Origin of the sequence: Streptosporangium sp. NPDC051022 (genome assembly GCF_040683035.1) — a bacterium.
GTDB lineage: Bacteria > Actinomycetota > Actinomycetes > Streptosporangiales > Streptosporangiaceae > Streptosporangium.
Genome location: NZ_JBFBCF010000017.1, coordinates 1 through 110,211, shown reverse-complemented (window position 1 = coordinate 110,211; position 110,211 = coordinate 1). Strand labels below are relative to the sequence as shown.

The 110,211-nt window shown below is 70.6% G+C and carries 91 protein-coding genes and 2 pseudogenes; 61 read left to right on the top strand and 32 right to left on the bottom strand.

The genetic code is table 11. The annotated features are described in order from the left end of the window. The coding region (locus AB0N02_RS26105; protein ID WP_363951463.1) for a hypothetical protein at positions 1–368 on the bottom strand (368 nt) is incomplete at its 3' end. Here AB0N02_RS26105 and AB0N02_RS26100 point away from each other — a divergent pair. Together AB0N02_RS26100 and AB0N02_RS26095 are read left to right on the top strand one after the other, a co-directional pair. Beyond that, positions 318–2,456, top strand: a complete 2,139-nt coding sequence (locus AB0N02_RS26100) for a hypothetical protein (RefSeq protein ID WP_363951460.1) — start codon at positions 318–320, stop codon at positions 2,454–2,456. The two genes, AB0N02_RS26105 and AB0N02_RS26100, sit on opposite strands and share 51 nt — an antisense overlap. A gap of 223 nt (positions 2,457–2,679) precedes the next feature. Further along, a complete protein-coding gene (locus AB0N02_RS26095; protein WP_363951458.1) occupies positions 2,680–2,913 on the top strand; it encodes a hypothetical protein in 234 nt (77 codons plus the stop codon). 364 nt (positions 2,914–3,277) lie between these two features. Here the strand turns inward: AB0N02_RS26095 and AB0N02_RS26090 are convergent, their stop codons facing one another. The 4 genes from AB0N02_RS26090 to AB0N02_RS26075 form a co-directional block, all read right to left on the bottom strand. Continuing rightward, on the bottom strand, positions 3,278–4,762 hold the full coding sequence (locus tag AB0N02_RS26090) for a flavin monoamine oxidase family protein (protein WP_363951455.1): 1,485 nt from the start codon (positions 4,760–4,762) through the stop codon (positions 3,278–3,280). A gap of 142 nt (positions 4,763–4,904) precedes the next feature. After that, positions 4,905–5,441 (bottom strand): NUDIX hydrolase family protein, encoded by a 537-nt coding sequence (locus tag AB0N02_RS26085; RefSeq protein WP_363951453.1) that lies wholly within the window; start codon positions 5,439–5,441, stop codon positions 4,905–4,907. A 100-nt stretch (positions 5,442–5,541) separates the two neighbouring features. Next, entirely contained in the window at positions 5,542–6,198 is a 657-nt protein-coding gene (locus AB0N02_RS26080) for a response regulator transcription factor (RefSeq protein WP_363951450.1), read from the bottom strand. After that, entirely contained in the window at positions 6,195–7,472 is a 1,278-nt protein-coding gene (locus AB0N02_RS26075; protein WP_363951447.1) for a histidine kinase, read from the bottom strand. The genes AB0N02_RS26080 and AB0N02_RS26075 overlap by 4 nt, the downstream gene beginning before the upstream one ends. Positions 7,473–7,638: 166 nt before the next feature. Between AB0N02_RS26075 and AB0N02_RS26070 the strand changes: the two genes are divergently transcribed. Beyond that, positions 7,639–8,370 carry a DUF2306 domain-containing protein gene (locus AB0N02_RS26070; protein WP_363951444.1) on the top strand — a complete coding sequence of 244 codons (732 nt, stop codon included), beginning with the start codon at positions 7,639–7,641 and terminating at the stop codon, positions 8,368–8,370. 10 nt (positions 8,371–8,380) lie between these two features. Here the strand turns inward: AB0N02_RS26070 and AB0N02_RS26065 are convergent, their stop codons facing one another. Then, positions 8,381–8,806, bottom strand: coding sequence for a cold shock domain-containing protein (locus AB0N02_RS26065; RefSeq protein ID WP_363951441.1), 426 nt, complete (start codon positions 8,804–8,806; stop codon positions 8,381–8,383). A gap of 506 nt (positions 8,807–9,312) precedes the next feature. On the opposite strand from AB0N02_RS26065, the gene AB0N02_RS26060 reads away from it, so the two are divergent. From AB0N02_RS26060 to AB0N02_RS26045, 4 genes are read left to right on the top strand one after another with little or no spacing between them, the layout of a single operon-like run. After that, a complete protein-coding gene (locus AB0N02_RS26060) occupies positions 9,313–9,651 on the top strand; it encodes a CU044_2847 family protein (RefSeq protein ID WP_363951438.1) in 339 nt (112 codons plus the stop codon). Beyond that, positions 9,615–11,303, top strand: a complete 1,689-nt coding sequence (locus AB0N02_RS26055) for a trypsin-like peptidase domain-containing protein (RefSeq protein ID WP_363951435.1) — start codon at positions 9,615–9,617, stop codon at positions 11,301–11,303. Before AB0N02_RS26060 ends, AB0N02_RS26055 begins: the two co-directional genes overlap by 37 nt. 1 nt (position 11,304) lies before the next feature. Beyond that, on the top strand, positions 11,305–12,297 hold the full coding sequence (locus AB0N02_RS26050; RefSeq protein WP_363951432.1) for a MoxR family ATPase: 993 nt from the start codon (positions 11,305–11,307) through the stop codon (positions 12,295–12,297). Continuing rightward, the gene (locus AB0N02_RS26045; protein WP_363951430.1) at positions 12,287–15,625 is read left to right on the top strand and encodes an SAV_2336 N-terminal domain-related protein; all 3,339 of its coding nucleotides are present in this window, start codon (positions 12,287–12,289) and stop codon (positions 15,623–15,625) included. The genes AB0N02_RS26050 and AB0N02_RS26045 overlap by 11 nt, the downstream gene beginning before the upstream one ends. A gap of 2 nt (positions 15,626–15,627) precedes the next feature. On the opposite strand, the gene AB0N02_RS26040 is transcribed toward AB0N02_RS26045, so the two are convergent. Beyond that, positions 15,628–16,959, bottom strand: a complete 1,332-nt coding sequence (locus AB0N02_RS26040; RefSeq protein ID WP_363951427.1) for a DUF4407 domain-containing protein — start codon at positions 16,957–16,959, stop codon at positions 15,628–15,630. 212 nt (positions 16,960–17,171) lie between these two features. Here AB0N02_RS26040 and AB0N02_RS26035 point away from each other — a divergent pair, with 212 nt between their 5' ends. Genes AB0N02_RS26035 through AB0N02_RS26025 form a run of 3 tightly spaced genes read left to right on the top strand, consistent with a single transcriptional unit; the run spans position 17,172 to position 21,278 of the window. Beyond that, on the top strand, positions 17,172–18,566 hold the full coding sequence (locus AB0N02_RS26035) for a hypothetical protein (protein WP_363951425.1): 1,395 nt from the start codon (positions 17,172–17,174) through the stop codon (positions 18,564–18,566). Between the two features lie 4 nt (positions 18,567–18,570). Continuing rightward, a complete protein-coding gene (locus tag AB0N02_RS26030) occupies positions 18,571–19,512 on the top strand; it encodes a hypothetical protein (protein ID WP_363951422.1) in 942 nt (313 codons plus the stop codon). 11 nt (positions 19,513–19,523) lie between these two features. Further along, on the top strand, positions 19,524–21,278 hold the full coding sequence (locus tag AB0N02_RS26025) for a hypothetical protein (protein ID WP_363951420.1): 1,755 nt from the start codon (positions 19,524–19,526) through the stop codon (positions 21,276–21,278). A gap of 158 nt (positions 21,279–21,436) precedes the next feature. Here AB0N02_RS26025 and AB0N02_RS26020 read toward each other — a convergent pair whose 3' ends face one another. Then, a complete protein-coding gene (locus tag AB0N02_RS26020; RefSeq protein WP_363951417.1) occupies positions 21,437–22,939 on the bottom strand; it encodes a multicopper oxidase family protein in 1,503 nt (500 codons plus the stop codon). A 257-nt stretch (positions 22,940–23,196) separates the two neighbouring features. Between AB0N02_RS26020 and AB0N02_RS26015 the strand changes: the two genes are divergently transcribed. Continuing rightward, entirely contained in the window at positions 23,197–23,811 is a 615-nt protein-coding gene (locus AB0N02_RS26015) for a class I SAM-dependent methyltransferase (protein WP_363951414.1), read from the top strand. Positions 23,812–23,934: 123 nt separating this feature from the next. On the opposite strand, the gene AB0N02_RS26010 is transcribed toward AB0N02_RS26015, so the two are convergent. The 4 genes from AB0N02_RS26010 to AB0N02_RS25995 form a co-directional block, all read right to left on the bottom strand. Then, a complete protein-coding gene (locus AB0N02_RS26010) occupies positions 23,935–24,753 on the bottom strand; it encodes an AfsR/SARP family transcriptional regulator (protein WP_363951411.1) in 819 nt (272 codons plus the stop codon). Between the two features lie 697 nt (positions 24,754–25,450). Beyond that, on the bottom strand, positions 25,451–26,437 hold the full coding sequence (locus tag AB0N02_RS26005) for an SRPBCC family protein (RefSeq protein ID WP_363951408.1): 987 nt from the start codon (positions 26,435–26,437) through the stop codon (positions 25,451–25,453). A gap of 152 nt (positions 26,438–26,589) precedes the next feature. After that, a complete protein-coding gene (locus tag AB0N02_RS26000; RefSeq protein ID WP_363951405.1) occupies positions 26,590–27,744 on the bottom strand; it encodes an LLM class flavin-dependent oxidoreductase in 1,155 nt (384 codons plus the stop codon). A gap of 11 nt (positions 27,745–27,755) precedes the next feature. Beyond that, complete coding sequence (locus AB0N02_RS25995) at positions 27,756–29,381, bottom strand: ABC transporter substrate-binding protein (RefSeq protein ID WP_363951403.1); 1,626 nt, start codon at positions 29,379–29,381, stop codon at positions 27,756–27,758. A gap of 362 nt (positions 29,382–29,743) precedes the next feature. Between AB0N02_RS25995 and AB0N02_RS25990 the strand changes: the two genes are divergently transcribed. The 4 genes from AB0N02_RS25990 (at position 29,744) to AB0N02_RS25975 (ending at position 33,732) form a co-directional block, all read left to right on the top strand. Next, positions 29,744–30,406, top strand: a complete 663-nt coding sequence (locus tag AB0N02_RS25990) for a helix-turn-helix domain-containing protein (protein ID WP_363951401.1) — start codon at positions 29,744–29,746, stop codon at positions 30,404–30,406. A gap of 384 nt (positions 30,407–30,790) precedes the next feature. Continuing rightward, entirely contained in the window at positions 30,791–31,705 is a 915-nt protein-coding gene (locus AB0N02_RS25985) for an NADP-dependent oxidoreductase (protein ID WP_363951399.1), read from the top strand. Between the two features lie 105 nt (positions 31,706–31,810). After that, the gene (locus AB0N02_RS25980) at positions 31,811–32,836 is read left to right on the top strand and encodes a DUF6081 family protein (RefSeq protein ID WP_363951397.1); all 1,026 of its coding nucleotides are present in this window, start codon (positions 31,811–31,813) and stop codon (positions 32,834–32,836) included. An 11-nt stretch (positions 32,837–32,847) separates the two neighbouring features. Beyond that, positions 32,848–33,732, top strand: a complete 885-nt coding sequence (locus AB0N02_RS25975) for an SRPBCC family protein (protein WP_363951394.1) — start codon at positions 32,848–32,850, stop codon at positions 33,730–33,732. 90 nt (positions 33,733–33,822) lie between these two features. On the opposite strand, the gene AB0N02_RS25970 is transcribed toward AB0N02_RS25975, so the two are convergent. Genes AB0N02_RS25970 through AB0N02_RS25960 form a run of 3 tightly spaced genes read right to left on the bottom strand, consistent with a single transcriptional unit; the run spans position 33,823 to position 37,554 of the window. Further along, positions 33,823–35,661, bottom strand: a complete 1,839-nt coding sequence (locus AB0N02_RS25970) for an ABC transporter ATP-binding protein (protein WP_363951391.1) — start codon at positions 35,659–35,661, stop codon at positions 33,823–33,825. Continuing rightward, positions 35,658–36,590 carry an ABC transporter permease gene (locus tag AB0N02_RS25965; protein ID WP_363951388.1) on the bottom strand — a complete coding sequence of 311 codons (933 nt, stop codon included), beginning with the start codon at positions 36,588–36,590 and terminating at the stop codon, positions 35,658–35,660. The genes AB0N02_RS25970 and AB0N02_RS25965 overlap by 4 nt, the downstream gene beginning before the upstream one ends. A gap of 1 nt (position 36,591) precedes the next feature. Beyond that, positions 36,592–37,554 (bottom strand): ABC transporter permease, encoded by a 963-nt coding sequence (locus AB0N02_RS25960; protein ID WP_363951385.1) that lies wholly within the window; start codon positions 37,552–37,554, stop codon positions 36,592–36,594. A 208-nt stretch (positions 37,555–37,762) separates the two neighbouring features. Here AB0N02_RS25960 and AB0N02_RS25955 point away from each other — a divergent pair, with 208 nt between their 5' ends. Beyond that, a complete protein-coding gene (locus tag AB0N02_RS25955) occupies positions 37,763–38,521 on the top strand; it encodes a TylF/MycF family methyltransferase (RefSeq protein ID WP_363951383.1) in 759 nt (252 codons plus the stop codon). Positions 38,522–38,568: 47 nt separating this feature from the next. Here AB0N02_RS25955 and AB0N02_RS25950 read toward each other — a convergent pair whose 3' ends face one another. Beyond that, positions 38,569–39,162: an NAD(P)H-dependent oxidoreductase gene (locus AB0N02_RS25950; protein ID WP_363951381.1), complete on the bottom strand. Its 594-nt coding sequence runs from the start codon at positions 39,160–39,162 to the stop codon at positions 38,569–38,571. Between the two features lie 323 nt (positions 39,163–39,485). On the opposite strand from AB0N02_RS25950, the gene AB0N02_RS25945 reads away from it, so the two are divergent. Together AB0N02_RS25945 and AB0N02_RS25940 are read left to right on the top strand one after the other, a co-directional pair. Then, positions 39,486–40,337 carry an oxidoreductase gene (locus AB0N02_RS25945; protein ID WP_363951379.1) on the top strand — a complete coding sequence of 284 codons (852 nt, stop codon included), beginning with the start codon at positions 39,486–39,488 and terminating at the stop codon, positions 40,335–40,337. A 38-nt stretch (positions 40,338–40,375) separates the two neighbouring features. Further along, complete coding sequence (locus tag AB0N02_RS25940; RefSeq protein WP_363951376.1) at positions 40,376–41,563, top strand: nucleotide disphospho-sugar-binding domain-containing protein; 1,188 nt, start codon at positions 40,376–40,378, stop codon at positions 41,561–41,563. Between the two features lie 170 nt (positions 41,564–41,733). Here AB0N02_RS25940 and AB0N02_RS25935 read toward each other — a convergent pair whose 3' ends face one another. Continuing rightward, positions 41,734–42,903 (bottom strand): class I SAM-dependent methyltransferase, encoded by a 1,170-nt coding sequence (locus AB0N02_RS25935; RefSeq protein ID WP_363951373.1) that lies wholly within the window; start codon positions 42,901–42,903, stop codon positions 41,734–41,736. A gap of 218 nt (positions 42,904–43,121) precedes the next feature. Between AB0N02_RS25935 and AB0N02_RS25930 the strand changes: the two genes are divergently transcribed. The 17 genes from AB0N02_RS25930 (at position 43,122) to AB0N02_RS25850 (ending at position 62,714) form a co-directional block, all read left to right on the top strand. Then, positions 43,122–44,039 (top strand): MBL fold metallo-hydrolase, encoded by a 918-nt coding sequence (locus tag AB0N02_RS25930; RefSeq protein WP_363951370.1) that lies wholly within the window; start codon positions 43,122–43,124, stop codon positions 44,037–44,039. Between the two features lie 330 nt (positions 44,040–44,369). Next, on the top strand, positions 44,370–45,722 hold the full coding sequence (locus AB0N02_RS25925) for a hydrolase (protein WP_363951368.1): 1,353 nt from the start codon (positions 44,370–44,372) through the stop codon (positions 45,720–45,722). 219 nt (positions 45,723–45,941) lie between these two features. Beyond that, positions 45,942–46,766 (top strand): 3-oxoacyl-ACP reductase FabG, encoded by an 825-nt coding sequence (fabG, locus tag AB0N02_RS25920; protein ID WP_363951366.1) that lies wholly within the window; start codon positions 45,942–45,944, stop codon positions 46,764–46,766. Between the two features lie 57 nt (positions 46,767–46,823). Next, on the top strand, positions 46,824–47,798 hold the full coding sequence (locus AB0N02_RS25915; protein ID WP_363951364.1) for an aromatase/cyclase: 975 nt from the start codon (positions 46,824–46,826) through the stop codon (positions 47,796–47,798). Beyond that, a complete protein-coding gene (locus AB0N02_RS25910; RefSeq protein WP_363951362.1) occupies positions 47,795–48,238 on the top strand; it encodes a nuclear transport factor 2 family protein in 444 nt (147 codons plus the stop codon). The genes AB0N02_RS25915 and AB0N02_RS25910 overlap by 4 nt, the downstream gene beginning before the upstream one ends. Positions 48,239–48,445: 207 nt before the next feature. Then, positions 48,446–49,513: an LLM class flavin-dependent oxidoreductase gene (locus AB0N02_RS25905; RefSeq protein WP_363951360.1), complete on the top strand. Its 1,068-nt coding sequence runs from the start codon at positions 48,446–48,448 to the stop codon at positions 49,511–49,513. A 347-nt stretch (positions 49,514–49,860) separates the two neighbouring features. Beyond that, positions 49,861–51,297, top strand: coding sequence for an MDR family MFS transporter (locus AB0N02_RS25900; protein WP_363951358.1), 1,437 nt, complete (start codon positions 49,861–49,863; stop codon positions 51,295–51,297). Between the two features lie 223 nt (positions 51,298–51,520). After that, positions 51,521–52,495, top strand: a complete 975-nt coding sequence (locus AB0N02_RS25895; RefSeq protein ID WP_363951356.1) for a 3-hydroxyacyl-CoA dehydrogenase NAD-binding domain-containing protein — start codon at positions 51,521–51,523, stop codon at positions 52,493–52,495. Positions 52,496–52,603: 108 nt separating this feature from the next. Then, positions 52,604–53,872, top strand: coding sequence for a beta-ketoacyl-[acyl-carrier-protein] synthase family protein (locus AB0N02_RS25890; protein ID WP_363951354.1), 1,269 nt, complete (start codon positions 52,604–52,606; stop codon positions 53,870–53,872). Further along, positions 53,869–55,113 (top strand): ketosynthase chain-length factor, encoded by a 1,245-nt coding sequence (locus AB0N02_RS25885; protein ID WP_363951352.1) that lies wholly within the window; start codon positions 53,869–53,871, stop codon positions 55,111–55,113. The genes AB0N02_RS25890 and AB0N02_RS25885 overlap by 4 nt, the downstream gene beginning before the upstream one ends. Before the next feature lie 23 nt (positions 55,114–55,136). After that, the gene (locus AB0N02_RS25880; protein WP_363951350.1) at positions 55,137–55,394 is read left to right on the top strand and encodes an acyl carrier protein; all 258 of its coding nucleotides are present in this window, start codon (positions 55,137–55,139) and stop codon (positions 55,392–55,394) included. Between the two features lie 269 nt (positions 55,395–55,663). Further along, a complete protein-coding gene (locus AB0N02_RS25875) occupies positions 55,664–56,437 on the top strand; it encodes a GntR family transcriptional regulator (protein ID WP_363951348.1) in 774 nt (257 codons plus the stop codon). After that, complete coding sequence (locus AB0N02_RS25870) at positions 56,428–56,655, top strand: 4Fe-4S dicluster domain-containing protein (RefSeq protein WP_363951345.1); 228 nt, start codon at positions 56,428–56,430, stop codon at positions 56,653–56,655. The genes AB0N02_RS25875 and AB0N02_RS25870 overlap by 10 nt, the downstream gene beginning before the upstream one ends. Positions 56,656–56,669: 14 nt before the next feature. Then, entirely contained in the window at positions 56,670–58,118 is a 1,449-nt protein-coding gene (locus tag AB0N02_RS25865) for an ABC transporter substrate-binding protein (protein ID WP_363951343.1), read from the top strand. After that, entirely contained in the window at positions 58,115–59,203 is a 1,089-nt protein-coding gene (locus AB0N02_RS25860) for an ABC transporter permease (protein WP_363951341.1), read from the top strand. The genes AB0N02_RS25865 and AB0N02_RS25860 overlap by 4 nt, the downstream gene beginning before the upstream one ends. Continuing rightward, entirely contained in the window at positions 59,200–60,057 is an 858-nt protein-coding gene (locus tag AB0N02_RS25855) for an ABC transporter ATP-binding protein (RefSeq protein ID WP_363951339.1), read from the top strand. The genes AB0N02_RS25860 and AB0N02_RS25855 overlap by 4 nt, the downstream gene beginning before the upstream one ends. Next, a complete protein-coding gene (locus AB0N02_RS25850) occupies positions 60,057–62,714 on the top strand; it encodes a fumarate reductase/succinate dehydrogenase flavoprotein subunit (protein WP_363951337.1) in 2,658 nt (885 codons plus the stop codon). The genes AB0N02_RS25855 and AB0N02_RS25850 overlap by 1 nt, the downstream gene beginning before the upstream one ends. Before the next feature lie 178 nt (positions 62,715–62,892). Here the strand turns inward: AB0N02_RS25850 and AB0N02_RS25845 are convergent, their stop codons facing one another. The 3 genes from AB0N02_RS25845 to AB0N02_RS25835 all read right to left on the bottom strand — a co-directional run bounded on the left by AB0N02_RS25845 (position 62,893) and on the right by AB0N02_RS25835 (position 67,933). Continuing rightward, positions 62,893–65,748 carry a DUF6493 family protein gene (locus AB0N02_RS25845; RefSeq protein WP_363951335.1) on the bottom strand — a complete coding sequence of 952 codons (2,856 nt, stop codon included), beginning with the start codon at positions 65,746–65,748 and terminating at the stop codon, positions 62,893–62,895. Then, a complete protein-coding gene (locus tag AB0N02_RS25840) occupies positions 65,745–67,082 on the bottom strand; it encodes an SWIM zinc finger family protein (RefSeq protein ID WP_363951333.1) in 1,338 nt (445 codons plus the stop codon). Before AB0N02_RS25840 ends, AB0N02_RS25845 begins: the two co-directional genes overlap by 4 nt. A 494-nt stretch (positions 67,083–67,576) precedes the next feature. Then, a complete protein-coding gene (locus AB0N02_RS25835; RefSeq protein ID WP_363951331.1) occupies positions 67,577–67,933 on the bottom strand; it encodes a hypothetical protein in 357 nt (118 codons plus the stop codon). A 551-nt stretch (positions 67,934–68,484) separates the two neighbouring features. Between AB0N02_RS25835 and AB0N02_RS25830 the strand changes: the two genes are divergently transcribed. Both AB0N02_RS25830 and AB0N02_RS25825 read left to right on the top strand, forming a co-directional pair. Next, the gene (locus tag AB0N02_RS25830; RefSeq protein ID WP_363951329.1) at positions 68,485–69,219 is read left to right on the top strand and encodes a nuclease-related domain-containing protein; all 735 of its coding nucleotides are present in this window, start codon (positions 68,485–68,487) and stop codon (positions 69,217–69,219) included. A gap of 38 nt (positions 69,220–69,257) precedes the next feature. Then, positions 69,258–69,482 carry a hypothetical protein gene (locus AB0N02_RS25825; RefSeq protein WP_363951327.1) on the top strand — a complete coding sequence of 75 codons (225 nt, stop codon included), beginning with the start codon at positions 69,258–69,260 and terminating at the stop codon, positions 69,480–69,482. A 557-nt stretch (positions 69,483–70,039) separates the two neighbouring features. On the opposite strand, the gene AB0N02_RS25820 is transcribed toward AB0N02_RS25825, so the two are convergent. After that, positions 70,040–73,168: a tetratricopeptide repeat protein gene (locus tag AB0N02_RS25820; protein WP_363951325.1), complete on the bottom strand. Its 3,129-nt coding sequence runs from the start codon at positions 73,166–73,168 to the stop codon at positions 70,040–70,042. Positions 73,169–73,399: 231 nt separating this feature from the next. Here AB0N02_RS25820 and AB0N02_RS25815 point away from each other — a divergent pair, with 231 nt between their 5' ends. The 3 genes from AB0N02_RS25815 (at position 73,400) to AB0N02_RS25805 (ending at position 76,259) form a co-directional block, all read left to right on the top strand. After that, positions 73,400–74,611: a hypothetical protein gene (locus tag AB0N02_RS25815; protein WP_363951323.1), complete on the top strand. Its 1,212-nt coding sequence runs from the start codon at positions 73,400–73,402 to the stop codon at positions 74,609–74,611. A gap of 188 nt (positions 74,612–74,799) precedes the next feature. Beyond that, on the top strand, positions 74,800–75,330 hold the full coding sequence (locus tag AB0N02_RS25810; RefSeq protein WP_363951321.1) for a hypothetical protein: 531 nt from the start codon (positions 74,800–74,802) through the stop codon (positions 75,328–75,330). Next, on the top strand, positions 75,327–76,259 hold the full coding sequence (locus AB0N02_RS25805; RefSeq protein WP_363951319.1) for a carbohydrate kinase family protein: 933 nt from the start codon (positions 75,327–75,329) through the stop codon (positions 76,257–76,259). Before AB0N02_RS25810 ends, AB0N02_RS25805 begins: the two co-directional genes overlap by 4 nt. Positions 76,260–76,282: 23 nt before the next feature. Here the strand turns inward: AB0N02_RS25805 and AB0N02_RS25800 are convergent, their stop codons facing one another. The 3 genes from AB0N02_RS25800 to AB0N02_RS25790 form a co-directional block, all read right to left on the bottom strand. Beyond that, positions 76,283–78,418 (bottom strand): tetratricopeptide repeat protein, encoded by a 2,136-nt coding sequence (locus AB0N02_RS25800; RefSeq protein ID WP_363951317.1) that lies wholly within the window; start codon positions 78,416–78,418, stop codon positions 76,283–76,285. Positions 78,419–78,788: 370 nt separating this feature from the next. After that, a complete protein-coding gene (gene fusA, locus AB0N02_RS25795) occupies positions 78,789–80,906 on the bottom strand; it encodes an elongation factor G (RefSeq protein WP_363951315.1) in 2,118 nt (705 codons plus the stop codon). Between the two features lie 439 nt (positions 80,907–81,345). After that, positions 81,346–81,918: an XRE family transcriptional regulator gene (locus tag AB0N02_RS25790; RefSeq protein WP_363951313.1), complete on the bottom strand. Its 573-nt coding sequence runs from the start codon at positions 81,916–81,918 to the stop codon at positions 81,346–81,348. Positions 81,919–82,130: 212 nt separating this feature from the next. Between AB0N02_RS25790 and AB0N02_RS25785 the strand changes: the two genes are divergently transcribed. The 8 genes from AB0N02_RS25785 to AB0N02_RS25750 all read left to right on the top strand — a co-directional run bounded on the left by AB0N02_RS25785 (position 82,131) and on the right by AB0N02_RS25750 (position 90,665). Next, positions 82,131–82,928 carry an aldolase gene (locus AB0N02_RS25785; RefSeq protein ID WP_363951311.1) on the top strand — a complete coding sequence of 266 codons (798 nt, stop codon included), beginning with the start codon at positions 82,131–82,133 and terminating at the stop codon, positions 82,926–82,928. Beyond that, entirely contained in the window at positions 82,928–83,866 is a 939-nt protein-coding gene (locus tag AB0N02_RS25780) for a dihydrodipicolinate synthase family protein (RefSeq protein ID WP_363951309.1), read from the top strand. The genes AB0N02_RS25785 and AB0N02_RS25780 overlap by 1 nt, the downstream gene beginning before the upstream one ends. A gap of 228 nt (positions 83,867–84,094) precedes the next feature. After that, positions 84,095–84,352, top strand: coding sequence for a cell division protein SepF (locus AB0N02_RS25775; RefSeq protein WP_363951307.1), 258 nt, complete (start codon positions 84,095–84,097; stop codon positions 84,350–84,352). 177 nt (positions 84,353–84,529) lie between these two features. Then, on the top strand, positions 84,530–85,084 hold the full coding sequence (locus AB0N02_RS25770) for a GNAT family protein (protein WP_363951305.1): 555 nt from the start codon (positions 84,530–84,532) through the stop codon (positions 85,082–85,084). 901 nt (positions 85,085–85,985) lie between these two features. Next, positions 85,986–87,881 (top strand): S8 family serine peptidase, encoded by a 1,896-nt coding sequence (locus AB0N02_RS25765; RefSeq protein ID WP_363951303.1) that lies wholly within the window; start codon positions 85,986–85,988, stop codon positions 87,879–87,881. Between the two features lie 306 nt (positions 87,882–88,187). Beyond that, positions 88,188–88,562 (top strand): pyrophosphatase, encoded by a 375-nt coding sequence (locus tag AB0N02_RS25760; protein WP_363951301.1) that lies wholly within the window; start codon positions 88,188–88,190, stop codon positions 88,560–88,562. Positions 88,563–88,720: 158 nt separating this feature from the next. After that, positions 88,721–89,188 carry a hypothetical protein gene (locus tag AB0N02_RS25755; RefSeq protein ID WP_363951299.1) on the top strand — a complete coding sequence of 156 codons (468 nt, stop codon included), beginning with the start codon at positions 88,721–88,723 and terminating at the stop codon, positions 89,186–89,188. Continuing rightward, positions 89,124–90,665 (top strand): family 20 glycosylhydrolase, encoded by a 1,542-nt coding sequence (locus AB0N02_RS25750; RefSeq protein ID WP_363951296.1) that lies wholly within the window; start codon positions 89,124–89,126, stop codon positions 90,663–90,665. The genes AB0N02_RS25755 and AB0N02_RS25750 overlap by 65 nt, the downstream gene beginning before the upstream one ends. 145 nt (positions 90,666–90,810) lie before the next feature. On the opposite strand, the gene nadE is transcribed toward AB0N02_RS25750, so the two are convergent. After that, positions 90,811–91,623 (bottom strand): ammonia-dependent NAD(+) synthetase, encoded by an 813-nt coding sequence (gene nadE, locus AB0N02_RS25745; RefSeq protein ID WP_363951678.1) that lies wholly within the window; start codon positions 91,621–91,623, stop codon positions 90,811–90,813. Between the two features lie 271 nt (positions 91,624–91,894). Further along, complete coding sequence (locus tag AB0N02_RS25740) at positions 91,895–92,623, bottom strand: permease-like cell division protein FtsX (RefSeq protein ID WP_363951294.1); 729 nt, start codon at positions 92,621–92,623, stop codon at positions 91,895–91,897. 521 nt (positions 92,624–93,144) lie between these two features. Here AB0N02_RS25740 and AB0N02_RS25735 point away from each other — a divergent pair. Continuing rightward, entirely contained in the window at positions 93,145–93,969 is an 825-nt protein-coding gene (locus AB0N02_RS25735) for a leucine-rich repeat domain-containing protein (protein WP_363951292.1), read from the top strand. 317 nt (positions 93,970–94,286) lie between these two features. On the opposite strand, the gene AB0N02_RS25730 is transcribed toward AB0N02_RS25735, so the two are convergent. Continuing rightward, the gene (locus tag AB0N02_RS25730) at positions 94,287–94,556 is read right to left on the bottom strand and encodes a hypothetical protein (RefSeq protein WP_363951289.1); all 270 of its coding nucleotides are present in this window, start codon (positions 94,554–94,556) and stop codon (positions 94,287–94,289) included. An 874-nt stretch (positions 94,557–95,430) separates the two neighbouring features. On the opposite strand from AB0N02_RS25730, the gene AB0N02_RS25725 reads away from it, so the two are divergent. Continuing rightward, a complete protein-coding gene (locus tag AB0N02_RS25725; RefSeq protein WP_363951287.1) occupies positions 95,431–95,643 on the top strand; it encodes a hypothetical protein in 213 nt (70 codons plus the stop codon). Positions 95,644–96,041: 398 nt separating this feature from the next. Here AB0N02_RS25725 and AB0N02_RS25720 read toward each other — a convergent pair whose 3' ends face one another. Then, on the bottom strand, positions 96,042–97,148 hold the full coding sequence (locus tag AB0N02_RS25720; RefSeq protein WP_363951284.1) for a serine hydrolase domain-containing protein: 1,107 nt from the start codon (positions 97,146–97,148) through the stop codon (positions 96,042–96,044). Between the two features lie 449 nt (positions 97,149–97,597). After that, entirely contained in the window at positions 97,598–98,332 is a 735-nt protein-coding gene (locus AB0N02_RS25715; protein WP_363951282.1) for an alpha/beta hydrolase, read from the bottom strand. Between the two features lie 83 nt (positions 98,333–98,415). On the opposite strand from AB0N02_RS25715, the gene AB0N02_RS25710 reads away from it, so the two are divergent. Then, positions 98,416–99,390 (top strand): YafY family protein, encoded by a 975-nt coding sequence (locus AB0N02_RS25710; RefSeq protein WP_363951281.1) that lies wholly within the window; start codon positions 98,416–98,418, stop codon positions 99,388–99,390. 3 nt (positions 99,391–99,393) lie between these two features. Further along, the gene (locus AB0N02_RS25705) at positions 99,394–99,657 is read left to right on the top strand and encodes a tyrosine-type recombinase/integrase (protein ID WP_363951675.1); all 264 of its coding nucleotides are present in this window, start codon (positions 99,394–99,396) and stop codon (positions 99,655–99,657) included. Positions 99,658–99,670: 13 nt separating this feature from the next. Here AB0N02_RS25705 and AB0N02_RS25700 read toward each other — a convergent pair whose 3' ends face one another. Continuing rightward, positions 99,671–100,129, bottom strand: coding sequence for a DUF6461 domain-containing protein (locus AB0N02_RS25700; RefSeq protein WP_363951279.1), 459 nt, complete (start codon positions 100,127–100,129; stop codon positions 99,671–99,673). Between the two features lie 964 nt (positions 100,130–101,093). Further along, positions 101,094–101,219, bottom strand: coding sequence for a hypothetical protein (locus AB0N02_RS25695; protein WP_363951276.1), 126 nt, complete (start codon positions 101,217–101,219; stop codon positions 101,094–101,096). 117 nt (positions 101,220–101,336) lie between these two features. Here AB0N02_RS25695 and AB0N02_RS25690 point away from each other — a divergent pair. The 4 genes and pseudogenes from AB0N02_RS25690 to AB0N02_RS25675 form a co-directional block, all read left to right on the top strand. Then, a pseudogene (locus AB0N02_RS25690) lies at positions 101,337–101,612 on the top strand (hypothetical protein); the annotation flags it as partial. A 405-nt stretch (positions 101,613–102,017) separates the two neighbouring features. Continuing rightward, complete coding sequence (locus AB0N02_RS25685) at positions 102,018–102,668, top strand: SRPBCC family protein (protein WP_363951273.1); 651 nt, start codon at positions 102,018–102,020, stop codon at positions 102,666–102,668. Between the two features lie 201 nt (positions 102,669–102,869). Further along, a pseudogene (locus tag AB0N02_RS25680) lies at positions 102,870–103,124 on the top strand (dihydrofolate reductase family protein); the annotation flags it as partial. A gap of 47 nt (positions 103,125–103,171) precedes the next feature. Next, complete coding sequence (locus AB0N02_RS25675; protein WP_363951271.1) at positions 103,172–103,969, top strand: DUF6461 domain-containing protein; 798 nt, start codon at positions 103,172–103,174, stop codon at positions 103,967–103,969. Between the two features lie 46 nt (positions 103,970–104,015). On the opposite strand, the gene AB0N02_RS25670 is transcribed toward AB0N02_RS25675, so the two are convergent. Next, positions 104,016–105,266, bottom strand: a complete 1,251-nt coding sequence (locus tag AB0N02_RS25670; RefSeq protein ID WP_363951269.1) for a hypothetical protein — start codon at positions 105,264–105,266, stop codon at positions 104,016–104,018. A gap of 400 nt (positions 105,267–105,666) precedes the next feature. On the opposite strand from AB0N02_RS25670, the gene AB0N02_RS25665 reads away from it, so the two are divergent. From AB0N02_RS25665 to AB0N02_RS25645, 5 genes are all read left to right on the top strand, one after another. Continuing rightward, positions 105,667–106,266 carry a DUF1707 domain-containing protein gene (locus AB0N02_RS25665; RefSeq protein WP_363951267.1) on the top strand — a complete coding sequence of 200 codons (600 nt, stop codon included), beginning with the start codon at positions 105,667–105,669 and terminating at the stop codon, positions 106,264–106,266. Positions 106,267–107,053: 787 nt separating this feature from the next. Beyond that, on the top strand, positions 107,054–107,656 hold the full coding sequence (locus tag AB0N02_RS25660) for a Fic family protein (protein ID WP_363951265.1): 603 nt from the start codon (positions 107,054–107,056) through the stop codon (positions 107,654–107,656). A 509-nt stretch (positions 107,657–108,165) separates the two neighbouring features. Further along, on the top strand, positions 108,166–108,549 hold the full coding sequence (locus AB0N02_RS25655) for a hypothetical protein (protein WP_363951263.1): 384 nt from the start codon (positions 108,166–108,168) through the stop codon (positions 108,547–108,549). A 321-nt stretch (positions 108,550–108,870) separates the two neighbouring features. Further along, positions 108,871–109,125, top strand: a complete 255-nt coding sequence (locus AB0N02_RS25650; protein WP_363951261.1) for a PASTA domain-containing protein — start codon at positions 108,871–108,873, stop codon at positions 109,123–109,125. A gap of 471 nt (positions 109,126–109,596) precedes the next feature. Then, on the top strand, positions 109,597–110,061 hold the full coding sequence (locus AB0N02_RS25645) for a hypothetical protein (protein ID WP_363951259.1): 465 nt from the start codon (positions 109,597–109,599) through the stop codon (positions 110,059–110,061). Positions 110,062–110,211: the final 150 nt, after the last annotated feature.

Below are 110,211 nucleotides of genomic sequence, written 5' to 3'. Positions count from 1 at the left end.
CGGTGGATGAGGGTGTGGGCGGGCAGTTCGGCCAGGCGGGCGGAGTCGTGGGCGGGTGGCTCGGTTCGGTGGATGGCGGTGTGGGCGAACGGTCCGATCCGGTGAACGGATCCGTAGGCGGTCGACACGACCCGGTGGATGAGGGTGTGGGCGGGCAGTTCGGCCAGGCGGGCGGAGTCGTGGGCGGGTGGCTCGGTTCGGTGGATGGCGGTGTGGGCGAACGGTCCGATTCGGTGGGTAGCGGTGTGGGCGGGCTGTCCGGTCCGGTGGGCGGAGTCGTGGGTGGGCTGGGCGGGCCGGGTGAGCGGGATGCGAGGTTGTTGCGTGCCGCGGCCCGTGAGCTGGTCGACATCGGGGTCACGATCCACGAGGCCGCCGCCCACGCCACGGCCGCGCTCACCGACGGCGCCGTGCTCGGGGCCCTGCCGCGTGCTCCGGTGGCGGGCTACCCGGTCCAGCGCGCGCTGCTGCGCGCGGTCACGAACGACCGGGGGCTCGGATTCGCCTTCACCGGCGGCAGGCTGGGCGCCCTGGCCGCCAAGTTCGGCGCGGTGGCGGGTGCGGAGAGCCTGGCCGTGCGCGTTCTGGCCACCTCGCTGCGGCTGCGCATCGCCGCCGTCGCCATCGACCACCCGGAGCTGGCCGACGACGCCATGCTGGGCCGGCTCATCGAGGCGGCCGCCGCCGACCGCGACCTGGAGGCCGTCCGCGCGCTGCGCGCCCTGCTCAGGGACCGGGGTGCGGTGCGCACGCTCAGCACGCTCGCTCCGATCCTCGGCGAGGTTCTCGCCCTGCGGGCCCTGCTGGACGAGAACCCCCTCAACGACGCCACGGCCTGGTTGATAGCCACCGGAAAGGGCTACGCCAGCGCCGACCCGATCACCGGTGTGAGCAACAGGGCACTGGCGGTCCTCGACGTCGGGGAGGGGGCCGCGCGCCGCATCGATCTGGCCGCGGCCGAGTCCGCGCGGCTGAGCACGCGGGGGTCGCTGCTCGGCTTCCTCCACAACGTCAGCGTGGTCGGCACGACGGGGCGGATGCTCATCCAGAGCGTCGAAGGGGCCGACGGGGTGCTGCGCCACGTCGTCCAGGTGCCCGGCATGCGGGCCGGGCGCCCCGACAACGACTCGCCCCAGGACCTGCTCGGCGCCTTCAGCAGTGCCATCCTGGACAGCAGCCCCTACAGCCGGGCCCTGGCCAAGGCAGTCGACGACTACGGCCTGCCCCGGGGAGCCGAGCTGGCCCTCATCGGGCACAGCGCCGGAGGCGCGGCCATCATGAACCTCGTGCAGGACGCCGGGTTCTGTGCCCGCTACACCGTCACCCACGCCGTCGCCGTCGGTTCGCCCATCGACTTCAAGACTCCCGCCGACCCGCGCACCTGGGTCGCCAGCGTCACCAACCAGCACGACATCGTCCCCACCCTCGACGGGCAGGGCGCGGGCGGCTGCTTCGACCTGCACCCCGACTGGTACACCGTGGACTACTACGACTCGACCCACCTGTTCCCGCTGTGCCACAGCCTTGAGCACTACATCGCCAACCTCACCGACGACCTGCCCGAGGCGCGCGAGCGGATCGACGGACGGCTCGCGCCCTACCTGGGGCCGGTCGCGCGCTCGCAGGCCTACCGGCTGTTCGACCGCGTCCCCCGTCCCGAGGGCTTTCCCTTCCTCACCGTGCCCACCCATCCGGTGGACACCCCGCGAGGAGCCGTCGAGCTACCGGTCAGGTGCCAAGGCGGCAGCGCCCTCACCGCCTACTTCGCCGCGGACCCGGCCGCGGCGGCCCGCCTGCTGGCGGGGACCGGGCTCGGTCCCGCCGTACGGATCGGGGGGCGCGCCCTCGTCGCCGTGCACGCCTCCTGGAACCGGCGGACCAGCATGGGCGGCTACCGTGAGGTCCACGTCGGGATCGTCGTGCCCGATCCGTGGCGGGCGGGATCGCTACGCGTCTGGCCCGACCTGCTGCGCGGCGCCGACCGGCGGCGTTCGGGGAGCTTCCTGGCGGCTTCCGCGGTCGATCCCGATCCCGCTTCCGGCCTTGACGACGGCACCCTCTCCGCCGTCGCCCGGCGGTTGTGGGGCGGCGAGCCGTACCTCGTGCCCCTGGAGTTCGAGCTCGCCGCCGGGGTCGCGCGCGTCGCGGCCGGTGGTCCCGACGACCGGCTCCTCACCCTGTGCGGGCCGCTCGGTCCCGGGCTGCCCGTGAGCGACCGCGACCTGGTCGGCTACGCGCGCGGCGACGGTACGGCGCTGCGTTCGTGCGTGCGGACCCGGGGCTCGGGCCGGGTGCATCCCGTGCCGCTGATGCGGCTGACCGTCGGGCGGACCGACCATCCCCTGGCCCGCGGGCTCCGCGACCTCGGTCTCAACGGGGCCCGCCCGCTGCTGTGCCTGTCGGCCGCCGCCCGCCAGACGCTCCAGGACGCCTGCGTCCCGGTGCCGACCACCTGACGACCGGAGGACGCCGATGCCCGCCGTACCCGAGGAAAACGCCGGGCCTGAGGAAAACGCCGTACCCGAGGGAACCGCCGTACCCGAGGGAACCACCGGGCCCGAGGGAACCACCGGGCCCGAGGGAACCGCCGTGCCCGGAAGGATCGCCGTACCTGGAGGAGCCGCCGTGCCCGGAAGGATCGCCGCACCCGGAGGAGCCGCCGCACCTGGAGGGGCCGTCGTGCGCGAGAGGCTTGCCGCCCACGCCGCGGTCCTGCGGGCCGACGCCCGCGCGCTCACCGAGTGCGCCGAACGCCTGCGCGAGATCGAGGCCAGGCTGGAGGCCCACGGGGCCGCGCCGCCGTGGCTGAGCGAGTCGGTCGGCGCCCACCTCGCCGCCTGCGCCACGGCCGCCGCCGATCTGGCCGAGGCCGCGGCCCGGTTACACCGTTACGGCGGCCGAACACATCCATGACGCCCGTTGGCCGGGCGTGTCCCGGCATCGGCCGATCGGATGCCCTCCGCCGATCGGGTGCCCTCCTCCCATCGGACGTTCTCTGACCATCGGAGGCCCTCCGCCCATCGGGTGCTCTTCTCCCGTCGGGCGCCCTCCGTCCATCGGGTGTCATCCTCGTGGCGGCCGGTCAGGCGTGCCTGGACGCCCACCGGCCGGATGTGCCCTGACACCGGCCGGTGGGCGTCAGAGCACGCCCGCCCGGCCGGTCGAGGGTTTCCGGCGGGCGCCGCGCGTCGATCTCCGGCGCGTACTGATCTCCGGCGCGCGCTGATTTCCGGCGCGCGTTGATCTCCGTGGGCGCCCGCGGTGTGCCGGGTGCCGGTCAGCCGGCCTCGTGTACGGCCCGCGCCGCGCTGAGCCCCGACTCCAGCGCCCCCTCGATCCAGGCGTGCCACAGCGAGCAGTGTTCGCCGGCGAAGTGCACGCGCCCCTCCGGTGCGATGATCGCGTCGTGCAGGCTGGTCTGCTGGTGCGGCTCGAACAGGGCGAAGGCGCCCGCCGCGTAGGGATCGTCGTACCAGGCGTGCGTGACGCCGAACTCGAAGTGGTCGTGGATCTCGGGGTGGATCTTGGCGACGTCCTCGAGTGCCTGCTCGACCCGCTTCTGCGGTGACATCGCACCCCACCGCAGGGCGTCCTGGCCCCAGGTGTAGCTGGCCAGCAGGACCGAGCGGTCGTCGTCGGGCGAGGGATGCGAGGGGTAGCAGATGCGCCGGATCGGCAGGTCGGTGACCGTGGTGCCGCCGACGATGCCGTCGGTTCGTTCCCAGAACGGCCGCCGCACCTGGAAGAGGATCTTGGTTGAGGCGTTGTAGTTCAGCTCGCGGATGGCGCGCTGTTTGCGGCGGGAGAAGGCGGGCCTGACCTCGACGTCGCGCAGCACCGAGAAGGGGATCGTGCAGATGGCGTAGTCGCCGGTGAACGTCGTCTTCCCCGAACCCGTCTTGACGTGCAGGGTGACCGAGTGGTCGTCCTGCTCCACGGCGGTGACCTCGTGACCGAACCGGATGTGGTTCCTGAGCTCCCGGTAGAACGCGTCGGGCAGCCGGTCGGAACCACCCTCGATCTCCTGCATGTCCTCGAAGGCCCGCCCGATGATCTCGCGGAACTGCTCGATGACCGCCGCGTTGAGATTGGCCTCCCGGAAGCTCATGACGCCGTAGAGCTCGATGGCTCCCTCGGAGAAGCCGCGCTCCCGCAGGAAGCTGCGGATGGAGTAGCGGTCGTACTCGGCGCAGATGCGGTCGAGCGCGTTCTCGCCCTCCTGGGCGTACAGGTCGTGGATCTCCTGGGTGGCGCTGCGCCACAGGTCCTCGTAGGTGCGGCCGCGTTCGTGCTCGGCCAGGCCGAAGTCGACGACCCCCGGGTTGTCGTTCAGTTCCTTGAGCGTGGTCCGGACGCCCTGGATGTATGCCAGGGTGTTGGGATTGCCCATCACGAAGGGGCGCAGGGACAGTCCGAACCGCCGGCAGTAGGCCAGCGTGAGATCGTGCACGCGCGGGATCCGCATCGCTCCCGCCTCGGCGTACAGGCCGGGTGCGAAGTCGCGCAGGGTGAGCACGCGTCCGCCGACCCGCTGCTGGGCCTCCAGGACGACGGGCTCGTGGCCCTGACGCATCAGCTCGTAGGCGGCGACCAGTCCGGCCATCCCGCCCCCGATGATCAGCACGCGTTTGCGGGGTCTGCCGCCCGCGGCCAGCCCGTGCTCGGCCGTCGCGACCAGCTCCGCGGGCACCCGGAGCTCGTGGCTCGGCCTGGGTGCTCCTGCCTCTACCAACTCGGCGGGCATGGCCGTACCAGCCGCCATCGATGTCGACCGTCTCTCGTTCAGAGTGTCACACCTCCCGGTTTCACGTAAAGCAACTACATGATTGCCCTAAGTGATGTCTCTTGCCAAGAGGCGATCCGGACTCACCGGATCCGCCTCACCGGGAGGGGAGCCGGAACGGTCAGGGGAGACAGCCCACGTGCGCGAGGGCCTGCCTCAGCAGGACCCCGTGCCCGCCGGACATCTCCTGCTGCACCAGCGGCGACGCGGCCTCCTGCGGCGTGAACCAGACGAGGTCGAGGGCGTCCTGCCGGGGACGGCAGTCACCGGCGACGGGAACGACGTAGGCGAGGGATACCGCGTGCTGGCGGGGGTCGTGGTACGGCGTGACGCCCGGCGTCGGGAAGTACTCGGCGATGGTGAACGGCTGGGGAGACGCCGGGATACGGGGCAACGCCACCGGGCCGAGGTCCTTCTCCAGGTGCCGCATGAGCGCGTCGCGGACACGCTCCTGGTGAAGCACGCGGCCGGAGACGAGGGCACGGCTGACGGTTCCGTCGGATCCGATGCGCAGCAGCAGGCCGACGTGCGTGACCACTCCCGCGTCGTCGACCCGTACCGGCACGGCGTCGACGTAGAGGATGGGCATCCGGGCACGCGTCGACTCCAGCTCTTCGGGAGAGAGCCAACTGGGCGAAGTTTCGGTCATTTCGGTCATTGATCGATCGTACTTCGCAGCCCGTCCGGAGACACGATAACTCCCGCGAGCCGCGGCGAGCGGCCGACCCGCCGAATACGCGCAGGTCGGTGTGGGTGGCTCACCGCCTGTCGACGAATCCCGTCCGGTAGGCCCAGACGACGGCCTGGGTCCGGTCGCGGACCTCCAGTTTGCCCAGGACATGCTTGATGTGGGTCTTCACGGTCTCCAGGGACACGTGCATCGAGCGCGCGATCTCGGTGTTGGACATGCCCTCGGCGAGCGCGCGCAGTACGTCGCCCTCGCGTTCGGTGAGCCGCGCCGCGAGGACGGCCGCCGGATCGCCGGGGCCGCGCCGGGTGGCGAGCGCCTCCAGCAGACGGCGGGTCACCGACGGCGCGAGGAGCGCGTCGCCCGCCGCGACGGTGCGGATGCCGGCGACGACCTGTTCCGGGGTGGCCCGTTTGAGGAGGAAACCGTCGGCGCCCGCGGCGATGGCGTCGTCGACGACCTCGTCGAGGTCGAACGTGGTGAGCACGAGCACCCGCGGCCGGGGCGGCGGCCACGACGTGATCTCGCGGGTGGCCTGGACGCCGTCGTGGCCCGGCATCCGGACGTCCATCAGGACGACGTCCGGCGCGCTCGTCCTGACCCCGTGTACGGCGTCGCGCCCGTTGGCCGCCTCACCGACCACGCCGATGTCGGGCTCGGCCTGGAGGAGGGCCCGCAGCCCGCCCCTGACCAGCGCGTCGTCGTCGGCGAGGAACACCTTGATCACGACCGCGCCGTCCGTACCCGGCCGGGCAGGGTCGCCCGTACGCTGAAGCCCTCCGCCACCGGTCCCGCCTCCAGGTCCCCGCCTTCGAGCCGGGCCCGCTCCCTCATGTTGACCAGGCCGCGGCCGGGCACCGGAGCCGGAAAGCCGCGCCCCTCGTTGGTCACCTCGACGCGCACCTCGTCCCCGGCCTGTGCCAGGTTCACCCGGATCCGGCCGCTCGTCGTGTGGCGCAGCGCGTTGGTGACGGCCTCCTGGATGATCCGGTACAGCGCCCGCGCCGTGCTCGGGGCCAGGTCCACCTCGCCGGTGTTCAGCTCCAGCTCGCGACCGGCGGCGTGCACGCGGCCGGCCAGCCCGGTCAGGTCCACGGGGTCCGCCGGGTCCGCCGGGTCCGCCGGGTCCGCCGGGTCCGCAGGGTTCACCGGGTTCACCGGGGCGGCCAGGTCGGCCAGGCCGGCCGGATCGGTCGTCGCCGGGGCGGAGGCCGCGCCCGCGGCGCCGTCCACGGTCGGATGGAGGACGCGGAGCAGGCGGTCCAGCTCGTCGAGCGCGCCCCGGCCGAGCGTCTCGATGTGCCCCAGCGCCTCGTGGCCGAAGGCCGGGTTCTCGGCGAAGACCCGGCGCCCGACCCCGGCCTGCATGACCATCACGTTGACCGCGTGCCCCAGGGCGTCGTGCAGCTCACGGGCCAGCCTGGTCCGCTCCTCGATGAGGATCCGCTCGGTGCGCATGGCCCGCTCCCGCGCCTCGCCCAGGGCGCGGGCCTCGGCGGCCGCGGCGTACGCGCGCCGGCTCCGGGCGGCGTCGCCGCCGATCGTCGAGATCAGGAAGCACATCGTGATTCCCAGCAGTTCGAGCGCCCCCACCGGCGCGCGGTCCAGCGTGACGTAGCCGACGACCGCCAGTCCGGCGGCCAGCGCCCCCGTCAGCCGCCGCGTCCAGTCCCCGTACAGCGAGAAGCACGTGAAGAGCGCGATCCACGCGGGCCACTGCACGACGGTGACGGTGTATCCGGCCGCCGCGTTGACGATCAGGGCCGCCGACGTGACGATCGCCACCGTGACCGGGGCGACCTGCCGCCAGAGCAGGCACAGCACCGAGGCGGTGGCGACGGCGAACCCGAGCGGGTCGATGTCCCGGTAGGGCGGCCCGGCGGAGGCCAGCAGGCTCGCGACGACGGACATGACCGTCAGTCCGCCGGCCAGCCAGGCGTCGCCGCGGGCCGGTCGGGTACGGCGGAGCCCGTCGGCCTCGCCCGGCGGGGGGATGCGCATGCCTCATCCTGCACCCGCCCCGGGCCCGGAGGTCAACACCCCGGCCCGCGTTCTCCCTGGTCCTCCCCCAAATGAGGGAGGCGGATTCCACTCGGGCGAGGGGCGACCGCCGTACCGCCGCGAACCTAGCTTGTGGCACGACCGATCGACCGCGGAAGGCGTGCTCATGGTGATGATCGACGAACGGGTCCGGCGTGCTTCGAGGCGACGCGGCGCCGTCGGATGGTGGTGGATCGCGCTGAGCGCGGTCGCGATCGCGGTGCTCGCCCCTCTGCCGTACCTCACCGACTCGTTACGGGGCCTCGCCGAGGGGCACGACCAGATCGCGGCCAACTACGTGCCGCGGCCCTCGTGGGCGCAGGTCGCCTTCTACGTTCACATCGGCTGTGGCGGCCTGGCGTTGCTGCTGTCGCCGGCGCAGTTCGCGGCGCGGCTGCGCGCGCGTGCCCCGCGGGTCCACCGGGTCTGCGGCCGCGTCGCGATGGGCTGCATGGTGCTGGCCGGGAGCGCCGGCCTGGTGCTGGCGCCGATGAACCTGGCCGGGGCGGTGGGGACCGCCGGATTCGGGACGCTGGGCGCGCTGTGGATCGGCTTCGCCGTCGCGGCCTACCGGGCGATCAGGCGGGGCGACGTCGCCTCGCACCGCCGCTGGGCCGTCAGGGCCTTCGCACTGACCTACGCCGCGGTGATGCTCAGGCTCTGGCTCGTCCTCCTCGTCCCGCTCCACGAGGTGGTCGCCGGCCTCGACGAGGACGCCGCCTTCGACCGCGCCTACCTGATCGTCCCGTTCCTGTGCTGGGTCCCCAACCTCCTGGTGGCCGAGGTCATGCTGCGGCGACGCCGGAGCGGCCGGGAGACCCACGGCGCCGGCGGGCACGGCCGCCCGCCGGTCACGTGAGAGGGCGGTCCTAGTCGATCAGCCAGCCGTGTCTGCGGGAGAGGCCCAGGAGGCTCTCGCGCAGCCGGACGATCTGGGCTCCCGTCAGGTCGGGAACGCTCTTGAGGAACAGCTCGGTGAGCTCCTGGCTGAGCTCGACGGAGTGCAGGACGTCGCACATCTCCTCGTCGTCGTGCGACCCCTCGGCCGCGGCCGGACGCTGGAGGGGTTCGGGCGAGCGGGGCCTCTCCCCGGCTACGCGGACGTTGAACGCCTTGAGCCCGCGGTCGCCCTCCATGACCTCGTACTCGACGGGGGTGCCGGCCGTGAAGGCGGCCTTGTCATCGAGGAGCTCATTGGTGTGGACGAAGATATCCGGGCCGCCGCCCTTGTCGGGCACGATGAATCCGTAGCCGCGAACGTCGTCGAAACGCAGGATCCTTCCAGAAAACGCCACAGCAAACCTCCGAAAACATCCATCCACCACCTGGTCAGAAGCGGGGAGATCGTCCAAGCCCTGACCGGGAACGAGTCTTACATGTGGTGGCACGCAGAACAACAGCCACTATGTGTAGCCCATACTACATTGAGAGTAATCTCATCCGGCGGTTCCCCCCGGCCACGGTGCCTTGGGGAGGGACGTGGTCCCGTGGAGGCGCGGGTGCCCGGTGGGCCGGACTCGGAGCCGGACCTGGACCCGGATCCGGGGGTGGCCGTCCGCCGGTGGTCCGGTGGCGGGGCCGCGGCGCCGTACCGGCCTGGTCCCGCCCGGCCCTGCCCGTCATGGAGCGCTCCGGGGGCCCGTGCCCGTGCCGAGGGGTCTGCACCCCCTGAGAATGTTCTGCCATTTTTCCGAAGGTGTGATTCCCCAGGGGAGGGCTTGTTACAGTTTCGTTCATCGGGGCGATTTCACATCGGAAATGAATGGTCCCGGATTCCGGGTCTGCGGGCGGGAGACCGACATTGAGTGAACTTCTGCGCTGGAAGACCGAAAGTGGAACGATCGTCGTCGAGGCCGATGAGGAACAGGCGGGCTACGCCTCCGTCGTCCGGCGGCCGGGAGAGATCGTCTCCGACGTCAAGAACAGGTTCGAGGAGTCGCTCGAGAGCTTCCGCGACGCCGCCGCCTCCGCGCTGAAGGTGTTCCGGGACGACACGCTGAGGCCCGACGAGGTCGCCATCGAGTTCGGCCTGAAGTTGAACGCCGAGGTGGGGGTGGTCATGGCCAAGGCCGCGGCGGAGGGCCATCTCGTGGTGAAACTGAGGTGGGCGCGGGGCGATGCGGCGGTGCCGGGCGAGTGACACGGGACTGGGGGTGGCGAGTACGCGTTGACGCCTCCGGTGATGTGGGCTCCGGCATACTCGTCGACGATTCGCACGTGCTGACCTGCGCCCACGTCGTGAGCGGGCACGCCCGGGCCACCGCCGTGATCGGCGGCGAGAAGATCGGCGCCGAGGTCGTGCCCTGTGCGCACTGGGCCCAGGTCGACGACCCCGGAGACGTGGCGGTCCTGCGCCTGGAACGCAGGACCGGAGTACGGCCCGCCCGCTTCGCCGACCTGAACGCCCTGCACCACGGCAGGGTGGAACTGGGCGCCTTCGGATTTCCGCACGACAAGGAGAACGTGGGATCCATCGTCACCCTGAACTCGCGGCGCGACATGGGCCTGCAGGAAGAGGAGTGGTGGCAGCTCGACGTCGACGCCGCCCACCTGGAGGCCATTCGCCGGGGCTTCAGCGGGGCGGCCGTCTACCTGCTCGACTCCGACCTGGTCGTGGGCATGCTGTCGGACACCGACCGCAGGCTCAACGGGCTGAGCGGCCGGATGCTGCCGCTCAGCAGCATCCGGCGATACTGGCAGGAGCTGGACGACCACATCCCCTTCGGCTGGCTGGAGCGGGAGAGCAGGCGCGAGCTGCGGCGGCTGCTGGCGGGAATCCGCAGCGCACCGAAGGCGGACGCCCTGGTGGAGAGCGCCTTCCCGTTCCTGCAGAGCGAGCGGTCGTTCTCCTCGCTGTGGGAGGCGGTCAGCTACGTCGGCGAGCAGCTCATGCGGGACGAGGCGATCGCCCACTTCATGACGTTGCTGGTGCGTCACGTGGACGGGGCCGACCGGCGGCGTCTCGCCGACTGGATGCGGCGGTGGATGCCCGAGCACCTGCCCCGCGGCGAGAGCGCGCCGCCCGCCTCCGTGATCGTCAGGGTGGACCGCAGGCGGGACAGGACCGAGCTGACGATCGAGTCCCTCGTGGACGGCGAACCGGCCGTCCGGCGGGGACCGGTCGCCATCGAGGACGAGGAGACGTTCCGGGAGAAGGTCGAGGAGCTCCTGCCCGAGGTGTGCAGGATCACCCGGCGGCGGGACCTGATGTTCGAGTTCGCGCTGCCGATGCGGTTCTTCCATCTTCCGTTCGAGACCTGGCTGCTGGACCGGGAGGACGGGATCGAGCTGCGGTCCTTCCCCGTGGTGATCCGGGACGTCAAGCGCCTGGATCCGTGGTCGTTCCGCACCGGCTTCGCGCTGGAACGCTGGGAGTCGCTGCGCGCGCGGGGGGAGACGGCGCCGCGACCCGTCGACTGCGACCTCCCCTACACGCTGCCGGAGTACCGCGAGTGGATCGCCGAGGAGGACGTCGGGGCGCTCGCCTATTCGGCGCGGCCCTCGGGCGACCACCTCAAGGAGGCGCTGAGCGTCGGCATGCCGGTGATGTTCTGGCCACGCGCCCAGTGCGAGAGGGCGACCCACGAGGCCTGCGAGCGGACGCTGCGCAACCTCACCAGGTACGTCGAGGACGCCCACCCCAACGCGCTGCCGAAGAAGGTCAAGAAGCTGCGCAACGACGCGCGGCACCCCATCAAGGGTGTGACACACCAGTACGGCAGGGAGCTGACCCTTTTCTGGGACGACCCGGCTCGCACCCCCGACCCTCCACTAGGGATGGAAGCCACCTGACATGCCGAACTGGAAGATATTCGAGGGGACACGCGTCCAGCACGACAGGATCGGCGAGCTGCCCCCGCCGCCGAAGTGGCGGGAGTTCACCGGAGGGCCGCCGCTGAGGACCCCCGAGGGGAAGCCCTGGAACCTGCACCAGGCCAAGGCCTACCGGTCCACGGCCGCCGCCGTCGAGCAGGTCAACGCGGCGCTGTACCTGCGGAGGCCGTTGCTGGTGACCGGTCCGCCCGGCAGTGGCAAGTCGACGCTGGCGGCGGCGGTGGCCTACGAGCTGAAGCTCGGCCCCGTGCTGCACTGGCCGATCACGAGCAGGGTGACGCTCAGGGACGGGCTGTATGAGTACGACCCGCTCACCCGCCTCTACGACGAGCGCAGGACGACGCCCACCGGTGACGACATCGGCCGCTACCTGCGTCTCGGGCCTCTCGGAACGGCGCTGCTGCCCTACGGGCGGCCGAGGGTGCTGCTGATCGACGAGATCGACAAGAGCGACCTCGACCTGCCCAACGACCTGTTGACCATTTTCGAGAAGGGGGAGTTCGAGATCGCCGAGCTCTCCCGGCGGGAGGATCCGGACGCCGAGGTGCTGACCGCCGACGGCGGGCCGCGGGTGCCGGTCAGGGAGGGGATCGTCAGATGCCGCGCGTTCCCGCTGGTCATCATGACCAGCAACGGCGAGCGTGAGTTCCCACCGGCGTTCCTGCGTCGCTGCGTCACCCTGGAGCTGCGCCAGCCGGCGGACGAACAGGAGCTCGCCGCGATCGTTCGCGAACACCTCGACACCCTCACCGAGGAGAGGTCGGCTCTCGTCCGCGACCTCGTGAACCGCTTCTTCGACCGGCGGACGGTGGGGGAGCTCGCGACCGACCAGCTCCTCAACGCCGTGTACCTGTGCCACCACGCCGCCAGGGACGCGACGGTGGATCTCATGGACCTGGCGGAGAAGGTCATGCCGTACCTGTCCGGGCAGGCCCGCCCCGATGAGCGTTGAGAGGCTGCGTTCGGTACTCGGTGCGATAGGGCCGCCGCCCAGCACGCTCGAACTGGCCGAGATGCTCTGGCTGGCGGCGCACATCGGCGGGGAGCCCGCCGTGCGCGAGGCGCCCGCTGGGCCGTCTCCGGATCCCGTCCCCTTCGCCGACGAAGACACCGGTGTCTCCCAGGACGAGCAGCCGGCCGACCTGACGTTCCCCCCACCGGCGCCGGCCGACGCGCACCGGTACGGGGTGCACCTCCCCGACGAGGAGAGCGAGCCCGATCCGGACGCGCTCGTCCGGGAGGTGCTCGTTCCGACGGCGCCCATGCTGACCGAGACGCTGGAAGTCCAGCGCGCGTTACGGCCGTTGAAACGCCGCGTCGAGTCGAGCCGGCGCCGGGTTCTCGACGAGAACGCCACGGCCGACCGCATCGCCCGCACCGCCGACCGGGACAGCCCGTGGCTGCCGGTCATGGTCCCGGCGACGGAACGATGGCTGAACCTGTTGCTGATCGTCGACTCCGGTCCCTCGATGAGGATGTGGCGGCCCCTCGGCAGGGAACTGCACGAAACGCTCGCCAGGACCGGCGCGTTCCGCAACGTCCGGATCGCGCGTCTGGACGGGGACGGGGTGACGACCGCCGCGCCGGGCGGCTCGCGCCGGGGCGCGTCGACGCTGATCGACGCCACCGGTCGTCAGGTCGCCCTCGTCCTGAGCGACTGTTCCGGGCCGCACTGGTGGCGGGGCCGGGCGCAGCGTGCTCTCGTCCGGCTGGCCGCGCACGGGCCGCTGGCCGTCGTGCAACCGCTGGCCGAGCGGCTCTGGAGCCGTACGGCGGCGCCCACCACCCTCGGCACGCTGTACGGATCCCGGCCCTGCGCCCCCAATCCGGAACTCAGGTTCGTCCCGTTCGACGACGACCCCGGACCGGGTCCCTCCGATGTGCCGGTCCCGGTGCTCGAATGCTCCCACGGGTGGTTCGCGGAGTGGGCGCGGGTGGTCGGCGGAGTGGGCGGGGCACGGACGGCGGCGGTCGCCTACCTCGGCACGGAGACGCCCTCCCACGAACCCGTCGACAGGGAGCGGCGGCTGTCCGTCGAGTCACGGGTCCGCAGGTTCCAGTCCTCCGCGTCGCGGGAGGCGGTACTGCTGGCCGCGCACGCGGCGGTCTCCTTCCCGGCTCTGCCGATCATGCGGCTGATCCAGAGACGGGTGCTGCCCGCCTCCCAGCCCGGCCACCTCGCCGAGGTACTGCTCAGCGGCCTGCTGTCGCCCAGGAACAGCGAACTCGGCGTGTACGAGTTCCTTCCCGGGGCCCGGGAGGCGCTGCTGAGCGCGCTTCCGCGTTCGAGGGCCTGGCACACCGCCGAACTGCTGAAGCAGATCTCCCGCGAGATCGAGCAGCGGGCGGGGCGCGGGGCGGACGCCTTCCGGGCCCTGGTCATGTCCTTCGACGGCGACGAGGAGGCGGCGGCACCGGCGAGCAGGCCGTTCGCCCTGGTCAGCTCGGCCGCGATGCGAATGATCACCCGGACGGCGCTTTCACGCGCCGTGCCGCGGAACCCGGCCGAGGCCCGGGGCACGACCGTCCGCGCCACGGTGGGCGCCGGGTACTCGCCGGCCGACGGATACACCCTGGTGCGGGTTCTCGACGAGAGCGACGCCGTACGGACCTGGCGGGCGGTGGACGGAACGTCCGGCGAGGTCGTGATCAAGCAGATCAAGAGTCCGCCCGGACAGGGCGAGGCGGACTTCGCCGCCCTCAGGCGACGGCTGACAGAACTCGTCGAGAGGTCACGGCGGACCCGGCATCCGGCGCTCGCGCGTTACCTTGAGCTCGTCGAGAGCGACGGCAGGCTCTGGCTCGTCATGGAGAGGCACGAGGGGGAACCCCTGGCGCGCAGGCTCGCCGAGCACGGCCCGCTGCCGTGGGAGACGGTCGCCCGAATCGGCGGGCAGCTCGTGGCGGCCCTGATCGACTGCCGGGAGGCCGGTCTCGTGCACGGTCTTCCCACCGCCGAGGACGTTCTCCTCGACGGCGACGACGTCACACTGACCGGGTTCGAGACACGCGTGATCAACGTCCGGGTGCCGTCGGAGCCGGCCGGCCACCTGTCTCCCGAGCTCCTGGACGGCGAGTCCGTGTCCGTCACGTCGGATCTCTGGGCCGTGGGCGTCACCCTCTACGAGGCGGTGGAGGACGGGAGCCCCTTCGGCTCCGGACCGAGGGGCGGGAGGCGCCGCACCATGCGGCCGCCGCGGCTCGCGGACCGCCTGGGGCCCCTGCTTGAGCGGCTGCTCCATCAGAACCCCGGGCTCCGGCTCTCACCGGACGCGGCGCTCGGCGCGTTCGACCGTCTCCTGCTGGGCGAGGACGGATCGGGGGAGTCGAGCGCGGACGAGTCCTCCCATGAGCCGTGGATCACGATGTGGGGTCCGCCCGGCAGCGGCAAGACCACGTTCCTCGGCGCGCTCAGCATCGCCACGAGCCGTTCGAACAGCTCGCTGAAGGTGATCGGCGCGGACATCCCGTCGACGGACCGGCTCATCGACACCACGGCCATGCTCACGACCCGGCGGCACTTCCCGCCGACCACCCTCTCGCTGGAGAGCTTCCGCTGGATCCTGGTGGGGCAGTCGGAGGTGCGGAGCGGGTTCCTGAACAGGCGGACGACGCTCCGTTCGTACCGGATGGGCCTGAACGTCTACGACCCCCCGGGAGAGCTCTTCCTCCCGGCGGAGACCCACGGTCCCGGCCGGGAGCAGATGATCGAGAACCTCGTCCGGAGCAGGGGCGTCGTGTATCTCTTCGACCCCGTCCGGGAATTCGAGGTGGGGGACGCCTTCGACTCCCTGCGGGACATGCTCCTGCGGGTCAGTGCGAGGATGGACTGGGAGAGATCGGCGGACGGACCGCTCCCGCATCACGTCGCGGTCTGCGTCACCAAGTTCGACGAGCTCCGGGTGCTGAGGACGGCGGTGGAGCTGGGGCTCGTCTCGGTCGACGAGGACGATCCGCACGGGTTTCCGCGGGTGCGCTCCGAGGAGGCGGGGGAGCTGTTCCAGCAGCTGTGCGCCGTCTCCGCCAGCGGCACCGCGGATATGATCCTCCCTCTTCTGCGCCAGTACTTCCGGCCCGATCGGATCAGGTTCTTCGTCACCTCGGCCATCGGCTTCTACCTGGATCCGGTCACCGGCACCTTCAACATGGACGACCCGCAGAATCTCATCCCCGACGACAAAGGGCGAGATGTGCGGATCCGCGGTCAGGTCCGCCCGATCAACGTGGTCGAACCGCTGCTGTGGCTCAGCCGGCGACTGGATCCTGCCACGCGATCCTGAGATCAGAAGTCGTCGTCGTCGGGGAACAGCTCGAACGTGCCGGGGCGCTCGGTCCTGACGTCGATCAGCGAGCGGAGCGCGCTGTCCTCCAGCGGAGCGGCGTCCTCGTCGTCCGCCGCCGCCGTGACGGGCCCGGTGCGGAGCTCCGCCGGCTGGGAGACGAACACCGTGCTCGGCGAGGCGGAGAGTGGTTCCCGCCGCCAGATCTCCCAGAGCGTGGCGGCCGGACCCGGGGACGCCCGGAGGCCGCTGTAGGTCTCCCTGGCCATCCGGTACTCGTGCTGCTCGGCGAGCGCGAGGATCCTCTCGTAGTTGCCCGGCCGCTGCATGAGCTTGACCGTGATGGGCAGGCACTCGATGAGGAGGAAGAACAGGAACAGCAGAATCCGCGCGGTGTTGAGCGAAGCCTCTCTGCCGGAGACCATGCCGAGCGCCCTCAGCCTGATCAGCAGGCCGTTGTCCGCGAGGTTCTCCGTGTCGAAGGCCTCCTGCAGCGCGGTCTGACGGCGGACCGCCGCGTTCAGCTGCTCCTGGGCTTGGGGAAGCTCCCTGACGGCCTGTTCGAGCCGGGCCTTCTTGGACGAATCATCGTTGGCGACGAGATCCTGCTTGCGTTTATCGATTTGGGTGTTAAGGGCTTCGAAGCGTTTTGCGGCCTCTCTGTAGGATTTTTCGGCGGCCCTGGCCAGGGGGCCACTGCCCTTCTTAGGACATTTGGGACCTCCATAGAGTTGGCACTGCCATTCGGTGTAGTACCTGTCGACCAGGGGCCGCTGCTGTTCGCGCTCTTGGGTCAATGACTTTATGAGCGGATCGCCGGCGGGGTCGATCGCCGTGTCGCCGTTGGAGCCGATGATGTTCTGGAGTGTGGTGACGGTCGTTCTCAGCGAGGCCACCTGCTGTCCGACGGCACTGTTGGTCAGATCCCTGACAAATACATCGGCGCGTTCCCGGTGAATCTCCGTGATCTGCGCGTCGATCTCGGAGCGGAAGATCTGCAGCACCAGGGGAGTGGAGATCACCACTCCGAGGAACAGCGCGAGAACCATCCGGGGCACCGCGAGCGACCAGCGGCGACGGCCCTCGGTGGGCATCGAGGCCACCAGCCACCGGTCCAGGCTCATGATCGCCAATCCCCAGGTCAGCGCGGTGGGAACCGCGATGAGCGGGGAGATCCCCAGCGTGGAGGACAGGGCGAACCACATCGAGACGGAGGCGAGCAGGCCGGTGGTGAGGATCGCACCGCCGAGGCCCTCGAACTTTCCCGACTCGGTCGGGCACCTGCCGACGATTTCGGGCCTGGCACCGGAAAGGGTGATCAGAAGTTTCCTCATCACTTCCCTTTCGAGCGGATGGCGCCACTGTGCCCATAGCGTAGTCCAGCCTCTCTCGGAGGCGATGAAATCGTTGTATTCAAGTGATCCGACCGTCCGGAACGGGACGGCCGCGAACCCGTAACGTGGGGACGCGCCGCGGCGATGTCGCAGCGATATGGTCAAGGTGCCGGACGCCGTGAGCGCTCACGACACCCAGCTAGGAGCCGCAGGTGGTCGAACCCGACAATGATCTGCTGCTCAAGTTGCTCGCCGACGCCGTCGGAAAAACCACCGAATCACAGCGGCTGACAATTGTCGGCCTCGGAGCCGGGGGACTTTCCTCCTGGGAGGTCCACCGCGAACCCACCGGGGCGCCCGGAGGCGTCCGCCGGCCCGTCCTTTCCTGGAGCGAGCTGTTCGAAGGTCCCTTTCCTCCCGGACAGGTCGTCGTACGAGCCGCGGGGATCCAGCGGGACGCCTCCGCGGTGCTCGTCTGCGACGCGCCGGACGACCGGCACGCCGTCCAGGCGCTCGAACTGCTGCGCGGCGCCTATCCGTCCGTGCCGGTCATCGCCTCCCGGGGGGCGAGGATCGGCGAGATCCTCCAGCGGGTGATCGCCGACGAGCCGCTCACCCGGCCGTACGATCTCGTCGTCCTGCGGAGGACCGTGTCCGGGCGTCCCCTGCTCTCCGGCCTGCCGCTGTTCCCGGTGGGCGCGAGGCGCGGAGACCTCGTCGACCTCGTGATCCGCTGCGGGGCGGAGGAACCGCACGGCACCGTCTTCGCGGTGGTCGCCGCGTCCGACCGGCGCTTCCACCTGATGTCGGTCGAGTCCGCCAGGCTCACACCCGGCCGTTACGAGCTGACCGCGGAGCTGAGACGTCCGGGACGCGTCCGCTTCGCCGGTCTGCCCGCCGAACTCCGGCGCGACCACCGCCCCTGGAACTCCCTGGTGAGCGCGATCCCGGACCGCCTGGTCTCCTCCACCACCCCCTCCCATCTCATCTGCGCCGTCGAGGTCAGCGGCACCGGAGAACGGGTCTCGGAGCGGTTGTCCCGGCTGGAGCGGGTGATCCGGGCGGCGGCGGAGCGCACGGATCCGATCGTCGTGTCGGTGATCTCCTACGGCCCGCACTCGTTCGAGCGGGCCGTCCCCGAGGCCTTGGTCGACGTCGGCGGCTGGATGGTCCCCACCGGCCGGGCGCTGGAGACCGTACGGTGGCTCCGGGAGCGCGGTCCGCTCGCCGTGGGCTACCCGGTGGCGGCACAGCTCGAATGCGTGCTCCACGAGGTGGCGCGCCGGATCGGTGGGGCACCGGAGGCCGCCACGGCACTGCTCACGATCGGGGACCGGCCGGCGCACCCGCCACGTGCCGGCCTCGGCGGGAGGCTGCCCTGTCCGCACCGGCGAGACTGGGCCGAGGCACTGCGCGCGTGTCCCGGCGTCGTCTTCGCCGCGATCCGCGACCGCCCGGCGGATCAGGTCGAGCCCGTCTGGCACCGCCTGGGCGAGGCGATGCTCACGGACCTCGACACGTTGGACGTTCCCGCGCTCGTGCGGGCGCTGGAGCTCATACCTCCCGCCGCGCAGCGGGTGCCCTTTCCCCTGATGGCGACGGAGTGAGGCGATGTCAGGAGAGCACAACATCGCGATGTGGGGCGCGCCCGGCAGCGGCAAGACCACCTTCCTGGCCGCGCTCAACATCGCGGCGATGCAGCGGCAGAGCATGTGGAGCGTCATCGGAGCCGACGCGGCCTCCACGGACTTTCTCGTCAGGATGACGGAGACGCTGGCGGCTCAGCGGAGGTTTCCGCAGGCCACCGTGGGAATGGAGCGCTACCGCTGGTTTCTGCTGAGTGAGGAGGACGGGCGGAGAGGACGTCTGTTCAGGCGTCCGGCCAGGCGCCAGGTCGCCATCGGGCTCGATCTCCTCGACCCGTCGGGTGAGGTCTACTCCAGCGGTCGTTCCGCGTACCGCAGCCGAGAGGAACTCGTGGACGTGCTGGCGCGCAGCCGGGGGATCGTCTACCTGTTCGACCCGATCCGGGAGGCCGAGGAGGGGGACGCGTTCGACCATCTGCACGGTGTGCTGATCCAGCTCTGTCAGCGCATGCTCTCCGCCGGAAGGTTCTCGGACGGCGTGCTCCCGCACCACGTGGCGGTCTGCGTCGCCAAGTTCGACGACCGCAGGATCCTCGAGACGGCCTTGAGGCTGCGCCTGCTGACGATCGATCCGGAGGACCCTCTCCGATTTCCCCGGGTGGACGACGAGGACGCGGCCGAGCTGTTCCGGACACTGTGCGAGGTCTCGGTCGACGGCAGCGGAAAAATGGTGGCGAGCGCGTTCGAACGCTACTTCCACCCGGACCGGATCAAATACTTCGTGACATCGGCCATAGGTTTCCACGTCGATCCCGGGCGGGGCGTCTACGACGACGACGACTCCGAGAACCTGTTACCCGAGAGCGGAGTCTCGGGCTTCCGGATCCGCGGGGCCGTCCGCCCGATCAACATCATGGAGCCGCTGCTCTGGCTCGGGCGGCGGCTGTCGTCCGGGTCGCGGGACTGAGGGAGACGCCGTTGCGCGGAACCAGGGCACGGATGACCGCGGAGTGGGCGGTCTGGGGTAAGAAACCCGAGGACCGGGACTACACGGTCCAGTCGTGCAGCGGAGGGGTGCTCACCCCCGAAACCGTCACCGCGATCATGGACCGGTTCAGCGCCGGCACGCCGAACACCCTTCCCGAGGTGACGATCAGCTGGTTCGGCCGCGACGACCTCGCCCACGTGGGGCTCGCCGTCCAGGAGTGGTCCGACCGGCAGGACCGGGTGGGCCGGCGCATCGCGGTCACCCGCTACTTCTGCGTTCCCTATGCCCGGCTCGCCGAGCACCCCGTCTCGTACGAGGCCCTGTTCCACGCGTTCGAGGGACTCACGCCGCCCGCCGACGGCCCGCTCGTGGTCGACCTGCCGATCATCGACCCGGAGGAACTCGCGGCGCGGGTCACCTACGAGGCGATGGGCACCGCCGCGCTCCTGTTCACCCGGCGGCCGGTCTGCGTCGAGGGGGCGGAGAACCTGCCACTGCTCGAACGGCTTCGCTTCCTGGACACCGTCGCCGCGCTTCTGCCGTACGGGCTCAGGGGCAGCCTTTCCGCGGCCACCTGGGCGAGCAGTACGGCTGCGCACCGGATCCGCCTGTCGTTCTCCAAGTACGCCCCCTCCGGTGCGAACCTGGTCGTCTGGGGCAGGGCGCCGCTCGTGTCCGACGCCGGGGAGCACGACGCCGACACGTACGCGCGGCTGCTGGCCGAGCACGGGCACGGGCACGGGTACGGGGGCCACCTCGTCGCGCATCTCGCCGGGGCGACCGGGCGGCTCACGTTCCGGCCGTCCGACTTCCCCGAGACGGCCGGGGTGTTTGACCGGTTCGGCACGGATCTCCGGCCGCCGGACACCTCCGCGCCTGACCTGCTCGTCGCCTGCGCCGACGCCATGGACCGGGGGGACGCCGCCGACCTCGAACGGAACCTGGCCGCGCTGGCGTTCGTGACGACGGCCCGGGAGCGGTCCGGGGAGGAGCGCGCCGCGCTGCTGGCCGTCATCAAGGAACGCCGGATGCTCGCCGAGGAGCAGCCGGTGCCCGGCCTCGGCGAGGAGGTCTTCCGGGTCCTGCTGACCGTGTCCTGCGGACGTACGCTCGGACCGGAGCACCTGGAAGTGATCGAGGACGCGGCCGGAGGCCTGCACGACTCCCTGATCGAGGCCATGCTCGGCAGACCGGCCGCGGAGGCGGCGGTGACGCTGACCCTCGCCCACCGCCTGGGCGACGGCAGGCTCGCCGAGGAGGTCCGGCGGATGACGACGGCCGATCTGGTGGAGGCGGCCGCCGAACCGCCCGCCCGGCTGTGGCTGGTCGAGGCGGTGTGCGCGGAGCTGGAGACGCGCTCACAGGACCGCGACCTGGCCCAGATGCTGCACCGGCACGGCTATCTGGCGGGCCCGCTCGCGACCGTCTACGCGGGTCGCGGGGACATGCAGATGCGGAGACTCTCCAGCCTGCTGCGGGCGGCCCACGGCCCTGTCCTCGACGACGCCGGGTTCGACCGGATCCTCGGCGAGTGGCCGGTGCTGCCGCCCGCCGCGCTGTTCGGCGCGGTCATGAGGATGTACGGCACCGGCTCCAGGGAACGGCTGATCGACGTCACGCTCACCGATTTCCTGAAGCTGGCCGGGTTCGACGAGCCGACCCTGGCGGAGCTCCTGGCCCTGCTCCGGGACGCGAAGCCCGCGGGCAGGATCCGGCGTCGCGCCGTGTTCCGGCAGGACGGGTGAGTCCCGTCCGTACGGGAGCGTTCGCACGGAGCGTTCGCACGGGGGCGTCCGCACGGGAGCGTCCGCACGGAGCGTCGCCTGGTCCGGCGGCCGGGCGCGGAACAGGTCGTGGCCCGGCCGGCCGGCGGCCGGGCCACGTGGTCGGCCGGGGGCGCCGCTCAGGGGACGACCTCGAAGACGGCCATCATGCCCATGCTGGAGTGGTCGAGGGCGTGGCAGTGGAAGACGTACTTGCCGAGGTGGCCGGTGAACGTGGCCTGGACCCTGACGGTCTCGCCGGGGGCCACCGACACGGTGTCCTTCAGTCCCCTCTCGGCCGGGCCGACCGCCACCCCGTCGCGGTCGAGCACCCTGAACTGCACGAGGTGCACGTGCAGGTTGTGCGGTACGCCGATGGGCACCGTCGAGTTGGTTATCCGCCAGATCTCGGTGGTGCCGTGCTGGATCGTGGCGTCCACCCGGTTCGGGTCGAAGAGTTTGCCGTTGATGGTGAACCAGCCGAGGGCGAAGTCGTAGGCGAACTCCACGTCGCGGACGTTCGTCGCGGCCGGGAGCGTGGTCTCGGGACGGAGCACCGACGGGACGGCGCTGTGGTCCGGCGCCGTCTGCCCCACGTCGAAGCGCAGGACGGGAAGCCCGCTGAGCGTGTCGTTGAGGACGAGCTGGGTGCCCTGCGGATACGAGGAGAAGTCGACCACGATCTCCGCCCGCTCACCGGGGGTCAGCGGGATGCCGGTGGTCGGCACGGGGGCGGGCAGCAGGCCGCCGTCCCCGGCGATCTGCACCATCTGCTGGTTCTGGCCGAGTTCGAGCTGGTAGACGCGCATGTTGCTGGCGTTGAGCAGCCGCAGCCGGTACTTCCTGCGGGCGACCTCCAGGTAGGGGGCGGGCCTGCCGTTGGCCAGCAGGGTCGTCCGGTTGCCGGAGTCGTCCGGGACGAAGACCAGTGAGCCGTCCTCGGCGAACCGCGCGTCGGTCAGCATGATCGGGATGTCGTATCCGCCGCGGGGCAGCCTGAGCCGCCGTTCCGCGGGGTCCTCCAGCAGATAGAAACCGTGCAGGCCGCGGTAGACGTGCTCGGCCTCCCGGTGGTGCGCGTGGTCGTGGTACCACAGCGTCGCGCTGAGCTGCTGGTTCGGATACTCGTAGGTCCGGGACTGCCCGGGCGGGATCACGTCCGTCGGGAAGCCGTCGTGGGCGGCCGCGACGTGGGCGCCGTGCAGGTGCACCGCCGTTTCCTCGGTCAGCGCGTTGGTGTGCGTGATGATCACTTTTCGGCCGACCTTGGCGCGGATCGTGGGTCCGACGAAGGTGCCGCCGTAGGTGAGCACCGGGGCCGGCAGACCGGGCAGCAGCGCGGCGGTCGCCTGCTGGGTGGTCAGGGCGTACACGTCGGCGTCCGGCAGGACGCTCGTCGGCGCCAGTGTCGCGGGCAGGGGCAGGGGGACCGAGAAGGGGGCGACGGCCGGTGCGTTGAGGCGGGCGGCGACCGCCGTACCGCTGCCGTGTCCCATGGCGTGACCGGCCGTCGCGCCGTGTCCCAGGACGTGACCGGTCTCTTCGGCGCGGACGCCGAGCGATCGGATCGACGCGGCGGCGGGGATCAGGGCCGCGCCGCCCGCGACGACGCCGAGCCGGAGCAGGTTGCGTCGGGTCAACATCGTTATATGGCTCCCGTGTGGGTTCGGCGGCTCCGGCGTTCGCCGGTCCGTCGACAAGGTGCCGCCCGGAACTCGCGTTCGACTTGAAGGCGACTGGAACGCGGATGAATCCGGCTCGGACGGCCGGTGAGATCAGGTCCGCCTCGAGGTCCGCTCGACCGGGGCGGGGCATGGTTGGGAGGCGGCGGGCTCCCAACCGTGCTCGCCGAGGACGGCCCGGTGGTGCCGGGGAACGCTCAGCGAAGAGGAGGTCGGGAATGGCCGAGGGGAATCCCTTCGAAGCGGCCTATCGTGCCCGTGGACAGCGGGCGTCCGCGCCGTGGGACGTGGGGCGTCCGCAGCGCGTCGTGACGGAGCTCGAACGCGCCGGGTCTATCAGGGGGCCGGTGCTGGACGCGGGCTGCGGTACGGGTGAGCACACGATCTTCCTGGCCTCGCTCGGTTACGACGTGCTCGGAGTCGACAGCTCGCCGTCGGCCGTGGAGGAGGCGCGCGGCAAGGCGGCGGCGCGCGGGGTCGTGGCCCGGTTCGAGCTGGGCGACGCGCTGGAGCTCGACGGACACGACGGTGAGTTCGGCACCGTGGTCGACACCGGTCTGTTCCACCTCTTCGACACCGAGACCCGCGGCCGCTACGCCGACGTGCTGCGCCGGGTCTCCAGGCCGGGGGCGGTGGCGCACGTCCTGTCGCTCTCGGACACACCCGCACCGGGATTCCCGGCGGGAGCCGGTGAGGCGGACTACCGCGCGGCCTTCCACGATGGCTGGAGGGTCGAGCAGATCCGGGCCGCCCCGTTCACGTGCCTTGACCCGGGCGATCCGCTTCGGCGGGTCGACGTGCCCGGCTGGCTGGCGACCGTACGGCGATCCTGACCGTGTTCCCGCGGACGTTCCCGCGGACGTTCCCGTAGGCGTTCCCGCGGGCGTTCCCGCCGATGTTCCTGCCGACGGCGAGGCCCGTTTCGCCCGGCCTCGCCATCGGCTCCGGTCGCGCGGTCAAGCCCCCCGAGCGCGCAGTCGCAGTCCCGAGAAGGAGGGAGTGCCCTGCAGGATGGGATCGTCGGAGAGGATGGCCCGGTGCAGCCGCTGGAGCTTCAGCGAGGGTTCCAGTCCCAGTTCCTTGGTCAGTGCCCAGCGCAGCGTGCGGAACGTCGCCAATGCCTCGTCTCGGCGGCCACAGTGGTGCAGACTGATCATGTACTGTGCCTGGAGCGACTCGTGCAACTGATGTTTCATGCACAACGCCCGCAGCTCACTGAGCATCTCGCTGTGCCGGTTGAGCCTCAGGTTCGCCTCAATCCGTTTCTCCAGGGTGTTGAACCGTAATTCCTCCATGCGCACGATCTCACGTTGCAGCAACGGCCCGGGCAGCACGTCGACCAGGGCCGACCCGTGCCACAGCCGCATGGCCCGGTCGAACAGGTGCGCGGCCCTGCGGTTCTCGTTGTTGTCCAACGCCTCACGGCCCTGCACGTCAAGGGACTCGTATTGATGCAGGTCGATCTGGTCGGACGGCATGCGCAACATGTATCCCCCCGTCATCGTGATCAGAGTCTCCTTGGCGACGGCGGCGGTGGTGACGTTCATCGCGCGGGCCATGCTCTTGCGCAGCTGCATGATGTACGTCTGCAGTGTCGTCACGGCACTGCGTGGTGGATTGTCGTCCCAGAGTTCTTCCATGAGGCCCGAGTTGGGCACGACGCGGTTCGCGTTGAGAAGGAGTAAGGACAGGACCTGTCTTGGCTTGTGGGCGGTCGGGGTGATGTCCGCTCCGTCTTGCTGGACGTGCAGTGCCCCGAGAACCCTGACGTGCATGAGGTCTCCGTTCTGGGAGATGCCGGCAGTGAGCGCTGGATCACTTGAGCGCACGGCGTGTCGTTCACCGAGATGAGGCTTTCGGTCCGTGCGCCGAGCGGTGACGCGGCCAGGATGTCCGCCCGCCTCGTGGATAGTGAAAAGCGCCCCCGTCAGCTGATTGGATGCTTTCCCTACCAATTTTGAAGGATATATCTGATCCTAGGTTGCCCGCCCATGATTGTCACTGTTGCTGATGGATTTATTTGAGACTTTCACTACATGATGGCGCTGCGTGTGGTAATGCGCCGTCTTTGTAAACGGCGAAGCCCCCGGCGGTCGGGTCGTCGCGAGGGACGACACCGTGCCGGGGGCTTTCGAATGCTGTTTTCACCGTGTCCGCCGACACCCGCCCGGGGGCGGGCGGTCCGGCGGTGCCGGGACCGGTAGACGTGCCGGTCCCGGCGCCGCCCGACTGCTCGGGCCATGACTTCTCCGGTGCTCCGGAGGGTGTTCTCCGGAGCCGGGAAACGCGCCGGAAAGGCCCGGCCATGTGCGCCGGATTTTTCCGGGATTCACTTTTCGGTTGTTTTTGAAATGCGGAAACGGAACCGTCGTGCTTTTCGCGACGGTGGATGTGGATCGCTGCGGGAGCCGGTAGGACGGACTCCCGCGGCGCTCTTTTCCGTTGTGGCCGGCCGTACTCCCCGGGGCGCCGTCAGGCCGGTTCGGCGCGTTCGGCGCGTTCGGCGCGTTCGGGGCGTTCGGGGCGTTCGGCGTGGGCCTTCGCGTGCTCCAGGATCAGGCGCGCGTTTCCGCCGAGCGCCCGTTCGATCCAGTCCCGCCCCTCGGCGAGGCCGACCCGGGGGCCGAGCACGGCGGCGATTCCCTCCTCCCGGATCACGATCGTCTGGCGCGCGGTCACCTCGACGCCGTCGCCGGTCTCCCTGATGGACCACTCGCCGGTGTGACCCGAGGACAGCGGCGGGATCACCAGCTGTTTGTAGACGATCCTCCGGTTGGGGACGCCCACGCGAACCTGGCGGGTGATGTGCGGCCTGCCGTCCTTGTCGGGGGACTCCAGCTCAAGGATGTGCGCGTCCGCGCCCGCCTGCCGCACCGTGGACCCTGAGATGTGCGCGAAGTGCTCGTGCCATCTCTCCCCGGCGTACAGGAAGTCGTAGACGGCCTGCGCCGTGCCGTTCACGTGGACGCCGTCCTCCAGTTCGAGCAGCAGTTCCCGGGATCTCGTCTCCACCTCCGCCGCCGCCAGCAGCGCGTCGAGCTCCGCGCCGCTGTTCCTGTCGAGGACCTCGTCGATCCACTTGACGGTCTCCGCGTCGTCGGTCACCGGACGGTAGTCGTGCCGCAGGCGGACCAGCGACTCGTTCTGGCCGGTCGGTTCGATGATCCACCCGCCTCCCATGTCGGCGACCGGATGCTGCGCCACCTCCTGCCGGTAGGTCACCTGGAGGGTCTCCGGGTGGAGGGTGCGCAGCGCCACCCAGCTCCTGACGTCCTCAGCGCCCTGGAGCCAGATCCTCGCCCGCTCGTGTCGCGCGTCCCGTTCCAGGTACTCCACGTGGACGATCGGCGGGAAGATCCGCGGCCAGACGGACAGGTCCGCGAGCAGGCCGTACACGGTCTTCGCCGGAGCGTGCGCGGTGCCGCGGTGCTCGACCTCGTACTTTTCCGAAGGTGCCAAGGCTCTTTCCCCTCTGCCGAGTTTCCGTTCTGCCGGGTTTCCGTCGCCGGAATCCTGGCATCGGCGTCTCGTGCCGCCCCTGACGATCGCTTGACTTCCGGTCGAGCCGGACTGCGGTGCGGGTCCGCCTCCCGGCCGCCGGGCACGTGACCTCACCCCGATGCCGTGTCCGGTTTCCACGCCTCGGCCAGCAGCTCGTAGGAGCGCACCCGGTCGGAGTGGTCGTGGGTGATGGTCGTGACGATCAGCTCGTCCGCTCCGGTGATCTTCCTCAGGCGGTGCAGTCTCTCGACGACGGTGGCCGGCGAGCCGACGATCTGGGTGCTGATCCGGTCGGCCACGTGGGCGCGCTCGTCGTCGGTCCACTCGTGGGCCGTGGCGTCCGCCACGCTCGGGAACGCCCCGGTGGCGAGGCCGCGGCGCATGTTCAGGACCCACAGCGCGGTCGGGCTCGCCAGTTCCCGGGCGGTCGCGTCGTCCTCGGCGACGATCACGTCCACCGACACCGTGACGTACGGCTCGGCGAGATGCCCCGACGGCCGGAACGCCGACCGGTAGGCGTCCACGGACTCCAGGACCGTCGCCCCGCCCAGGTGGTAGTTGGCGGCGTACGGCAGGCCGTACTCCCCGGCCGCCTGGGCACTGGCGCCCGCGCTGGACCCCAGCACCCAGACCTGGAGGTCGGCGTTCTCCGCGGTGAGCGCGCGCAGTTCGACCCCCTCGGGACTGCGGTAGTCGCCGCGGAAGAAGGACAGGACGTCGTTCACCTGTCCCGCGTAGTCGTCGTTCGCGCCGTCGACCTGACCGAGCAGGCGCGCCTTGATCTGGAACAGCTCGGTGTCGAACGAGATGCTGGTCTTCGCCGGGATCACGACGTCGTCGACCACCGAGGTCCGCCCGGTGACGAGCACGTGGCCCGCGGGCGCCCTGCCGGAGTCGGCCGCGACCTCGGCGAACCGCTTCGAACCCGAACGTCCCAGGCCCAGGTCGATCCGGCCGGGGTGGAGGTGGGCGATGGTGCCGAACTGCTCGGCGATCAGCAGCGGCGTGTAGTTGGCGATCAGCACCGCGCCCGATCCGACGCGGATGTGCCGGGTCGCCGACGCCACGAGCGCGATCAGGACGGACGGCGCCGCCGCCGCCACGCTCGGGCTCAGATGGTGTTCGGCGATCCAGTAACGGCGGTAACCGAGGCGCTCGGCGTGCCGCGCGAGGTCGACGGTGTTGCGCAGGGCGTCGGCGGCGGTCTCGCCGGAGACGATGGGCGACAGGTCCAGGACGGACAGCGGCAGCGTGTCCTCGGACACGGGGCGGGGGCTCACCGGGCGAGCCAGGTGTCGAGCAGGCGGAGCCGGACCGAGGGGTCCAGGGTCAGCCCGTGGACCCTGCGGGACACTCCGACGACCTGGGCCAGCTCGAAGACCGGGACGGCGTAGCCCCGGTCGAGCACGATCCGCTGGATCTCGCCGACGACCTTCGCGCGTCCGGCCTGGTCGAGGGCGGTGACCTGTTTCTCGAGCTCGCCGTCCAGGTCGCTGGGCGGCAGGTAGGCGGCGGCGGAGAACTTCGTGGAGAAGACGGTGCGCAGGATGTCGGGGTCGGCCCGGGTGCTGTTGCCCCAGCGGAAGTCGATCAGCCCGTTCTTCTGGGCGGCTCCGAACCCGGCGGCGTCCACCGGCCGCAGTTGCAGGTCCACGCCGATCACCCGGAGCTGCTGCCGCAGCAGTTCCAGAATGGTGGTGTTCGGGTTGAAGCCGGTGGTGAAGTACACGTTCGGGCTCAGCTTCACGCCGTCCTTGACCCGGATGCCGTCCGGCCCCGGCCGCCAGCCCGCGCCGTCGAGCAGCGCGGCGGCCCCGGCCGGGTCGTGGGCCAGTCGGTCGCGCTGGTCGAGATAGGCCGGGGTGGTGCCGGTCAGGATGCTCGTCGCGGGCCGGTAGGTGGGGGTGAGCACCACCTTGACGACCTGCTCCCTGTCGATGCCCTTGCTGATCGCTCGCCGTACCGCCTCGTCGCCGAGGAGCGGCCGGAACGTGTTGGGGTAGAGGGCGTACGGCAGGCCGGGGTTGTGGCGGCTGAGCACCTGGAAGCCGCCTCCGCGGAACTGTCGTTCGGTGACCGGCTGCACGTCGGTGATGGCGTCCACCTGCCCCGAGGTCAGCACCCCGCTGCGCACGCCCTGCTCGGGGACGATCCGGAACTCCACCGAGTCCAGGTAGGCCTCTCCCCGGTGGGCGGAGAGCGAGGAGCCCCAGGCGTAGCCGGACCGCTTCTTCACCGAGACGCTCTGGTTCGTCTGCCAGCGGTCCAGGACGAACGGGCCGGAGCCGACCGGCGCCCTGCACCTGTCGGCGGCAGGCCTGGCGAGCGAGGCCGGGGAGCTGAGCGCCAGTGAGGTGGTCGCCGTGGCCTGCAGGAACTGGATGTTCGGCTGCGCGAACTCGACACGGGCGGTACGGGCGTCCACCACCGTCGTGCCCTTGTAGCCGGAGAGATAGGTGGAGGCGAACAGCGATTTGGCGCCGAGCTTGACCACCTCGTCCAGGTTGGCCTTGACCGCCCGGGCGTCGACCGGGGCGCCGTCGCTGAACGTCGCGCCCTCCCTCAGGTGGAAGGTGAAGGAGGTGGCCCTGGCGTCGATCTCCCACGAGGTGGCGAGCCAGGGTTTGATCTCACCGCTCCGCGGGTCCTGGTCGGTGAGCGAGTCGAACAGCTGACGCATGACGTTGACGGCCGAGGCGAAGTTGGCCTGCGGGGGGTCGAGGCAGACCGGATCCTCGGACACGCCGATCCTCAGCGCTCCGCCCGGGCGGGGGACGCCGGTGTCGGCGCTCACCCCGCCCGCGGCGGTGGAACATCCCGCGGTGCCCGTCGTCAGAGTGATCGCGAGGACCGCGGGGAGACTGCGAACGGTCACCCGTCTTGCCGGTGACACAACCGTCATTCTGGCTCCTGTCAGGTGCGGGCTGGAAAAGCGAGGTTCGTCGGGTCGACACGCTTTCCCCATGCTGGAAGCACGCCCGGGCCAGAGACCGTGGCGTGATAGGGCGGAGTCGGCGGGGTGGGACGGGGGAGGAGACGCCTGAGGACGCGATCAGGGGGCGCGGGGCGCGGGGGCGCCGGGCGGGGAACCGCGGGACGAGGAGGCGAGGGTCAGCGACAGGCCTGGCTGCCGATGCGGCAGAGGTCCACGTGCCGGCGGGAGACGAGACGCAACTGGAGGAGCATGGTGACCTCTCGGGCGTGAACGACAATGTGGATACCGTACATGGAGTGGAGTGCTCCGTTCTATGTTAATCTCGCCATGTGAGAGGGACCAACGCTGGACCGGGAGCACGCCGGTCCGACGCCAGCCGCAATGACCAGCGCATCCTGGCCGCGGCCCGCGCCGTCTTCGTCGAGCTGGGGCCGGAGGCACCGGTGTCGGCCATCGCCGAGCGCGCCGGCGTCGGCATGGGCACCCTCTACCGGCGTTATCCGAGCAAAGAAGACCTGATGCGCGCCCTGTCGCTCGAACACATGGAACAGACGCGGGAGGAGGCCGAAGCCGGTCTCGACGACTCCGACGTCTGGGCGGGGTTCGCTGGTTTCGTCCGGGCCTGCGTGGAAGCGGGGGTCGACGGTACCCCCCGTCTCGCGGGCGCCTACGAGATCACCGAAGACGTGCTGGCGGCCAGCAAGCGGGCGCGCGAGGCGATCCAGGTCCTGGTCGACCGCGCGCAGGGCGAAGGGGTTCTGCGGGCGGACATCAACGCCGACGACGTCATCGTCCTCCTCCACGCGCTCCGTGAGCGGCGTGCGGAGAAGGGCCGGATCGCCGCTGATCTCAGCCGGCGCTTCCTCGGCATCGTCCTTGACGGACTGCGTCCGGAGAGCGCCCACGAGCTGACCGCGCCACCGACCGACTGGCAGAAGATCGAGGGTGAGATGAAGAACAGATCCAAGAAGCCGGCCGTCGAGCCTGACTGACGACGCGCCGGTTTCCTCGCGCGACCCGCCCGGCACCCGCCGGGCGGCCGTTCCACGCCCTTCCGGGTTTCCGCTCCTCGTCGCGGGTTTCCCGCCGCGCGTTCCCGCTGTTTTCCGCCGCACGTTCTCTGTTCCGCGTTCTCTGTTCCGCGTCCGGCGTCAGGCGTTCGCCGTTCGCCGTTCGGTGTTTCCCGTTCCACGCTCTTCGCTCCGCTCGGCCGTCGTCGGCCGTCCAATGGTCACCGGCCGTCGCCGGTCGTCGCCGTCCGTCTCGTCGGTGCGGCGGTCATCGCGGAGCTTCCTCGCCGGCGCAGTCGCCGGCGTCCGTCCCGTGGGTCCCGCCCGTCCGGGTGGGACGCGGTGTGCCCCCAAGGAGGTTTTCTCGTGCCTGTTGCGATCGCGTTCTCGGAGTACGGCGGCCCTGAGGTGCTGCACCAGATCACCGTCGAGGAGCCGGAGGCCGGACCGGGGCAGGTCCGGGTCCGGGTCAGGGCCGCCGGTGTGGCCCCGTTCGACACCAAGCTTCGCGCCGGCGAACTCGCCGGCTTCTTCAACGCGGCCTTCCCTCAGCGGCTGGGCAACGAGTTCGCCGGGGTGGTCGACGAGGTCGGCCCGGAGGTGACCGGCTTCGCGGCCGGAGACGAGGTCATCGGCTTCACGTTCGCCGAGGCGTACGCCGAGGTCGTCGTCGTCCCCGCCGGCCAGCTCGCCGGAAAGCCCGAGGGCCTGCCGTGGGAGGTCGCGGGCGCGCTGCCCGTGGTGGGCCAGGGCGCCTACCACTTCGTCCAGGAACTGAACGTCGAGTCCGGCGAGACCTTCCTGATCCACGCCGCCGCCGGCGGGGTCGGCACCGTCGCCGCCCAGCTCGCCCGCCTGCGGGGAGCGAAGGTCATCGGTACGGCCGGCGAGGGCAACCACGACTACCTCAGGTCCCTGGGCGTCATACCGGTCACCTACGGCGAGGGACTCGTCGACCGGATCCGGGAGGTGGCCCCCGACGGGGTGGACGCCGCACTGGACGCGATCGGCGGAGTGGCGACCGACGTCTCGGTCAAGCTGGTCGCCGACCGCGACCGGATCGGCACGCTGGTCGACGCCGACCAGGCCATCGAGAAGTACGGCATCAGGCGGCTCGTGGGCGGTCGTTCCCCCGAGACGCTCGCCCATCTGGCCGATCTCGCCGTCCGGGGCGAGCTGAGGCTGCCGACGACCGCCTTCGCGCTGGCCGACGTGGCCCAGGCCCACCGGAGGGTCGACGGGGGACACGGGCGCGGCAAGGTCGTCCTGACCGTGGGCTGATCCGCCCTCTGCCCGCTCAAGCGGGACTCGACGGATCCTCGATCCACTCCCCATTCAATTTCCCGATGGAAGGCCGTGTCAGGCGGCTCGATGCAGGGAGAATGAATGAGGAGCGTTTACCTTACGCTGTGGGGTGCGCTCGCCTCGGTGCTTCTCGGGGCGGCCACTCCGGTTTCGGCGGAGGTCACGGGGGAAGTCGAGCAACTCTTCTACGACGATTTCCAGGTCGGTTTCGACGCCGTCGGGCCGACCGCGAAGTGGGTGTCGGCCCGCGACGGGGTCCCGACCACCTCGGGGCAGGGGCTGAACGTCAAGCCCGCCGGCACCAACCCCACGACGGGTGATCCGGCCTTCGTGTTCACCACTCCGCAGGAGGACGACGGGGGACTGGGCGCCAGCGACGAGATCAAGTGGGGCGCGACGGTCAACCACACCTCGTCGAACGGGTACCGGGGGTTCGACGTGCCCGCCGACAGCGTCTTCCGGTGCGAGGTCGCGCTGGCGGCGCACGCCTACGGCGTGGCCGCCCACCCGTTCGGCACCCTGGTCAAGCACCCCCAGCACGACCTCAGGCTGGCGTCCGCGAGCGTCCAGGCGGCGGATCCGGAGACCGGTTCGATATTCAGCTACTTCGTCACCAACGAACGCATCTACGCCGGGTACGCGCGCCAGCCGAAGCCCGGCCAGAACCACGCGTCCTTCTTCTACGCGATCCCGGTGAAGGATCGCGTGCCGGGACAGACGAACACCCTGGCGGTCGAATTCGACAAGAACGCCAACGAGGTGACCTGGCTGGTCGACGGGCAGCAGAAACTGACCCTGGACGACATCGGCGAGCTGGTGTTCGACCGCAAGTACCTGCTCGTCGACCACGGCGGCACGCCGCAGCCCGCCGCTCCCCGCCAGCTCTACTGCGGCTTCAGCATGCTCACCTTCCTGGACGGCGCGGGCAGGAACGGCCAGGGGCTGGTGCGGCTGTCCAGCCAGCCGAATTTCTACTACGCGCCGCGCGTCGGCGCGCCGACGCAGGCCCAGTTCCACGACGACCAGAGCCTGGCGGCCAACCGGCTGTGGGGCCAGGGCCTTGAGATCCAGGTCGACCACGTATCCGTCACGCTGCGACACGACTGAGGGAGTGAGCCATGTCAGGTGCCGACCCGCTGACCGCGCGGCCAGAGGTGAGGGTGCGGGCCCCGGCCGCGACGGTACGGCGGCTGCTGACGGACGTGACGGCCTGGCCCCGGATCTTTCCCGCCGTGGTGCACGCCGAACGTCTCGACGACGGCTCCGGGGGACCCGCCCGGGTGTGGGTCCTCCGTGAGGAACACGACGAGGTCTCCGTCGTGACCGTCCGGCAGGTCGTGGACCACGACGGGAGGTCCGTACGGTTCCGGCCGGACGCCCACGCCGATGCCCTCCTCCCGCTCGGCGAGGACTGGTCGGTCGAGTCCCCGGCCGAAGGCGAGAGCCTGGTACGGCTGGACTCCGGCGTCGCCGATCTGGCGGCTCTCAGGGCCGCCGCGGAGGAGGAGAGCGCGGAGTCTCCGGTGTACCTGGAGTTCGCCGACTCGGTCACGGTCGCCGGGGCGGCGCGGGACGTCTACGACTTCCTGTACCGGCTGGAGGACTGGCCGGAGGTCGTCCCGCACGTCGCCACGGCGTCGGTGCGCGAGATCGGGCCGCACGTCCGGTTCGTCGAGATCGACAACGCCGGGCCGAACGGTCCCGTGCACACCACGGAGGCGGTGCGGATCGGCTTCCCGCACCGGACGATCGTGGAGAAGCACCGGCTGCTGCCGCCGCTGGCGAGCCTGCACCTCGGCCGCTGGACGGTCGAGGAGTCGCCCGGTGGCGCCACGGTGACCGCGACGCACGTGGTCGTGATCAAGGAGGCCGGCGTCGCGTCCGTGCTCGGTGAGGGGACGACGCTGGCCGAGGCCAGGACGTGGATCCGCGGTGCGCTGGGCGGAAACAGCGTCGTGGTGGCGGAGCAGGCCCGGGAGTACGCCGAGCGGCGCGCCCGGTAACCGGTGACAGGCCCGCGCCGGTTATCGGCGCGAGTCTGTCACGGTGGAAGCGCCTGCGGGCTTGTGACAGTGGGAGCGCCGCCGCGGCGCTCATCCGGCCTCCGGATCGGATGTTCCGGAGGCCGGTTCCGCCGGGTACCCGGGCGGGACGCCGGTTCCGGCGAGTTCCGGCGACGGCGACCGGCCGGGAACGGCCGCCAGCAGCGCCCGGGTGTAGGGGTGCCCGGGTTCCCGCAGAATCTGCGGGGCGGGCCCGGACTCGACGATCCGGCCGCCGCGCATCACCGCCACCCGGTCGGCTATCTGCCCCACCACCGCGAGGTCGTGGGAGATGAACAGGTAGCTCAGGCCGAGCTCCGCCTGTAGGTCGGCGAGGAGCGTGAGCACCTGGGTCTGGACCGTCACGTCGAGCGCCGACACCGGCTCGTCGCAGACGACCAGCTCCGCGCCGAGCGCCAGCGCCCTGGCGATGGCCACCCGCTGGCGCTGTCCGCCGGAGAGTTCGGCGGGGCGCCGGTGCGCGACCCCGCCGGGCAGCGCGACCCGGTCCAGCAGCTCGGCCACCCGGGCTCCGCGCGAGGCCCTGTCGCCCACGCCGAACGCCCGCAGCGGTTCGGCGACGATGTCGCCGACGGCCATCCTCGGGTCGAGCGACGAGTAGGGGTCCTGGAACACCGGCTGCACCCGGCGCCGGAAACGGCGCAGGTCGCCCCGGCCGCCCGCGGTCACGTCGACGCCGTCGAACACGACCCGGCCACGGCTCGGGGCCAGCAGGCACAGCGCCATCAGGGCCAGGGTGGACTTGCCCGACCCGGACTCGCCGACGAGTGCGAGTGTCTCGCCCCGGCCGACGTGCAGAGTCACGTCGTCGACGGCGGTCACCGCGGCGTGGCGCGGCCCTCCCACCGGCCGGAACACCTTGGTGACGCGCTCCACCGACAGCAGGACGTCGCCGGCGGGCACGCCGCCGGGTTCGCCGGTCCCGGCGACGCGCGCGTGCCCGTTTCCGCCCGGTGGAGCCACCGGTACGGCGACGGGCGCGTGTCCGTTCCCCTCCGGCTGAGCCACCGGTACGGCGACGCGCGGGCCGGCGCGCCGCCCGGCCGGGCGCAGCCGTCCCGAGGCCAGGCTCGGGGCGTCCGCGATCAGCTTCCTGGTGTAGGGATGGGCCGGTTCCCGCAGGATCCGGGCCACGGGCCCGGCCTCGACCTGCCTGCCCCGGTGCAGGACGACCACCGTCTCCGCGCGCTCGGCCGCCACCGCCAGATCGTGGGTGACCAGGAGGATCGCCGTCCCCGACCGGCGGGTGAGAGCGGTGAGGTGGTCGAGGATCTGGCGTTGCACGGTGACGTCCAGCGCGCTCGTCGGCTCGTCGGCGATGACGAGCCGGGGCGCGGCGGCGAGCGCGGCGGCGATCAGCGCCCGCTGGCGCATCCCGCCGGACAGTTCGTGCGGGTAGCGCCGGGCGTGCGCCGCCGGGTCGGGCAGGCCGACCGCCGCGAGCAGTGCCACCGCCCGTTCGCCGGCCTGCCCGCCGGTCACCAGGCCGTGGATCCGCGGCGCCTCGGCGACCTGCGCGCCTATCCGCATCACCGGGTTCAGCGACACCATGGGGTCCTGCGGGACCAGGGCGATCTCCCGGCCGCGTACCTCGCGCAGCCGCCGGCCGGTCGCGGCCGTCAGCTCCTCCCCGTCGAAGAGCACCCGGCCCGCTGTGATCCGTCCGTCTCGCGGCAGCAGCCCGACGAGGGCGTGGGCCATGCTGCTCTTGCCCGAGCCGGACTCGCCGACGATCGCGACGACCTGGCCGGGCCGTACGGTGAGGTCCACCCCGTCGACCGCGGGCACGTCACCGGACCGGGTCCGGTACGAGATCCGCAGTCCCTCGACCCGCAGCAGCGCCTCGCCCTCGCCGGACGGGCGCCTCAACGCGGCACCGCCGCGGTGCCCTCGGGCCGGGTCTGGCTGAGGCCCGTCGCGGCGAGCACCGTCAGCACCACCATGAGGCCGGGAAACGTGGTCAGCCACCAGGCGGTGCCCACGTAGTCACGTCCGGCCGCGGCGAGCGCGCCCCATTCCGCGTTCGGCGGCGGCGCGCCGAAACCGAGGAAGCTGAGTCCGGAGGTGGCCAGCAGCGAGCCGCCGACGGCCAGCACGGCGTAGGAGAGGACCGGCGCGGCCGAGTTGGGGATGACGTGGCGCAGGAGCACGACGTGCGTGCGGACACCGGCGGCCAGCGCCGCCCTGACGTACAACCGGGTCCGCACCCGCAGCACCTCGGCCCGCATCACCCGGGCGAACGTGGGCACGGCGGCGACGGCCACGGCGATCGAGATGTTGACGGTGCCCGCGCCGAGCACGGCGATGACGACCAGGATCATCAACATGGTGGGGATGGCCATCAGGACGTCGACCACCCGCATGACGAGCCCGTCCACCACGCCGCCGAAGTAGCCCGCGACCAGTCCGGCCAGCGTTCCCGTGACCAGGGCGAGCACCGTCGCGAGCAGGCTCACCTGCAGCGAGGGCCGGGCGCCCCAGACGATCTCGCTGAACAGGTCGCGGCCCAGCTGGTCGGTACCGAACAGGTGCCCGGAACCGGGAGGCAGCAGCGCCTCCGCGGGGTCGCCGGCGTGCAGTCCGTACGGCGCCACCGTGGCGGGGAGGAGAGCGCAGACCCCGATCACCGCGGCGGCGAGGGCGGACAGCGCTGTCGCGGGCCGCCGCAGGACCCGCCGGAGGCGGCGCCACCGCCGGTCCGCGACGCCGGAGGGCGGGGAGTCGCCGGGGGGAGAGCAGGCGGGCGGGGAGTCGCTGGGCCGGAGCGGCGCGACCTCCCGGGCCGGGGACGACGACATGTCAGGCCATCCTCTCGTCCGAGCGTCCACCGACGGCCGTCACCCGGGGGTCCAGCCATGAGTAGAGCAGGTCGATCACCAGGTTGATCAGGATGTAGGCGGCCCCGACGAAGACGACCATCGCCTGCACCACCGTCAGGTCGCGCTGCGCGACGGCCGTCACCAGCAGACGGCCCAGGCCCGGCCTGCCGAACACGATCTCCACGATCGTCGCGCCCCCCATCAGGCCGCCGACCAGCATGCCGAAGACGGTGACCGCGGGCAGGGCCGCGTTGCGCAGGGCGTGCCTGAGGTTGACCCGGGCCGGGCTCGCCCCCTTCGCCAGGGCGGTGGTCACGTACGGCTCGGCGAGCGTGGCGCGCAGGCTGCCGCGGAGCACCTGCGCGATGAGTCCCGCACTGGGGACGGCCAGCGTGACGGCGGGGAGCACCAGGCTGCGAAAGCCGTCGTCACCCGTGGCCGGGAACAGCGGCAGCCGGAACGACAACGTCTCGATCAGCACGATGCCCAGCCAGTAGCCCGGCATGGAGACGCCGAGCACCGTGAGCGCCGACAGCGCCCCGCGCAGTCCGCGCCCGCGGGCCAGGGTGCCGACGACGGCGACGCCGACCCCGAGCAGCAGCGACAGCGGCAGCGCCACGGCGAGCAGCGCGAAGCTGGCCGGTGCGGCGTCGGCGATGGCCTCGACCGTCGGCTGCCCGGAGGAGATGCTGCGGCCGAAGTCCCCGAGCAGCGCGTGGCCGAGGAAGGTCAGGTACTGCTCGGCGATCGGCCGGTCGAGGCCCAGCTCGTGCCGCAGGGCCGCCTTCTGCTCGGGGGTGGCCTGGACGCCGCCGACGGTGCCGTCGAGCATCTGCTCGACGGGGTCTCCGGGCAGCGCGTGGACGATGGCGAACGAGAGCGTCACCGCGACGAGCAGCACCAGGAGCATGGAGAGCAGACGCCGGGTGAGATAACGGCTCACCCGTGCGGACGGGCGGGTGGAACGGTGATCATGCGCCCCAACATAACAACCGGCACCGCGCCGGACCTCGCGTCGCGCTGGAGCCCCGCTAGAGGATCGCTGGAGCGGAGGCGGGGCCCGGCGGCTCGAACCGTTCTCAAGGCCGTGGCACGACGATGACCTGGACCTCGTCGTCCGGGCCGTGCGGCCCCCGTCCCAAGGAGATCCGATGCCGGATGGGACGCGGCTCTATCTGGAGCTGCTCAAGAAGATCCTGACGAACGTCATCTACCAGGACCCCACCTTCCCCGATCCGGCCGCGGAGCACGGCATCTCGGGCTACCGGGAGGACATCCGCGCCATCGGGCTGGACTGGCCGACCGTGGCCCACACGATGGTGGGCCGCAAACGCCTGGACAACGTGCACTGGGCGGTGGAGAAGGTCCTGGAGGACGGGGTGCCCGGCGACTTCGTCGAGACCGGCGTGTGGCGGGGTGGCGTCTGCATCCTGATCAGGGCGATCCTGCACGCCCACGGGGTGACGGACCGCACGGTCTGGCTGGCCGACTCGTTCGAGGGCATGCCGGTGGCCGGCGCCGACGGCCACGAGGCCGACCGGAGGCTCGCCGTACACCGCTACAACCATGTGCTGGCGGTGTCGCTGGAGACGGTCCGGGAGAACTTCGCGCGCTACGACCTGCTCGACGACCAGGTCAGGTTCCTCAAGGGCTGGTTCAAGGACACCCTGCCGACGGCGCCGCCCGGGCCGCTCGCCGTCATCCGGCTCGACGGGGACCTGTACGAGTCGACCATGGACGCCCTGGTGAACCTCTACCCGAGGTTGTCGGCCGGCGGGTTCGCCATCATCGACGACTACGCCATCGAGGCGTGCCGCGAGGCGGTGCACGACTACCGGGACAAGCACGGGATCGAGGAGGAGATAGTGCCGATCGACACGTTCGGTGTGTACTGGCGGCGCACGCACTGAGGGCGTCCGTGCCGGCCGGCACGGACGCCCTCGAGGCCACCGGTGGATCAGGCGGCGTAGGGGCGGGCGGCGCGGGCCGCCCGCAGTGCCTCACCCCACCAGCCGAGCTGGTCCAGCAGGACCTTGGCCGCGCCGTTGACCTCGTCGGCCTCACGGGGCCGGCCGTTCTCGTCGAACTTCGTGAAGAACATGTGGAAGCTGACCGTCTCCCGGATGGTCGTGGCGTGCAACTCGGCGAAGACGAGCCGCAGCTGTTCCACGGCGCGCAGCCCGCCCGCGTAACCGCCGTAGGAGACGAACCCCACCGGCTTGGCGCGCCACTCGGGGGAGACCGAGTCGATGGCGAGCTTCAGGGAGGCGGGATAGCCGTGGTTGTACTCGGGGGTGACCACCACGAAGGCGTCGGCCAGGCCGATCCTGGAGGCGAACTCGCGCACCTCCGGCGTGGTGTACTCACCGGTGGTGACCGGGTGCTTCTGCTGGATGACGGGCAGGGGCGTGTCGACCAGGTCGATCACGTCGACGTCGAAGTCCTCGCGCTTGCGGGCCTGATCGACGAACCAGTCGGCCACGACGCCGCCCAAACGGCCTTCGCGGGTACTGCCGACGATCACAGCTAGGTGTAGGGGAACGTCGGACAAGGAGGTATCCCTTCTGGGTGACGACGGGTGACACCGGGAAGTGTCCGGTGAACCTCTTGGCCTTACCGCGGCCGCCCTGACGGTGCCTCGCCGCGCCGTCGTCGCCCATGGCCGTGCCATGGGCTCCTTCGCCGCCGTACGACGCATCCCTCCGGCCGGCCTCCGCGACGGCGCAGGCCCACGCGGTACTACCTGGGGTGATGGGCGGGATCACCCTAACACGGAATGGAGCGTTCGACTCCACATAGTGGGTGAGACCGGTGTGCCGCGCCTGTCGAGCCCGGATGTAGCCGGAATCGAGTGGCCCCGCCGATCGTGGCGATATGACCGAAACCAGTTCCCGGCCCCGCCGGTGGTTCGTCACCGGCGCCTCCCGAGGCCTCGGCCGCGCCTTCGCCGAGGCGGCCCTGGCCGCCGGTGAGACCGTCGTGGCGACCGCCCGCGAGGTCGGCACCCTGCGGGACCTCGTCACCGAGTACGGCGAGCGCGCCGTCACGCTGCCCCTCGACGTCACCGACCGGCCGGCGGTCTTCGCCGCGGTGAAGGAGGCGGTCGCGCTGGTCGGCGGCGTCGACGTCCTGGTGAACAACGCGGGCTACGGCCTGGCCGGCGCCGTGGAGGAGGTCTCCGAGGCGGAGGCGCGCGACGAGCTGGAGGTCAACCTCTTCGGCGCGCTGTGGTGCGTCCAGGCCGTGCTGCCGGTGCTGCGCGAGCAGGGCGGAGGGCACATCTTCCAGGTGTCGAGCATCGCCGGGATCACCGCCTATCCCAACCTCGGCCTCTACTGCGCGAGCAAGTGGGCGCTGGAGGGCCTGAGCGAAGCCCTCGCCCAGGAGGTGGCGGGCTTCGGCGTGACGGTGACCATCGTGGAGCCGGGCGAGTTCCGCACCGGCTGGAGCGCCGGCAGCCTGGTCCGCGCGACGCCGCTGGCCGCCTACGACGAGGTGCTCGCCAAGCGGCGCCACGGGCTGTCCGGGGCGTACGCCCACCTGCAGCCCGGGGATCCGGCGAAGGCCGGGCGCGCCCTGCTGGAGGTGCTCGCCGCCGACCGGCCGCCGCTGCGGCTGCTGCTCGGCCGCGGTGCCGCCGACCTCGCGCCGCGCGTCTACGGCGAGCGCCTGCGGGAGTGGGAGAGCTGGCGGGAGCTGGCGGTGGGCGCGGACTTCGACGACTGACGAGGCGGACGGCTGACGAGACGAAGGAAGGCACAGCAATGCGAGTGATGGTCAACGTCCTGCCCGCGCTCGGTCACCTCTTCCCGACCGTGTCGCTCACCTGGGCGCTGCGCGCCGCCGGGCACGAGGTGCTGGTGACGACCTCGGCCGGCGGGGGCGAGGCCGCGGCCCGTGCCGGGCTGGCGGTCGTCGACGTCGCGCCCGGGGTGGACATCGGCGCCATCTTCGGACAGGGCGCGGGCACCTCGGAGGAACGGGCCCGGCTACTGAGGGAGCGGGGCCGGGAGATCGCCCGCGCCGGAGCCACCACGCCCGGCCTGGTCTTCGAGCGTTTCGCGCAGGTCTCCGACGTGATGGCCGACGAGACACTGCGGGTGGCCCGGCTGTGGCGGCCCGATCTGGTGATCTACTCCCGGCTGCAGGGGACGGGCCTGCTGGTCGCGGCCGCGCTGGACGTGCCGGCCGTCGAGCACGGTTTCAACTTCGTCCGGGAGGCGGGTTTCGCGGCGCGGTACCTGCCCTACCTCGCCGACGGCTTCGCCCGCCACGGGGTTCCGGCGCGGGAGCCCCGTGTCGAGGTCGTGCACGTCGCCCCGCCGGAGCTGATGCTGGGACAGGGGGACGGCCGGCCGATGCGGTACGTCCCGTACAACGCCGGAGGGGTGCTGCCCGACTGGCTGCTGGGCTCCGGCGGGCGTGCCCGGGTGCTGGTGACCCTGGGCACCGTCGTGCCGAAGATGGCCGGTCTCGGCGGGCTCGCCTCGCTCCTGGCCGCGGCGGCGGAGACCGACGCGGAGTTCGTGCTGGCACTGGGGGACGACGCCGAGGTGGACGCGCTCGGGACACTGCCCGCCAACGTGCGCCCCGTGGCCTGGGTGCCGCTGCACCCGCTGCTCGCCCGCTGCGACGCCGTCGTGCACCACGGCGGCTCCGGCACGACGCTGACCGCGCTCGCCGCGGGGGTGCCCCAGCTCGTCCTGCCGCACGGCGCCGACCAGTACATCAACGCCGAGGTGGTGGCCCGGCACGGCCTGGGGGTGTGGCGCGAGCCCGAGGAGGTCGAGCCGGGGGTCCTGACCGAACTGCTGCGCGACGGTCCGGTGCGCGCCGCCGCGCGGGCGGGCGCGGAGCGGGCCCGGGAGCTGCCCGCCCCGGCCGCGCTGGTGCCATGGCTGGAGGCGCTGGCCCGCACCCCGGCCCACGCCCTGGCCCACGCCCTGGACTAGGTTCCGCCCCTTGTCCCCCGTCTCCGGGGCCCGCGCCGACCGGCCCCGGAGCGGGCCCGGGACCGGTTCCACGGCGGGCCCCGGAGCGGGCCCGGGGCCTGTTCGACGGCGAGCGCCGGGGCCGATCCGGACCGATCCGGACCGATCCGGACCGGCCCGGATCGGCAGGGTCAGCGGTCGCCGCCGGCCACGTCGCTCCAGGAGGACACGGGTCTGCGGGCGGGACCGCTCTCGTCGTTGAAGCCTTTCTCGATGAACGCGATGTTGTGGTAGAAGTGCACGGACGTCACGTGGGCGTCGGTGTAGGAGGGCTCGTAACCGGGCCCGTGGTCATACTCCTTGTGGTTCAGGCCGTCGACCAGTGACTTGAGCAGGCCGATCGACGTCCGGGGCGAGGCCAGATCCCGGTCGTCGCCGCCGTAGCCGGGCCAGTACGCGGTCTGCAGGTCCTCGATGACGTAGAGGCCGCCCGGCCGTACATGGGGGAAGAGCGCCCGGAACGACGTCAGCACGTGCTCGTTGACGTGGCTGCCGTCGTCGATGACGATGTCCAGCGGCCCGATCCGGGCGCCCAGCCCGGACAGGAACCCGGGATCGTTCTGGTCGCCCCTGATCGTGCGGATCCGCGGCTCGGCCAGCCGCTTCTCGAAGATGTCCAGCCCGTGGATCAGGCCGCGCCGGAAGTATCGCTGCCACATGCGCAACGACCCGCCCCCGGCCTCCGGTACGTCGTAGCCGCCGACGCCGATCTCCAGCAGCCGCACCGGCGCGTCGCGCAGCGGGGCGAAGTGGCGGTCGTAGTGCGGCGTGTACCAGTGCACCCCGCCCCACTTGTCGGAACCGAAGGCCACGGCCAGATCCTCCAGGGTGGCCGGGGCGGCCCGCGTCGCCCGGAGCAGCGCGTGACCGGCGCGTACGGCCCGGCCGCGCCGGGCCAGCAGCGGCGCGACCTCGGCGGGCTCGGGGGCGTCCGGCCAGCGGGCCAGCAGCTCGTGCCGCCACCGCACCCCCGCGGCCCCGTCGCCGAGGAGCGCCCGCGCCAGGTCCGCGACCGGGTAGCTGATCCGCACGTCGCTCTCGGCCGGGCGGCCGGCCGTGGCCACCACCTTGCCGCCGCCGAAGGCGAAGCCGTGGTCGACGCTCCCGCCCTCGAAGGTCAGCTCCAGCCACACCGTCGCGTCGTCGTCCGCCGGATCCGGATCACAGCGGCCGACCAGGTCGGCGACGAGGATCCTCGCGGTCTCGACGGGCCCGATCGTCGCGATCACGTCGTCGAGGCCGCCGTCCCTGGCGTTGGCCTCGATCAGTGACGCGACGGGGCCCCACGGTTCGACATCCATCACGTATCCGCCTCCCTCGGCTCCGGCCACCCGTGCGGGTGGCCGCTTTCGCCGAGGTTGGTCGGCGCTCGCCGAGGCGCCGTCGACCCGCGCTGGAGGGACGCTGGAGAGGGGGCCGTCGGCGGGTCCAGCGGGCGTCGAGCGGATCTTCACCCGTGCTCCAGGCGGGTGGGGAAGCGTGCGGGCAGGTGACGTCCACCTGCCCGAGAGGAGCGGCCATGCGAGAGGCGGTTGCGGAACCCGAGGCGTACGAGGTCGCCGACGGGGTCCACGCTTACGTTCAGCCCGACGGCGGCTGGTGCCTGAACAACGCCGGGCTGGTGGTCGGTGAGGCGGGCGCGCTGCTGGTCGACACGGCGGCGACCGAGGCGCGTGCCCGCAGGCTGCGCGAAACGGTGAGCCGGATCGGCGGCGGGCCGCCCCGAGTGGTGGTGAACACCCACCACCACAGCGACCACACCTTCGGGAACTTCGTCTTCGCGCCGGACTCCCCGATCGTGGCACACGAGCTGTGCCGGGAGGAGATGGTCGCCGCCGGGTACGGGCTGTGCGGCCTGTTCCCCGACGTCGAATGGGGCGATCTCGCACTGGCGCCCCCGGAGGCCACCTACCGTGACGGGCTGACGCTGCACCTGGGCGAGCTGCGGGTGGAGCTCGTCCATCCGCCGGTGCCCGCGCACACGACCAACGACACCGTGGTCTGGGTGCCGGAGCGCAAGGTGGTGTTCACCGGTGACGTGGTGATGTCCGGGGTGACGCCGTTCTGCCTGATGGGCTCGGTCGAGGGTTCGCTGCGCGCGGTGGACTGGCTGCGCACGCTCGGCGCCACCACCGTGGTGGCGGGCCACGGCCGGGTGGCCGGGCCGGAGGTGCTGGACGAGACCGAGGCGTACCTGCGCTGGATCCAGGATGTCGCCGCGGAGGGCGTCCGCGCCGGGGTGTCCCCGCTGGAGGCCGCGCGCGAGACGGACCTCGGCGGCTTCGGCGAGCTGCGTGACTCGGAGCGGCTGCTCGCCAACCTGCACCGGGCCTACGCCGAGCTGCGCGGCGCCGCTCCCGGCGCGCCGCTGGACGTGCTGGGCGTCTTCCAGGAGATGGTCTCCTTCCACGGCGGGCGGCTCACCTGCCACGCCTGACGGGCCCGCACCCGCACCCGCGCCCGCACCCGGCGTCCTCGCACCCGCACCCGCACCCGCACCCGCACCCGCGCCCGCACCCGGCGTCCTCGCACCCGCACCCGCACCCGCACCCGCACCCGCGTCCGCGCCCGGCGTCCTCGCGGGCGTGCTTCCGCCGTGCTTCCGCCGGTCCGCCGGGTCCGCGGGTGTGCCGCCGCGGGTCCGGTCCGCCGGTGTTCGAGCCGTCGTAGAGCGCCCCCGGCGAGGGTGGGACCGGGCGCGTCCGGTCGTGGCCCCGCGGTGACCCCGCGGTGGAGGGCGGATGCGCCGTGACGAGGAGGTGACCGGATGAACGGCAGGACGTCCACCCCGGTGGCGGATGAAGCGGTGGCCGGTGGACCGGCTGACGGAGTGGTGGCCGGTGGACCGGAGGCCGGCGCACTGGCCGCCGTCGCCGGCCGGTACGCGGAGCGGGCGGATGCCGACGGGGTGCTCGCGCCCGAGGTGGTGGCCGCCGTCGCCGCCACCGGATTCGCCCGGCATTTCGTGCCCGTACGGCACGGCGGCGCCGCGAGCGGTTTCGGGTCTCTGCTGGAGGCGGTGGCGCTCGTGGGCGAACAATGCGCGTCCACCGCCTGGTGCGCGGCACTGGCGGCGGGCTCCGCCAGGCTCGGCGCCTACCTGCCCGAGCGGGGGCAGGCGGAGCTGTGGAACGACGGTCCCGACACGTTGGTCGCCGCCGGGCTCATCCCGTCGGGGCGGGCCGTACGGCGTGCCGGCGGCTGGTGGCTGACGGGCGAGTGGACCTACACCAGCGGCGCGGACTTCTCCGACTGGGTCTTGCTGTGCGCGCCGGTGACACCGGACGGGACCGGCGCGGCCGACGGCGGGGCCGCTCCCCGGCAGGCCGGGTTCTTCGCCCTGCCGCGCGCCGACTACCAGGTGAGACGCACCTGGCGGTCGCTCGGCATGCGGGCCACGGCCAGTGACACGGTCGTGGTGACGGGCGCCGCCGTACCGGACCACCGGTCGGTTTCCCGCGAGCGGATCTACCGGGGGGAGGCCGCCGGATCGGCGGCTCGCTGCCACGCCGTTCCGCTCCGCGTCGTGAGCGGCCTGCTCTTCGCCGCGCCGGCGCTCGGCGCCGCGGCCGGTGCCGTGGACGCCTGGCGGGCACGCCTGAGCGGGGAGTCGCCCGGCGGCGAGCGGGCGAGGCTGGCACTCGCCCGTTCGGCGGGCGAGGTGGACGCGGCTCGGCTGCTGCTGCGGCGGGCCGCCGAGGTGGGCGACCGCGGGCCGGCCGCCGGGGCCGACGCCCGTTCCGCCGCCGGATCCACCGGCCCGGACGCCGTCCCGGACACCGCTCTGGACACCGCTCTGGAGACCGTTCTGGACACCGCCTCGGACACCGCACTGGACGTGGCACTGGACGCGGCACTGGACGCGGTCCGTAATCCGCGTGACTGCGCGCTCGCGGTCGAACTGCTGCTCACCGCCACGGACCGGCTCTTCCGCGCCTCGGGCACCCGGGCGCAGGCGCCCGGCGACCGCGTGCAGCGGGCCTGGCGGGACGTCTCCTGTGTGGCCAGTCATGTGGCGCTGCGTTTCGAGAGCGCCGGCCTCCAGTACGCCGACCATCTCCTCGGGGTCCCGGGCGTCCCCGGCGTCCCCGGCGCGCCGTCCGGTGGCGGCGGAGCATGAGCCGGGCCGGGCGGCAAGGAGGGCGGCCGGCGGGTCAAGCGTGAGTCGAGCCGGGCGGCATCGGTGCTCCAGGGCACTTCCAGACGGCGGTGCGACGCTCGTCACGGGCGCCGGAGAGGCGCGCCGGCGGACGGGAGCCTCGAATGACGCCGCCGGTCGGCGGCCGGTGGAACGAGGCCGCGACGAGCCCAGTCGGGAAGTCGAGAGCGAGGAGACGGCATGACCGAGCAGGAGAGCACGGCGGCGTCGCCGCCCACCGCCACGGCGGCACGGCGCAGGCTGGCTCTGGTCACGGGCGGGACCAGCGGCATCGGCCTGGCCGTCGCCAGGGCGCTGGCCGGTACCGGGATCCAGGTCTTCATCTGCGCCCGGAGGGCGGACCAGCTCGCCCTGGTGCTGAAGCAGTTCCGGGAGGAGGGACTGCCGGTCGACGGGGTGCCCGCCGACGTCCGGGACTCCGCCGAGGTCCGTTCCTTCGTCGAGACCGCGGTGCGCCGGTTCGGCCCGGTGGACATCCTGGTCAACAACGCGGGACGCAGCGGCGGCGGGGTGACGGCGGAGATCACCGACGAGCTCTGGTTCGACGTCATCAACACCAACCTCAACAGCGTGTTCGTGGTGACCCGGGAGGCGCTGACCACCGGCGGCATGGTGGCCCGGGGCAGTGGCCGGATCATCAACATCGCCTCGACCGGGGGCAAGCAGGGCGTCGTGCTCGGCGCGCCGTACTCCGCCTCCAAGCACGGGGTGGTGGGGTTCACCAAGGCGCTCGGCCTGGAACTCGCCAAGTCGGGCATCACCGTGAACGCGGTCTGCCCGGGGTACGTCGAGACCCCGATGGCCCAGCGCGTCCGGCAGGGCTACGCCCAGGTCTGGGAGACCTCCACGGACGACGTGCTGACGAGGTTCAACGCCAAGATCCCGCTGGGCCGCTACTCCAGCGCCGAGGAGGTCGCCGGGCTGGTCGGGTACCTGGTCACCGACACGGCCGCGTCGATAACCGCGCAGGCGCTGAACGTGTGCGGCGGACTCGGCAACTACTGAACCCGGGATCACCCGAGCCCCGGGAGCACACCGAACCGAGAGGAAGGCGAGGTCGCAGTGGCCGAGTCACAGACGCGGGAGACGGAGCACCGGATCAAGGTGCGCGCCCCCGCGGAGAAGATCTACGAGCTGATCGCGGACGTGACCGCCTGGCCGCGCGCGTTCCCCCCGACCGTGCACGCCGAGCGCCTTGAGGGCGACCAGACCACCGAGCGGATCAAGATCTGGGCGACCGCCAACGACACGGTGAAGGTCTGGACGTCACACCGGGAGTTCGACCGGGCCGGACTGTGGATCCGGTTCCGGCAGGAGGTGTCGCAGCCGCCGGTCGCCGCGATGGGCGGCCGATGGGTGGTGGAACCGCTGTCCGCCGGAGAGTCCCTGGTGCGGCTGTACCACGACTACCGGCCGGTGGACGGCGAGCCGGGGGCCGCGGACTGGATCGCGCGGGCGGTGGACCGCAACAGCACGGCCGAACTGGCGGCGCTCAAGCGGATCGCCGAGCTGGAGACGGGCGAGGACCGGCTGCTGCTCGTCTTCGAGGACGGCGTCGAGGTCGACGGGGCGGCCCGGGACGTCTTCGACTTCGTCGACCAGGCCCAGCACTGGGTCGAACGGCTGCCGCACGTGGTCCGGGTGTCGCTGCGCGAGGAACAGCCGGGCGTCCAGTTGCTCGGCATGGACACCCGCACCGCCCAGGGGGACGTGCACACCACGGAGTCGGTACGGGTCTCCTTCCCGCACCGGAGCATCGTCTACAAGCAGCGGGTGCTGCCCGCGCTGCTGTCGGTTCACAACGGCCGGTGGGGTTTCGCCGAGCGCGACGGCCGTACCGTCGCCACCAGCGAGCACACGGTGGTCCTCAACGAGGCCGCCATCCCCGCGGTGCTCGGTGACCGGGCCGACGTCGAGACGGCGCGCGACTGGGTCCGGCGGGCACTCGGCGGCAACAGCCTGGCCACGCTGGGGCACGCCAAGACGTACGCGGAGAGCCGGCGCGCGACCGGCAGCACGGTCGGGGCGACGTCGTGACACGCGCGGCCGAGCCCGTGCGGGTCTTCGCCGACGGCGCCCTCCACGGCGAGATCCAGCAGTTCTACGCCTGGCAGGTGCGACTCCTCGACCACGGGGAGGCGGAGGCGTGGGCGGACACCTTCACCGAGGACGGGGTGTTCGAGGAGGTGACCAAGGGGGAGGCGCTGCGCGGCCGGCGGGCCATCGCCGCGTCCGCCCGTGCCCGTGCCGACGCGGTCGCCGCCGAGGGCGTCCGGCGCCGGCACTGGTTCGGCATGCTCGACGTGCGCCCGCAGTCCGACGGCACCCTCCACGCCACCTTCTACGCCCTGGTGATGGCCACCCCGAAGGGGGGAGGGCTCAGCGTCTACGTCAGCGCCGAGGCGCGGGACGTGCTGGTCCCGTTCGACGGCACCTGGCTGGTGCGTCACCGCGCTGTCCACCACGACGCCGGCTAGTGCCGTGACCGGGGAACGTTCACCGGGTCGAGCGCCGTTCACCGGCGCCGACCTGCTCCGTTTCACCACCCGCCGTACCGGCGCCCGGACGGACACGAACACGGTGAAGGCAGGTGGTCACCGCACCGGCCGGTGGTCACGGCAGGTGAGACCACGGTCGTTCGCCGGGCACGCGGTGGACGGCACAGACGATAGGAGAGGGGTAACGTGGACTTCGGCGTCGTGTTCTTCCCGACCGTCGGGCCCCGGGACAGGCCTGCCACGCAGTACTTCGACGAGTGCCTGGCGCTGTCGGAGCTGGCCGAGGAGCTTGGCTTCCGGCATGTGAAGACGGTCGAGCACTACTTCTTCCCGTACGGGGGCTACAGCCCGGACCCGGTGACCTTCCTCGCCGCGGTGGCCGCCCGCACCACGCGGGTCCGGCTGGGCACCAGCGCGGCGATTCCGGCCTTCACCCATCCGGTGAAGCTCGCCGGCAAGCTCGCCATGCTGGACAACCTCTCGCACGGCCGCCTCGACGTCGCCTTCGGGCGGGCGTTCCTGCCGGACGAGTTCGCCGCCTTCGGCATCCCGCTCGACGAGAGCCGGGACCGGTTCGTGGAGGGGGTGACGGCCTGCAAACGGCTGTGGGCGGAGGAGGACGTGGTGTTCGAGGGGCGGTTCCACCGGTTCGGCCCCGTCACCCTGCTGCCGCGTCCCGTGCAGCTGCCGCATCCGCCCGTGTTCGTCACCAGCGCCCGCAGCGCCGAGTCCGTCGAGCAGGCGGGTACCGACGGCCACCACCTGCAGACCGTGCCGAACGTGATGACGCGGGAGACGCTCCAGGAGCGCCTGGCGACGTACCGCAGGGCGTGGTCGGCCGCCGGGCATCCGCCGGACGGCGCGCGGATCCATTTCAGCTATCCCTGCGTGGTCGCCGAGGACGGTGACGAGGCGGTCCGCAAGGGGCGCTTCGACGAGGAGCGGAACACCGCCGCCATCTCCACCGCCGTCCGGTCCTGGGCGGCCACGACCAGCTCCGCCTATCCCGGGTACGAGAAACTGGCCGATCTCACCACGCGCACCACCTTCGACGACAAGCTGCGGGCCGGGAAGGTGCTGGTCGGCGATCCGGACCAGGTCCGCGGGCAGTTGGAGCGGATCGCCGAGTGGTACGGCGACGACGTCACCGTCAGCCTGGGCATCCACTCCGGGCACCTGACCGTCGACGACGCGGCGCGGACGCTGCGGCTGCTGGCCGACCAGGTCCTGCCCAAGCTGCCGGTGACGGCGTAGCAGCGGACACGGACGGACACGGACGGACGCGAACGGACGCGAACGGACGCGAACGGACGCGGAGAGGCGTGCCCCGGCCATCCGGCCGGGGCACAGCCGTGCGCGGGACGAGAGTGCCGGTGTCTCCCCGGCGGAGGCGCCGGGCGGCGAGGGGCGGGGATGGGAGTCCGCCCACGGGCGGAGGTCTCCACCCGGTCGGGCGATCCCGGATTCCGGGGCCGGAGAGGTGATCTTGTCCACGGGTGGACGCGCCCGGGCCGGGCGCGCGCCGTCGGCGTCGGCTACGATATGAGCGGAGCGCTCCGCTCCGTTAGTGTCCATGCCTTCGGCGTACCGAGAGGGAGCAGATGCGCGATGACCCCTCGCCCGCGGCCGATCCACGCCGCGTCGACGCGGAACTGCTGCGGGTCGGGCTGATCCTGCAGCTCGGAGCGCTGGCTCCGCTGCTCGACACCACCATTGTCAGCGTCGCGATCCCGCAGCTGGCCGAGGCGTTCTCGGCGCGGGTCTCGGAGATCCAGCTCGTCAACACCGGCTACCTGCTGGCCTTCGCCATGGTCGTACCGCTGGTCGGCTGGGCGATCGAGCGCTACGGCGCCCGCACCGTGTGGCTGGTCTCCCTGCTGCTGTTCCTGGCCGGCTCGGTGCTGTGCGGAGCGGCGTGGTCGCTGCCGAGTCTGGTGGTGGCCAGGGTCGTCCAGGGTGCGGCGGGCGGGATGGTCTTCCCCGTCATGCAGACGATCCTGGCGAGGGTGGCCGGAGAACAGCGGCTCGGCCGGGCGATGGCGATCCTCGCCGTACCCGGGCAACTCGGCCCCATCATCGGGCCCACCCTGGGTGGGGTGCTGGTCGCGTCGCTCGGCTGGCGCTGGATCTTCTTCGTCAACGTGCCGATCTGCCTGATCGCCGTGGCGGCGAGCCGGCGCGGGCTCGCGCCGGACACCCGGGACCCGGCCCGGCGGCTGGACGTCACCGGCCTGGCGCTGCTCGTGCCCGCGATGGCCGTCCTGGTGTACGGGCTGACGCAGACCGAGGCGGGCGGCCGCTGGCCGGGGGTCACGTCGGTCGTCTGCGTCGGGCTCGGGCTCATCCTGCTGCTGCTCTTCGTCAGGCACGCGCTGCGCCGCCCGGCGCCCCTGGTCGACGTCCGCCTGTTACGGGTGCGATCGCTCGCCTCGGCCTCCACCGTGGTGTTCTGCACGCAGGCGGCGCTGTTCGGGGCGATGTTCGTCCTGCCGCTGTTCTACGCGCAGGCCTACCGGCTGGACACCCTCAGCATCGGGCTCCTCCTCGCCCCGCAGGGGCTGGGCGCGATGCTCGCGATGCCGCTGGTCGGGGTGCTCGTCGACCGGATCGGCGCGCGCCCGCTCGTCCTCGCCGGGATCGTCCTGGCGGCGCTCGGCACGCTTCCCTTCGCGCTGGCCGGACCCGACGCCGACCGGCTGTCGCTCGCGGTCGGCCTGGGCGTGCGCGGGCTGGGACTCGGCGCCGCGGTGATCCCCGTCATCGCGGCGACCTACTGGGGGGTGCCCGCCGGCGACTATCCCGGAGCGACCACGGTCTTCAACATCGTCCAGCGGCTGGGCGGGTCCTTCGGCGTCGCCGTTCTGGCGGCGGTCCTCCAGTGGCAGCTCGGCGCCGGGCGCGGCGGTGGCGTTCCGGAGGCGGAGGCATTCGCGAACACCTTCTGGTGGACGATCGGGTTCACGGTGCTGACGCTGCTTCCGGCCGTCTTCGTGCCCGCCCGGCGGAAGCGGGCCCGTCTCCCCGCCCGGACCGCCTGAATCCCCAGCCCCCTTGAACCCCCGGTCCACCGCCCCCCGACCCCGCGCCCCCCCGACCCCCCCGACCCCGCGATCCCCCCGATCCCCCCGATCCCCCCGATCCCCGCGAACCATCCTGCCCGGTACGTGGCCGTTCGTCCTGGACTCAAGCCGACCGCGAGTCCGGACGGTCATGCTGACCCGGCGCCTGTCAACGAGATGACCAGGGATGGTGAGCGGACTCATGACCACTGAGGTGCGTACGGCGACGATCATCGGGGCGGGGACCATCGGGCTCGGCTGGACCACGCTGTTCCTCGCCCGCGGACTCCGCGTCCGGGTGAACAGCCGCCGTGCCGACGCCGACCGTGTCGTGCGCGACGGCATCGCGCTGTTCGCGCCCACGATCCCGGGCGGCGGTGCCGATCCGGCCGAGCTGGTCACCCGGCTCGAGATCGAACCCGACCTCAAGCGCGCTCTCGACGGCACCGACGTCGTGCAGGAGAACGCGCCGGAGAACCTGGAGATCAAACGAGAGCTGTTCGGCAGGGTGGCCGCCGCCGCGCCGGAGCACGCCCTGCTGCTCAGCTCGACGTCGTCGCTGCCGCCCGAGGCGATCGGCGCGGACCTGCCCGACCCGGGCCGGGTGCTGGTCGGGCACCCGTTCAACCCGGCGCACCTGATCCCCCTGGTGGAGGTCGTCGCCGCCGAGGGGGCCGACCCCGCCCTCGTCGAGCGGGCCGCCGACTTCTACCGGTGGCTGGGCAAGACGCCGATCGTGCCGGCCCGCGCCGTTCCCGGGTTCGTCGCCAACCGGCTGCAGTCGGCGCTGCTGCGGGAGAGCATCCACCTGGTACGCGAGGGCGTCGTGACGGTGGAGCAGCTCGACGCGGTGGTGGTGCACTCGATCGGGCTGCGCTGGTCCACCGTCGGCCCCTTCCAGGCCTTCCACCTGGGCGGCGGGCAGGGTGGCCTGCGGCACTGGCTCAACCACCTCGGCGCCGGCCTCGAACAGGGCTGGCGCGGCCTCGGGCAGCCGTCGATGGACGAGGCGACCGTGCAGAAGCTCGTCACCCAGGCCGACGAGGCGTTCGCGGGCCGCACCTACGAACAGCTCGTGGCGGAGCGGGACGCCAGGCAGACGGCGGTGCTGCGGGCGCTGGCCGAGCTCACCCCCGAGCGGCCCGAACAGGGGGAGCGGGGCCGGAACGCGACCTGAGCGCCGGACGCGCCGGGCCTTTCCAGTTCCTGTCGAGGTGGGCTCGAGTGAGGCCACCGACGCTGAAGCAGGTGTCAGAGCCGTCGTGGATGAGGGGATTCGGACGAGATGACTCGAGACGTAGTGATCACCGGCATGGGCGTGGTCGCCCCCGGTGGTGTCGGCGTCAAGCCTTTCTGGGACCTGCTCGTCTCAGGGCGTACGGCGACGCGCACGATCACCCATTTCGACGCGACGCCGTTCCGCTCCATGGTGGCCGCGGAATGTGACTTCGACGGGGCGGAGGAGGGCCTGACCCCCCAGGAACTGCGCCGGATGGACCGCGCCACCCAGTTCGCCGTCGTCTCGGCGCGTCAGGCGCTGGCCGACAGCGGCCTCGTGGCCGAGGAGCTCAACCCGTTCAGGACGGGTGTCACGATCGGGAGCGCGGTCGGCTGCACCACCAGCCTGGAGCGGGAGTACGTGGTGGTGAGCGATGCCGGACGCGAATGGCTGGTCGACCCCGACTACGCGGTCCCCCACCTCTACGACTACTTCGTGCCCAGCTCGATGGCGGCGGAGGTCGGGTGGGCCGTGGACGCGCAGGGCCCCTGCTCGGTCGTCTCCACCGGCTGCACGTCCGGCCTCGACTCGGTCGGCCACGCGGTACGCCTGATCGAGGAGGGGGCGGCCGACGTCATGATCGTCGGCGCGACCGACGCGCCGATCTCACCGATCACCGTGGCCTGCTTCGACGCGATCAGGGCCACCACGCCCCGCAACGACGAGCCGGCCACGGCCTCCCGGCCGTTCGACAACACCCGCAACGGCTTCGTCCTGGGGGAGGGGGCCGCGGTCTTCGTCCTGGAGGAACGGGAGCGTGCCCTCGCCAGGGGCGCGCACGTGTACGCCGCAGTCGACGGCTTCGCCTCCCGCTGCAACGCCTTCCACATGACGGGGCTGCGGCCCGACGGCAAGGAGATGGCGGTGGCGATCACGGCCGCCCTCGACGAGGCCCGGGTCGCGCCCCAGGATGTCGACTACGTCAACGCCCACGGCTCCAGCACCCGCCAGAACGACCGGCACGAGACGGCCGCCTTCAAACGGTCGCTCGGGGAGCACGCGTACCGCACGCCCGTGAGCTCGATCAAATCCATGATCGGCCACTCTCTCGGCGCGATCGGCTCGCTGGAGATCGCCGCGTGCGCGCTGGCGATCGAGCACGGCGTGATCCCGCCGACCGCCAACCTGCACGATCCCGACCCCGAGTGCGACCTCGACTACGTCCCACTGGTCGCCAGGAACGCCCGGCTCGACGCCGTGCTCACCGTGGGCAGCGGGTTCGGCGGCTTCCAGAGCGCGATGGTTCTGACGAGCCCGAAGCGAGCGGGACGATGAGCGGTGCCGCGGTCGTCACCGGCCTGGGGGTGGTCGCCCCCACCGGTCTCGGCGTGGAGGAGTACTGGGCCGCGACCCTCGCCGGCGAGTCCGGCATCGGACGCATCACCCGCTTCGACCCCGAGAGATACCCGGTACGGCTGGCCGGCGAGGTGAACGACTTCGCCCCGGCCGACCACCTGCCCAGCAGGCTGATCCCGCAGACCGACCACATGACCAGGCTCTCGCTCGTCGCCGCGGAGGAGGCGCTGCGCGACGCGGGCGTCGACCAGGACACCCAGCCGGAGTACGGGGTCGGCGTGGTGACCGCCAGTAGCGCGGGCGGCTTCGAGTTCGGCCACCGGGAGCTGGAGAAACTGTGGAGCAAGGGCCCGGAACACGTCAGCGCCTACCAGTCGTTCGCCTGGTTCTACGCGGTGAACACCGGCCAGATCTCCATCAGGCACGGGTTCAGGGGACCGAGCGGAGTGCTCGTCGCCGACCAGGCGGGAGGGCTCGACGCCATCGCCCAGGCCCGCCGCCACGTACGGCGCGGCCAGCCCGTGGTGGTGACGGGCGCGGTCGACGGCTCGCTCTGCCCGTGGGGCTGGGTCGCCCAGGTGAGCACCGGGCAGCTCAGCGGGTCCGACGACCCCGAGACCGCCTATCGTCCCTTCGACGCCGAGGCCGCGGGCTTCGTGCCCGGTGAGGGTGGCGCGATCCTGGTCCTGGAGGACGAGGAGACGGCCAGGGCGCGGGGCGCCCGGTCCTACGGCCGGGTGCTCGGCCACGCGGCGACCTTCGACCGGCGTCCGGAACGGCCCGGCGCGCCCGCCGGTTCACCGGGCCTGCGCAGGGCGATGGAGCTGGCCCTCGCCGACGCCGGGATCGAGCCGGGGGACATCGACGTCGTCTTCGCCGACGCCGCCGGGGTTCCCGACCTCGACGCGGCGGAGGCGGAGGCACTGGCGGGCGTCTTCGGGCCGCGCGGGGTGCCCGTCTCCGCCCCCAAGAGCATGACCGGCCGGCTGTGCGCCGGTGGCGCGCCCCTCGACGTCGCGACGGCCCTGCTGTCGATCAGGGACGGCGTCGTGCCGCCCGCGGTGCACACCCGGCCGTCCCCGGATCACCTCGTCGACCTCGTAGTCGGCGAGCCGCTGCGGCGGCGGATCCGGGCGGCGCTGGTCGTGGCCAGGGGGGCGCGTGGTTTCAACACCGCGATGGTCGTGGGCGCGCCGGATCCGGGCGCGGCCATCCCGTAACACCACAGGGGAGTGATGATCAGATGAGAGAGCTGACGCTGGCCGATCTGGCCAGGATCCTGCGCGAGTGCGCGGGAGAGGACGAGGGCGTCGATCTCAGCGGCGACTTCGGCGACGTCCCGTTCGCCGATCTCGGCTACGACTCGCTGGCGGTTCTGGAGACGGCCGCACGGCTGAGCAGGGACTACGGTGTGCACCTGTCCGACGACGACGTCCTCGACGCGGGCACGCCCAGGAAGCTGCTCCAGCTGTCCGGAATCCAGATCGCCCCGGCGACGTGACCGCGACGTCCGTTCACCCCGCCGGCACCGCCGGCCGGTGACCGCGCGACAGGCGCGGAAACCACGTCTACGCCAAGCGGCTCGCCTGCTCCCGCCGGGAACGACCCGGCCGGAGCGGTGGCGGATCTTCCGGGGTGAGAGGTCGAGTCGCAGGTGGGAGGGGTCCGGAGGGAGGCCGGACCGGCGCAATCTCACCGTTACTCCATTTTCCCTACTTCTTTTGTAGGCTTTTTCCGCTGAGGTAGTCCGCGGGGCACCGGGAGGCGGAAATGGACAGGGCGACGGCCGTACCCGTCACGGCCGACACACGGCGGAGCAGGGCGGACCGGGCCAGGCAGGTGGCCGACCTGCTCCGGCGGGAGATCGTGCACGGCGGGTTCGGCGAGGGACGGCTGCCGCTGGAGGCCGCGCTCGCCCGCGAGTTCGGGACCTCGCGCAACACCATGCGCGAGGCGCTGGACCTGCTGCGCGGTGAGGGACTCGTCGAACGCTGCCCCGGCGTGGGCACCACGGTCGCGGGCGAGAAGTATCCGCACGACCTGCACCGGCTGCTCGGCCTGGCCGAGACCCTCCACGAGCACGGCCGGGTGACCAACGAGGTCCGCACCATGACCCTCATCGAACCGCCGGCCGCGGTCGCGCGGAGACTCCGGCTGGCGGCTGGGGAACCGGTCGTCTACCTCGAACGGCTGCGTCACCTGAACGGCCTGCCGCTCTCCCTCGACCTGACCTACCTCGTCCGCGACGTCGGTGAGCCGCTGTTCGACGCCGACCTCGAAGGCAACGACATCTTCGTGCTGCTGGAACGGATCGCCGGGCAGCCCCTCGGTACGGCGGAGCTGACCATGGAGGCCGTCAACGCCGACGCCCACACCGCCGCCGTGCTCGACGCCCCGCGCGGGGCCGCCCTGCTCATGATCGAGCGGCTCACCCACCTGTCGGACGGGCGCCCGGTCGACCTGGAGTTCGTCCGGTTCCGGGGAGACCGCCTGACCATGCGCGGCCACCTGCACCGCGATCCCGAGGAGGACTCATGCCCCTGATCAACCAGCGCGTCGAGGTCCCGGTGACCATCGACGAGGCGCTCTGCATCGACGGCTGCACGCTCTGCGTCGAGGCCTGCCCGCTCGACTCGCTCGCCATCAACGACGAGACCGGCAAGGCCTACATGTACGTCGACGAGTGCTGGTACTGCGGCCCCTGCGCCGCCAGGTGCCCCGTGGACGCGGTCACCATCAACATCCCCTACCTGCTGCGATGAAGGGCTCCAAGGAGATGAGACCCCTCCGTGCGGCGGCGCTGGCCGCCCTGATGCTCGCCCTGCCGGGCTGCTCGGTCGCCGGAGCCGCCGGCGACGGCTCCGGCGGTTCCGGCGGCCAGAAGACACGGCTCGTCATCGGCTACCAGTCGAAGACGATCAACACCGTGACCGCGGGGACGTTGCTGCGCTCGCTCGGCTACCTGGAGAAGCGGCTCGGCGACGGGTACACCGTCGAGTGGCAGGACCACGACACCGGCGCCCCGATCACCGCCAAGATGGTGGCCGGCAAGGTCGACATCGGTTCGATGGGCGACTACCCCCTGCTGATCAACGCCTCCCGCACCCAGGGGATCGACGCGGCCCGCACCGAACTGGTCTCCATCACCGGCTACAACCTGCGCGGCGCGCTCAACATGGTCGTGGTCCCCAAGGACTCCGGCGCGAAGACGCTGATCGACCTCAAGGGGGCCAGGATCTCCACGAGCGTCGGCTCCGCCGGGCACGGCACCTTGGTCCAGGCGCTGGAGAGGGCGGGGATCGACCCGGTCGCCGGCGTCGAGACCGTCAACCAGCAGCCCCCGGTCGGCGCCTCGGCGCTGGAGTCGGGCGGCGTCCACGCCTACGCGCAGTTCGTCGCCTGGCCGGGCCTGCTGGTCTTCCAGGACAAGGCCCGCCTGCTCTACGACGGCGCGGCCCTGAACGTGCCGACCTTCCACGGCGTCGTGCTCCGCCGGGCCTACGCCAAGGAGCACCCCGAGGTGGTCGACGCGTTCCTGAAGGCGCAGATCGACGCCACGCGCTACCTGCACGAGCACCCGCTCCAGGCGGCCGAGACCGTGGCGCGGGCGACCGGCCTGCCCCCCGAGGTGGTCTACCTCTACAACGGTCCCGGCGGCATCTCCACCTTCGACGTCACCCTCAAACCGCGGCTGCGGGCCGCCCACGAGCACGACGTGCCCTACCTCAAGCGCATCGGTGACGGGTTCTCCGGGGTGGACGTCGCGGCGTTCGTCAACGACACCTACCTGCGCAAGGCGTACGGCCCGGCCTACGACGCCGACGCCGCCTCCACCGCCAACCCCGCCAGGATCTCCGGCACCGACCCGGTCTGCTCCGTCCCCGTGGACGATCCCGCGACGGCCTCCGAGCTGTGGCTGTCCGGTGAGAGCGTCACCCGGCCCGCGGCGACGCCCACCTGCCTCCTGCGGCAGATCGCGAAGGCGGGGCAGGAGGGCGCACCGGCGATCCGTGCCGCGTACGTTCCCGACGCCACCACGGGCACCCGCTGGTTCGCCGACAGGTCCGTCTGGGTGCGGGATCCGGCCGCCGGGAAGAACGCCCGGTTCCTCCCCTTCACCACCGAGGACGGCGCCCGGGCCTACCTCGGCGCCCATCCCGGGGCCGCGGCCGTCTCCTACGCCGACGCGCTCAAGGCCGCCGGCGCGCGGGGCGACTCCCGATGACCGGCGCCCGGACCACCCGCCGCCCCCCGGCGCCCGGCGCCTCCGACACAGCGGACGCCGCCGGTGATACCGCCACCGACGCCGCGGATCCCGCCACCGCGGACGCCGCCACCGGCTCCGTGGGTGCCGCCACCGAGGTCACAGCCACCGATACCGTGGGTGCCGCCACCGAGGCCGCCGGTGTCGCGGGCGTCGCCGACGTCGCCGCGCCCCGTCCCGGCACCGCCACCGGTGCCGCCCGCGGGACCGCCTCGGAGCCCGTCGCGGCCCGTCCCGGCACCGCCGCCGGCGGTACGGCGGGCCGCGCCGCCGCCGTGAGATGGGCGACCCGCGCCGCCTCCCTGCTGGTGGCGGCCGGTCTCTGGCAGGCCCTCACCGTCACCGACGCCCGCCTCTGGCTGAGATTCGACCGCCTGCCCACCCTCGGCGAGGTCGCCGAGCGGTTCGCCGGGCAGCTGACGACCCCTCTCTACTACCTCGACCTGGTCCAGAGCCTCATCCGAATCCTCACCGGGTTCGCGCTCGCCGCGGTCGCGGGGATCACCGTCGGCGTCCTGGTCGCCCGCTCCCGGCGTGCCGGTGACGTGCTGCTGCCGCCGCTGGAGGCGGTCCGGCCGATCCCCGCCATCGCCCTGGTGCCGATCGCGATCCTGCTGTTCCCCACCGACGAGCAGGGGATCGTGTTCATCACCTTCACCGCCGCCTTCTTCCCCATCCTGGTCAGCACGCGGCACGCCGTACGGGCGCTGCCGACGCTGTGGGAGGACGCGGTCAGGACGCTCGGCGGGAGTCGCCGCCACGTCCTGTGGAACGTCGTCCTGCCCGGCACCCTGCCGGGCGTCTTCGGCGGGCTCTCGGTCGGCATGGGCGTGGCGTGGATCTGCGTGATCTCCGCCGAGATGATCTCCGGCGAGTTCGGGGTCGGATACCGGACCTGGCACGCCTACACGGTCGTCGACTATCCGGGAGTGATCGTCGGCATGGTCACCATCGGCGTCCTCGGCTGGCTGACCTCGGCCGTCGTCGAACTGATCGGCCGGCGGGTCACCCGCTGGCTCCCCCGGGCGGAAGGGAGCGGGAAATGACGTCGCTCACCGAGAGGGCCGGGCGGAACGCGGACCGGACCACGGACCGGGCCACGGACCAGGCCACGGACCGGGCCACGGACCGGACCGCGGGGGCCGTACGGCGGGCCACCGCGGGCGCCCTCCCCCGGGAAGGCCGCGGTGGCCTGGCGTTCCGCCTGGAGCGGGTCGCCCTCGGCTACGGCCGGGACCCGGTACTGCGGGACGTCGAGCTGGACGTCGCGCCGGGCGAGGTCATGGTGGTCGTGGGCGCCTCCGGATCCGGCAAGTCCACGCTGCTGCGCGCCCTGGCGGGGCTGCTCACGCCGCACGAGGGACGCGTCCTCGCCGGGGGCGAACCGGTCACCGGCCCCTCGGCGGAGCGCGCCATGATCTTCCAGGACGACGGCCTGCTGCCGTGGCGTTCGGTCCGGCGTAACGTCGAGCTGCCGCTGAGCATCCGCGGTGTCCCCCGGCGCGAGCGCGAACGGGCCGCCGAGGAGTGGATCGGGCGGGTCGGGCTGGCCGAGTTCGCCGGCCGCCTGCCCAGGGAACTGTCCGGTGGCATGCGCCAGCGGGTGCAGCTGGCCCGCGCCCTGGTCGGCGTGCCGCGCGCGGTGCTGATGGACGAGCCGTTCGGCGCGCTGGACGCGCAGACCCGCGCCGGTATGCAGCGCCTGCTGCTGGACGTGCTGCGCGACACCGCAGCGACGGTCGTGTTCGTCACCCACGACGTGGACGAGGCGCTGCTGCTGGCCGACCGCGTCGCGGTGCTGGGCCGTACCGGGGTCCGGGCGGTCCTGGAGACGCCCGGCGGCCCCGGCGACACCGCTGCCCGCGCGAACCTGCGCGAGCGCATCCTGGAGGAGCTTTGATGGAGATCCCCCCGATCGAGGACCGCCTCGAACTGGACTGCGAGGTGCTCGTCGTCGGCGGCGGGACCGCCGGCACGATGGCCGCGATCACCGCCGCCGAGCGCGGCGCGCGGGTGCTGCTGCTGGAGAAGGCCCACGTACGGCACAGCGGCGCCCTGGCCATGGGCATGGACGGGGTCAACAACGCCGTCATCCCCGGCAAGGCCACCCCCGAGGACTACGTCGCCGAGATCACCCGGGCCAACGACGGGATCGTCAACCAGCGGACGATCCACCAGACCGCCACCCGGGGCCACGACATGGTCCGCCGCCTCGAACGCTACGGCGTGAAGTTCGAGAAGGACGAGTACGGCGAGTACGCGGTCCGCCGCGTGCACCGCTCAGGCAGCTACGTGCTGCCCATGCCCGAGGGCAAGGACGTCAAGAAGGTCCTCTACCGGGTGCTGCGCCGCCGCGACATCAGGCAGAGGGTCAGGATCGAGAACCGGGTCATGCCGGTCCGCGTCCTGACCGACGGCGGCCGGGCGGTGGGCGTGGCCGGGTTCGACACGCGCGGCGGGCGGTTCGTCGTCGTGCGGGCCGGGGCGGTCATCCTGGCCACCGGAGCCTGCGGGCGGCTCGGCCTGCCCGCCAGCGGCTACCTCTACGGCACCTACGAGAACCCGGCCAACGCCGGGGACGGCTACGCCATGGCCTACCACGCAGGCGCCGAGCTCAGCGGCATCGAGTGCTTCCAGATCAACCCGCTGATCAAGGACTACAACGGCCCCGCCTGCGCCTACGTCGCCAACCCGTTCGGCGGCTACCAGGTCAACAACCGGGGCGAGCGGTTCGTCGACTCCGACTACTGGTCGGGCCAGATGATGTCCGAGGTCGCCGCGGAGATCGCCTCGGCCCGCGGCCCGATCTACCTCAAGCTCTCCCACCTGCCCGACGAGACCGTCACCGCGGTGGAGGACATCCTGCACTCCACCGAACGGCCCACCCGCGGCACCTTCCACGCCGGGCGCGGTCACGACTACCGCACCCACGACGTGGAGATGCACATCTCCGAGATCGGCCTGTGCGGCGGCCACTCGGCATCGGGCGTGTGGGTCGACGAGCACGGCGCCACGACCGTCCCCGGCCTGTACGCCGCGGGCGACCTGGCGTGCGTCCCGCACAACTACATGATCGGGGCGTTCGTCTTCGGCGACCTCGCCGGAGCCCACGCCGCCGAGCACCACGCGGTTCCCGAGACGCTCCCCGAGGACCAGGTCGCCGCCGCCCACGAACTCGTCTACCGCCCGCTGCGCAATCCCGAAGGGCCGCCGCAGCCGCAGGTGGAGTACAAGCTGCGCCGCTTCGTCAACGACTACGTCGCCCCGCCCAAGACCGGCGCCAAGCTGGAGATCGCCCTGGAGTCCTTCGAGCGGATGCGCGAGGAGATCGCCGCGATGGGCGCGCGCACCCCGCACGAGCTGATGCGCTGCGCCGAGGTGGACTTCATCCGGGACTGCGCGGAGATGGCCGCCCGTTCCTCGCTGGTGCGGACCGAGAGCCGCTGGGGCCTGTACCACGAGCGGGCCGACCTGCCCCGGCGCGACGACGACGGCTGGCTGTTCCACCTGAACCTGCGCAGGAGGCCCGACGGCGCGATGGAGTTCCTCAAGCGTCCCGTCGAGCCGTACCTGGTGCCCGTGGAGGAGTTCCAGCCGGTCAGGGCGGAGCCCGTGCTCGTCGGCGTCCACACGAGCACCCCGGTGCGCCGGGCCGCCGAGGCCCGGACCGGCGGGGCGGCCGTCGGGCGCTCGCCCCGGATCCTGGAGCTGAACCGGCTCGCGGAGGAGCAGCCGCCCCTCGACCGGCTCGCCCCCTACCTCGCCGACCCCGACCCCAAGGTGCGCAGGGCGGCGATCGCGGTGCTCACCGAGACCCTGCCGGAGGGCGCGGGAGAGGCGCTGGTCACCGCGCTCGCCGACGACCACGGCATGGTACGGCGGGCCGCGGCGAGCGGTCTGCGGGAGCTGGTCGAGGTGCTGCCCGTCACCGCCGGGTTCGGCGCGAGTCTCGCCGCGTGGGCGCAGAGCCCCGACGCCGTGGTCCGGAGCACCGTGCTGGACGTCCTGCGCGCCCTGCGCCTGGGAACGCGGGACGTCTTCGCCACCGGGACGCGGGACGCCGACCACCGGGTGCGCATCGAGGCGATCCGGGGCCTGGTCTCCCTGGACGAGTCCGAGCCGGTGGCCGCCGCGGCGGGCGACGCCTCCCGGGAGGTCCGCGTCCGGGTGGCCAGGGGACTGGGCACGATCGGCAAGCCGTCGGCGGCGCTGGCGGAGCTCGCCGACGATCCCGATCCGCTCGTCAGGGCGGCCGCCCTGGAGTCCTCCGGCGCCACCGGCTCCCCGCTGACGGCGCGGGCCGTACGGGCGCTTGGGGATCCCGCCTGGCAGGTGCGGGTCGGCGCGGCCCGGTGCCTGGGGGCCGCGGGCCCGGAGGAGGCGGCCGGTCCGCTCGCCGCCGCCGTGGCCGACGGCAACCTCGACGTGCGCAAGGCGGTCGTGCTCGCGCTGACCCCGTGGGCGGCCAGGCCCGAGATCGCCGCCACGTTGCGCGCCGCCCTGGCAGACACCGACGCCGACGTCCGCGCCTACGCGCGCAGGGCCCTGCCCGGATGATGCCCGAACGAGGTCCGGATGAGGTGCCGGATGAGGTCCGGATGAGGTCCACGCCGGGCCCGCCGACCGCGCGGGAGGGCGGTCACGTCACCCGGTGACGGGGTCGTGTCCCGTGGGCGTCCCGGGGTCACGGCACGCGGCGGGTCCGCCGTTCACGGGGGTGAACGGCGGGCCGTGCTCAGCCGAGCCGGTCGCGCAGGCGCGCGCACTCGCGGGTGAAGCGGCTGCGACGGCCGCTCGCCGCGTGGGCCGACACGGCCGGGATCTCGCCCCGGGCCCCCGTCAAGGCCGCCACGTCGGCGGCGAACGCCACCGCCTCGGAGTGGACGACGCTCGGCCGCTCCCCCTCACCCGGCAGCACGAGCGGCAGCATGCTCCGCAGGATCTCCCAGACCTGCGCGTGTCCTCCCAGGTGGGCGGCCTCGGAGAGGGAGGCCAGCACCGGGCGGATCTCGAACCGGACGCGGCGGATCAGGAGCGCCAGCTGGCGGCCGACCGCCTCGGCGGGCAGATCCCCCCTGGCCGCCATCCGCAGCAGCAGCGGCACCGCCTCCGCGGGCTGCCTGGCCAGGGAGTAGGCCAGGACGAGCGCGGTCGCCTCCCCGACCGGGCCGTCCGCCTCGGTCAGGGCCGCGAGACACGACGGATGGACCCCCGCGTGGCTCCACTGCTGGAGCAGGTGGGGCAGGTAGTTGACGGAGACGACCTCGCGGTGCGACGGCAGGATCGCCGACCACCAGCCCATGGCGAAATCGTGTTCTTCCAGGCGCCGCCTCGACGGCTCGCGGAGCAGCTCGTCGATGAGATCGTGCCCGGTCGGCTCGGCGCGCAGTACCGGCACCAGCCGGATCGCCCCGACGTACTCCATCTCGTCCTCGTCGAAGAGATGCTCGTTCGGGCCGTCGACGTAGCCCCACCTCAGGCCCGTCTCGGGGTCGGGCAGGCCGCCTCCGGCCAGCCAGGCGGCGGCCGACGACGCGGCCCGTGAGCCCACCCGCGCGGCACGTTCGGCGGCCTCCGGGTACTGTCCCCTCGGCAGCCGCAGCAGCGCCTGCTGCAGGTCGGCGGCCAGTGGCTCGACGCCCGCGGCCGCGCACGCCTCCAGCCGGTCGACCAGCACGCCGGGGGCGAGGTGCCCGGTCATCACCGTGGGCGTCGCCAGCAGGACGGGCGGCAGCGCTCCCTCCCGCAGCGCCACGTACAGCTCGCCGAGCCGGTGCAGCAGGAAGCCTTGCGGCGGCGAGGCGGGCCTGCGCTTCGGCGGCCGGTGCCGGCGGCGGGCCTCCGCCGCGGGATCGGGCGTCGCGGAATCGCCGAACAGCAGACGCAGGCCCATGGAGGCGATGCCCGCCAGGAGCCCCGATCCGCTCTCCGCCCGTTCCCTCCCGGCGCCCCCGGCCTTCCCGGAGAGCACGTTCACGACGTCCGCCGGGAGGTTCGACCTCGCCCAGTGGGCGAGGGGGGCGGGATCGGGCACGCCGGGATCGGTTCCGGAAGCGATCATCTCCTTGGCGAGGGCGGAGATCCAGCAGGAGACGTCGAGCCATTGCTTCATCTCGTACAGGTGGGGAGAGGCCTCGCCGAAGGCGGGGGCCAGCCTCTCTCGCAGGGCCGCGCGGTCGTCTCCGGCCTGCTCGACGAAGGCGGCGAGCCACTGCTCGCACTCCACCCAGTCGCGCGGGTGCCGGTCGTCCGGGTGCAGGCGGGGGGCGGGGAACGGGCCGGGCTCCGTGAGGGCGGGCAGCGCCACGGGGACGAACGGCTCCGGCGTCTCCCGCGCCGCGGTGTCGCCCCCGAACGCCGCGGCCACCTGCGCGCCGAGTGCCGCGGGCAGCAGGGGGACGGCCTCGGCGACCAGCGCCGCGGAATCCGCGCCGAAGACCTTGGCGTTCCTGAGGGCGATCCGGGCCGCGCGCCCCTGCACCTCGTAGGAGGTGTGCGCGAACGCCGTGGTGAGCGCGGGCGCCAGCTCGTCGGCGAGCGCGGGTGTCCGCCGTATCATCTCGTCCAGCCAGCTCAGGCCCGCGCGGGCCAGCTTGGCCTCGGAGCGGAAGGTCAGCGCGCCGATCGCCTCGGCGACGTCGGCGTCGTCGAGGGGGCCGCCCTGACGCACCTGGGCGAGCGCCAGCTCGGCGACCGGGCCGGGGGAGGCGGGCAGCAGCCGCAGGTAGTCGCGCGCCCGCGCGGCGGCCTCCTGCGGGAGCGGGTCGATCAGTTCGTGCAGCCGTACGAAGAAGCGGAGGTTGACGGCGTCGCCTCCGCGCAGGAACCGGCTCACGCAGCCGTCGAGGAACTCCTCGCGCGAGACCTTCCCGGTCCTGAGGAACCGCTTGATCCGGGCGAACCACAGGGTGGGGGTGGGCTTCAGCCGCTCGTCCCGCAGGGCGCGGCCCACCCCCTCCGCCTCGAAGATCCTTGGAAGCAGCGTGTCCGTCAGCGGGTCGTCCTTCACCGCCCCGGCGGAGAGCCAGGCGAGCACGAGCGGGTCGTGCTTGGGAGGCTCGGCGCCGCAGGCCCGCAGCAGCGCCAGCGCCAGCGGGGCGACGCGGTCGTCCGCCGTACGGATCTTCCCGGCGAGCCGGGCCGCCACGTCGGCCTGCCAGGCGGCGGGGCGGGTGGTCATCACGCGGACCAGCTCGGCGGAGGCCGGCGCCGACGCCCACCGTGGGCTGAACTCGCGGCGGACCAGCCAGGCGACCGCCGCGGCGGGGCCCGAGATCGTGCCCGCGCCGGCGATCCGCAGCGGTACTCCGAACTCGACGAGCGCGTCGCGCGCCGCCGCACGGACGGACGCCTGTTCGTAGGACCGCATCCAGGAGGGCCAGTCGTCCTCCGCGCCGTAGTTGGCCTCGACGTTGGCCCGCCAGCTCGCGCGGGCCTTCCGCTCCGCCGCCTCCCGCGTCTCCGCCAGAAACTCCGGCAGCCGCCGGGCGACCTCGGCGCGCTCGGCCTCGGTCAGCGCGGCCACGCGGTCGGTCAGCGCCCCGACCCTGCGCTCGGTGATGAGGTCGCGCACCTCCTGCCAGACGGTCACCGGATCACCTCCACGGCGGAACGGGCGACGATCCTGGCGGCCAGCACGTGTTTGCACGGCCCGCGTGAGCCGCGATGATCCCACCACCACGGGCAGGTGCACGACCCCTCGACCAGACCGACCTCGCGCACGCCGCCGTCGGTCCGCACCCGCGCCGAGTCGCCGAAGACCTCTACGGCGCCCGCCTCGACCAGCGCCCTGGCGGAGGTCAGCCGGGGATTGAGGTGCTGCACGTGCTCCCTGTCGTAGGGCAGCTCGCGGTGGAAGTGCGCGGCGTCGGCCAGGTCGTAGCCGACGCGACCGGCGGTGCCGAGCTGCGTGAGAGCGGCGCGGACCCGCGTGACGGGCAACCCGGAGCGATCGGCCAGCAGACCGATCTCCACCTCGGGCTCGAAGTTGAGCAGCATGCCCACCAGGTCGGCGTCGGCCTCGGCCTCGTCGGTCGCGAGGTCGGCCAGCACCGCGCCCTCCCCGGAGAAGCCGCGCCAGCGCTGCGGCGACAGGGCCAGCGTGTAGCGCATCCCCGGCAGTTCGAGCTCCCACGCGCTCGACGCCGCGTCGCCGGGGGCGGCCGGGCCGTACACCCTGAGGCTCTTGGCGAAGCGGAGCAGGGGCATGAGCGTCGCCAGGCGCCCCACACCGGACAGGCACACCGCCCCCGCGCCGGGCCGGTCACCCACGCGCAGGTCACGGCCCACGGGAGCGACCCAGAGGTCGGCCGTCGCCCGCCTGGGCAGGGAACGCAGGAACCGTACGGCGCTCACACCGGACAGCTCGGCCCTCAGGTCCATGCCCGCCGCGATCACCTGCACCTCGGCGAAGCCCCGCAGCCACCGTTCGGGCAGCGGGACCTTCTTCTCCACGACCGCGCCGTCGAGCGTCGTCACCGTCAGCTCGTCGGCGCCGACACCGAGGTGGAGCGGGTCACGCGCCCCCACCCTGGCCAGCGCCTCGCGCAGCGGTCCGTTGACGTCGACGTTGGTCGTCCCCCTGTCGAACACCTCGCCGTCCAGGGCGCCGTCGAGCAGGTCGAGCCGGGCGTAGACACCACCGCAGGCGGAGAACGACTCGAACCGCAACCGGTCACCGCCGCACGTCACGACGGGGTCGCGCGTCCATCCCGGACGCGGCTGGTGGTAGCGGGTGAGGGCCACGTCGGCCACGCCCAGCAGGGCCGCGGCCGCGGGCGCCGCCTGCGTCACCACCCCGCTGAAGAACCTGGGCGCGAGAGCGGGCCCGCCGAGGGCCCTGCCACCGGACGTCGACAGTCCCAGACGACCGTCCACCAAGCTGGAAGGCGCGGCGTAGCTGTACGCCTGCGTCGCACTTGTCATGCGCCGGACAGTAGAGATCATCACCGACAAAAGCGCCGTGACGTGCTCCCCGCTCCTGCCCACCGCGGGGACCACCTGTGGCCCCGCCCGCGTGCGCGCGGGCGAGTCCTACGCATCAGATTCCCGTCCGAACGCGTTGCAGCCCCGCCCGCGTGCGCGCGGGCGAGTCCTGTCGGGATGGCTCCCCGCGGGACGCCGCGCGCCCGGAGTCTCCAGCGCGGTGACCACTTACCTTCGCCGTGTTCGTGATCGTTGGGGCGCCGGTACGGCGGGTGGCGACGCGGGGCGGATCGGCGCCGATGAGCGGTGCTTAACTCGGTGAACGTTCCCGGGGACGGAACTGGAGGGGAGGGGCGCCTGCCGACACGGTATGACCCCTGCTCTTTCCGGCTTTGCGGAAGGGAGACCGCCAAGGTGATCGGCGAATTTACGAAATCGCAGCCTGACAGATGAAGGGCTGACGCACTAAGCGGTGGCCCGTACAGCCTGCCGGACTATCGGGGGCCCAGGTTGATCGACCCGAACACGTCACCCGCTTGAATCACGTTTCCATGGATCCGGGCCTCGCCGCTTATGGTGTTGGAAACGTCATGGCTCTGCCGGATGGTCCTGGCCGTTTCGGAAACCCAGGACGTCAACTCCTCTCTGAAGCGGGGATCGGACTCACCGCGGTCGACGAGGAGTCCGGCGATCTCGTGTGAGTCGTCGGGGCCGGCCTGCTCCAGCTCGGCCAGTTCCGCAGAGTCGCCTCCGAACCGGCGGCGTACCAGTGTGGTCAGCGAGGTCCACGCGCCCTTGCCGGCTTCGCCTGCGGCGCCGCCGATCAGTGCGGAGACGATCGCGGCGAGCACGGTCGGGTCCATCGCACCCCTCCAGGAGCATCTCTGCCTCCCACGGGCCTTCCGGTGGCCTTGCGGGTGGCAGGTCCCTTATCTTCGCATGGATCAATGGTCATTTCCCGTGGCGGCTTTGACCAATTCTGCGGCCTCCGTGATGTAGATCATGAAAGTCATCGCAGCGCACACCGCGGAAATACGGTGGCCGGACCGTCCCATGCGGTGGCGCCACGGCCGACGGCGACCTCGACGTCCGTACCCGCGCTCCTTTCCAGGCGGCCGCTTCCATGGTCGATGGCTGACCGTACTCGCGAATCCGCCGGGTTCGTGCTCCGGTGGTACACGAGGAAAGTGCTCACCTCCTGGCAGGGGGAATGGTCGGTCCCAGATATATGACTATGGTCGATCCAGAACCCGCCTCCATCTGTCGCCGGTGATCGGTATACATTTTTCGGGAATATTCTTGGGCGCGCGTTTTCGCCTGTTCGATGAGGCCGGTTGGCTTCTTTCCGGCAGCCGGAAGTGACATGTCAGGTCTGTTCCCGTTCCCCCCGGAGGTCCCTTCGATGTTCTTCCGCCCATCCCGTACGGCCGGTGCGGGTGCCTCGGCGTACGCGCAGTACCGGGCAAGGATCGCCGAGGGGCGGACCCGGCGTCTGCTGCTGCGGGCGGGACTCGTGCTGGTGAGCGCGGTCGTGGTGGGATGGCTGTGGGGCTGGGCGGCGGCCCTGGTGGTCGCGGTGGTGGTCGGGGTCGCCGACACGGCGTACCGCTGGCATCAGCACGAGGCGGTACGAACCTGGCGTAAGGGGGCGATCGGGGAGCGGCGCACCGCCAGGATGCTGCGCCCGCTGGGGCGGCACGGATACACCGTCCTGCACGACCGAGCCCTGCCGAGCGGCAGGGCCAACATCGACCACCTGGTGATCGGGACGACGGGCGTCTTCGTGGTGGACACCAAGAACTGGCACCGAGGAAAACGCCTGGTCCGGCGCGGGCGCTCGGTCAGGGTCGGCGGCGCCTCCGGCGGGCAGATCGTCAGGTCCGTGGTCTACGAGGCGGGACGGGTGGCCGACACCCTCACCCGGGGGCTCGGGCGTCCCGTCACCGTTGTTCCCGTGGTGGCCGTCCACGGGGCCAACATGCCGTTGCTGCGGGTGGCGAAGGCGTCCGGCGTGCCGCTGCTGCGCGCCTCCCAGGTGCGCGGCTGGATCACCCGGCAACCGGCGACGCTGAGTGTGAGGGAGGTCGCCGAGGTGAGCGCCACCGCCGAACGTCTGCTCCCGCCGTACGTCACCTGACCCGGCACGAACAGCATGGCCCCGCGAGGCTGGCTTCCGTGACCTCCACGGACCAGATCTGCTTCGTCTTCGACGGCGGAGTTGTCGGCGACCGGACGTTCGCGCCTACCGATCCGGAAATGGCGGCGGTCGGGTTCTTCCACGTGGATGTGGCCCTGACACTCGTGCGAGACCACATGCGCCCGCGACTGCGAGCCGCGCTCACCGCCCTGTCCACGGGCCACGCGCTCTACCTCCACGAGGGCAGGGCACCGGTGTCCTGAGGCGGGGATTCGATTCAGGCGTACGGCTGCGCGGGACTCCGAAGATCGTCACCGACGGGAGTGAGCACGGTGATTTACTGCCTGCTTGCTATGGAGGCCGTCCGCCGCGGGTTCAAGGGTCTGGGGCCGGGAGTCGTGCCGGTACGGTCAGGCGGGAGGTGAGATCTCCTCCCGGAGTGTGAAACGGGGGAGGCACGGCGGGCGCCTCCCCCCGGAGAGTATTCTCATCCGCCCTTCAGATGCCCATGGAGTCCTTGGCATGGAGCACGTAGGTCATGAATATGTATGCGAGGCCTACTGCAGGAAGGGCGAAGAACTTTTCCTTCATCAACTTTCCTAACTAACGAACGGCCGTCGGGCGACTGCCCGAACCTTACATCCGTCGTATCCAGGGAATCTTGACATGAGACAGCGCTCCCCGGAAGAGGTTTGGGAAGAAAGTCGATTTTCGTTTTTTTGGGGTATTTGTGAAGTCCTGGGCTGCCTTTTGGGCCCTTCGATCGTTCCAAATTCGATGTGGCCCGACAGAATCTTCTTCTGGGCGTCGTCCGCCACCCCTACGACTGAGCTGCGCTCCCTTGGCCGGCGAGCCGTGCCCTGAGTTCCCTGGCTTCGGCGACCCCGAGGTGATCATACAGGTCGAGCGCCCGTCTCCAGCACTCCTCCGCCCGGGATCTCTCGCCTGCCTGGGCGAGTGTCGTTCCCATGCCGTCGAGGATGAGGGCCTCCTCGGGAGTGGTGCCCATGCCGCGTGCGAGACCGAGTGCCTTCTCGTAACAGGCGAGGGCGGCTTCGTGGCGGTGGGCGCGGTGGTGGACGGCACCGATCCCCCGAAGGGCGACGATCTCCTGCTGGCGTTCCGATAACTCGACGGAAATGTGCATGGCTTTCTGGTGGTGGATGAGCGCTTCCCTGTCCCTCCCCATGTGCGCCTGACAACTGCCGATGTTGTTCAGGGCGTGGGTCTCACCCCGCCGGTCGCCAATTTTGCGATGTCCTTCCAGAGATTCCCGGTAGTAATTCAGTGCGTCGTTGTAGCGCCCCAGGAACTGGTAGGCCTTGGCAACGTTGTTGAGCCAGATGGCCTCATTCTGTGGGCCCATGTGCGGGTTGAAGGACGCCGCCTCCTCGTAGTGGCGCAACGCCTTCTCGTAGTGGCCGAGCTCTATCTCGACGTCGCCGATGTTGTTCATCGTGACCTGCTGACCGCGCCGGTCGCCGTCCTCGCGGTACATGGTGAAGGCCTGCCACAGGCACTCGATGGCCTTGGCGTACTCCCCCCGGTGACAATGGATGAACGCAATGTGGTTGAGGCCGTCGGCTTGGCCGTGGCGGTCCCCGATCGTTCTACGCGACGACAGGGCCTGCTCGAAGTAGCCGAAGGCGACGTCGAACTCGGAGCGGCGCCAGTGCACCAGGCCACTGTGGTCGAGCAGGTAGCCGACAGCCCTCTGGTCTCCGGCGCCCCGCTGGATCTCCAGTGCCTCGGCCGCCAGCCGGAGCGCCTCGTCGTACTGGCCGATCTGGCATCGGGCCACGCTGAGGTCGGTCAGCGCACGGGCCAGGCCTGGGAGATCGCCCAGGTCGCGCCAGGTTGTCACGGCGCGCTCGTGGAGGTCGGCTCCCTCCGCCCAGTGTCCCCACAGGTCCAGGTGACGGCTGATCACGTGCGCGAGCAGTGCCGCGTGTCTCGTCCACCCGTGACCGTAGGCATGGCGGGTGACGAGGATCAGGTTGTCCAGCTCGGTGTTCATCCAGGCGCGGGCCTGTTCCGCGGTGCCGAACCCGGCCGGTGGGTGCGACAGGCCGGGCACCTCGGCCGGGACGCGGGCGCGGTACGGATAGAGCAGCCGGTCTGCCGCGTTCGCCGTGAAGAGGTAGTGGTCGAAGGCTCGCCGGAGGACTTCGGCGCGCTGGTCTGGAGCCTCCCGGTCGGACAGCAGGAGGGCGTATTCGCGGATGAGGTCGTGGAAGCGGTACCGGCCTCTGCGAGGTTCGTCGATCAGGTGGTGGTCGAGAAGGTCGTCGAGAATTTTCGCGGCCTCGGCCCGGCCCGAATCCAGCAGCGCCGACGCGCTCTCGGGGGTGAGATCCGCTCCCGGATGCAGGCCCAGCCGCCAGAACGCATGCTGCAGGCGCTCGTCGAGGCCCTGGAAGGACAGCTCGAAGGCCGCGGTGATCTCGCGGTTCTCCGCGCGGATCTCCGGCAGGCGTCGCTCGGTGCTGCCCAGCAGCTCCGCGATGTCGGCGGCGCTCCACGCGGGCCGGTGTTTGAGGCGGTTGCCGACCAGCTGGATCGCCAGGGGAAGGTGTCCGCAGAGCCGTACGACCGAGGCGACGCCCTCCTCCTGGAGCGCGCGCCGCGGCCCGACGACGCGGCGCAGAAGCGTGGCCCCGTCCTCGGGCGGCATGACGTCCAGTGAGAACGACTGGACGTCGTCCAGCCCGGCCAGCCGCCGCCTGCTGGTGATCACGACGAGGCAGTCGGACGCTCCGGGGAGAAGATCGCCGATCTGGTCGTGCCCGGCGGCGTTGTCGAGGACGATGAGCACCTTGCGGCGGGCAAGCTCGGCCCGCCACATCGTGGCACGCTCGTCCAAGCCGTTCGGCACGAGCTTGCCGGGGATGCCGAGCTCGCGCAGGAGCCGGTCCAGGGCCGTCGCCGGGTCCATCACGTCATGCCGGGCGTCATGGCCGTGCAGGTCGAGGTAGAGCTGCCCGTCCGGATAGTCGCCGGCGAGCCGATGAGCCAGGTGTAAGGCCAGCGCCGTCTTGCCGACCCCCGCCATGCCGTCGATCGCCAGCACGGTGACCGTGTCCCGCCGTACCCGCGCGTCGATCAGCAGGTCCAGCTCTGTGGCGCGTCCGGTGAAGATGTGGGCGTCCCGGGGAAGAGTGTTGGGAGGGGTGTCTCTCCTGGTGGTGGGGCGGGAGGCGGGCAGGAGCGTCGGATCCCCCTGGAGGATGCGGTGGTGCAGCGCCTGCAGCGCCGGGCCCGGTTCGGCGCCGAGTTCGCCGACGAGCCACAGGCGCGCCTGGCGGTAGGCGGCAAGAGCCTCCGTCTGCCGCCCGTTGTGGTAGAGCGTCAGCATGAGCAACTCGACGAGTTTCTCGTGGAACGGAAAGCGATTGATCAGCTCGTTCAGTTCCGCGGCCGCATTGGAATTCAGGCCGTGGTGGAATTCGAGTTCGATGCGTTCGATCCTGCTGTCGAGCAGCTCTTCTTCGAGTTTCTGCCGGGTTCTCGCGGCCCACGAGCCCGGCAGGCCCGCCAGCGGTTCTCCCCGCCGCAGCGCGCTCGCCTCACGGTACAGCCGGGAGGCGTGCTCGGCGTCGCCGTTCTCCCGCATCTCCCGAGCCTGTGAACGAAGCGCACGGAACCGGTGGTAGTCGATGTTCTCCGGGTCGATCTCAAGAAGGTACGCCCCGGCGTGATGCCGCAGGCGCACGGCGTCCCCCACGTCGTGGAGACGGCCTCTCAGCCGGGCGACGTGGCTGTACAGCCGGTCCCTGGCCGTGGCGGGCGGACTGTCGTCCCACACCTTGTGGACGAGCGACTCGGCGGTTACCGGCTTGCCCGGAGTCATGAGCAGGATGGCCAAAACGTGGCGTTCCCTGGCCCACCCCAGGTCGTGGCGTTGCTCTCTGGACCAAAACTCGACTGGACCGAGAATGCGGAATTCCATTCGAGCCCCTTTTCCGAGGGCGTGAGCATCCGCCGACATTTTTTCATCGAAATTTAGTCGAATCCAGCGCCGAGAAGCCCCTTCCGTCCCGTGTGTTATTCGCCCTGAGGGCTTGCAGGACTTCGGCAAGGCAGCCGCAAGGGTTTCCGCAAGGTCGGGCGGTGACGCTCTTGGTTGGTGGGCTGCGCCCACAGCCCAAGGCCGAATGAATCCAAGGGAACGGGGAGAGAAATGTCTGATCACGAATGGAGCAGGGTCCCGGTCGGGCTGGACGCTCGCCGATGGGTGACGCGCAGGGACTGCAAGACGGTTCTGGTGGTCGTCCACACCGTCACGTCGGGACAGCGGCTGCTGGACACGGCCCGTCTGGTCGAGTCCGACCTGAGGATTCAGGTCGTGTTCACCATGGCTCCGGACGTCTTCAGCAACGGGGTGGCACAGTTCATCGGTGGTCTGGGCGCGGTCGCGCTGCCCTGGCTCCAGGCGACGCAGCAGAAATTCGATCTTGCCGTCGCGGCGAGCCTGGGGGCGGTTCACGAGATCCACGCGCCGTTGATCGTCATGCCGCACGGCGCGGGCTTCAACAAACTGGTGCCCGCGAGGGACGGATCCGCCGGGGAAGACCGCGTGCCGTACGGGCTCGACGCCCAGCGGCTGATGCGCGACGGCGCCGTGCTGCCCGCGGCGATCGTCCTCCCGCACGAGGCCGAACTCGGACGGCTGGGCCGGACGTGCCCGCAGGCGCTCCCGGTGGCGGAGGTCGTCGGCGACTCGTCGTACGACAGGCTGATCGCCAGCCTGCCGCATCGTGGTTCCTACCGCCGGGCGCTGAAGGTCGGCCCGAACCAGAAACTGGTCGTGGTCACCTCGACCTGGGGGCCGCAGTCGCTGTTCGGCAGGCACTCCGGCCTGCTGCCCCGCCTGCTCGCCGAGCTGCCGCGCAAGGAGTTCCGCGTCGTGGCGCTCTTCCATCCCAACGTCTGGTTCGGTCACGGCATCTGGCAGGTGCGCACCTGGCTCGCCGAGTGTCTGCGAGGTGGACTGAGCCTGGTGCCGCCCGAGGCGGACTGGCGCGCGGTCCTCGCCGCGGCCGACTGGGTCATCGGCGACCACGGGTCGGCGAGCCTGTACGGCGCGGCCACCGGGAAACCGGTGATGCTGGCCGGTTTCCCGCACGCGGACGTCGATCCGGCCTCCGCGCTCGCGAGGCTGGCGGCCGTCGCCCCGCGGGTCTCCAGGCGCGGCTCGCTGCGTGACCAGCTCGACAGGGCCGCCGGCGAGATGCGGCCGGGCCGCTACCGGGCCGTCACGGAGCAGATCACCTCGGCGCCGGGCCGGTTCGACCGCAACATGCGCCGTCTCATCTACCGGTTACTGGACCTGCGGCAGCCCGAGACCGTCCCCGTGACCGTGCCGGTACCGGTGCCCCATCTCGCCACGTGAACGGAGCGGATCGAGGAGAGCGGAGGAGTCCCGTGTCCGGCAGGCTCGTCACAGTCCACCTGTTCAGACTTGAGCGCGTTCTCGCGGTGGAACGGCTCCCCACCCGCCCGGGACCCGCCGTGCCACGGCCGGGAACGCCGGCGTTCCTGGTTACACCCGGGGAGGGGCCGGTCCGCGAGCCCCATGTCATGTTTCTCGCCCGGGGACGCCGGTGCCACGGTGCGCCGCCCGGCGCGAGGGTCTTCGGCGGAACGCATGTCGCCGCACGTCTCGGCGACCCCGCCGACCGGGACCGGTACGAGGTCGCGGACGTGCTCGTGGCCCCGGACGTGCTCGTGGCCCCAGGGGGGCTCGTGGACCCGGGGGTGCCGGCGGGCGTCGCGGCGGGCGACGTGTCGGACGTCCTCGACCGGTATCCGGGCTGCGAGGTCGCGGTCGGCGGGCGGGCGCACGGCTGCCTGGCCGGGCTGCGCGACGGAGGGCTCGTCACGATCACCGGGGCCGTCGGCGAGGACACGTGGCCGACGCTCTGCGGATCCTTCCTGTACGGCTGGCAGGCCGCCCGGATGCCGCTCGACGGCCTGGGCACCGCATCGGTGATCGTCGGCCGGTACACCGGCTCCTCCACGGGTCTGCCCGGCACGCTGGAGGCGGCCGGCCGGGCACGGTTCGAGCCGGTCCGCCGCCTCCTCCAGGACGTCGGAGGATCATCCACATGACCAGGAAGATGGTCGTCGCGGGCGCCGTCAGCTTCTACATGTCGGTCGGCGTGGGGGAGTTCCCGGTGCGGTACGCCTCCACCTCGTCGCCGCGCTGGCTCGCCACCGGAGTGTCCGGGGCCGCGGGGCACATCGCGCGGACCCTGAAGACACTGGGTGACGACGTTCACCTGTGCACCGTGGTCGGCCGTGACCTGCCCGGTCTCGGAATAGCGGCGGAGCTCGGCCGGGAGGGCCTGCTCGGCCCGGGGGTCATCGAGGGGGCCGAGTCGTCGGCGGGTGTGACGCTCGTCGGGCCCGACGGCCGCCGCATGGGGTTTCCCCATCTGACGCCCGTGAACGGTGTCGCCTATCCTGCGGGCCTGCTTGAGTCGGGTGCCCGCGGAGCGGACCTGCTGATCCTGACGAACGCGAAGTTCGTCCGGGACCTGGTGGAGCCCGCGGCCCGGCTCGGCGTCCCCATCGCCGTGGACGTCCACCTCATAGCCGATCTCGACAGCGTCTACAACCGTCCGTGGCTTGAGAACGCCCAGCTCGTCTTCTGCAGCCACGAACGCCTTCCGGATCCGCCGGAGAGGTGGCTGGCGAAGATGTTCGGCCGCTATCCGCGTTGCCGGATGGTGGGGGTCGGCCTGGGGGCGCGGGGGGCTCTTCTCGGTACGAGGGAGGGAACGCTCGTCAGGGTGGAGGCGGTGACGCCCCGGAGGGTCGTCAACACCTCCGGGGCGGGGGACGTGCTGTTCGCCACCTTTCTGCACTTCTGGAGCGGTACGGGTGACCCGGTCCTGGCGTTGCAGGCGGCGGTGGTGCACGCGGGCTGGAAGATCGGGCACTCCGCGCCGGTCACGGCGTCGCTGACCCGCGAGGAACTGTCCGCGCTGAGGGCCTCGTACGCGCCCTGTACCGTCGTCGGGCGCTGGGATGTCTGAGCGCCGGTCGCCCGGTGCCCGAGTCAGGTGCCGTCCAGCCGCGTCAACCGGTCGTCCAGCTGCCTGCTGCGCGCGCCGCGCCGTACGAGGATCCGCTGTGCCTCCTCGTAGAGGTTCCGCGCGTCCTCTGCGCGGCGGTCTCGCAGGGCGAGGTCCCCCAACGCCTGCAGAGCCTGCGCCTGGCCGGTCTCGGAACCGATCCGCCGCATCTCCTCCAGCCCTCGGGTGATGAGATCGGCCGCCGTCTCCGGTTCCCCGGCCCGGGCCCTGCCGAGGAGGATGAGGGCCCGTGTCCGGTTGTACGGATCGGCCTCCGCGACGAGCAGTTCTTCGGCCTCCGTCAGGCAGGTGACGGCCTCCGCCGTGTGTCCTCTCTCGGTCAGCGCGTTGCCGAGGTCGCACAGCAGGATGGCGACCTTGCGCGGTTCACCCGTCGCGCGGTAACCGTCGAGCGACTCCTGGAAGAGCACGACGGCCTCCTCGACGTGTCCCCGGTCCATCTCGACCAGCCCCAGCCGGTGCCGGCTCCCCGACATCCGCCGCGGGTTCCCCTCACGGCGCCAGATGTCCAGTGCCCGGCGGAAGTCGTCGGCGGCCTCGTCCAGGTGGCCCAGGGCGCGGAGTGCCAGACCGGTCCGGTTCAGCATCTTGGCCTCGGCGGGTGAGTCCGAGCAGGCACGTGCCGCCGCCAGGCCCAGCCTGTCGATCTCCAGCCGTTCGGCGTGATGGCCGCGGTAGAGGAACAGCGGCCACAACGCGTCCACCAGCTGCCATGTCGTGGGGAACAGCTCGCGTTCGAAGGCGGTGCGTACGGCGGCCCTGAGGTTGTGGAACTCGACTTCGAGCCAGTCGAGCGCCTGTGCCGGGCCGGTGAACGTGAGGGGTTCCGCGGGTTCGTGGACCACCGCGTCACGGATGACGCGGCGGTAGGGCATGACCACCTGGTTCACGGTCGCGGCGGTGCACAGGAACCAGTCCAGTGCCCTTCGCAGGGTCTGTTCGCGGGTGGTCTCGGTTTCGTGCTGCTCGGCCAGCTCCCGGGCGTGCAGCCGGGTCAGGTCGTGGAAGCGGTAGCCGCCCCCCGGCGCGTCGTCGAGCAGGTTGGCGTCCGTCAAGATCTCCAGCAGCGGCCGGACCTGGGCGCGCGGGAGCGCGACCGTGGCGGCGGCCGCCCAGCTGTCGAAGGTGGTGCCGGGGAAGAGCCCGAGAAGTCTGTAGACACGTGTCGCCTCGTCGGGCGAGAGATGGTGGTAGGAGAGCATGAGGGCCGCCTGGATCGTCATGTTGGCCTCGACCGACAACTCGGCCAGCCGCCGCCGTTCGTGGGCGAGGGCGTCCACCATCTCGGACAGGGGCCAGCGTGGTCTGGTGGCCAGCCGGGCGGCGGCGACGCACAGGGCGAGAGGCAGCCGGGCGCACAGCTCGACCAGCTTCACGGCGGTGTCCCGGTCGTTCCGTACCCGGTCGTCGCCGACGGCCCGTTCCAGTAACTCCAGTGCCGCGTCCGTGCTGAGCTGGTCGAGCCGGACTCCCCGCGCGCCGCGCATCAGCAGGCCGGCGAGGCGCGACCGGCTCGTGACGATCGTGACGCTGTTCGCCGAGGCGGGCAGCAGGGGGATCACCTGGGCGGCTGAGAAGGCGTTGTCCAGCACGACGATCAGATGACACTCGCTCACCAGCGACCGGTAGAGCGCCGAACGCTCCGCCAGGCCCGCGGGGATGCGGTCGGGCGCCATCCCGAACGCGCGGATGAACCGCCCCAGGATCTCCGCGGGCGGTACGGGGTCGTCGTCGGCGTGCCCCCGCAGGTCGGCGAAGAGCTGTCCGTCCGGGAACGCGCCGCGCTCCCGGTGCGCCCAGTGCAACGCCACGGCCGTCTTGCCGATCCCCGCCGGGCCGCTGACCACCGCGACCTTGGGCGTGCCCGCCCCGTCGTGGCCGGAACGCATGTCGTCCAGCAGGGCGAGTGCCTCGGCGCGATCGACGAGGAGGTGGCTCGCCGGCAGCTGGCTCGGCCTCGGCATGGGGGTGGACGTCTGGTGCAGATGGACGCCGCCGTGGACGTCGCGAGCCTGAAGGGCCGGCCCCAGCACGGTCCCGCCCAGTTCGTTGAAGTGGCCTTCGGATTTCTGGTCTCTGTCGCTGAAGTCGGCACCCATCGCCCTGCTAGCGTCGTGAGCGAGAATTCACACTCCTGGGATCGCCATTGACCGGAATGCTGTTTTTCCCGCGAAGGAGAACCGGATTGGATATTCCATGCTCACCGGTGTTCGAATTCCCGTCAAGATGAAAGTTCTAGATCGGTCGCTTAGGTATCGGAGCAGGCAGGACCGGCTGGGTGGGCACGGTCGAACAATCACCGGCTGCCATTGATAGACATGTCCCTTATGTGGCAATGGTGATGGTAAGAAATCATGCCGGGAAGGCCCTCGCGGCACACGGAATTCGGGATCACCGTGCCCGCGGGACCCGCGTGCCGAGAAGCCGACCGGCGAGGCCCGCCCGGGTACGGGCGGGCCTCGCCGGGGCCTACCGGGACGGTTCCCCGCCGGACGCCGCGCCCGGTGCCGGGGCGTGACCGGCGGCCCGGGTGGTGAAGGTTCCCCGGCCCTGGGTCCGGCTGCGCAGCCGGGTCGCGTAGCCGAACACCTCGGCCAGCGGAACGATCGCGGTGATCACCACCGTGCCCGTCCTCGCGCTCGTGCCCAGGATCCGGCCGCGCCGTGCCGCCAGGTCGCCGAGCACCCCGCCCGCGGCGTCCTCGGGCACGGCGACCGTGACCTCGACCACCGGTTCCAGCAGCACCATCCGGCATGCGCGCAGGGCCTCCCGCAGCGCGAACCGGCCGGCCGCCCGGAACGCGAGCTCGGAGGAGTCCTTGGGATGGGTGGCCCCGTCGGTCAGTGTGACCCGCAGGCCCGTCACCGGGTGGCCGCCGAGAGGACCCTCGGCCAGGGCGTCCCGGCAACCGGCCTCCACCGCCCGGACGTACTCCCGGGGAACCCGTCCGCCGACGACGGTCGAGCGGAACACGAATCCCGCCGCGCCGTCACCGGCGTCCTGAGCGTCCTGAGCGGCCTGGGCGTCCTGGGCGGCCTCCAGCGGGTCCACGTCGAGAACGACATGGGCGAACTGTCCGGCACCTCCGTCCTGTTTGACGTGCCGGTACAGCAGCCCGGACACCCCCGCGGCGACCGTCTCCCTGTGGGCCACCTGCGGCCGGCCCACGCCGACCTCCAGCCCGTGGGCACGGCGGATCTTCTCCACCGCGACCTCCAGATGCAGCTCGCCCATCTCCGAAAGCACGGTCTGACCGGTCTCGGTGTCGGTCCGGACGACCAGCGAGGGATCCTCCTCGGCCAGCCGCGCCAGCACCGCCGCCAACCGGTCGGCGTCGGCGCCGGTGCGCGCCTCGACCGCCACGGAGACCACCGGATCGGTCGCGGCCGGCGGTTCGAGGAGCAGCGGCGCCGTGGGCGCGCACAGGGTGGTCCCGGTGCGGGACGTCTTCAGCCCGACCACCGCGACGATGTCCCCGGCCACCGCCCGGTCCACCTCGGTGTGCCGGTCGGCCTGCACGCGCAGGATCCGGCCGATCCGCTCGGTGCGCCCCGTTCCGGCGTCCAGCACCGTGTCCCCCTTCCGTACCGTTCCCGAGTACACGCGCACGTAGGTCAGCCGCCCGGTGGCGGTCGAGTTCACCTTGAACACCAGCGCGGCGAACGGCGCCGCAGGGTCGGCGGCGCGTTCCTGCGGCGTGCCGTCCCGGGTGCCGCGTACCGCGGGCACGTCCAGCGGCGAGGGCAGGTAGGACACGACGGCGTCCAGCAGCGGCTCGATCCCGCGGTCACGGTAGGCCGATCCGCACGTCACCACTACGCCCTCACCCGTACGGGTCAGGTCGCGCAGTACGGCGGCCAGCGTCCGCGCGGAGATCGCCGACCCCGCGCAGAACTCCTCCAGCGCGACGGGGTGCAGTTCGGCCACCGTCTCCTCCAGCACCCGGCGACGCCGCTGCGCCTCCTCCAGCAGGGCGTCCGGCACCGGACCCTCCGTGAACGCGCCGCCGGCCCAGAGCAGCGCCCGCATCCGCAGCAGATCCACCACTCCGGCGAACGCCTCCTCCCGCCCGATCGGCAGCTGGACCACCAGCGGGGTCGCGTGCAACCGCTCCCGGATCGACTGGACGGCCGTGTCGAGGTCGGCTCCGGCGCGGTCGAGTTTGTTGACGAAGGCGATTCGCGGCACGCCGTACCGGTCGGCCCGCCGCCACACCGACTCGCTCTGCGGCTCGACTCCCGCGACGCCGTCGAAGACCGCGATCGCGCCGTCGAGCACACGCAGCGAGCGCTCCACCTCGTCGGAGAAGTCGACGTGGCCCGGGGTGTCGATCAGGTTGATCCGGTGACCGTCCCAGACGCAGCTCACCGCCGCGGCGAAGATGGTGATCCCACGGTCGCGCTCCTGGGAGTCGAAGTCGGTGACGGTCGTCCCGTCATGCACCTCGCCACGCTTGTGGGTGGCGCCGGTGACGTACAGGATCCGCTCGGTCACGGTGGTCTTGCCGGCGTCGACGTGGGCGAGGATGCCCAGGTTGCGGACGCCGTTCAACTGGTCGGTGAGATGACGGTGCGGGTCGGTGCGCACGGCCTACGGCCCTTCTCGGGGATCCGGACAGGACAGCGCGATTACCTGACGAAACGGCCCGGGGCCGGGCTACGGAGAACCCTCGTGCGGTGTGACCGCGTCGGGACACGCCCGGCCGGGGATCCCGGTGCCGGGCGGACGGGGATCAGGTGGTCGTCAGGAGGACGTCCGGTGTCGGCCGCGCAGCGGACACCGGGCCGGCGAAGACACCAGGATCACCTCGTGCCGTGACGGGGGGACGATCGCAGCGGTGCTGTGACGCACGGCCGGCTCCCCTCTCTCGTCACAACGCGCGCCGCGATGGCCTGGGCGGCGCGCCGTTCGTGGCGAGTGTATTGAAGCCGGTGCGGGCGGGAAACCGGTTTTCTCCCCGGCGCAGCCGGGACCCGCCGCGGGATGCCACCGGGGCATCCGAGGGGGCATCCGAGGGGGCGGAGGGTCAGGGCAGGTCCGCGTGGGGGTTGTCCGAGGCGGCCTCGTCGCCGCAGATCAGGAGCAGTACGGAGGCGCGGGTGCTGCTCAGGGAGCGGACCTTGTGCGGGGTCGTGGCCCTGAAGTAAACGGAGTCGCCCGGCGCGAGTTCGACGGAGTAGGACGGGAAGAGGAGTTCGGCCCGTCCCTCGTGGACGAAGAGGAACTCCTCGCCGTGGTGGTCCCGGAAGGGGACGCGGCGGGCGTCGTGCGGGGGGTACAGCATGAACGGCGTCATCCGTTTGGCGCCGGCCTGGAGCGCGATGCCCTCGTAGCGGGAACCGGTCTCCTGGTCAGGGGTGAGCGGGTGCCGTTCCCCCGCCCGGGTGACCGTGACGTCGCTCAGCTGCTCGGAGTCCACGAAGAGCCTGTCGAGGTGGACGTCGAGCGCCCGCGCGAGCGCCACGCTCACGGCGATGGACGGTGTGCTCTGGCCGCGTTCGACCTTGGACAGGTAGCTCTTGGTCACTCCGGCGCGTTCCGCGAGGGCCTCAAGGGTCATCAGCCGCTCCTTGCGCAGCTGCCGTACCCGGTTGATCACCTTGTGTTCCCTTCGCGCCCGGCCGACAGGGCTGATGTGCGGCTTGGAGAAAGCGTATACGCGGCTTTCCGCCGGTCTCTCCGCGCCGGAGACGGGATCGTGAGGACACTCTATTTCCTAGATGACACTTGGTGTCCTATAGTGGCCTGTGTTTCCTGGTGTGCCAGGCGACGGGGCGACCGGAGGCGCCGGAGCCCGGAAGAGGAGCTGACATGGCGAAGACACTGCGAGAGAAGAAGGACGTGCTCATCGCCCGCGCCGCGCGGCAGATACACGAACACTTCGGCGACTCGAAGCTGACGACGCGGCAGAGACTCGCCCTGACCTGCCGCATCCTGTTCGACGGCGGGCATGACTCGGGGCTCGCGGGCCAGATCACCGGGCGCGGCCAGGAGCCGGGGACCTACTACACCCAGCGGCTCGGCCTCGGATTCGACGAGATCACGGAAGAGAACCTGCTGCTGGTCGACGAGGACCTCAACGTCCTGGAGGGGGAGGGCATCCCCAACCCCGCGAACCGGTTCCACACCTGGATCTACCGTGCCCGCGAGGACGTCAACTGCATCGTGCACACGCACCCGCTGCACGCGGCGACGCTCGCCATGCTGGAGGTCCCCCTGGAGATCTCCCAGATGGACACCACACCCCTGTACGACGACTGCGCCTTCCTGAAGGAGTGGCCGGGCGTGCCGGTGGGCAACGAGGAGGGCGAGATCATCTCCTCGGCCCTCGGGGACAAGCGGGCCATCCTGCTCGCCCACCACGGGCAGCTCGTTGCGGGGACCACGGTCGAGGAGGCGTGCAACCTCGCGGTCCTCATCGAGCGGGCCGCCCGCATGCAGCTGCTGGCCATGTCCGCGGGAACGATCAGGCCGCTGCCCCCGGCCCTCGCCCGGGAGGCCCACGACTGGACCTCCACCCCCAAGCGGAACCAGGCCAACTTCGCCTACTATGCGCGCCGCGCCCTGCGTAACCACCCCGACTGCCTCGCGGACGAAACGGAGATCTGATGGCCACCCCGCCCCTGAAGGGGATCATCTCCTACCCGGTCACCCCCTTCGCCGCGGACACCGGGAAACTCGACCTGGTGGCGCTGCGCCGGGTGACCGACGCGCTGGTGGAGGCGGGCAGCCACGCCGTCGCCCCGCTCGGCAGTACCGGTGAGAGCGCCTACCTCGGCGAGGCCGAGTGGGAGGCCGTCTGCGAGACCACGCTGCACACCGTGGCGGGCCGGGTGCCGACACTGGTCGGCGTCGCGCACTGGAGCACGGAGACCACCGTACGGCGCGCCCGCCTGGCCGAACGCTGCGGAGCCACCGCGATCATGATGCTGCCCCTGGCCTACTGGAAGCTGACCCCGGCGGAACTCGAACGACACTTCGCCGAGGTGGCGGCGGCCACCGACCTGCCCATGATGCTCTACAACAACCCGGGCACCAGCGGGGTCGACCTCTCACCGGAGACCGTCGTCGCGCTCGCCGAGAAGATCCCCAACCTCACGATGGTGAAGGAGAGCTCGGGCGAGGTCTGGCGCTTCCGCGCCATCCGGGAACTGTCCGGAGGTTCCCTGTCGGTGTACAACGGCAGCAATCCGGTCGCGCTGGAGGCCTTCCGCTCCGGCGCGGCCGGCTGGTGCACCGCCGCCCCGGGCCTGCTGCCTCGCTGGTGCCTGGAGCTCTACGACGCCGTACGGTGCGGCGAGCACGAGCGGGCCGACGACCTGCTGGCGGTGCTGCTGCCGTTCCTGCGGTTCATCGTCGCCCAGGGCCTGCCCAGGGCGATCAAGGCAGGGCTGGAACTCCAGGGGCGGCCGGTCGGCCCGCCGCGCTCGCCGCTGCTGCCCCTGACGGAGGAGGAGACGGAGCGGCTGCGGGAGCTGCTGGCACTGCTCGACGCGCACCCGCTGCTGGAGAGCGCGGCCGTCGGCGCGGAAGGTGCCACCGGCTGAGGGGATCCACGCCGGCCGTCCTCCCGTCCTCGGCGGGACGGCCGGCTCGGCCACGAGATCCGAATCTCCGCCCCCGCCCGCCCTCGTCCGCCCCCATCCGCCGCGTCCGTCTCCGTCCCGAACGGAGATCGGCCATCGCCGGGCAGGCGCGAGAGTGATGTGATTCGATGCCGATATCAACCTGGTAAGTGGCTTAACGGTCATCGCGGGCGGGTGGAGGCGGGTGTAGTGATCATCAAGACCCTGTGTCCCAGGGACTACAGCGAGGCGATCTACGTAGGACATTTCTTCCGTACCGGTAACCCCGTGGTGATGGATCTCACCAAGCTGCCGGACAGCGAGGCCAAGCAGTTCGTGGACTTCGCCGCCGGCCTGGTGCTCGGCAGACGCGGGAACATGGAGCGCCTGTCGACCAAGGTGTTCCTGCTGGTGCCTCACGGAATGAGCGAGCCGCCGTCGTTCGACGCCGAGACGTGGAACGGGTGACCGGGAACACGGTGACGGAACCCCCGTCATTGTTTCCGGTGCCCGCAGTGCCACCGTACGAATGTGGAGCCCGGGAGGCCGGCTGTGCGGGGCGAGACCGGACGCCGGGGAGCTCGCGACTCTCCTGACGGCGGTAACCCTGTTGATTCCGATTGTTTCTTTCGGTACCTATGGCGAATGATCCGACTGCGTGCTTTCGAGCCCGAGGACGCGACCGTGGTCGCGTCATGGGTGAGTGACGTCGAGGCGCTGACGATGTGGTCCGGTCACGCCGGATTCTCATGGCCGTTCGACGCTCGCCAGCTCGTGGCCTTCTACGCCGATCCCGGACGGCGGCCGCTGGTCGTCGCCGAGGCGGACGGCACGCCGGTCGGGCATCTCAGCCTGAAGCCGGACGTCCAGGGGTGGTCGGCACGCCTGGGGCTGGTGATGGTCTCACCGGAAAGGCGGGGCCGCGGGTACGGAGCCGCCATGATCCGGGACGCGCTCGCCGTCGCCTTCGGCGATCTGCGGGTCCACCGCGTCGACCTGGGGGTGTACACGCAGAACGCCGGCGCCATCGCCCTGTACGAGCGGCTCGGCTTTCGGCGGGAGGGCGTCCAACGCGAGGTCACACGGGTGAACGGCCGGTGGTGGTCCGTACTGACGATGGGCATGCTCGACCACGAGTGGCGGACACCTGCGACCTCCGAGAGCGACGGCCGGAGCCAGACCCCGCACCGGCCCTCGTGAGGGAGCAAGGAACGGCCGCCAGAACTGGAACCTGTAGATCTCGGCTCGGTAGATGCCACGAGGAAAGTCGGTCTCCCGATCGTTCTCCAACGTCTTGTGCTGTGCCCGGACGAGCCAGGTGGCGTCCCGGTGACCCAGGTCGAAAACCTCGTGCACGCCCCACTCCGGGTTGTGGAACCCCATGAGACGGATCCTTCCCGACCGGAGGAGGATCTCGCCGGTCCACGAGTGGTCCCAAGCCGATTCGGGCGCGGGAGGCTGGTCACTCCACAGTTCGACCCGGACATGCGCCGTGAGGTCCCGGGGAGTGTCGCAGACCAGGGCGTTGGGACCGACCTCGATCCAGTCCTCTTGCCGTCCCGTCCATTCCTGTGCCCACGGGGCTGTCTCCTCATGGTTGACGACCGCGTCGTCGACCACCATCCAGCGCCCGGGATCATCATGGACCTCCTCCAGCAGGTACGTGATGAGTTCTCCCACCGGCCCCAGCCTCTTCCTCGGTTCGATCGGTAGGTGCTCGACCTGGATTGAAACAGGCGGGGACGACGGTTCCCGATCATCGATGCGCGAGCCCGTACCGCCAGAGAATGAGGCATCCGGCGGGCCGGGGCTGAGACACCCGAGCCGCGGTGCGACCTTCAGCGCGGCCCTCGGTGCGGCCCTCTGCCTGGCTTCGGATGTCCGAAAAATCGGATAACGGTACCACTTCATTCTCGTCAACCTTGACGATCACTGGCTACCCTTGATCTTCACATTTACTGAACATGAGGACAACTCGGGACTTCGGTGTAGGGGCGGCGAGTAGCTGAGCTTTTCCGCAGTTCAGCCCCTTCTGCCCACCGGCAGCTTCCCCTTCCTCAGCCCGTCCGGCTCCGGACGGTTCTCTCCCCTCGGAGGACCAGTGAGACTACGGTCTCTACTGGCGAGCACGTCTGTGCTCGCCATCACCGCGGCGGCCGCGCTGGCCGCCGGGTCACCGGCTCAGGCGGTCACCGATGATCCCACTGTGGCCAAGAACCTCGCAGCCGAGGTGCAGAGCGGCGGGAAGGTACGCGCGATCATCGAAATCGAGCGCGGCCAGAGCCTCGCAGGCGTGGCCAAGACCACCGAAGAGGCCTCAAGCAAGACCAAGGTCATCAGCAAGGCCGGCTCCGACGGGTTCATCGTCGCCACCGTCGACAAGGCGACCCTCGCCGAGCTCAAGACCGACAGCCGGGTGAAGGCCATCTACAAGGACGAACTGAGCAAGCCGACGCTCGACGTCAGCACCAAGCTGATCGGTTCGGACAAGGCCAACCAGGCGGGCTGGACCGGCAGGGGTTCCACCGTCGCGATCCTCGACACGGGCATCGACCGGGATCACCCGTTCTTCGCCAAACGAATCGTGGGCGAGGCCTGCTTCTCCACCGTCGACCCCGACCCGGACTACCAGGCCGTCTCGTTGTGCCCCAACGGCCTGACGGTCCAGACCGGCGCCGGCGCGGCCGACGCCGAAACCGCGCAGTGCGTCGTGAACGGCGTGGTCAAGTGCTTCCACGGCACGCACGTCGCGGGCATCGCGGCAGGGAGGAAGGTCAAAGGCGCGCCCTCCAACGGCGTCGCGCCGGGAGCGGGCATCCTGCCGATCCAGGTGTTCAGCCGGTTCAACGGCCCCGTCTGTGAGGAACTGGGCACCACCACACCCTGCTTCCTCACCTTCTTCTCCGACCAGAAGCGCGCGCTGCAGTATGTCGACGAGGTGCACGCGGGGCTGAAGGTCGTAGCGGTCAACATGAGCCTCGGCGGCGGTCCGAAGTACACGTTTCACTGTAACGGCGCCGCCCTCGAACCGGAGATCCTCCAGCTCAAGAGCTTCGGCGTGCCCACCGTCATCTCGTCGGGCAACAACGGGCACGCGGACGGCGTCGTCAACCCCGCCTGCATCGACGCGGCGGTCACCGTCGGCGCGACCGACGACCACGACACTCCCGCTCCCTTCGGCAACCGCGGCCCCCTGATCGACCTCTTCGCGCCCGGCGTGGACATCAACTCCGCCATGCCCGGCAACACCTACGGTGTCCTGGGCGGCACCTCCATGGCCGCACCCCACGTCGCGGGGGCCCTGGCACTGCTCCGGCAGGCGTATCCGAAGCTGTCCGGCGAGCAGCTTGTCGAGAAGCTGCAGACGACCGGCAAGAGCATCACCTACCCCAGCGGTAACACCACGGTGACCACCAAGCGGATCGACCTCGTCGCCGCGCTCCCGCCCATGCCGACCGCGTCTCCCACGCCGACCGTCACCCCGACCGCGACTCCGACGGCCACGCCGACCGCCACGGCCACGCCGACGCGAAGCCAGACATCCGGCCCCGCCGACCTCAGCACGGTCACCGACCCTCAGCCGGTCCCGGACCCGTGTAAGCGGGGCAAGGGCACCACACCGCTGAACGCCAAGCGGTGGGCGACCGAGATGCTCCGCGGAAAGGGCACGCTGGCCGACAGGACCCTCCTCTGCTATCTGTCGCTCGCGCAGAACGGCAGCAAGGTCTTCCCCGAGGTGACCGACGTCGGCTCCCTCGGCCAGGCCTACAAGGTCCTCGCCCCCAAGAGCAAGACCGCCAAGGCCCTGCTCGACCGTGAACTGCTGGCCGCCTGGCTCAACTACGCCCACGGTGTCCACAACGGCTCCACCAAGGTCCACGGCAGCACCACGCTGGCGAAGGCCGTCGGCGTCGCCGAGCGGTACCGCACCGCCAACGGCACGTCCGCCCAGCTCAAGAAGGCGGCCGACTACCTGTACAAGTACGTCAACAAGTAGAGGGCGTCTGAAAGGCCATGATCGATATGCTCCGAGGCAGTGCGGGAGCAGTACGCGGATCATGGCGTAGACGACGTTTTCCGAGGTCGTGATCGGATATTCGTGGTCTCGCGACGGCCACCGACCGCGGCCCGGCCAGGCACCGGTCCGTCCACGACGCGGCGACGCGGGATCACTCCGGCGCGGCGCACCGCACGCGGCGGTGCGCCGTTCCCAACCCGGGTTCCCAACCCGGGTTCCCGGCCCGAGGCGAGTGCGTGCCGCCGTCGCGGGGCGCCACGATCCGCATCGTCTTACACTCCCGGCATGGATCTGAGGCGGCTCACGGACGAGGTCGAAGCGGTATCGAGCGCCTACGCCCGCAAGCACGGGATAACCCGGGACGACACCTGGTTCCTGCTGAAACTTCAGGAAGAGGTCGGTGAGCTGACGCAGGCGTTCCTCATGCGCTCTGGACAGGCCAGGGACAAGGGATGCTCTCCGGACGAGCTGGAGGTGATGTTCCGATCCGAGCTCGCGGATGTCTTGTCTCAGGTCTTGCTGATGGCACGACATCACGGGGTCGACCTGGAGGCGGAGATCGAGCGTAAGTGGATGCCGTGGCACCCTGAGCGGCTTTCTGCGCGGGATGAGAACGAAACGGCCGGCACCAACCCGAACGACGCCGTAGACCCCGCGTAGTGCTTGGAAACCGGCGGTCGGAACAACAGCGGCGTTTCGCCGGTGTCCGGGGACGTTGCCGTCAACGGCAGCCGTCCGTCACTTGCCGTCAGTCCGGCTGTGTGCCGAGGGGGCATTCTCCAGGGGAAATGTCACTGGCTGGGGCTACTGTCGCCGCCATGCCCGTACCCGAGCTGATCCCGATCTCCTACGAGCCCGACTATCACACGGGCACCGTCGGCACTCATGCCGAAGGTCTGTTCTTCGGCGGAGTCTGCCGGGGCTGGCCGGTCGTCGCATATGAGGAGACCGGCGATTGGCCGTGGCTTGACGAGCAGGGTGAGTCCCAGCCGGGGCCCTGCTTCGCGATCCTGCACCTGTTCGACCGCGACGGCCGTCACCTTGGTTCCGACATCCGGTCCGTTGTCAGCTTCAACGCGGGAGAACACGCGCTGGGGCAGATGATGGCCACCTTGCGGGACGTCGAGTACGGCGACATAGCCATCCGTACCTTCCGTGTCGACGCGCACGATTGCGTGTTCGGTCTCATCGACGAGACGGAGGAGGACGGAGAGGCGGGGTATGTCGAGTACTACCCCAACCACATCGGCTTCCACGAGCCCTGGGACGGTTCGTACGACACCTGATCGCCAAAGGCCGCCCATCTACCCGCGTTTCGCCTACCGCGGGGTGATGCTCGACGTCGCCCGCAGCTTCTACCCGGTGAGCGAGGTCAAGGCGTACATCGACTCCGCGGCACAGTTCAAGATCAATCGTCTCCACCTGCACCTGACCGACGACCAGGGGTGGCGCATCGCGCTGGACGACCCGCGGAACAACCCGTCCGGCATCGACTACGGCCTGCTCACCGAGGTGAGCGGTGGCACCGCGATGACGGATCGCGGCACCGAACCCGGCATCACCGGCCACTACACCAAGGCCGACTACGCCGAGATCGTCCGTTACGCCGGCGAGAACGGCATGACGGTGGTCCCCGAGGTCGACATGCCCGGCCACACCAACGCCGCGCTGCACGCCGTCCCGCAGCTCAACACCCCGGGCGCCCAGCCGAAGCCCCAGGCGGGACAGCCGACCGTGCCCGCCAACGGCACCGGCGCGGTCGGCTACTCGTCGCTGGACGCGAACAGCGGCGTGACGTACGAGTTCGCCGAGCACGTCCTCACCGAGATCGCCGCGATGACGCCCGGGCCGTACCTGCACATCGGCGGGGACGAAGCGCACGTCACGAGCCGCGCCGACTACACGAAGATGGTCGACGCCTTCACACAGGAGGTCTCGTCCCTCGGCAAGACCGTCGTCGGCTGGAACGAGTACGCCGGAACCGCGCTCCCGAAGGACAACGCCGTCGTGCAGTTCTGGACCGGGGACAAGACGGCCGTCGCCAACGCGGTGAACAACCGCGGCGCCAAGGTGATCCTCTCCCCGGCGCCCAACGCCTACGTGCCGCAGAAGCAGGACCCCCGCCAGCCCCAGGGCGGCACGTGGGCCTGCGGCGGAGTCTGCGGGCTGGACCGCCACTACAACTGGAATCCCGGCACGTTCATCCCCGGTGTCGCGGAGTCCAGTGTGCTGGGCGTCGAGTCGGCCCTGTGGGGTGAGTTCATCCGGCGCCTCGGCCAGGCGCAGTACTACAGCTTCCCCCGCGTCGCCGCCACGGCCGAGGCCGGGTGGACCCCGCAGGAACAGCGTGACTACGCCGACTTCAGGACGCGGCTGTCCGAGATCGGCGGCCGGTTGACGATCCAGGGGACGAACTTCTTCCCCACCGCGGACGTGGCGTGGCGGATGGAGGCGCTCGGCACCCCGGCGACCGTCGGGACCGGCCGGCCGGCCGGGGCGACCTGGACCGTCACCGCTCCGGGACTCGCGTCCGGAGACCTCGTGGCGACCGTCGTCTGGAGCGACGGTGCGCGGGAGAACGTCACGCTGACGACCACCCGTGAGGGGAGCATCCCCGACATGCGGATCAACGGCGCCTTCACCGCGAAGTCCAGCCGGACCTTCGACCGGCCGGGGAAGTACACGGGAACACTCTCGATTCACCTGCCCGGTCAGTCTCCGGTCGAGGGGAGCCTGACGGTCACCGTCCGCGGCAACGCCTGACCGATCCGGCCCCGCCCCGTCGCCTCCTTCGCCGGAGGCGGCGGGGTTTCGCCGGCAGGTGCCCGGCTGGCCGCCGGCCACGGCATGCCGCTCCCGCTGAGGGAATGGGGCCGTCCGCCCGGGACCCGGCTGACGAGGGACCGGCTCAGGGGGCGATCGGCAGCCGTCGCTTGTGCTCGGTGAGCCGGTAGCGGCGGACCACGGTCGCGAAGGCGGCCTCGTCGACCGGCCTGCCTTCCAGGAAGTCGTCGATCTCGTCGTAGGTGACGCCGAGCGCCTCCTCGTCGGGCCTTCCCGGGTTCAGTGTCTCCAGGTCCGCGGTCGGGACCTTCCAGACCAGCTCGGACGGCGCGCCCAGAGCCTGCGCCATGGCCCGTACGCGCCGCTTGGTGAGGCCGGTGAGCGGAACCACGTCGGCCGCGCCGTCGCCGAACTTGGTGAAGAAGCCGGAGACCGCCTCGGCGGCGTGGTCGGTGCCCACGACCAGGCCTTCGTGCGCGCCCGCCACCGCGTACTGAGCGATCATGCGCTGCCGGGCCTTGATGTTGCCGTGCACGAAGTCCCGGTGGTGCGCGTCGCGGAAGACCGTGCCGCCGGCCAGCACCGCCTCCAGCGCGGCGTCACCGGCGGGCTTCACGTCGACGGTCAGGACCCGGTCGGGCCGGATGAACTCCAGCGCCAGCTGCGCGTCCTTCTCGTCGGCCTGCGTGCCGTACGGCAGCCGCATCGCGAAGAACGTCGACTCCCGCCCGGTGGCACGGACCCGCTCGACCGCGAGCTGGCACAGCCGGCCCGCGGTCGTGGAGTCCACACCGCCGCTGATGCCCAGCACCAGCGAGCGCAGGCCCGTTGAGGTCAGCTGGTCGGCGAGGAAGGCCACCCGGCGCTCGATCTCCTGCGCCGCATCGAAGGACGCGCTCACCTGGAGCTCGCGGGCGATCTCCTGCTGCGGGGACATGGACACCTGGTCGGTCACGGTTGCTCCTCGGCCGGGCCTGTGTGCGGGGTCGGCACGCGCCGCCGGGGCGGGGTCACAGGGGTGTGTACCGGGGCGGAGCCACAGGGGTGTGTAGGGGACGAAAAGCACTCTAGAGGACGGCTGCGAAGCCCCGCGCAAGGCATCGGCAGTGAGGCTTTTCCATCCTGACGGCCTGGTGCGACAGCCCCGGAGAACGGTGCCCTCTGATCACCGCGGTTTCGGGCACGCGACGGGCACGGTCCCGATGGGACTATGCCGCACCGAGCGTCCGCACGTAGTGAACCCCCGGCATGTCCTTGATCGACTCACCGATGACCTTTACGGCCCGGCGGTCCGTCAGCTTGACGTAGAACGACTCGGTCATCTCCCTCACGAGGGCGGCGCCCACGTCCTCGGGTTCGTACTGAGTGTAGTGATCGTGAACTTTCTTCCGGTGAGCGTGGTCCTCGAAATAGATCTTTTCCACTCCGTCGATATCCCAGAGCCGGTCGACTATGGCCTGTTTCTGTTCCTCCGTCACGGACCGGTCGCGCACGCCGGTGCACAGTAGTCCGGGACCGTAGGAGCAGAGGTCGATGGCCACATCCGCCTTGCCCTCCCAGAAATCCGGAACCACGGGGACGACATAGTGCACTCCAGGGACTGACGCGGCCTGCTCCGCCAGGCGTGCGTAGTCGTCCCGTCGACTTACCGTCCCGGTGAAATTCGCCATGGTGACGGCGGCATCGAGATACGGAAGAGTGTGGGCGGCTCCGTCGAGGACCCGTGACATCCACACGACTTTGGGCTGTGCGGCGGGAGGCGTCCGCTCGTGCTCGCTCTGGGACCGAGTGAAGTCGGTGAAGGTGGTGTTTCCCAGGAAACGGATGGTGGTGACCCCGGTTATGGCTCGCAGGGCCGCCTCTATCCTGGTCGGGTTCTTCGCGGCCTCGTTACTCGCCGACGGGCAGCTGGGAATCGGCGAGTAGCAGAGTCCCACAGCGAAACCGTGCTGCTCGGGCCACGGGCCATCGGGGGGAGAAAGCGGTCTGCGGGACAGGTCGCGAAGATACCAGGCACCGCCGCCGGACCCGCCCAGCAGCACAAGCACCGCCAAACTCGCGAACAGTAGCCTGCGATGAGCGAAGACCCACGAGCGTAACCACGAATTCCGGGGAGAATCGCTTCCGAACGATAACTCCTCGGCCTCTGACGATTCGGCTGACGTATTCACGCCCCCACTCTTCCGATCTTCCTCATCGCGGGTCAACCGCTCGGGAGACCGATACGTGCCGGTCCGCTGATGCGACAAAGCCCGCCCCAGATCGGATATTCCGCAAACGGGGCTCATCAGGTCATGAACGGTGGCCCGCGGGCAGTGCCAGTGATCCACAAGTCAGCCCTCAGCGCCTCTGCCTAGCGTGATCGTCGGCCACCGGGCCCGGCACCGACGGCCGGGCGAACCGTCCGGGGCCGGTGCGACCGAGCCGAGTCACATCGGTGATCTTGGGAAGAGGAGTCATGACGGGGGACAAGAAGCTCCCAAGGGCCGCCGTACTGCGGATCAACAAGTGCCTGCGAAACGAATCGGACGTGCTCGATCTGAGCGGCATACCCCTGGAAGCGTTGCCTGGGCAACTGCGTGAACTGACCCACCTGCGCGAGCTCCGCCTGCACCTCACCGGAATCCCCGAGCGGCTGAGTGACCTCACCGCCCTCACCCATCTCCGCCTGGACGGTGAGCTGACCGGCCTCCCCGACTCGCTGGGCGGTCTCACCGCCCTCACCTCGCTCGACCTGCACGGCAACCGGCTGACCGAGTTCCCCGAGTGGCTGGGCGGTCTCACCACCCTCAAATGCCTCTACCTGCAGGGGAATCAGCTTGCCGGCCTCCCCGACTCGCTGGGCGGTCTCATCGCCCTCACCGAGCTCATCTTGAGCAAGAACCGGCTGACCGAGGTCCCCGATTCGCTGGGCGGTCTCACCGCCCTCAAACGCCTCTACCTGGGCATCAACCGGCTGACCAGGCTTCCCGACTCGCTGGGCGATCTCACCGCCCTCACCTCGCTCATCCTGCAGAACAACCATCTGGCTGAGATCCCCGACTCGCTGGGCAACCTCACCGCTCTCCGGCACCTCTTCCTGCAAAACAACCGGCTGACCAGGCTTCCCGATTCGCTGGGCGATCTCACCGCCCTCACCGAGCTTTACCTGGAGGGCAACCAGCTGACCGGCCTTCCCAGCTCGCTGGGCAACCTCACCGCCCTCACCCGGTTGCGCCTGGAGAGCAACCTGCTGACCGGCCTTCCCAAACCGCTGCGCCGTCGCGCCAAAACTCCGCGGTAGCACCGCTCCCGGCCCTGCTTCCCGAAGGACGGACCGCGCCGGGCGCGATGTTCTCGTGGAGTTCCCTGATAACGCGCGCCGGCCGGCTCGGCGCCGCAGAATGCCGGAGCCTGGCGCCCCCGCTCGATCGCCGGAAGCCGTCCTGCCCGGGTGGCTCTTATCGGCTGGACCCGGGTACCGGCCTTCGAGGAGACGGTTCCCGAGTTTCTTCCGGCAGCCGTCACCGGGGCCTGGGCGTCGCGCGGCGGAAATCGCAGGCAGCGGCCGCCGCCGCCGATTTCCGCCTCAGGCTCCCCGAAGGCCCCGGTGTCCGGCCGTCACTCGGAGGAAGGAAGCTCGGCGGCAGGAGTGAAGCCGAGCGAGCCCACGTTGAGTCCCGGATCGAAGTCCTGGGTGTTGCCTGGCAGGACCACGGCCAGGGGGTACCACTGGTCCCGGCATCCTTGGCCGCTCCAGAGCACCACTCCAGCCGATGTCTCGTTGCGCACGCTGGTGACCACGGTGTCGTCCGAGAGGTTGTGGCACTCGTCGTCGAGCGGGATGACGATGGTCTCGGATCCAGTGGTCAGGGTGACTTTGTCGCTCATGTCGTTCCCTCTCCTGTTCCGCCGCAGGGAGCACGCGCGTGCACGCCCTGGGCTGTCACGTTCCAGTGGGAAGAACTCGCCTCCGGGACCGTCACCGGCTCCCGGGAATGGGCGGCAACCAGGACACGGACACGGTCCCCGTGGCCGGCCCCTGGAAGGAGCCGCCGCCCGGCCTGGCGACCAACATTTATCAACGGGTTACGCCGGATGCCAGTGTTAAAAATGTGGCCACACTGACAGTGCCCATCGGTAACGAAGCCACTACCGGGTGCGCGTGACCGCGTCGAGCCCGGTCGGCCGCTCCTGTCGCCGGCCGGGCGGATCAGGCGGAACGAGGGATCTGTCCGGTCAGCCCGGTTGCCGGCGGATACCGCCAACGCTGTCCCGCTGTTCCTCAGCCTGGGATCTATCCCGAGAGTGACAACATTCGCCTCTTAACCCTGTGTGGTGATAGGGATGCTCTCTGCGTGCGCTCCTCCCGGCCCCAGCGCGAGGCCGGAGCCGCAGGAACGGTCCGGGCAGACGTCGCCGACATCAGGGAAGTCATCAACCGGCTACCGAGGGACTACGCGGGACTCCACAAGGGAGACAGTTGAGCGTCGACGACTCCTACGGTCCGGTAATCCGGGCGTCGGGGTCCCGGTACAACCTGAGGTGCAATTCCGGTGCCCGGGTGGGCCGAGGCTGAGGCGCGAAGCCCCGGCCCGCCGATCGCCCCGGCCTCGGACGATGATCAGCCATCGCCGGGCGATCGTGAGGGCCGCGGTGAGGAATCCCATCGGCCACGCAGGCGAATCGCGGCTTCAAGACGAAGCCCAACGCCGATCCCAGCGAAAATAAGCATCCCGAGGAGGGCATTGGTAGAAAGCTCTTCGTGGAGGATGACATCAAAAACGGCTACCACCATCGCAAGTATGAAAGCGACGTTCCCCAGAGACCTCACGGTCAGGGCATCGCCCGCCGTGTCTGTTTCACGGGTGGCGGCGCTATCCGGCTCGTTCACACGGCAAAGCATCTCATCATGCACGATGACAGCAAAGAGTCCGTATCAGGGCAGACAGCAAATCATGATGAGGCGGTGGCGTAGCCCCGGTGCGATGACCGAGGGGCGAGTACGGCGCGCCGCGCCGCCGCGCTTGATACCCATGAGAACAATTCGGCAGTGTCCGCGCTAAATGATTGGACGCCTCGCCGGTTTCCTCTGTTCCCGGTGCTCGTCGACGAACGGCTCGAATCTTTCGGATTGGACGCGGACGGTTACGCCGAGTACGTCGCCCGATTCAACGACTAGAGCGGCGATCGCCGGGGGCGACCGACCACATGAGCGTCCAGCGGGGGCCGATGAGCATCCGAACGAAAAGTCCCGTCAGCGGAGCTGAGTTGAGCGGCTTACCGTGACTTTCCGTTCGGATGTGCCTAACCAGAGCGTTTTCGCAGGTCACGACTTAAGGGCGGGCTGGCGGGGCCGTGATCTTCTCGCCGGCCTCAGCGCAGCGCGCAGAGGGTGGCGTCGGCGAGGTCGAGGAGCTGGGGCGTGATCTCGCTCGGGTGGCGATTGATCGCGAGGGTGACCTGGCGGCGGCCGTCGGGGCTGGAGGCCGCGATCGTACGGTAGCCGTTGAAGCCGCCGCCGTGCCCGACCCAGGTGCCCGCGCAGTGCTTCAGCTTGGTCTCATACAGTCCGAGCCCGGCGTTGGCGCCCGGCCACATGCGCGCCGGATCGGCGGGGACCGTCGTGCGCATCTCCTTGAGCTGGGCCGGGGGCAGCAGCCTGCCGCCGAGCAACGCGGCCCAGAAACGGTCCAGATCGGAGGTCGTCGACACGAGCGCGCCCGCCGCGCCGCCGAAGGTCATGTTCCACTTGGTGGTGTCGTACCGCTCGCCCTCGTCGTAGACGTAACCGCTCGCGTGCCGTCCCGGGATGCGCGGGTTGTCGCCCGGCCACCACGTCCTGGTGAGCTTCAGCGGCCTGAGGATCCGCCGCGTGATCTCCGTGCCGATGTCGTTACCCGTGGCCTGCTTCACGATCATGGCCAGGAGGACGTAGTTGGTGCTCGAATAGTTCCAGGCCTTGTCCGACCGCGGTACGCGCAGCCCGATCGCGAACAGGTCGTCGGGCTCGAAGTGCTTGAAACGGTCACGCAAGGCGTCGATCTCGTCCGAGGACGTGTAGTCACCGAGCCCGCTCGTGTGCTGGAGCAGGTCCCTCACGGTGATCCTCTCGTTCGGGAAGTACTGTGTCAGGGGCGCGTCCAGACTGATCTTGCCCTCCGCCACGAGCTGGAGCACCACCGTCGCCGTGAACGACTTGGTGATGCTGCCTATCCTGATCCGCTCGTCACCGCGCATCCGCCGGCCCGTGGGGATGTCCGCCACCCCGCTGCCCAGCGACACCTGCCCGCACGCCGGGGAGCTGACCGTCGCGAGGATGCCCGGCGTGCCCCCCGCCTTCACGATCTCGTCGAGCGACCGTTGCAGCGCGCTCGTGTCGCACCTCCGCGTCGCCGCAGACGCCCCCGGCGCCGCTCCGACCGTCACCGCCCCCACAGCCGCGGCCAGTGCCAGCGCCACGGCGGCTCTCGTCTTTCTCATGTCCCCAGTGTGTCGATCTTCTGCACAGACCCGCCTCGTACTGCAGGCCCGACCCGCTCCTCCTGGAGGACCACATGATTCTCGGCGTCTCAGCCTGGGAGACGATGCCGGGGACACGCGTTCGCCCGCCGGGAGCGACTCCGCTGCCCGGCGAACGGCCCGCCCACCGGTCCGGCGGCCACGGCATGCTGCACGACTTCGCCGTCACCGAGCACCACGTCGTATGGCTCGACCTGCCGGTCACCTTCCAGCTGAAACGGTGCACGGGCCCGGCACCTCTCCACCACGCCGCGAGGTCCGGATCGGCGCCCGCCTCGGTAGAGGCCTCCCGTCGCCGGCCAGAGCCTGAGCGGACCTTCCGTGTTCCGTCGGCCAGGCCTGGGCGTGGGCCCGCAGCCTGCGGACGCTCTCGTGGTGAAGCATCGGGACGTGCCCGCCGTCCAGCACGGTCAGGAGACGGCCGCGTCGAGGATGTCGGCGAGTTCGGCGGGTGCGGACAGCATCGGCCAGTGCCCGGTGGGCAGGTCGAAGCGCCGCCACGGCGGCTGGTTCAGGAAGGCCAGCATCGGCACCCCGGCGTCCAGCAGGCCCTTGAAGTCATGGCAGGCGATCAGGACACGGTCCACACCGGAACCGGGCTCGCCCGGGTCGGCGAGGCGTTGAGTGTAGGTACCGAACGGCTGAGGGGTGGCACCCGCGCGTAGAACGTCCCGCCGGCCCTCATCGAGCCCGTCAAGGCTGCTGGACAAGCCCAGGACCTCGAAGGGCGGCATCGGCAGCCGCCATCCGTCACCGGAGGCGGCGACCTGGTGACGCAGCTGGTCCGCCGCCTCCGGCGGCATGAGGTCCAGCATGCACATGCCTGCGGCGAACGGGGCGCTGTCCAGGTAGACCACGCGCTTCAGCCGCTCACCGAGACGTCCGGCCGCCCCGGTCACCGGGGCGGCCGCATAGCTGTGGGCGACCAGCGTGACGTCGCGCAGATCGTTCCGCTCAACGAATCCGGTGATATCCGCGATGTGCGTGTCCAGGCCCGTCCGGGGTCCGCCCTGGTCGGCGTGCTCGGCCAGGCCCGTCAGCGTCATCGGCAGCGCCGTGTGGCCGCGCTCCCGCAGGGCGCGGACGGTGTCCTCCCAGACCCACGCCCCGAGCCAGGCGCCGGGAACGAGTACGAAGGTGGTCATGTGATCTCCCAGAAGTGAGGTGCGTGCTGCGGAAGCGTAAAGTCGATACAGGACAGATCCCGCCCTGAAATGCCGAGTGATCCATGTCGCATCCCCTGATCCGTGTGCTGACCCTGCTGGAACTCCTCCAGTCGAACGCCGGGCTCACCGGGGCGGAGCTGGCAGACCGTCTGAACACCGACGTCCGCACGGTGCGCCGGTACACCGCCCACCTGCGCGAACTGGGCATCCCCGTGGAGGCCGAACGCGGCCGCTACGGCGGCTACCGGCTGGCCCGCGGTTACCGGATGCCACCCCTGGTCCTCACCAACGACGAGGCCCTCGCCGTCGTCCTTGGCCTGCTCGCGGCAGAACGTCTGGGCATGGGCACGGCCGCACCGGCCAGTGCCGGTGCCCTGGCCAAGATCGAGCGGGTGCTCCCCCAAGCCCTGCGCGAACCGCTCGCCGCCATGCGGGAGACCCTCTCGTTCACCGCCGACACCGTGATCGGGCAGGCGCCCGGAACCGGCGTCCTGCTGGCCCTGGCCCAGGCCTCCCGCGCCCGCACGACCGTCGGCATCAGCCACCGGTCCTGGCGCCAAGAGCACACCGAACGCGACATCGACCCCTACGGCGTGGTCTTCCACACCGGCCGCTGGTACGTCGTCGGCCACGACCACCTCCGCGACAGCCTGCGGACCTTCCGCATCGACCGCATCGCCTCCGTCACCCCCCGAGCCGAGGGCTTCACCGCCCCCGACGGCTTCGACCCCGTCATCCACCTGACCTCGACCCTGGCAAAGGGGCCCTACCGCTGGCGGGTCGAGGTGACGATCCACGGCCCCCTGGATGAGATCGCCCGCCGGCTGCCTCGCTCAGTGGTGACCCTCACCGCCCAGCCCACCGGCGTCCTCATGCGCGCACGGGCGGAACGGCTGGACGGCATGGCGCACCTGCTCGCCTCCCTGGAATGGCCTTTCACCATCCATCACCCCGATGAACTACGGCAGGCCCTCAAGAACCTCGCCGACCGGCTCACCGCAGCCGCCCAACGGGGACCGGAAGAACCGCCGCGGTAAAAGATCCCGGGCCTCGCCGAGATCGACAAGGACGCCCGGGTGCACGACGCGCGACACACCGCCGCGACCCTGCTCCCGGAACAAGGTGTTGACCTGCGGGTGGTTCAGGTGGTCCCGGGGCACTCCCAGCTCACCACGACCAGGCGCCACACCCACATGACGGAGACACCGGCGGTGGACACGGCGGCACGGACGGAACGGACGCTGTTCGACGGCTTCGCCGGGCACGGCGGACGGAGAGTGTTCCGCGTATCTTCCAGATCTTGATGGGCACGGGGCGTCACCAGGAGGGGTACAGGTGGTCGGTGGGGCCGATCAAGGCGGGGCCGGCGTAGCGGGCGCGGGACAGATGGACGCCTGTGGCCCGTTCGGCGAGCGCGAGGGCACTGGAGACGGGATCCTCCGGGAACCGGGGGCATTCATCGTCGAGGTCCATGCCGAGCGCCTGGAGGTCGGCATGGAGCCGGTCGGGGTCGGCCCCCTCCCGGAAACGGTAGGAGTACAGACCGAACGTGGTGATCAAGCGACCGTCGACAGAGTAGGTGAAGTCCCTGTTGTTGATGGTCGCTCGCACCGCGGCCGCGGCCGTACCTTCCGACAGCGGCATATCGCGGTTGTAGATGATGCCGGCCCATCCGTATTCGATCAGGGCGGTCCCGCCGTCGGCCGCATAGGCCGCGACGCCGAATCCGGATTCCCCCAGGGGGGGCCGGGGTGACGCCGACGCGTTGCAAGGCATGTTCGGGGGACAGACCTTGGACGAAGCCGGCGAAGAGCCACAGCTCTCCGACGCCGTCGCTGAACTCCTGGCAGAGCCACCTGTAGGCTGCCGCCGTAGCGCTGGCCATTCTCATGCCTTCCCACGAGGGCGATGGACGCGGAGATCATGGCAGAGGGGGCCGACAACCTCGCTTGTTCGGTCCATGTGCTGTCAGCTTGGGAAGTCTCTGTCGCACGTGGCCGCTGGGCTGGGAAGACGTTGACCTGTGGGGGCAAGTGACCGTGATTCCCGGCGATTCCCCCTTGTTCACCCTCCTGATGGGCCCGCAACGGGCACGGCATCGCGCCCGACCAAAATCGGGTTAGCAGCTCTGATCTTGCCCGTCCCAATCGGTTCCGCCTGGACCAACAGGCCTCGGCGGTCCATCTGGAACGGATTTGGACGGTGCCGGATTGCAACTAGGACCGCAATTAAAACCCGTCGACTCAGATTCAGACGATCTATAACATGGGCACGCCGTCGCGGGCAAAGGCGATGCTGGGAAAGCCGCTTCAACCCTTGAGATCGTGGCCTATGAAGGAGTCTTGCTCCGAGGCCTGAGCCGGTTCGAGTCCGGTAGCTCCGCGATGGCACCGACCACCGGTTCGAAAGATCTCGGTACGCGTCCCTGGGAGCTGCTACGGCCCAGGTCAGAGGCAGTCTTACCGTGCCCGTGAGTCCCCGTGTTCCCCCTTGTTCCCCGGCCTTACAGGCACGTGATCGGCATGCCTTGAACACTTCCGAGTTCCTGCACGGTGCTCGGTTGGCCGATGCTGAGAAACGAAGTACCGGACCGTCGATCGCTCCCGATCCCGTACGGAGATCAGCCCGCATCAGACGATCGTGAGGGCGATACCGGCTTCGGCGCCGCATCATTGGCTTGAAAAACAGCACCTTTCGTGGGATCAACGGTGAACGATGTAGACCAGGACGGACCAGCTGATCACACGGCGATAGGGGAGAGATTATGAATTTCGATGTCTCTGGCGTGAGCGTGCTCTTCATGCTGCTCAGCGCTCTCTTTCAGTTCCTGGTCATCTACTTCGCCGTACGCCTTGCTCTGAAGCATGACCGTGAACGTTCCGGGCGTGGGTGACCGCAGAGGTGGCAACCTTGGAGAGTGGAGCGGCCGGCGTTCGGGCAGCGGGCCGTGCGGCGGCGTACCGTGGCGCCGCGCTTGATGCTCTGGAGGCAGGCCCGTGCCTACGCCTTCACCCCCGAGCAGGTCGCCTCACCGCTGGCGCGGCGACCGTACGATCTGCGGCACGCGGCGGTCTCGCTCTGGTTGAACGCCGGGGTTCACGCGCCGGAGGTCGCCGAGCGGGCCGGGCACGGGGTGAACGTGCTGCTCAAGGTCTACGCCAGGTGTATCGACAGGCAGCACGAGACAGCCAGCAATGGGACTCGAACCCGGAACCTACGGATTAAAAGAAGTCGATTCGATCAAGTTCATAGGCCCTGACCTGCGGTAGCGGTGCCCGTGGACGTCCGCCGAGTTCCGTCGCCGTTCGCCCCCTGGCTGTACTCGTGGCTGTACTCGTGGCTGTGCAGCCGGGCTCGCCTCGGGCTGTAGACCTCTGCCTTATCGGCACGATCAACGGCTCTGCGGTACGGCTTCCATCTCGCTCAAGGCTGAGGTCGCTGAGCGGGATCAACCGGAGCAGTTCGGGGACGTTGCCGTCAGCGCTGCTGTCATACACCTGACCTCGCGCTGGAACTGCATGGATGTAGTTTCGGCAGGCACACTCGCGCTAGTTATAGCTTCTCGCTTTTCCTATTGATGCTCACCATGCTTTGTTATAGATTCTAACTGTCGCTAGTGATGCTAACTTGACTGGCCGGGCCGGTCGATGAACAGAGGAGAAGGATGTTCGGTACTCGCTCGACCACCTCGCGAACCCCTCGTCGCCGGACCGGCGCGCGTGCTGTTCTGCTCGCGGTCCCGCTGGCTGTCGCCGGCGTCCTCGGCACCACTGCCGCGCCCACCCAGGCCGCCACCCCCGATCACGGCACCAGCCCGGCCTCACTGACCTGCCAAGGCAAAGGTGTCGACCCGGCCGCCAGAGCCCGCTACCGGACCGAGGTCTTCATTCAGGCGCCGCTCCGCACGATCTGGGATCTGCAGGCCGACGTGGAAGGCTGGCCCTCCTGGCAGAAGCCCGTCGCCCCCATGACCATGAAGCGCCTCGACTCGGGCCCACTGCGCAAGCACTCACAGTTCCAGGCGACCATTCACCTACCCCCCAACCCCCCGTTCCCGCCCCCCACGGTGGTCATCACCTCTACTGTCCGGCAACTCCAGTACGGCAAGTGCATCCGCTGGACCGGACCTGCCGACGGCGCCGGATTCCACATCGACGGCACCCATGTCTGGAATTTCATCAAAGTCCCCGGCGGCATCCTCGTCCGCACCGAAGAAAGCCACACCGGCCCACAAGCTGATCCAAACTCAGACATGGGCCTCGAAGCCTGGCTCAACGACCTCAAAACCGCCGCCGAATCCGACCCCCGCAACTGACCGGACAACAGCCGACCCGGCCCCGTCGGCTCAGCGGCCACACCGAGTCACCTCCGGACGCGCGCTTCGCCTCGTAGCCACCGATGTCTCTTTCTGTCTCTTTCGCGACGCCCGGGCGGGGTGTGAGAATCGGGGATGGTCGCCCGCCGGCGTCGTCCACGCTTTGGTCCCTGTCCGAGGCCGTCTCCGTAGCCTGGCGCGGAGATCGAGCGGTTGCGAGCCGAGCCGGGGGAGGGCGACATCGCGATCGGCGGCGCGACTCTCGCCGCCGAGGCCGCCGCGTTGGGTCTGATCGACGAGTACCGGGCCAGGGTCTACCCGGTGCTGGTTGGCGGTGGCATCCCCTTCTTTCCCCAGCACGAGCGCCAGGTGGATCTCGAACTCGTCGAGACCCGCACCTTCAGCTCAAGAGTCGTCTACCTCCGCCACCGCGTGGCGCGCCAGGCCGTGTCTTAAGAACGCTGCCGCCTCAGCTTGTCGGCCTGGGTCAGTAGTTTCCGATCATGTCCGATGCCGACTTCACGCCCCTCCGCGTCACCTACCGCGCGGGGCTCTCCCGTGACGCCTCCCTCCGCATGCGCGCATGGGCGAAGGCGAAGGGCTACTCCGTCAGCGAGCGTGGCCGCGTCGCGCCGGAGATCATCGATGCCTTCCTCGCCGCTCACCCAGAGGTCTACGAGCAGGCGAGAACGTTCGAGATGGTCCACGCCACCGCGAGAACCCCCGGCCCGTCGCCGGAGGACTACGAGTGGGAGGGGAACAGCCAGCTCGGGGACGTCTACACGATCGTCTTCGTTCGTGAGCTCGACGAGTACGAGGTGCTGCGCCGACTCGGCGCCGCGGACGAGGACATCCGGCTGATCGAAGATGGGGACCACTCCTATCCGGAAGGACCTCAGATCATCACCGTGAGACGAATCGGGGACTGGACTGTCGCGATCGAGGACTGCGGCCGGCGCGGCGCGCAACGGGAAGCTTTGGGCGCCCTGTCGCGCGACGGCGGAGAGGCTGTGACGGTGCAGCGGCATAACTACGCCCAGCACCTCGTCGCCTATGCCGTCGACGGCGAACTCGTCACCGACATCAACCCGGGGTTTCCCATCGACAGGCAGGGCGCAGATCCCGACCGGCTCAATCGTCATCTCCGCGAGCTGGGCATCGATCCGGCCGCCAGTGACAGCATCGACAACCCCATCCCGGCCAGCCTGGCCCTCGCCGGCCGCATCACCGGCGTCACGATCAGCCCACAACACCTTCGCCGCCCTGTTCTTGGTGCCGCCATACCCGGTGCCTCTTTCTGACCCACGGCAGTGTCGGGCCGGAAGCGACGGCGATGCGGCGATGCCCTCACCTCTCCCGGCTCCTGTAGGTGGCCCGCAGATCGATCAGCTTCTCCCTGGCCACCTCGTCCAAGGCCCGGCGCCGATCCTGGTCCTCCTCCCAGGTGGCCTCCGCGCACAAGACCCTGGCCGCCTCATGCGGCTCGGCGTCGCGCACCACGTACCAGACGGTGTCGTCACAGCCGCGCCTGTCGTGATCGCGGCGCAGGACCGTCACGATGCCGGAGACGAGGATCTGCCTGGTCCACGGGTTCCTGGCCAGAATCTGCCGATCCACCGTCAGCCCGTCGTCCATGAGCTCGCCGCCGAGCATGTCGTCCTCCCACCGCCACACGCGGCGGCTGACACCCGCCGGTACATACAGGGCGCCACGGCCTTCGAGGGGCACAGAGAACGTCCGCGTGCCGCCGCGGCACAACTCCTTGGCGATGCGCTCGCCGTCGGCGTACTCGCGCAGCCGATCCTCGCTCAGATCTTGCCCGGACAACGAGCCCCGCCGCGCCTGCTCGGCGTGGTAGCGGTCGATCAGCGGATCCTTGAACCGTCCCGCACGCGCCTGCGGCGGGGTGCAGGAAGCCGGGGTGAGGTCCACGTCGTCCTCGATGTCGACCCCGGCCCCGCGCAGCAACTCGTGAACGGTGACGCCCCTGCCCTCGGCCTTGCGGCGCAACATGCGCAGCCAGCCGTCGAAGGTGTCCAGGTCCGGGTCCACGCGCAGCGACGCCCAGTCCGCCACCGCCGAGACCGGCACCGGCACCTCCTGCCGCGCCGGAGGTTGCACGAGCTGCTCGGGCTCGAGGTCGATCGAGTAGTACAGCACCCCGCGCGCGATATAGGAGAACGGCGCCGCGTGCGTGATCGGGTCGAAGACGTCCTGGATCGGCCAGAACCTCAGCAGCCACGTCTCCTCGCACTCACCCGTGGCATGTCCGTCGCCCGGCTCGGGCTCACGCAGGTACATGTGCACGCCGTACTCGAAACGCGGCGGCCCGATCAGGAAGTCGTGCCCCCTGCCGTCCATCATCGCGACGATCGCGACCACGCCGCTCTCCGCGACGAACGTCGCCGAACTGACCGGCGTCCACGAGGCGTCCGCGGGCCCCGGCTCAGCGTCCCAGGACTCCAGCCGCACGGCCGCGACGAAGTGATAGATCTCGTCGGTGGGGGAGCTCCACTCCGGCAGGTCGGTGCCGTCCAGCCCAATCGTGTTGTACTCGACGTAGATCTCGTCGTCGAGCCTCCGCAGCAACTGTGCCATGTCAACGCCTTCGCCCTGTTGGTGATCATCCTGGCCTGGCGGAGTATGGCCCACCGCACCGACAATCCGAGCCGTACCGCACGCATCTTGATCGTGAACGCTTCAGGCTGCGGAAAATGAATCGCCCGATACGAGGAAGCCTCGGGACGGCCCCGCCAGGTCGGCGTCGTCCTCCTCTCCAGGGAACCGAACTTCCTCGCGGCACAGGCAGACGGATGCGGATGAAGCGCCGATCCTAGACAACCTCTATTGAAAGTAGGAGTTCGATATGGCGTTCTCGGCAGAACGAGCGGGTGAGCACCGGGACAAGGCCATCGTGGGGGCACCTGGCACCTGGCACCAGGTACTCGCGAGGGACGAGGGGCTCCGGCTCCTCCTCCGTTTTCGTATCATCGGCCATATGACCGGTGAGCCCTCACACCCCGTTCCCTCCGGCGAGTGGCGCGTCTCCCACACCGAACGCGAGGCGGTGGTGGAAAGGCTGAGCAAGGCGGCGGCCGAGGGGCGCCTCGACCTCACCGAGCTGGATGGGCGGCTGGAGCGGGCGCTGACCGCCAAGACCTACGCCGACCTCGTGCCTCTGACGGCGGACCTTCCCCCCGACGTTCCACCGGCCCCGAGACAGCCGCTGGTCCTCCAGGGGGGTCTCAGCGGCGTCACCCGCGCCGGCCACTGGCAGGTGCCCGCGAAGGTGGTCGCGCACGGCGGCATGGGCGGGGTCAAACTCGACTTCACCCAGACCGGTTGCCGCCTGCCCGAGGTCGAGCTGGAGGTGCACGGACAGGCGGGCGGCGTCACGGTCGTCATTCCCGACGGCTGGGCCGTGGAGACCAGCGAGATGAATCCGGGCCTCGGCGGCCTGAAAGACAAAGTCACCTCTCCCCGGCTTCCGGGCACACCGCTGATCCGCATGAACGGCACCGGTGGCGCGGGAGGCGTGGTCATTCGTCACCCCAACAGCTGGGAACGCCGGAAACTGAGGCGAGAGCAGTCGCGGTGAGCCGCCGGGCGCGGCCGTCGCCCTGATGAGGCATCTCCGAGTAGGCCGCCCACGAAAGGTTCAGGTCTCCACGATATGAGGGGAGAGTCAAGGAGGTCTGCCAGGTGCTTCAGGTCGGGATCGGTGGGTGCGGCCACCACGTCATCGTGAACGCCTGCCGCCCAGTTGCCTTGGGCTTCCCGCAAGACGTCCGGTTTCGGTCACGCCTCGCCCTCCCGGCGCTCCGCCCGTTCGGCCCCGCCTCGGCGGGGACTGCCCCTATCCTGATCTCATACCCGGCGTTGAAGAGAACTTCGCTGCGATCGACCGGCACCTCGACACGATCCGTGGGGACCTCGCCGAGCTGAAGGTCGACCAGGTCGAGATCCGCGATCTCCTGGCGCGCGTGGTGGCCCGCCTCGAGGGCATCCAGCCGTAGGGCGCGGCGCCCCAGGACACTACGGGCTAACGACGCTAGTTTGATTAGTTCGATTAGCTCTTAAGATGGCCTATCAAACTTCGTCGTTAGCGCCTACGCAGGGGAATCGGTGGCAGGAAGAGGTCGCCCAACCCGGGCCACGGTCTACGAACGGCTCCACCGTGCCCTGGAAGAGCTCATGGGTCTACGGCCAAGCGCTGGAACCTGACGCCTGGAGCGATGGCCTCCTGCTCAACCTGACCGAACTGTGCCGCATTCACCACACCGCCATGACTCCTGTCTGGGACGTCGCCCCCCCATCCGGACGCCACCGAGCGAGAAGGGTCCGGCCACTTCCGGGAACACGACATCCACCCCTTCGCCGAAGGGATGACGCCGCCATCCTGGGCACTCGTCCCCAGCGAAATCCAGCGGTGGGTCGACGACGTCTGTGAGCTCGGCAGAAAGGTCGAAGCCAAGAAAGAGCTCGGACACCCGTTGCCCGAAGCGCTCGTAAGGATTCACAACGCCTTCGAGCGCATTCATCCCTTCATCGACGGGAACGGCCGTACCGGCAGGCTGGTCCTCAACCTCATCCTGGTACGTCTCGGCTACCCGCCGATCATCGTGCTCAAGAAACAGCGTGACACCTACCTTCAGGCCCTCCGGCGGGGCGACGCAGGCGACTACGGGGCGCTCGGAGAACTCATCGCCAGGGCCATGGAAGAGAACCTCAACCGCTTTATCGTCCCCAACGTCGCTGGCCCCGCACGGCTCGTCCCGCTCGCCGCGCTGGCCGATGAAGAGTTCAGCGTCAACGCCCTCCGCCAGGCGGCCCAACGGGGACGCCTCAACGCAGTTCAAGGCACAGACGGTGTGTGGAGGTCCTCTCGTAAGTCGGTCAACGCCTATCGGGCGTCCAAGCACAAGACAGCCAAACCGAGAGCTAAGCGCGCGACCGAGCCGCCTTCGGAGCCACCGGGTCTCTTCTAGAACTCGTTAGGGCAGACCAGGACTGTCAGTACTCGTCTGGGCTGGCTGATAGCCACCAGGCGGGGCGGATGGGATGGGCGCTGTTCGACGACTGAGCAACGGCCCCACGTCAATTGCAACGGACAATGCAACCGGGCAGGCTTTCCGACCATGGGGATTGGAAAGCCTGCCCGGTTCGTTGAGGTAGGGCGCCTGGGACTCGAACCCAGAACCTACGGATTAAAAGAAGTCGATTCGAGCAAGGTCGGAGGCTCTGACCTGCGGTCGTGGTGTCCGTGGACATCCGCCGAGTTCCGCCGCCGTTCGCCCCCTTGGCTGTACTCGTGGCTGTACAGCCAAGCCTTGAGCAACTGGTGTGGAAAGGGGCGCCGTTCGCGTCGTCCTGGCTTCCAGCGAACTGAGGGTGAAGAACGAAGTCTCGAACCGTTGACTGTTTCGGTCACGCACCGTGATCGGCCACACGACGCAATAACCCCTGAACCGTGTCGACCCCATGTAGGCTCAGAAGAGTGATCACTCTTGATGGAGCCTTCTATCGCATCATGGATCCTGAGTTTGAGATGAGAATTCCGGCATGGGAAGGATACGAACCGGCCACTGCCGATGAGGCGGACGCGACGATCTATTTTCCTGACGGCTCCCGCCGATATGCGACTTTCATGACTTTGGACGTAGTCCGAAAGAAAATGGACGGAGATGCGCGCACAGGTGAGTGTCTCGGTGGTCGCTACTTCTACTGGTCAGACCTGATCATTATCAGGGACGTCGGGTTCGAAGGCATGGCGGCTGCGATTCGTGACCTGATTACCTCGGGCTACATCGAAAATGCCTGTGGCCTCCTTGAGCCTCTCGATGACGAAGAGGAAGACGATATTCAGGGAGAGGTTGGGTGAGGTGAGCTTTAGTGCTCAGTGCGAATGACAGAGATCGAACCTGCGGTATCAGCTTGGGAAGTCTCCATCACGCCTGGTCGCTGAGCTGGGAAGGTGATGACCTGCGGGGGAGCGCTTCGAGTGACCGTGGTTCCCCGTGAGTCCCCCTTGATCACCCTCCTGACGGGCACGCAACGGGCACGGCAACCGGTGGCAGCCGTCTTCCTTATCGGCTCAGTCTGGAGGAGTGCCCTTGTCATGGCTTGTCCTTCTCTGACTGAGCAAGGTACTGAGTCTTCCGACTGCCTGCATTCTGCGAGACCCTGACCATGGGAGGACGGTATGACGCAGGCTGGCGCGAGGCGGAGCGGTGAGTCTGAGGTGCCTGACCTCGTTGGGCTGACTGTCCACGTGGCTCGGCAGACCGGGCATGACGCGGGCCTCGTGGTCACTTCCCGGGATGTGGATGGGCCGCCCTTGAGTGTTCTGACCTGGCCTGGAACCTGGGTCGTTACGGCCCAGCATCCGCCTCCTGGAACGCGTCTGCCTCGCTGGGAAAACGTGATGATCGACTTTGAGAAGCTGTCAGGTGACTAGGCAGCCGGGGTTCGCGAGCCACTGCGGCCATTGCCCGATCCGGGAGCGCTTAGCGTGGAACGTGACCCGAGTGAATAAACCAGCCGCATTTTTCGGTGAGCCGGGGTGAGGAACGAACCCCGGAACTTCGATCGCCCCCCGACCACGACAGACTTGGCCACCCCGTGGCGATCGTAGGGCTGCATTGGGGCGGCGGCGCGACCAGAGGTCGGCGGGTGGCGTGGAAGCGGCGCGGCGGGTGTGCGGCGACAGCCTTTGAGCGGGATCGAGGTCGACTGCGGCACATGCCTTCGTAAGGGTGCTTAGGGTGTCTTCAGGGGTGAACGAAGACCTGGCGCGTTCAGTCGGCACAACTGTTCGGCTCTCGGTCATGAGGCGACGCTACCTTCTCCTTTCCTAGGCACCTTGCGGCGAGACAGCGATATCTAGGTTGGCCAACTAGCTGACGTACTGCACGTCGAACTGAGTACCGTGATGATCATGATGGGCTGTGAAGGATCGCTCTCGAAGCAGCAGGAAGCCTACTTCCAGGAATGGGAGGCGCAACGTCCGCTGTCGGTACGGGAGCAGAAGGAGGCCGCCGCCAAACGGCTAGTGGCCGCTGCCGGAGAGTTCAAGGATGCGCTGGTCGTCCCACTGACGCACCCCGATACGGGAGAGGATCTGCTGCCTAATTCGATTTCCTTGCCGCTGGACGTGTTCGTCGAGCTGTCCAGGATCGCGATCCGGCGAGCCATGTCGTCGGATAGGCAGGAGGCGGCCTTGAACCGGCTGAACGCGGCGAGTGAGGAGTTGTATGCCGCGATCCGCTGGGCTGCTGAACCGGCAGTCGGCGAGGGGGCAACGACGTGGCCGAAGGTGCCATCGCGGACTATGGTGAAGCTGACTGGTCTGAAAATGCATACGGTGCGTCAGATCACCCGTTCGAACGATTAGTAGTAGAACGTCGCGCGAGATCACGTGAGTAACCGACCTTGGCGGCGCTGCGCAACTGAGCTTGAAAGGCTGGTGTTACGACGGGGGCGCCGGGTGATGGCTTACGGCAATCGGTTATCCCGGAGGTATGAGGTATGCCGAGGGTGGCGG

Bases quoted from the DNA above. Each gene is read 5' to 3' on its own strand.
- AB0N02_RS26040 (WP_363951427.1), bottom strand. From the start codon at position 16,959: ATGAGGAAACTTCTGATCACCCTTTCCGGTGCCAGGCCCGAAATCGTC.
- fabG (WP_363951366.1), top strand. From the start codon at position 45,942: ATGACCGAGCAGGAGAGCACGGCGGCGTCGCCGCCCACCGCCACGGCG.
- AB0N02_RS25895 (WP_363951356.1), top strand. From the start codon at position 51,521: ATGACCACTGAGGTGCGTACGGCGACGATCATCGGGGCGGGGACCATC.
- nadE (WP_363951678.1), bottom strand. From the start codon at position 91,623: ATGTCCCCGCAGCAGGAGATCGCCCGCGAGCTCCAGGTGAGCGCGTCC.
- AB0N02_RS26015 (WP_363951414.1), top strand. From the start codon at position 23,197: ATGGCCGAGGGGAATCCCTTCGAAGCGGCCTATCGTGCCCGTGGACAG.
- AB0N02_RS26085 (WP_363951453.1), bottom strand. From the start codon at position 5,441: ATGACCGAAATGACCGAAACTTCGCCCAGTTGGCTCTCTCCCGAAGAG.
- AB0N02_RS25665 (WP_363951267.1), top strand. From the start codon at position 105,667: ATGACCGGTGAGCCCTCACACCCCGTTCCCTCCGGCGAGTGGCGCGTC.
- AB0N02_RS25885 (WP_363951352.1), top strand. From the start codon at position 53,869: ATGAGCGGTGCCGCGGTCGTCACCGGCCTGGGGGTGGTCGCCCCCACC.
- AB0N02_RS25865 (WP_363951343.1), top strand. From the start codon at position 56,670: ATGAGACCCCTCCGTGCGGCGGCGCTGGCCGCCCTGATGCTCGCCCTG.
- AB0N02_RS25980 (WP_363951397.1), top strand. From the start codon at position 31,811: ATGAGGAGCGTTTACCTTACGCTGTGGGGTGCGCTCGCCTCGGTGCTT.
- AB0N02_RS25730 (WP_363951289.1), bottom strand. From the start codon at position 94,556: ATGAGCGACAAAGTCACCCTGACCACTGGATCCGAGACCATCGTCATC.
- AB0N02_RS25945 (WP_363951379.1), top strand. From the start codon at position 39,486: ATGACCGAAACCAGTTCCCGGCCCCGCCGGTGGTTCGTCACCGGCGCC.
- AB0N02_RS25805 (WP_363951319.1), top strand. From the start codon at position 75,327: ATGACCAGGAAGATGGTCGTCGCGGGCGCCGTCAGCTTCTACATGTCG.
- AB0N02_RS25770 (WP_363951305.1), top strand. From the start codon at position 84,530: ATGATCCGACTGCGTGCTTTCGAGCCCGAGGACGCGACCGTGGTCGCG.
- AB0N02_RS25650 (WP_363951261.1), top strand. From the start codon at position 108,871: ATGACGCAGGCTGGCGCGAGGCGGAGCGGTGAGTCTGAGGTGCCTGAC.
- AB0N02_RS25850 (WP_363951337.1), top strand. From the start codon at position 60,057: ATGGAGATCCCCCCGATCGAGGACCGCCTCGAACTGGACTGCGAGGTG.
- AB0N02_RS25685 (WP_363951273.1), top strand. From the start codon at position 102,018: ATGTTCGGTACTCGCTCGACCACCTCGCGAACCCCTCGTCGCCGGACC.
- AB0N02_RS25670 (WP_363951269.1), bottom strand. From the start codon at position 105,266: ATGGCACAGTTGCTGCGGAGGCTCGACGACGAGATCTACGTCGAGTAC.
- AB0N02_RS25965 (WP_363951388.1), bottom strand. From the start codon at position 36,590: ATGTCGTCGTCCCCGGCCCGGGAGGTCGCGCCGCTCCGGCCCAGCGAC.
- AB0N02_RS25955 (WP_363951383.1), top strand. From the start codon at position 37,763: ATGCCGGATGGGACGCGGCTCTATCTGGAGCTGCTCAAGAAGATCCTG.
- AB0N02_RS25715 (WP_363951282.1), bottom strand. From the start codon at position 98,332: ATGACCACCTTCGTACTCGTTCCCGGCGCCTGGCTCGGGGCGTGGGTC.
- AB0N02_RS25935 (WP_363951373.1), bottom strand. From the start codon at position 42,903: ATGGATGTCGAACCGTGGGGCCCCGTCGCGTCACTGATCGAGGCCAAC.
- AB0N02_RS25735 (WP_363951292.1), top strand. From the start codon at position 93,145: ATGACGGGGGACAAGAAGCTCCCAAGGGCCGCCGTACTGCGGATCAAC.
- AB0N02_RS26020 (WP_363951417.1), bottom strand. From the start codon at position 22,939: ATGTTGACCCGACGCAACCTGCTCCGGCTCGGCGTCGTCGCGGGCGGC.
- AB0N02_RS26010 (WP_363951411.1), bottom strand. From the start codon at position 24,753: ATGCACGTCAGGGTTCTCGGGGCACTGCACGTCCAGCAAGACGGAGCG.
- AB0N02_RS25925 (WP_363951368.1), top strand. From the start codon at position 44,370: ATGAACGGCAGGACGTCCACCCCGGTGGCGGATGAAGCGGTGGCCGGT.
- AB0N02_RS26070 (WP_363951444.1), top strand. From the start codon at position 7,639: ATGGTGATGATCGACGAACGGGTCCGGCGTGCTTCGAGGCGACGCGGC.
- AB0N02_RS25930 (WP_363951370.1), top strand. From the start codon at position 43,122: ATGCGAGAGGCGGTTGCGGAACCCGAGGCGTACGAGGTCGCCGACGGG.
- AB0N02_RS25660 (WP_363951265.1), top strand. From the start codon at position 107,054: ATGACGCCGCCATCCTGGGCACTCGTCCCCAGCGAAATCCAGCGGTGG.
- AB0N02_RS25695 (WP_363951276.1), bottom strand. From the start codon at position 101,219: ATGCTTCAGAGCAAGGCGTACGGCGAAGTAGATGACCAGGAACTGAAA.
- AB0N02_RS25815 (WP_363951323.1), top strand. From the start codon at position 73,400: ATGTCTGATCACGAATGGAGCAGGGTCCCGGTCGGGCTGGACGCTCGC.
- AB0N02_RS26090 (WP_363951455.1), bottom strand. From the start codon at position 4,762: ATGGCGGCTGGTACGGCCATGCCCGCCGAGTTGGTAGAGGCAGGAGCA.
- AB0N02_RS25840 (WP_363951333.1), bottom strand. From the start codon at position 67,082: ATGACAAGTGCGACGCAGGCGTACAGCTACGCCGCGCCTTCCAGCTTG.
- AB0N02_RS25760 (WP_363951301.1), top strand. From the start codon at position 88,188: ATGGATCTGAGGCGGCTCACGGACGAGGTCGAAGCGGTATCGAGCGCC.
- AB0N02_RS25860 (WP_363951341.1), top strand. From the start codon at position 58,115: ATGACCGGCGCCCGGACCACCCGCCGCCCCCCGGCGCCCGGCGCCTCC.
- AB0N02_RS26075 (WP_363951447.1), bottom strand. From the start codon at position 7,472: ATGCGCATCCCCCCGCCGGGCGAGGCCGACGGGCTCCGCCGTACCCGA.
- AB0N02_RS25890 (WP_363951354.1), top strand. From the start codon at position 52,604: ATGACTCGAGACGTAGTGATCACCGGCATGGGCGTGGTCGCCCCCGGT.
- AB0N02_RS25750 (WP_363951296.1), top strand. From the start codon at position 89,124: ATGTCGAGTACTACCCCAACCACATCGGCTTCCACGAGCCCTGGGACG.
- AB0N02_RS25755 (WP_363951299.1), top strand. From the start codon at position 88,721: ATGCCCGTACCCGAGCTGATCCCGATCTCCTACGAGCCCGACTATCAC.
- AB0N02_RS25870 (WP_363951345.1), top strand. From the start codon at position 56,428: ATGCCCCTGATCAACCAGCGCGTCGAGGTCCCGGTGACCATCGACGAG.
- AB0N02_RS26050 (WP_363951432.1), top strand. From the start codon at position 11,305: ATGCCGAACTGGAAGATATTCGAGGGGACACGCGTCCAGCACGACAGG.
- AB0N02_RS25830 (WP_363951329.1), top strand. From the start codon at position 68,485: ATGTTCTTCCGCCCATCCCGTACGGCCGGTGCGGGTGCCTCGGCGTAC.
- AB0N02_RS25700 (WP_363951279.1), bottom strand. From the start codon at position 100,129: ATGCCTTGCAACGCGTCGGCGTCACCCCGGCCCCCCCTGGGGGAATCC.
- AB0N02_RS25780 (WP_363951309.1), top strand. From the start codon at position 82,928: ATGGCCACCCCGCCCCTGAAGGGGATCATCTCCTACCCGGTCACCCCC.
- AB0N02_RS25855 (WP_363951339.1), top strand. From the start codon at position 59,200: ATGACGTCGCTCACCGAGAGGGCCGGGCGGAACGCGGACCGGACCACG.
- AB0N02_RS25720 (WP_363951284.1), bottom strand. From the start codon at position 97,148: ATGAGAAAGACGAGAGCCGCCGTGGCGCTGGCACTGGCCGCGGCTGTG.
- AB0N02_RS25880 (WP_363951350.1), top strand. From the start codon at position 55,137: ATGAGAGAGCTGACGCTGGCCGATCTGGCCAGGATCCTGCGCGAGTGC.
- AB0N02_RS25820 (WP_363951325.1), bottom strand. From the start codon at position 73,168: ATGGAATTCCGCATTCTCGGTCCAGTCGAGTTTTGGTCCAGAGAGCAA.
- AB0N02_RS25810 (WP_363951321.1), top strand. From the start codon at position 74,800: ATGTTTCTCGCCCGGGGACGCCGGTGCCACGGTGCGCCGCCCGGCGCG.
- AB0N02_RS25995 (WP_363951403.1), bottom strand. From the start codon at position 29,381: ATGACGGTTGTGTCACCGGCAAGACGGGTGACCGTTCGCAGTCTCCCC.
- AB0N02_RS25710 (WP_363951281.1), top strand. From the start codon at position 98,416: ATGTCGCATCCCCTGATCCGTGTGCTGACCCTGCTGGAACTCCTCCAG.
- AB0N02_RS26045 (WP_363951430.1), top strand. From the start codon at position 12,287: ATGAGCGTTGAGAGGCTGCGTTCGGTACTCGGTGCGATAGGGCCGCCG.
- AB0N02_RS25785 (WP_363951311.1), top strand. From the start codon at position 82,131: ATGGCGAAGACACTGCGAGAGAAGAAGGACGTGCTCATCGCCCGCGCC.
- AB0N02_RS25940 (WP_363951376.1), top strand. From the start codon at position 40,376: ATGCGAGTGATGGTCAACGTCCTGCCCGCGCTCGGTCACCTCTTCCCG.
- AB0N02_RS25975 (WP_363951394.1), top strand. From the start codon at position 32,848: ATGTCAGGTGCCGACCCGCTGACCGCGCGGCCAGAGGTGAGGGTGCGG.
- AB0N02_RS25875 (WP_363951348.1), top strand. From the start codon at position 55,664: ATGGACAGGGCGACGGCCGTACCCGTCACGGCCGACACACGGCGGAGC.
- AB0N02_RS25675 (WP_363951271.1), top strand. From the start codon at position 103,172: ATGTCCGATGCCGACTTCACGCCCCTCCGCGTCACCTACCGCGCGGGG.
- AB0N02_RS25900 (WP_363951358.1), top strand. From the start codon at position 49,861: ATGCGCGATGACCCCTCGCCCGCGGCCGATCCACGCCGCGTCGACGCG.
- AB0N02_RS25800 (WP_363951317.1), bottom strand. From the start codon at position 78,418: ATGGGTGCCGACTTCAGCGACAGAGACCAGAAATCCGAAGGCCACTTC.
- AB0N02_RS26030 (WP_363951422.1), top strand. From the start codon at position 18,571: ATGTCAGGAGAGCACAACATCGCGATGTGGGGCGCGCCCGGCAGCGGC.